The 115343-nt window shown below is 62.1% G+C and carries 103 protein-coding genes (2 of these 103 running past the window's edge); 40 read left to right on the forward strand and 63 right to left on the reverse strand.

Annotation, left to right across the window (positions count from 1 at the left end):
* From ACJJV2_RS09375 to ACJJV2_RS09430, 12 genes are all read right to left on the reverse strand, one after another.
* Positions 1 to 172 carry the 5' end (the start) of a class II aldolase/adducin family protein gene (locus tag ACJJV2_RS09375; protein WP_197738731.1) on the reverse strand. The gene continues 578 nt to the left of window position 1, outside the view, so only the first 172 of its 750 coding nucleotides appear in the window; it begins with the start codon at positions 170 to 172; its stop codon lies off the left edge, out of view.
* A gap of 108 nt (positions 173 to 280) precedes the next feature.
* Positions 281 to 1237, reverse strand: coding sequence for an NAD(P)-dependent oxidoreductase (locus tag ACJJV2_RS09380; RefSeq protein WP_043332815.1), 957 nt, complete (start codon positions 1235 to 1237; stop codon positions 281 to 283).
* Positions 1238 to 1539: 302 nt separating this feature from the next.
* Positions 1540 to 2412 carry a DMT family transporter gene (locus ACJJV2_RS09385; protein WP_209443786.1) on the reverse strand — a complete coding sequence of 291 codons (873 nt, stop codon included), beginning with the start codon at positions 2410 to 2412 and terminating at the stop codon, positions 1540 to 1542.
* Positions 2413 to 2846: 434 nt separating this feature from the next.
* Positions 2847 to 3953 (reverse strand): NADH:flavin oxidoreductase/NADH oxidase, encoded by a 1107-nt coding sequence (locus ACJJV2_RS09390; RefSeq protein ID WP_043332817.1) that lies wholly within the window; start codon positions 3951 to 3953, stop codon positions 2847 to 2849.
* 215 nt (positions 3954 to 4168) lie between these two features.
* A complete protein-coding gene (gene bla / locus ACJJV2_RS09395; RefSeq protein ID WP_084589318.1) occupies positions 4169 to 5146 on the reverse strand; it encodes a class A beta-lactamase in 978 nt (325 codons plus the stop codon).
* Positions 5147 to 5313: 167 nt separating this feature from the next.
* On the reverse strand, positions 5314 to 5595 hold the full coding sequence (locus ACJJV2_RS09400) for an amphi-Trp domain-containing protein (protein WP_054555998.1): 282 nt from the start codon (positions 5593 to 5595) through the stop codon (positions 5314 to 5316).
* Between the two features lie 20 nt (positions 5596 to 5615).
* Complete coding sequence (locus ACJJV2_RS09405; protein ID WP_043332104.1) at positions 5616 to 6908, reverse strand: metallophosphoesterase; 1293 nt, start codon at positions 6906 to 6908, stop codon at positions 5616 to 5618.
* A gap of 286 nt (positions 6909 to 7194) precedes the next feature.
* Positions 7195 to 7935 (reverse strand): histidine phosphatase family protein, encoded by a 741-nt coding sequence (locus ACJJV2_RS09410; protein ID WP_043332105.1) that lies wholly within the window; start codon positions 7933 to 7935, stop codon positions 7195 to 7197.
* A 135-nt stretch (positions 7936 to 8070) separates the two neighbouring features.
* Positions 8071 to 9063 carry an NUDIX domain-containing protein gene (locus tag ACJJV2_RS09415; protein ID WP_052384349.1) on the reverse strand — a complete coding sequence of 331 codons (993 nt, stop codon included), beginning with the start codon at positions 9061 to 9063 and terminating at the stop codon, positions 8071 to 8073.
* Between the two features lie 2 nt (positions 9064 to 9065).
* Positions 9066 to 10259, reverse strand: a complete 1194-nt coding sequence (locus ACJJV2_RS09420) for an HprK-related kinase B (RefSeq protein WP_052384350.1) — start codon at positions 10257 to 10259, stop codon at positions 9066 to 9068.
* Positions 10256 to 11158, reverse strand: coding sequence for a GAK system ATP-grasp enzyme (locus ACJJV2_RS09425; protein WP_043332107.1), 903 nt, complete (start codon positions 11156 to 11158; stop codon positions 10256 to 10258). Before ACJJV2_RS09425 ends, ACJJV2_RS09420 begins: the two co-directional genes overlap by 4 nt.
* A complete protein-coding gene (locus tag ACJJV2_RS09430) occupies positions 11151 to 12950 on the reverse strand; it encodes an aminoglycoside phosphotransferase family protein (RefSeq protein WP_043332109.1) in 1800 nt (599 codons plus the stop codon). Before ACJJV2_RS09430 ends, ACJJV2_RS09425 begins: the two co-directional genes overlap by 8 nt.
* A 258-nt stretch (positions 12951 to 13208) precedes the next feature.
* On the opposite strand from ACJJV2_RS09430, the gene ACJJV2_RS09435 reads away from it, so the two are divergent.
* Positions 13209 to 14435, forward strand: a complete 1227-nt coding sequence (locus ACJJV2_RS09435; protein WP_209443772.1) for an alpha-hydroxy acid oxidase — start codon at positions 13209 to 13211, stop codon at positions 14433 to 14435.
* Positions 14436 to 14637: 202 nt separating this feature from the next.
* On the opposite strand, the gene ACJJV2_RS09440 is transcribed toward ACJJV2_RS09435, so the two are convergent.
* Positions 14638 to 16083 (reverse strand): NAD(P)/FAD-dependent oxidoreductase, encoded by a 1446-nt coding sequence (locus ACJJV2_RS09440; RefSeq protein WP_043332111.1) that lies wholly within the window; start codon positions 16081 to 16083, stop codon positions 14638 to 14640.
* A 230-nt stretch (positions 16084 to 16313) separates the two neighbouring features.
* On the opposite strand from ACJJV2_RS09440, the gene ACJJV2_RS09445 reads away from it, so the two are divergent.
* Together ACJJV2_RS09445 and ACJJV2_RS09450 are read left to right on the forward strand one after the other, a co-directional pair.
* Complete coding sequence (locus tag ACJJV2_RS09445; protein ID WP_084589266.1) at positions 16314 to 17150, forward strand: FadR/GntR family transcriptional regulator; 837 nt, start codon at positions 16314 to 16316, stop codon at positions 17148 to 17150.
* Positions 17151 to 17273: 123 nt separating this feature from the next.
* Positions 17274 to 18551 (forward strand): Zn-dependent hydrolase, encoded by a 1278-nt coding sequence (locus ACJJV2_RS09450; RefSeq protein ID WP_156961857.1) that lies wholly within the window; start codon positions 17274 to 17276, stop codon positions 18549 to 18551.
* Positions 18552 to 18677: 126 nt separating this feature from the next.
* On the opposite strand, the gene ACJJV2_RS09455 is transcribed toward ACJJV2_RS09450, so the two are convergent.
* The 5 genes from ACJJV2_RS09455 to ACJJV2_RS09475 all read right to left on the reverse strand — a co-directional run bounded on the left by ACJJV2_RS09455 (position 18678) and on the right by ACJJV2_RS09475 (position 23901).
* Complete coding sequence (locus ACJJV2_RS09455) at positions 18678 to 19439, reverse strand: M15 family metallopeptidase (RefSeq protein WP_084589267.1); 762 nt, start codon at positions 19437 to 19439, stop codon at positions 18678 to 18680.
* 6 nt (positions 19440 to 19445) lie between these two features.
* Positions 19446 to 20723, reverse strand: a complete 1278-nt coding sequence (locus ACJJV2_RS09460; protein ID WP_043332115.1) for a TRAP transporter large permease — start codon at positions 20721 to 20723, stop codon at positions 19446 to 19448.
* Positions 20720 to 21286 (reverse strand): TRAP transporter small permease, encoded by a 567-nt coding sequence (locus ACJJV2_RS09465; protein ID WP_052384351.1) that lies wholly within the window; start codon positions 21284 to 21286, stop codon positions 20720 to 20722. The genes ACJJV2_RS09460 and ACJJV2_RS09465 overlap by 4 nt, the downstream gene beginning before the upstream one ends.
* Before the next feature lie 209 nt (positions 21287 to 21495).
* Entirely contained in the window at positions 21496 to 22524 is a 1029-nt protein-coding gene (dctP, locus tag ACJJV2_RS09470; protein ID WP_043332119.1) for a TRAP transporter substrate-binding protein DctP, read from the reverse strand.
* A 408-nt stretch (positions 22525 to 22932) separates the two neighbouring features.
* Complete coding sequence (locus ACJJV2_RS09475) at positions 22933 to 23901, reverse strand: LysR family transcriptional regulator (RefSeq protein WP_244995109.1); 969 nt, start codon at positions 23899 to 23901, stop codon at positions 22933 to 22935.
* Positions 23902 to 24339: 438 nt separating this feature from the next.
* Here ACJJV2_RS09475 and ACJJV2_RS09480 point away from each other — a divergent pair, with 438 nt between their 5' ends.
* From ACJJV2_RS09480 to ACJJV2_RS09510, 7 genes are all read left to right on the forward strand, one after another.
* Positions 24340 to 25242, forward strand: coding sequence for a LysR family transcriptional regulator (locus ACJJV2_RS09480; RefSeq protein ID WP_064503238.1), 903 nt, complete (start codon positions 24340 to 24342; stop codon positions 25240 to 25242).
* Between the two features lie 176 nt (positions 25243 to 25418).
* A complete protein-coding gene (locus ACJJV2_RS09485; protein ID WP_043332129.1) occupies positions 25419 to 26219 on the forward strand; it encodes a putative hydro-lyase in 801 nt (266 codons plus the stop codon).
* 205 nt (positions 26220 to 26424) lie between these two features.
* Complete coding sequence (locus ACJJV2_RS09490; RefSeq protein ID WP_043332132.1) at positions 26425 to 27471, forward strand: TRAP transporter substrate-binding protein; 1047 nt, start codon at positions 26425 to 26427, stop codon at positions 27469 to 27471.
* A gap of 206 nt (positions 27472 to 27677) precedes the next feature.
* Positions 27678 to 28283: a TRAP transporter small permease subunit gene (locus tag ACJJV2_RS09495; protein ID WP_043332134.1), complete on the forward strand. Its 606-nt coding sequence runs from the start codon at positions 27678 to 27680 to the stop codon at positions 28281 to 28283.
* Positions 28283 to 29563: a TRAP transporter large permease gene (locus ACJJV2_RS09500; protein WP_043332137.1), complete on the forward strand. Its 1281-nt coding sequence runs from the start codon at positions 28283 to 28285 to the stop codon at positions 29561 to 29563. Before ACJJV2_RS09495 ends, ACJJV2_RS09500 begins: the two co-directional genes overlap by 1 nt.
* A 114-nt stretch (positions 29564 to 29677) precedes the next feature.
* Positions 29678 to 30361 carry a DUF2848 domain-containing protein gene (locus tag ACJJV2_RS09505; RefSeq protein WP_052384353.1) on the forward strand — a complete coding sequence of 228 codons (684 nt, stop codon included), beginning with the start codon at positions 29678 to 29680 and terminating at the stop codon, positions 30359 to 30361.
* Positions 30358 to 31749, forward strand: coding sequence for an amidase family protein (locus ACJJV2_RS09510; protein WP_405280297.1), 1392 nt, complete (start codon positions 30358 to 30360; stop codon positions 31747 to 31749). Before ACJJV2_RS09505 ends, ACJJV2_RS09510 begins: the two co-directional genes overlap by 4 nt.
* A 176-nt stretch (positions 31750 to 31925) precedes the next feature.
* Here ACJJV2_RS09510 and ACJJV2_RS09515 read toward each other — a convergent pair whose 3' ends face one another.
* The 7 genes from ACJJV2_RS09515 to ACJJV2_RS09545 form a co-directional block, all read right to left on the reverse strand.
* The gene (locus ACJJV2_RS09515) at positions 31926 to 32354 is read right to left on the reverse strand and encodes an RcnB family protein (RefSeq protein ID WP_052384355.1); all 429 of its coding nucleotides are present in this window, start codon (positions 32352 to 32354) and stop codon (positions 31926 to 31928) included.
* Positions 32355 to 32760: 406 nt separating this feature from the next.
* Positions 32761 to 33198: an RcnB family protein gene (locus tag ACJJV2_RS09520; protein ID WP_405280301.1), complete on the reverse strand. Its 438-nt coding sequence runs from the start codon at positions 33196 to 33198 to the stop codon at positions 32761 to 32763.
* A gap of 235 nt (positions 33199 to 33433) precedes the next feature.
* Positions 33434 to 33829, reverse strand: coding sequence for a VOC family protein (locus ACJJV2_RS09525; protein WP_405280304.1), 396 nt, complete (start codon positions 33827 to 33829; stop codon positions 33434 to 33436).
* A gap of 157 nt (positions 33830 to 33986) precedes the next feature.
* The gene (locus tag ACJJV2_RS09530; protein ID WP_405280306.1) at positions 33987 to 35000 is read right to left on the reverse strand and encodes a zinc-binding alcohol dehydrogenase family protein; all 1014 of its coding nucleotides are present in this window, start codon (positions 34998 to 35000) and stop codon (positions 33987 to 33989) included.
* A gap of 342 nt (positions 35001 to 35342) precedes the next feature.
* Positions 35343 to 36509 carry an L-dopachrome tautomerase-related protein gene (locus ACJJV2_RS09535; RefSeq protein WP_405280309.1) on the reverse strand — a complete coding sequence of 389 codons (1167 nt, stop codon included), beginning with the start codon at positions 36507 to 36509 and terminating at the stop codon, positions 35343 to 35345.
* 166 nt (positions 36510 to 36675) lie between these two features.
* Positions 36676 to 37404 carry a glycine betaine ABC transporter substrate-binding protein gene (locus ACJJV2_RS09540; RefSeq protein ID WP_405280312.1) on the reverse strand — a complete coding sequence of 243 codons (729 nt, stop codon included), beginning with the start codon at positions 37402 to 37404 and terminating at the stop codon, positions 36676 to 36678.
* A 118-nt stretch (positions 37405 to 37522) separates the two neighbouring features.
* Positions 37523 to 37741 carry a putative quinol monooxygenase gene (locus tag ACJJV2_RS09545; RefSeq protein ID WP_405280752.1) on the reverse strand — a complete coding sequence of 73 codons (219 nt, stop codon included), beginning with the start codon at positions 37739 to 37741 and terminating at the stop codon, positions 37523 to 37525.
* 194 nt (positions 37742 to 37935) lie between these two features.
* Here ACJJV2_RS09545 and ACJJV2_RS09550 point away from each other — a divergent pair, with 194 nt between their 5' ends.
* The gene (locus ACJJV2_RS09550) at positions 37936 to 38826 is read left to right on the forward strand and encodes a LysR family transcriptional regulator (protein WP_405280315.1); all 891 of its coding nucleotides are present in this window, start codon (positions 37936 to 37938) and stop codon (positions 38824 to 38826) included.
* Between the two features lie 207 nt (positions 38827 to 39033).
* Here ACJJV2_RS09550 and phnE (ACJJV2_RS09555) read toward each other — a convergent pair whose 3' ends face one another.
* From phnE (ACJJV2_RS09555) to ACJJV2_RS09580, 6 genes are all read right to left on the reverse strand, one after another.
* Complete coding sequence (phnE, locus tag ACJJV2_RS09555) at positions 39034 to 39849, reverse strand: phosphonate ABC transporter, permease protein PhnE (protein ID WP_405280318.1); 816 nt, start codon at positions 39847 to 39849, stop codon at positions 39034 to 39036.
* 5 nt (positions 39850 to 39854) lie between these two features.
* Positions 39855 to 40676: a phosphonate ABC transporter, permease protein PhnE gene (gene phnE, locus ACJJV2_RS09560; protein ID WP_192838129.1), complete on the reverse strand. Its 822-nt coding sequence runs from the start codon at positions 40674 to 40676 to the stop codon at positions 39855 to 39857.
* The gene (gene phnC / locus ACJJV2_RS09565) at positions 40673 to 41509 is read right to left on the reverse strand and encodes a phosphonate ABC transporter ATP-binding protein (protein ID WP_405280322.1); all 837 of its coding nucleotides are present in this window, start codon (positions 41507 to 41509) and stop codon (positions 40673 to 40675) included. The genes phnE (ACJJV2_RS09560) and phnC overlap by 4 nt, the downstream gene beginning before the upstream one ends.
* A gap of 22 nt (positions 41510 to 41531) precedes the next feature.
* Entirely contained in the window at positions 41532 to 42479 is a 948-nt protein-coding gene (gene phnD, locus ACJJV2_RS09570; RefSeq protein ID WP_405280325.1) for a phosphate/phosphite/phosphonate ABC transporter substrate-binding protein, read from the reverse strand.
* A 235-nt stretch (positions 42480 to 42714) separates the two neighbouring features.
* A complete protein-coding gene (gene phnD / locus ACJJV2_RS09575; RefSeq protein WP_405280328.1) occupies positions 42715 to 43662 on the reverse strand; it encodes a phosphate/phosphite/phosphonate ABC transporter substrate-binding protein in 948 nt (315 codons plus the stop codon).
* 612 nt (positions 43663 to 44274) lie between these two features.
* Positions 44275 to 44631, reverse strand: coding sequence for a hypothetical protein (locus ACJJV2_RS09580; RefSeq protein ID WP_405280331.1), 357 nt, complete (start codon positions 44629 to 44631; stop codon positions 44275 to 44277).
* Between the two features lie 452 nt (positions 44632 to 45083).
* Between ACJJV2_RS09580 and purU the strand changes: the two genes are divergently transcribed.
* From purU to ACJJV2_RS09615, 7 genes are all read left to right on the forward strand, one after another.
* On the forward strand, positions 45084 to 45962 hold the full coding sequence (gene purU / locus ACJJV2_RS09585) for a formyltetrahydrofolate deformylase (RefSeq protein ID WP_054555969.1): 879 nt from the start codon (positions 45084 to 45086) through the stop codon (positions 45960 to 45962).
* A 95-nt stretch (positions 45963 to 46057) separates the two neighbouring features.
* Positions 46058 to 47005 (forward strand): bifunctional methylenetetrahydrofolate dehydrogenase/methenyltetrahydrofolate cyclohydrolase FolD, encoded by a 948-nt coding sequence (gene folD / locus ACJJV2_RS09590; protein ID WP_248378829.1) that lies wholly within the window; start codon positions 46058 to 46060, stop codon positions 47003 to 47005.
* Between the two features lie 38 nt (positions 47006 to 47043).
* On the forward strand, positions 47044 to 48285 hold the full coding sequence (locus ACJJV2_RS09595; protein ID WP_405280335.1) for an FAD-dependent oxidoreductase: 1242 nt from the start codon (positions 47044 to 47046) through the stop codon (positions 48283 to 48285).
* 115 nt (positions 48286 to 48400) lie between these two features.
* Positions 48401 to 48712: a sarcosine oxidase subunit delta gene (locus ACJJV2_RS09600; protein ID WP_405280338.1), complete on the forward strand. Its 312-nt coding sequence runs from the start codon at positions 48401 to 48403 to the stop codon at positions 48710 to 48712.
* Positions 48709 to 51717 (forward strand): 2Fe-2S iron-sulfur cluster-binding protein, encoded by a 3009-nt coding sequence (locus ACJJV2_RS09605; RefSeq protein WP_405280341.1) that lies wholly within the window; start codon positions 48709 to 48711, stop codon positions 51715 to 51717. The genes ACJJV2_RS09600 and ACJJV2_RS09605 overlap by 4 nt, the downstream gene beginning before the upstream one ends.
* 1 nt (position 51718) lies before the next feature.
* Positions 51719 to 52414, forward strand: a complete 696-nt coding sequence (locus tag ACJJV2_RS09610) for a hypothetical protein (protein WP_405280344.1) — start codon at positions 51719 to 51721, stop codon at positions 52412 to 52414.
* 141 nt (positions 52415 to 52555) lie between these two features.
* Positions 52556 to 53401 carry an IclR family transcriptional regulator gene (locus tag ACJJV2_RS09615; protein ID WP_107334959.1) on the forward strand — a complete coding sequence of 282 codons (846 nt, stop codon included), beginning with the start codon at positions 52556 to 52558 and terminating at the stop codon, positions 53399 to 53401.
* A 262-nt stretch (positions 53402 to 53663) separates the two neighbouring features.
* Here ACJJV2_RS09615 and amt read toward each other — a convergent pair whose 3' ends face one another.
* The 8 genes from amt to glnT form a co-directional block, all read right to left on the reverse strand.
* Entirely contained in the window at positions 53664 to 55010 is a 1347-nt protein-coding gene (gene amt / locus ACJJV2_RS09620) for an ammonium transporter (RefSeq protein WP_405280348.1), read from the reverse strand.
* 218 nt (positions 55011 to 55228) lie between these two features.
* Complete coding sequence (locus ACJJV2_RS09625) at positions 55229 to 56284, reverse strand: heme-dependent oxidative N-demethylase family protein (protein WP_405280351.1); 1056 nt, start codon at positions 56282 to 56284, stop codon at positions 55229 to 55231.
* A gap of 39 nt (positions 56285 to 56323) precedes the next feature.
* Positions 56324 to 57268: a PDR/VanB family oxidoreductase gene (locus ACJJV2_RS09630; protein ID WP_405280354.1), complete on the reverse strand. Its 945-nt coding sequence runs from the start codon at positions 57266 to 57268 to the stop codon at positions 56324 to 56326.
* A complete protein-coding gene (locus ACJJV2_RS09635; RefSeq protein WP_153635591.1) occupies positions 57253 to 57939 on the reverse strand; it encodes a dimethylamine monooxygenase subunit DmmA family protein in 687 nt (228 codons plus the stop codon). Before ACJJV2_RS09635 ends, ACJJV2_RS09630 begins: the two co-directional genes overlap by 16 nt.
* Before the next feature lie 688 nt (positions 57940 to 58627).
* Positions 58628 to 59968 (reverse strand): FMN-binding glutamate synthase family protein, encoded by a 1341-nt coding sequence (locus tag ACJJV2_RS09640; RefSeq protein ID WP_153635590.1) that lies wholly within the window; start codon positions 59966 to 59968, stop codon positions 58628 to 58630.
* Positions 59969 to 59982: 14 nt separating this feature from the next.
* Positions 59983 to 60669: a protein glxC gene (locus tag ACJJV2_RS09645; RefSeq protein ID WP_242007773.1), complete on the reverse strand. Its 687-nt coding sequence runs from the start codon at positions 60667 to 60669 to the stop codon at positions 59983 to 59985.
* The gene (locus ACJJV2_RS09650) at positions 60669 to 61586 is read right to left on the reverse strand and encodes a glutamine amidotransferase family protein (protein ID WP_077377084.1); all 918 of its coding nucleotides are present in this window, start codon (positions 61584 to 61586) and stop codon (positions 60669 to 60671) included. Before ACJJV2_RS09650 ends, ACJJV2_RS09645 begins: the two co-directional genes overlap by 1 nt.
* Before the next feature lie 117 nt (positions 61587 to 61703).
* The gene (glnT, locus tag ACJJV2_RS09655; RefSeq protein WP_054555957.1) at positions 61704 to 63038 is read right to left on the reverse strand and encodes a type III glutamate--ammonia ligase; all 1335 of its coding nucleotides are present in this window, start codon (positions 63036 to 63038) and stop codon (positions 61704 to 61706) included.
* Between the two features lie 674 nt (positions 63039 to 63712).
* Here glnT and ACJJV2_RS09660 point away from each other — a divergent pair.
* The 5 genes from ACJJV2_RS09660 (at position 63713) to ACJJV2_RS09680 (ending at position 69658) form a co-directional block, all read left to right on the forward strand.
* Positions 63713 to 64858, forward strand: a complete 1146-nt coding sequence (locus tag ACJJV2_RS09660) for an aminomethyltransferase family protein (protein WP_153635589.1) — start codon at positions 63713 to 63715, stop codon at positions 64856 to 64858.
* Positions 64859 to 65158: 300 nt separating this feature from the next.
* The gene (locus ACJJV2_RS09665) at positions 65159 to 65866 is read left to right on the forward strand and encodes an XRE family transcriptional regulator (protein ID WP_153635588.1); all 708 of its coding nucleotides are present in this window, start codon (positions 65159 to 65161) and stop codon (positions 65864 to 65866) included.
* 64 nt (positions 65867 to 65930) lie between these two features.
* A complete protein-coding gene (locus ACJJV2_RS09670) occupies positions 65931 to 66359 on the forward strand; it encodes a GNAT family N-acetyltransferase (protein WP_172978648.1) in 429 nt (142 codons plus the stop codon).
* Positions 66360 to 66874: 515 nt separating this feature from the next.
* The gene (locus tag ACJJV2_RS09675) at positions 66875 to 68350 is read left to right on the forward strand and encodes a sodium:solute symporter (RefSeq protein WP_153635586.1); all 1476 of its coding nucleotides are present in this window, start codon (positions 66875 to 66877) and stop codon (positions 68348 to 68350) included.
* Positions 68351 to 68521: 171 nt separating this feature from the next.
* Entirely contained in the window at positions 68522 to 69658 is a 1137-nt protein-coding gene (locus ACJJV2_RS09680; protein ID WP_405280362.1) for a hypothetical protein, read from the forward strand.
* A gap of 22 nt (positions 69659 to 69680) precedes the next feature.
* Here the strand turns inward: ACJJV2_RS09680 and ACJJV2_RS09685 are convergent, their stop codons facing one another.
* Positions 69681 to 70748, reverse strand: a complete 1068-nt coding sequence (locus ACJJV2_RS09685) for a LacI family DNA-binding transcriptional regulator (RefSeq protein WP_405280365.1) — start codon at positions 70746 to 70748, stop codon at positions 69681 to 69683.
* A complete protein-coding gene (locus tag ACJJV2_RS09690) occupies positions 70745 to 71731 on the reverse strand; it encodes a LysR family transcriptional regulator (protein ID WP_248378849.1) in 987 nt (328 codons plus the stop codon). The genes ACJJV2_RS09685 and ACJJV2_RS09690 overlap by 4 nt, the downstream gene beginning before the upstream one ends.
* Before the next feature lie 201 nt (positions 71732 to 71932).
* Here ACJJV2_RS09690 and ACJJV2_RS09695 point away from each other — a divergent pair, with 201 nt between their 5' ends.
* The 6 genes from ACJJV2_RS09695 to ACJJV2_RS09720 all read left to right on the forward strand — a co-directional run bounded on the left by ACJJV2_RS09695 (position 71933) and on the right by ACJJV2_RS09720 (position 78237).
* Positions 71933 to 73282 carry an aspartate aminotransferase family protein gene (locus ACJJV2_RS09695; protein WP_043332339.1) on the forward strand — a complete coding sequence of 450 codons (1350 nt, stop codon included), beginning with the start codon at positions 71933 to 71935 and terminating at the stop codon, positions 73280 to 73282.
* Positions 73283 to 73383: 101 nt separating this feature from the next.
* Complete coding sequence (locus ACJJV2_RS09700; protein ID WP_043332153.1) at positions 73384 to 74874, forward strand: CoA-acylating methylmalonate-semialdehyde dehydrogenase; 1491 nt, start codon at positions 73384 to 73386, stop codon at positions 74872 to 74874.
* A gap of 233 nt (positions 74875 to 75107) precedes the next feature.
* Positions 75108 to 75419, forward strand: coding sequence for a putative quinol monooxygenase (locus tag ACJJV2_RS09705; RefSeq protein WP_043332154.1), 312 nt, complete (start codon positions 75108 to 75110; stop codon positions 75417 to 75419).
* Between the two features lie 243 nt (positions 75420 to 75662).
* Positions 75663 to 76124 carry a LexA family transcriptional regulator gene (locus tag ACJJV2_RS09710; RefSeq protein WP_043332158.1) on the forward strand — a complete coding sequence of 154 codons (462 nt, stop codon included), beginning with the start codon at positions 75663 to 75665 and terminating at the stop codon, positions 76122 to 76124.
* A gap of 8 nt (positions 76125 to 76132) precedes the next feature.
* Entirely contained in the window at positions 76133 to 77407 is a 1275-nt protein-coding gene (locus ACJJV2_RS09715; protein ID WP_153636836.1) for a Y-family DNA polymerase, read from the forward strand.
* 245 nt (positions 77408 to 77652) lie between these two features.
* Positions 77653 to 78237: an NAD(P)H-dependent oxidoreductase gene (locus tag ACJJV2_RS09720; protein WP_153635580.1), complete on the forward strand. Its 585-nt coding sequence runs from the start codon at positions 77653 to 77655 to the stop codon at positions 78235 to 78237.
* Between the two features lie 337 nt (positions 78238 to 78574).
* Here the strand turns inward: ACJJV2_RS09720 and ACJJV2_RS09725 are convergent, their stop codons facing one another.
* The 3 genes from ACJJV2_RS09725 to ACJJV2_RS09735 form a co-directional block, all read right to left on the reverse strand.
* Complete coding sequence (locus ACJJV2_RS09725; protein ID WP_405280373.1) at positions 78575 to 80104, reverse strand: PepSY-associated TM helix domain-containing protein; 1530 nt, start codon at positions 80102 to 80104, stop codon at positions 78575 to 78577.
* 108 nt (positions 80105 to 80212) lie between these two features.
* Positions 80213 to 80689 (reverse strand): hypothetical protein, encoded by a 477-nt coding sequence (locus ACJJV2_RS09730; RefSeq protein ID WP_043332172.1) that lies wholly within the window; start codon positions 80687 to 80689, stop codon positions 80213 to 80215.
* Complete coding sequence (locus tag ACJJV2_RS09735; RefSeq protein ID WP_405280376.1) at positions 80686 to 81411, reverse strand: SCO family protein; 726 nt, start codon at positions 81409 to 81411, stop codon at positions 80686 to 80688. The genes ACJJV2_RS09730 and ACJJV2_RS09735 overlap by 4 nt, the downstream gene beginning before the upstream one ends.
* A gap of 279 nt (positions 81412 to 81690) precedes the next feature.
* Here ACJJV2_RS09735 and ACJJV2_RS09740 point away from each other — a divergent pair, with 279 nt between their 5' ends.
* Positions 81691 to 82113 (forward strand): hypothetical protein, encoded by a 423-nt coding sequence (locus ACJJV2_RS09740; protein ID WP_405280379.1) that lies wholly within the window; start codon positions 81691 to 81693, stop codon positions 82111 to 82113.
* 152 nt (positions 82114 to 82265) lie between these two features.
* On the opposite strand, the gene ACJJV2_RS09745 is transcribed toward ACJJV2_RS09740, so the two are convergent.
* From ACJJV2_RS09745 to ACJJV2_RS09790, 10 genes are all read right to left on the reverse strand, one after another.
* Positions 82266 to 82703, reverse strand: coding sequence for an Sbal_3080 family lipoprotein (locus ACJJV2_RS09745; RefSeq protein ID WP_405280382.1), 438 nt, complete (start codon positions 82701 to 82703; stop codon positions 82266 to 82268).
* Positions 82704 to 83003: 300 nt separating this feature from the next.
* Complete coding sequence (locus ACJJV2_RS09750) at positions 83004 to 84170, reverse strand: hypothetical protein (protein ID WP_405280385.1); 1167 nt, start codon at positions 84168 to 84170, stop codon at positions 83004 to 83006.
* Between the two features lie 50 nt (positions 84171 to 84220).
* Positions 84221 to 85102: a type II secretion system F family protein gene (locus ACJJV2_RS09755; protein ID WP_405280388.1), complete on the reverse strand. Its 882-nt coding sequence runs from the start codon at positions 85100 to 85102 to the stop codon at positions 84221 to 84223.
* The gene (locus ACJJV2_RS09760) at positions 85099 to 85962 is read right to left on the reverse strand and encodes a type II secretion system F family protein (protein ID WP_159055743.1); all 864 of its coding nucleotides are present in this window, start codon (positions 85960 to 85962) and stop codon (positions 85099 to 85101) included. Before ACJJV2_RS09760 ends, ACJJV2_RS09755 begins: the two co-directional genes overlap by 4 nt.
* A 1-nt stretch (position 85963) precedes the next feature.
* Positions 85964 to 87271, reverse strand: a complete 1308-nt coding sequence (locus ACJJV2_RS09765) for a CpaF family protein (RefSeq protein ID WP_159055744.1) — start codon at positions 87269 to 87271, stop codon at positions 85964 to 85966.
* 122 nt (positions 87272 to 87393) lie between these two features.
* Complete coding sequence (locus ACJJV2_RS09770; protein ID WP_248378874.1) at positions 87394 to 88161, reverse strand: M48 family metallopeptidase; 768 nt, start codon at positions 88159 to 88161, stop codon at positions 87394 to 87396.
* 10 nt (positions 88162 to 88171) lie between these two features.
* Positions 88172 to 90127 (reverse strand): pilus assembly protein N-terminal domain-containing protein, encoded by a 1956-nt coding sequence (locus ACJJV2_RS09775; RefSeq protein ID WP_405280393.1) that lies wholly within the window; start codon positions 90125 to 90127, stop codon positions 88172 to 88174.
* 134 nt (positions 90128 to 90261) lie between these two features.
* A complete protein-coding gene (locus tag ACJJV2_RS09780; protein WP_405280396.1) occupies positions 90262 to 91008 on the reverse strand; it encodes an SAF domain-containing protein in 747 nt (248 codons plus the stop codon).
* 87 nt (positions 91009 to 91095) lie between these two features.
* On the reverse strand, positions 91096 to 91476 hold the full coding sequence (locus ACJJV2_RS09785; RefSeq protein WP_199852355.1) for a hypothetical protein: 381 nt from the start codon (positions 91474 to 91476) through the stop codon (positions 91096 to 91098).
* Between the two features lie 387 nt (positions 91477 to 91863).
* On the reverse strand, positions 91864 to 92631 hold the full coding sequence (locus ACJJV2_RS09790) for an extensin family protein (RefSeq protein ID WP_405280400.1): 768 nt from the start codon (positions 92629 to 92631) through the stop codon (positions 91864 to 91866).
* Positions 92632 to 92887: 256 nt separating this feature from the next.
* On the opposite strand from ACJJV2_RS09790, the gene ACJJV2_RS09795 reads away from it, so the two are divergent.
* Positions 92888 to 93919: an LLM class flavin-dependent oxidoreductase gene (locus ACJJV2_RS09795; protein WP_405280403.1), complete on the forward strand. Its 1032-nt coding sequence runs from the start codon at positions 92888 to 92890 to the stop codon at positions 93917 to 93919.
* Between the two features lie 186 nt (positions 93920 to 94105).
* On the opposite strand, the gene ACJJV2_RS09800 is transcribed toward ACJJV2_RS09795, so the two are convergent.
* Positions 94106 to 95737 (reverse strand): BCCT family transporter, encoded by a 1632-nt coding sequence (locus tag ACJJV2_RS09800; protein ID WP_054555939.1) that lies wholly within the window; start codon positions 95735 to 95737, stop codon positions 94106 to 94108.
* Between the two features lie 576 nt (positions 95738 to 96313).
* Here ACJJV2_RS09800 and ACJJV2_RS09805 point away from each other — a divergent pair.
* Positions 96314 to 96625, forward strand: coding sequence for a hypothetical protein (locus ACJJV2_RS09805; protein WP_043332181.1), 312 nt, complete (start codon positions 96314 to 96316; stop codon positions 96623 to 96625).
* 222 nt (positions 96626 to 96847) lie between these two features.
* Here the strand turns inward: ACJJV2_RS09805 and ACJJV2_RS09810 are convergent, their stop codons facing one another.
* Both ACJJV2_RS09810 and ACJJV2_RS09815 read right to left on the reverse strand, forming a co-directional pair.
* A complete protein-coding gene (locus tag ACJJV2_RS09810; protein ID WP_405280407.1) occupies positions 96848 to 97909 on the reverse strand; it encodes a capsular polysaccharide synthesis protein in 1062 nt (353 codons plus the stop codon).
* Between the two features lie 311 nt (positions 97910 to 98220).
* A complete protein-coding gene (locus ACJJV2_RS09815) occupies positions 98221 to 98958 on the reverse strand; it encodes an HAD family hydrolase (protein ID WP_405280410.1) in 738 nt (245 codons plus the stop codon).
* A 272-nt stretch (positions 98959 to 99230) separates the two neighbouring features.
* Here ACJJV2_RS09815 and ACJJV2_RS09820 point away from each other — a divergent pair, with 272 nt between their 5' ends.
* Positions 99231 to 100019, forward strand: coding sequence for an OBAP family protein (locus tag ACJJV2_RS09820; protein ID WP_054555938.1), 789 nt, complete (start codon positions 99231 to 99233; stop codon positions 100017 to 100019).
* 140 nt (positions 100020 to 100159) lie between these two features.
* On the opposite strand, the gene ACJJV2_RS09825 is transcribed toward ACJJV2_RS09820, so the two are convergent.
* On the reverse strand, positions 100160 to 100348 hold the full coding sequence (locus ACJJV2_RS09825; RefSeq protein ID WP_043332182.1) for a DUF3008 family protein: 189 nt from the start codon (positions 100346 to 100348) through the stop codon (positions 100160 to 100162).
* 218 nt (positions 100349 to 100566) lie between these two features.
* Between ACJJV2_RS09825 and ACJJV2_RS09830 the strand changes: the two genes are divergently transcribed.
* Positions 100567 to 102015, forward strand: coding sequence for an amidase (locus ACJJV2_RS09830; RefSeq protein WP_405280415.1), 1449 nt, complete (start codon positions 100567 to 100569; stop codon positions 102013 to 102015).
* Positions 102016 to 102203: 188 nt separating this feature from the next.
* Here the strand turns inward: ACJJV2_RS09830 and ACJJV2_RS09835 are convergent, their stop codons facing one another.
* Both ACJJV2_RS09835 and ACJJV2_RS09840 read right to left on the reverse strand, forming a co-directional pair.
* The gene (locus ACJJV2_RS09835; protein ID WP_405280418.1) at positions 102204 to 104045 is read right to left on the reverse strand and encodes a dipeptidase; all 1842 of its coding nucleotides are present in this window, start codon (positions 104043 to 104045) and stop codon (positions 102204 to 102206) included.
* A gap of 262 nt (positions 104046 to 104307) precedes the next feature.
* Positions 104308 to 105198, reverse strand: a complete 891-nt coding sequence (locus tag ACJJV2_RS09840) for a LysR family transcriptional regulator (RefSeq protein ID WP_405280421.1) — start codon at positions 105196 to 105198, stop codon at positions 104308 to 104310.
* Positions 105199 to 105332: 134 nt separating this feature from the next.
* On the opposite strand from ACJJV2_RS09840, the gene ACJJV2_RS09845 reads away from it, so the two are divergent.
* From ACJJV2_RS09845 to ACJJV2_RS09855, 3 genes are all read left to right on the forward strand, one after another.
* The gene (locus ACJJV2_RS09845; RefSeq protein WP_153635566.1) at positions 105333 to 106448 is read left to right on the forward strand and encodes a 4-oxalomesaconate tautomerase; all 1116 of its coding nucleotides are present in this window, start codon (positions 105333 to 105335) and stop codon (positions 106446 to 106448) included.
* A 183-nt stretch (positions 106449 to 106631) separates the two neighbouring features.
* A complete protein-coding gene (locus ACJJV2_RS09850) occupies positions 106632 to 107765 on the forward strand; it encodes a tricarboxylate transporter (RefSeq protein ID WP_225347941.1) in 1134 nt (377 codons plus the stop codon).
* A gap of 176 nt (positions 107766 to 107941) precedes the next feature.
* Positions 107942 to 109921: a tripartite tricarboxylate transporter permease gene (locus tag ACJJV2_RS09855; protein WP_153635565.1), complete on the forward strand. Its 1980-nt coding sequence runs from the start codon at positions 107942 to 107944 to the stop codon at positions 109919 to 109921.
* Between the two features lie 125 nt (positions 109922 to 110046).
* Here ACJJV2_RS09855 and ACJJV2_RS09860 read toward each other — a convergent pair whose 3' ends face one another.
* A complete protein-coding gene (locus tag ACJJV2_RS09860; protein ID WP_405280425.1) occupies positions 110047 to 111078 on the reverse strand; it encodes a helix-turn-helix transcriptional regulator in 1032 nt (343 codons plus the stop codon).
* A 427-nt stretch (positions 111079 to 111505) separates the two neighbouring features.
* Here ACJJV2_RS09860 and ACJJV2_RS09865 point away from each other — a divergent pair, with 427 nt between their 5' ends.
* The 3 genes from ACJJV2_RS09865 (at position 111506) to ACJJV2_RS09875 (ending at position 114125) form a co-directional block, all read left to right on the forward strand.
* Positions 111506 to 112693 (forward strand): CNNM domain-containing protein, encoded by a 1188-nt coding sequence (locus tag ACJJV2_RS09865; RefSeq protein ID WP_405280428.1) that lies wholly within the window; start codon positions 111506 to 111508, stop codon positions 112691 to 112693.
* Between the two features lie 308 nt (positions 112694 to 113001).
* Positions 113002 to 113736 (forward strand): enoyl-CoA hydratase/isomerase family protein, encoded by a 735-nt coding sequence (locus tag ACJJV2_RS09870; RefSeq protein ID WP_405280431.1) that lies wholly within the window; start codon positions 113002 to 113004, stop codon positions 113734 to 113736.
* 146 nt (positions 113737 to 113882) lie between these two features.
* Positions 113883 to 114125: a YdcH family protein gene (locus tag ACJJV2_RS09875; protein WP_405280434.1), complete on the forward strand. Its 243-nt coding sequence runs from the start codon at positions 113883 to 113885 to the stop codon at positions 114123 to 114125.
* An 88-nt stretch (positions 114126 to 114213) separates the two neighbouring features.
* Here ACJJV2_RS09875 and ACJJV2_RS09880 read toward each other — a convergent pair whose 3' ends face one another.
* Complete coding sequence (locus tag ACJJV2_RS09880; protein ID WP_405280437.1) at positions 114214 to 114993, reverse strand: NYN domain-containing protein; 780 nt, start codon at positions 114991 to 114993, stop codon at positions 114214 to 114216.
* Between the two features lie 111 nt (positions 114994 to 115104).
* Positions 115105 to 115343: the end of a LysR family transcriptional regulator gene (locus tag ACJJV2_RS09885; protein ID WP_405280440.1), read on the reverse strand. The gene runs 640 nt beyond the window's last position; the window shows 239 of its 879 coding nt (coding positions 641–879); the start codon falls outside the window, past its right edge; the stop codon is at positions 115105 to 115107.

Here is a 115343-nt window from a genome sequence, read left to right on the forward strand (position 1 = left end):
CCCAGCGCCAGCCGTAGGGATTGATCAGAAAATGCCCTTCCTCATCCGGCACCCGCGCGGTGATGTGGGTGTAGATCAGGTCGGTCATGCGATAGTGCGCTGCCAACCGGTAGCAGGCCGCCAGGTCCAGGCGTGCTTGCCACTCCGCGTCACTCATGGTCGATGCCGGCATGTTGCTGTCTCCTGTGGTCACGATGTCGCTGTCTGGGGTCGAGAAAGGCTCGGCTGAGCCTTGAGAGGCATTGAAGCGTCCACCTTCGGGGTTCAAGCGACGCGGGCCTCAATAGCCGCGCTGGCGATCCACGCCCAGCGTGAGCGGCAGGCCATCGCGCAACTCACGCGCCGTGGCCACCACCTGTTCGGCCACCACCTCGGGGAGCGAGTCACTGGCCACGTGCGGCGTGATGCGCAGGCGCGCGTCCTGCCACCAGCGGTGAGTGGGCGCCAGCGGCTCCTCGCGGAAGACATCCAGCGTCGCGCCTGCCAGTTGCCCCGCGTCGAGGGCGGCTTCAAGGTCCGCTTCCACCAGGTGCTCGCCGCGACCGATCTGCACCAGCCAGGCGCCACGGCGCAGTTGAGCAAACAAGGCAGCATTCAGCACGTTCTCGGTCACCGGGGTCAGCGGCAGGATATTGATCAGGTAATCGGCACCGTCGGCCGCCGCCATGACGGCAGCGTCACCGGTCAGGTAACGCACACCCGACACCGGCGCGGCTGGTTCGCTGCGACAGGCGACCGTCACCGAGAATCCCAGGGTCGACAGCGAAGTGACCACGGCGCGCCCCATGCTGCCGTGGCCCAGCACTGCCACCTGTGCCTTCTCTGGCGCACGCATTGCCAACGGCTGCCATTCGCCACGCGTGGCATTGTCGGCCATGACGGCAAACTCGCGCTCGCGATGCAGTACCTCGTGAGCGGCGAAACCGGCCATCAGATACGCCTGATGCGGGTCGCGCACCCGTGCGACCTGAACCTCGGCCGAGAGCCCCGGATGCCCCAGCAGGGCATCCACCCCCGCCGCGATCGACATGGCAAGCCGAAGATTCGGGTACGGCGCGAAGGCGTCCTCCCCCGGCTGCCAGCAGATGGCGAACCGCACCTCGCTCGGGTCCTCGATCTCATGCGGATGACGCAGTACGACATCGTCGCCCAGCTGGCGCAGTGCTTCACCGTAGACGCTGTCCAGGTCCAGGGATTCACTCAGATAGACACCCAGAATCGGGGCTTGGCTTGGCATTGGCTCTCCTTGTGACACGACTGGCAGCGAGTGGGTTGCCATGGATTTATCCTCACTATTACACACTCGTATAACTACTGCCAACCGTCACGTGCTCCCCTGCTCTCTCATCGCCTTGCCAATGCCTTGATCGACGGGGTGTTGCCGTCACCGCACTGTTCTGGAGGAAACATGCGCGCCACAACGACAAAAGGAGAGGCGCAAGCGCCTCTCCTTTCTCATGTGTCATCTGGTCGATGGTGCAAGCTGGCATCAGCGGTGATGACAGCCTGCCGCTGCCAGCCTGATGGCAGCGAGGGGATTCACAACGAGGCCACCTTCGCCACTGGCGGGCGCTGCTTGCCCTGGGTGACGATGTAGATACCGCTTGCGACCACGATGGCGGCGCCCAGCAGGGTCATGGCATCGAGGCTTTCCCCCAGCACCATGACGCCGAGCGCCAAGGCAAACAGGACGCGGGTATAGCGAAATGGCGTGACCACCGAGACCTCGCCCTTGCGCATGGCAATCGTCAAGGCGTTGTAGGCGATGACCCCGAGTATCACGGCACCCACGATCAGCCAGGTCGCCTCGGGCGCATACGCAAGCGGGGTCTGCTGGTAGAGAGCGATCAGCCCCCCCGCCGGAATCAGGGCGAGAAAGCCATAGATGCCGAGCTGGACGTTGGACAACGACGCCGGCGCGCCGCGCGTCGCCAGGTCCCGTCCGGCGAAGCCGATCGTGCTGATCACCGCAAACAGTGAGGTCATGTTGAAGCTGTCGAGGCCTGGGCGCACGATCAGCAGCACGCCAATGAAGCCGACACCGATTGCCAGCCAGCGCTTGCGGCTGACGCGCTCCCCGAAGAACAGTGCCGCCCCGGCCACCACGACCAGCGGCGTCGCCTGCAGGATGGTGGAGGCAGTGGAAAGCGGCATCAGGGTGATGGCGAGGGCGAAGCTGCTGCGGGCGATGATTTCACAGATGACACGCACCAGAATCGGACGCGAGAAGATCGCCGCAGGCATGAGGGACTCACCGCGCAGGCAGGTCAACAGCATGAAGACCAGCATGCCGCCGAGACCGAACAGCATCAGGGTGATACCGGTCGAGGTATGCCCCGCCGCCAACTTGAACAACAGATCCTCCACCGCGAATGCTGCCATCGCGATGACCATGAAAACACTACCACGCATATTGTCCACTCACGCCCCCTTGGTCTTTCAAGTCACATTCACCAGACGGTCTGGCGGCCAGGATCAAGCGCGTATCGCGCTGCAACATCACCCCACGGCAGGCAGCGGGTCCGCTTGATCATCGGTGGCATCGTCCCACCATCACGCCATCAAGTCTTGCACCCTGCGCGTGAGGAGAAACAGGCGCGATTGCCGCAAAGACGCGTTTCAGAACCCCCCATGATGGCGCAAGGCCACGCTATCCGGCACTCGAGTGATGCGCTGGCAGCGCTCTTGTTAGACGAAAGATATGGCGTCAGGCGCCCGGCGCGCTCGAATCTGAACGTCAAGGAAAGCCAGAACTTCACGGCAAGCCTCGCACAGCAAGACGCCCGCGATCAGCGAGCGGGAGCTCGTGAACGCGGGCGTCAATCCTCAATGTCTCTTCACACGGCTCAGTCCTGTTGATTCTCCAGCAGCGACTTCAGGCCATGCGGCTGGCAACGCAGGTACTGGGGCGCAGCCTTGACGGTGTCACCCAGCGCAGCGGCCGCGTGCCACGGCCAGCGCGGGTCGTAGAGGATGCCACGCGCCAGCGCGATGGCATCGGCACGCTCGTTTGCCAGCAGGTCTTCGGCCTGCTGCGGCTCGGTGATCAGGCCAACGGCAATCACCGGCATCTTCACCTGCGCCTTCAGGGCCTCGGCGTGCGGCACCTGATAGTTGGGCGCTACCGGAATCTGCTGCTGCGCGCTGAGCCCGCCACTGGAGACATGCAGATAGTGGCAGCCACGACGGTCCAGCGCCTTGGCAAGTTCGATGCTCTGCTCGAGGTCCCAGCCGCCCTCGACCCAGTCCGTCGCGCTGATCCGGATGCCCAGCATCACGTACTGCGGGATCGCGGCCCGCACGGCGTCAAAGACCTCTAGCGTCAGACGCATGCGGTTCTCGAGTGAGCCACCGTAGTCATCGTCGCGCTGATTGCTCAACGGCGACAGGAATTCGTGCAGCAGATAACCATGCGCCGCATGCAGCTCGATGCCGTCCAGGCCGATGTCGACGGCGCGCTGTGCCGCCGCCACGAAGTCCGCGATGGTGCGGCGGATCTGCTCGCCACTCATCGACTCGGGGAGCGGCCCGCCTTCGCTGAAGGGAATCGCGCTGGGGGCAAGTACCTGCCAGCCATTGTCGTTGCCGGGCGCGATGGCAGCACCGCCCTCCCAGGGCTTCTGGCAGGATGCCTTGCGTCCCGCATGACCGATCTGCACCGCCAGCGGCATCGGTGAATAGCGGCGGATACGCTCGACAACTCCCTGCATGGCTTGCTGGCATGCCTCATCGTAGAGTCCGACATCGCCATGGGTGATGCGCCCTTCCGGGGCAACGGCGCTGGCTTCGAAGATCAGAAGCCCAGCTCCGGACTGGGCGAGATTGCCAAGATGCTGATCATGCCAGGCCTGCATCTGGCCCTCCTCGGCGGAGTACTGACACATGGGCGCGATGATGATGCGATTGTCCAGCGTGAGCGGGCCGAGGGTGAGAGGTGAAAACAGTGTGGACATGGAGTTCCTCTGGAGGCAGACAGGGCGGGTTCGGCAAGGCGCAGGCGCGAACATGGCGAGAAGGTCCGTGCTGCCAAAGCCGATGCAGTGCAAGCACAATGCGGGCACCGGGCAAGCGCCACAAGCGCAAGCTGGCCGTGATGACGGCAACGCTGAGTTGCCCATGCTTCACGCACGCCCTGCCAGCGCCCCACCATCAGCGACTCGCCTCAGCATCAGCGACTCGCCTCATCCTCCAGCACTTCCTTGACCAGCAGACGCCCGACATCGGCAATCGCGGCATTGCGTGCTGCCAGTTCCGCCTCGCTTTCGGTCAGATAGACCGCCACGATCAACGGGGCACGCAACGGCGGCCACAGGATGGCAACGTCATTGTTGGTGCCATACCCCCCGCCGCCGGTCTTGTCCGCGATCTGCCAGTCATCGGGCAAGGCCGCCCGCAGCTTGTCATCACCGGTGGTGTTGGCCAGCATCCAGCCCTGCAGAGCCAGGCGCGATGGCTCGCTCAGCGCATCCCCCACCAGCAGTCGCTGCAGGGTAGCCGCCATCGCGTGCGGCGTGGTGGTATCGCGCGGGTCACCGGGAGTGGCCTCATTGAGCGCCGTTTCACGTCTATCCAGCCGCGTGCTGTCATCGTCCAGGCGCCGCAGATAGGCCGTCAGTGCGGCAGGACCGCCAAGGGTGTCGAGAATCAGGTTGCCCGCGGTATTGTCGCTGGTCGTGATGGTGGCATGGCACAACGCCTCGAGCGTCAGGCCTCCATCCCGGGTGTGGTTCTCGGTGATGGGGGAATAGGTCACGAGGTCCGCCGGGCGAATCTCCACCTTGCGTGACAACGATTCCTGGCCTTCGTCCACCCGGGAGAGCATATGACCACAGGCCAGCACCTTGAAGGTGCTGCTCATGGGGAAGCGCTCATCCCCCCGCCAGCTGAAACGGGTGCCATCGGCGGTATCCAGAACGGTGACACCGATTCGCGCGCCGACCTCTGATTCGATGGCCTGAATGGCCGACGCCGAGAGCGGCTTGTCAGCGGCCTGTGCGCCCAGCGGCAGACAGGCAAGCGCGGCGGCGGCCAGCCACTGTTTCCAGCACCTTGAAGGCCTGACAGCAAGCTTTACCGCAAGGCTGGAAGAGTGCAATGGAGACGAGCGGTGATCGGCACCGCACAGGCGCTGAGGGGATGAAGGCATCAATGACATGTCCTGATCATGGGGAGCGGTCGTGTCGCAGCAGACACAACCAATATGCAGCATGCTACATGTACCATAGCCGCTTAAGCGCGGGTATGCCGGCCATCTCACTACGGGCCGCGGACTGGCAGAGACTTGATCTGGATCAATGCCAGCGCACGCTGCCCTCACTCATCGAGAACCTTGAGCGTCTTGTTGCGCTTGGCGCCGGGCTTGGCATGCCATGACAGGCGAATATCGAGGCGATGATGATCATCCTCTCGCCGCGCCGTGACCTTGAGGGTCATCAGGCCGCGCGGTGCCAGCCGAATCTCGCCGTCCTCATCGCGAAATGACAGCAGCCCCTTGCCCAGCCCCTTGATGATGGCCTTGAGAATGTCCTGAACGCCATCGATGGACTGCAATGATTCATGTCGGAACAGCGACTTGTCCTGCTTGTCGTCTTTCACCTGCCTCTCCTGTGCGTGTTTCAGGGCGCGTAGACCTTGACCTCGGGATGGTCATTGCTGATGCCGACGATGCGTCCACAGGCTTCTATCAGCGTCGCCCCCATGCCCACGCCATCCAGCCCTTCCTTGCGGCGTGAATTACGATCCAGGGTGACGTCGCCCTCGATATGCAGAAGGCCGTGGCGCCAGCCCAGCTGCTGGCCCGCCTGATGATTGACGTGACCATGCATCACGGCACGAATGCCAACCTTGTGCAGGCGCTTGACGCCTGCGGCGCTCAGCACCATGTCGCTCTTGCGATATTTGGTGCGCAGTACATTGGCCAGCTCACCGTAATAGAAGGTGAACGGGTCTTCGCGCAGGATGCGCCGGAATTCCTGATTGACCTGCGAGACCTTCTGGCGGCCGAGTCGTCTGGCGAAGGCATCATCCACGCCTGCATGGACATGCAGGAAGGCGCCACTGCGATAGGCAAGGCGCATCTCGTCGAAGAACCAGGCAAAGCGCCCGCCGGGCTTGAGAAACAGCTCGTGGGCCTTGAGCGCGGCGGCATAGGTCTGGCGCAACGAGAGACCGTGTTTCTCACAGGCATGCTCGAAGCCATCGGCCTTGGCGCTCAGGCGAGTGATCTCCTTCTCCAGCGCCTCCCCCTTGAGCACATGGCCTGCCGATTTGCGAAACTGCTCCGCCCAGTCCGGCCCCGGGTACAGGCGCCGACGACACTCACTTCGCGAGGGAATGCTCTTCATCGCCCGCGGTCTGTCCGCCAGGTAGTGATCGAAGACTTCCTTGAGCAGCGCCAGCCCCTTGGCGCCCATGCGCACGAACAGATGATCAGTACGCGCCGAATCATCATGACTCAGCCGCATCAGCGCCAGCATCAGCCGCATGTCGTGATTGCCCGCCAGCAACTTGAGACGCGCCCCGCTGCGCATCAAGGTGCGCAGGGCTTCCAGCAGCTCCAGATTGCTGGGGCCCTTGTCGAGGCAATCACCGCCGATGACGAAGACGCTGCGCTTGCCCCGCGCCGTCAATACCAGGTGGTCCCGCGAGGTCAGGCGCACACCGCCACTGGCCACCAGAGATGCGATGAAGGCTTCCGCGTCGGCATGCGCATCGGAGATGAAGATGACATCGCGGCGTGGCCAGTCCTTGCTGCCCAGCTTGCGAGCGGCGCGGGACACCTTGTCACCGGCGCGCAGGTGCTGATGTGTCTCGGGCCACTGAGCCGCGTGACTGGGCAGCGCCTTCAGATAACGCGTCGGGCCTCGGTAACGCGGTACGGCGTCGCTCATGGGGGGGCTGAGGGTCATTGGGCTATCTCCTTGTGGCATCTGCTTGCCTCGTTGAACTCACCGGCTTGTGGCAAGCAAGCGCCTTGCCGCTCCTTGGGGACCATCCGGGGGCATGCGGAATGTGGGATGAGGTCACGAGCACAGGGCAACAAGCTTATGACCGTTTGATCACAGAAAGATGACAGACTCGTATCACCCTGATGCGCTGGCCTGCATCTCTGCTGTCAATGACTCCGCCCATCCCCTGCTCTCCAGCACCCCGCCCGCTCACGGCACTTCAGTCCCCCGCCGGCTGGCCGCCAACTCAGTCCTGCGCGGGCTCGTGACGCTGGCGCACCTTCCACTCGCCAGCCACATGCCGCCATGACCCTGACGGAGTTTCCTCGATGACCACCGGCCGCGCATGGTGCATGCTCAGCCCGGCAATCTGGTCGAAGTCCAGCACGCCCAGCAGATGCGCCGCATGGCGCAGCGCTGCGCCATGGCCGACGACCAGTGTCAGCGTGGCGCCCGATGTGGGGGTTAATGTGGGAGCCGAGACAGAAGGTGTTGAGGAAGCCGGTAGCGAAGCAATGAAGTCGGCCACCCGCTGACCGGCCTGCATCAGGGATTCAGCCCCCGGCAGCGGCAGGCGAAAGTGGCTGTTGGATTTCCAGTCGGCCGGCAGGAAATCCACGCGCGGATCATGACGCACCGCTTCGGCGATCTGTGCCGTGGTCAGATTGGCGGCGCTGCCCAGACTGCGCTCCCACAGGGCATCGTGTGCCATGAGCGAAAACTCACGCTCTGTCCTGTCACCCATGACCTCGTTCATCACCTGCGCCGTCTGCCAGGCACGCAACAGGCTGGAGGCATGTACCGTGCTGGCCGGTTGCCAGCCATGTACCTGACACAGCGCCAGCACTTCCTCGGCTCCCTCACGCGCCTGACGCTCACCGCGACGGGTCAAGGGAAACGGCTGCAGCGCGCTCGGGGTATCAATCTGCTGGTGATAATCGGCATGACGAATCAATGCCACACGTCGAATTGTCGGTTCATCAGTCATCGGCCGTCGCTCTTCCCGTCTTCACTCGGTATTGATTCATGCTGGCGGTCCTCGCCATGCGTCGCCTCGTACGGTGCTAGTGGCGCCAATGGAGCTTATGGAGCTGATGGAGCTAAAGGCGCCAGTCTCCCGCACTCACGTCGCCTGGCGCGACTGCTCAAGCCGTGCCAGCAGCGCCATGGCGGCGTGCCCCATCTCGTGGTTCTTCAACAGGCTCGGCACGACCTCCGCCGCCACCCAGCGCCGACTGCGATGCGGCTCCTCCCGCTCGCTCTCTTCCTGCTCATGCACGACTCTCACGGCGTGCAGACTAGCGGCGACAGGAGCGCCCCACTTCTCGTAACTGAATTCCAGCGCTGCGTGGTCCAGCGCCTCCGCCTCAATGCCCGCTTCCTCGCGGGCTTCCTTGAGCGCGGACTCAAGCGGACTCATGCCCGGCTCGACGATCCCCTTGGGCAGGCTCCAGTGACGATTGGAGGAAGAGCCGATCAGCAGCACCTCCCACTGGGCATCTTCGCCTTCCCCCTGCAGACGACAGGGCAGGACGGCCGATTGACGGTAGTAATAGGCGGGGCGTTCGCGGCGCTCCTCACCGGCCGGGAATGGCCAGGGGAAGCCATCCGGCAAGGCACGCACGCGCTGGATCAGCTCCAGGCTCATCTGACCGGAGCGCAGGTCTTCCCAGCGCCCCTCGAAGGTCAGCTTGACCACCGCCGCCGTCGGCAGCAGCTTGGTCTCCTTGGGCGGACGCGGCCGCTTGCCGGTCAGCCAGACCAGCGCATCTTCCAATGCCGGGTTATGGCCGATGATCATCAGTCGCTGCACGCTGTCCGGGCAGGCGCGCACCGTCTTGAGCAGCGGCGCCTCGTCCTCGCAGTAAAGCGCAGGCTTGAGCTCGATCATGTCGACGCCGAGGCCCATCGACTTCACGCACTTTTCAGCCGTGGCGCGCGCGCGAAGGGCCGGCGAGCTCAGGATGGCATCCGGTACCAGCGCCTCCTGGGCAAGCCAGGCCCCCATGCGCTGGGCGCCGCGCTTGCCGCGCTCCTTGAGGGGTCGATGGAAGTCGTCAGCTGCCACTGACCAGTCCGACTTTCCGTGGCGCATCAACAGCAGTTCACGACGCATGTTCAAGCCTCCAGCAAGGGGGTCAGGTGGTTCTCGACCAGCGCGGCGAAGTCCACGCGCCCGGTCACCTCAAGCACGCGGGTTGCCGCCAGGCGCTCCAGATACGGCGCGGGATCAAGGCTTGCGCCATTGGGCACGAAACGGCCATCCCGCTGCTGGTGGAAGGGCCCCGGTGTCTTCATCACCGCGCGTATCAGCGCTTCGCTGCGGCTGACCTCGACCTCGCGCACCTCGAGTGGCGCCTCGCTGCCGCGCGTCCAGTTGAGTATCACCATGGCTGCAAGCTCGCCACTGGCGCGGATACGCCCGGGGCCGTAGACGTCCTCGATGATCAGATCGTGCTTCTCTTCGAGATCCCACAGCGCTTCTTGCGGCATCGCTTCATAGCCTGCGATACGTGCGGGGTCCAGCAGCGGGCGCAGACGCGGATTGTTGAGCATGGTGCCGGGATTGATGCGTGGCAACTTGGCGACGCCGCGGGCACGCAGCGTTCCCTCCCGCCCGGGGCGGTCCAGGAACAGCCGGTCATTGCTGATGAAGTCGAACTCGGGATTGTCGAGCGCCTTCACCATGGTGGTGGACTTGCCGCCGCCGGAGAAGGCGGCGATGGCCACCGCGCGATCGCCCTTCGACAGCGCCGATGCGTGACAGATCAAGCCGTCATTCTGCTGCAGATGCGACATGTGCAGATTGAGCAGGAAGTTGATCACCTGGCTTTCATTGTCTTCACAGGGCCCGAACGCCAGGTTGTGGTCGTTGCTGCGCAGAAAGGCCATGCCCGTGCGCACCTTGTGAATCAGGCGCCCGTCGGCCAGGTCGATAATGGCGTCCTTGCGGCGTGTCTTGCCGGGCTCCGGCATCCAATCGACGAAGGCCTCGGGCACGATGCCGAGTCTCGCTGCCGCTGGCGTGTCCTTGAGGGCCGGCGCCTCGAGCACATGCACGAGCCTGGCTCCCCTCGGCACATTGTCGAGCGCCACAATGCGCGCGCAATGGCGAAAATATGTCGCCAGACGTTGCAGCAGCCGTGGCATGTCCGTCTTCACGCACAGGCGAAAGTCATCCACCTCGAACAGTAGCGCCTCGCTCAGGCACTGGCGCGACGGCGTCAGCGCCGTGAAGCAGGCGGCGGCCGTCCACTCTGCAAAGGGCAGCGTGGCAAGGCTGGCCGGGCTGTCACAGGTCGTCGCGCTCATGCCAGACACTCCATCACGTGATCGAGATAGGCGGTGGCCGCATCGACACCGGCACCTTCCAGCGCGCCGCGGAAGCCGCCGAAGGCCGAGACTTCGAAGATGATCGGGCCATCGTCGGTCAGCGCGACATCGACGGTGGTGAAATCGAGCTTGAACGGCGCCTGGGCACGCTGCGCCAGCGCGATCAGCTCCTCGGAGGGCTCGAAGGGCGCGTACTTGCCACCGGCGTGGATGGTGGTATTCCAGGCATCGCCCCCACTGACGCGGGCGTAGCTGCACAGATAACGGCCCCCGACGAAGACCATGCCGTAATCCTGCCCCGGCAGGTCGAGGCGCTGCTGCAGATACATCATCGGGTGCTCGGCGGCGAACTCACGCACGGCAGCTTCCAGCGCGGCATCATCGCCGGTGTCCTCGATGATGCACATGCCCCGTGCCTTGGTGGAGAAAAGCGGCTTGAAGACGGCGGCCTTGAAGTGCTTGACGGCCTCGCAGGCCGTCGCCACGTCTTCGGTGACCAGTGTGGCCGGCATCGGGATATCGGCATTGGCCAGCGTGACGGTGCAGCTCAGGCGGTCGATCAGGCGAATCATGCTCTCCGCGCTGCTGAAGACGCGCACGCCCCTGGCTTCGGCGACGCGCAGCAGCTCCAGGCGGTCCAGGCTGCCCGGGGAATATTCCGCGCTGATCTTCTTGACGATCAGGGCATCCAGCTCGGTCAGGTCATGACGCACCCCGGCAGAGTCACGGAATTCGAGGCAGTTGCGGGACAGGTCCAGCGAGACGGCCGCCATGTCGATCACGAGACGAAAGCCCGTCCGTGCTTCGATGGCATCCGCCAGCACCTCGGTCGACCACTTGCCAGGAATACCCACGACGCCAATCTTGAAATCAGTCAACGAACAACTCCTCCAGAGGAATACGGTAATCGGCCGGCCGTTCAGGGTCGGCGCCAAGCACATGCTCGAGTATAAAGCGTGCGCGGTTGAACATGCGCCCTGCCAGCCCGGCATCGAGGATGAAACGTGTCGAGGTGGCAAAGGAGCGCGCCAGGCCAAGTGCCAGACGCCATTCAAAGGTGGTATCGCCCTGCTCATGGGCAAAGCGACGCATCTGCTGACCGAAACTCAGGGCCAGCGCCAGAATACGGGCCCGCAGCGCCGCATCCGTCAATTGCAGACGGTAATGGGACACCATGTGCACGGACACATCCTGCACATAGTCCTGATAGGCCGAGCGGTGAAGATCGATGAAGCGGATGCTCTGCTTCGCCGGATCGAAGAGGATGTTGTCGACATTGAAGTCGCCGTGGATATAGACGGCGAAGGGAGCCTCGAGCGAACGTTCCCTACCTGCGGCCTGCTCGATCAACGCTTCCAGCGAGGGCATCTCGCGCCCACACAGCGAGGCACCGCAGTGGCGAAATTCCGGATGGATCTGATAGACATCACTCAGCCGCTTGAGCAGCTGGCGCATGTGCCCTGCAGTGACCGGCTTGTCGCGGCGGGTGGTGGTCCACACCGAGTGCAGCGTCTCGACCAGCGCCTGCTGGGCGGTACGATTGAGGCGTGACGATTCGTTGATCAACAGATGCTCGAGGGTCATGCCCGGCAGGTGCTCGATCAAGAGTGCCGCGCTGTCGCCCTGCTGATGATGCGAGAGGATGCGGGGGGCGATGCCGGGATAGATGTCGTGCCAGCGCTCGACGCCCTGACGCTCCTCCTCGACCTTGCGCCCCAGGCCATCCTTGAAGATGGCCAGATACTCCGGCGAGGTCAGCGGCAGATCGCCGGTTGGCTTGCGGTCCCTGGATTTGCGGTCCTTGGACTTGCTGCCATTGGACTCGCTCGCCTTGTTCTTGCTGCCCTGTTGCTTGTCGTTGGCCGGCTTGCCCTTGTCACTGACCTTCTCAACAGCCCTCCCACTGGGCTTCTCGCTGGCAATCCCCGAGATCCGGCTGCCGGAGCGTGTCTCGGCCAAAGTGTCGACGCGCATCTCGCCCGCCGTCTGACTGCCATCACCGAGTTCATTGACCAGGTGCGTCAGCGAGGCATAGCGCTCGAAGTTGAGTGACTGACCGAGGGTTGCCGAGATGACCGCCTCACCCAACTGCCCCAGCACCTCGCCCATCTGGCTGATTTCCCGGGCCACGAACAGCAGATGTGTCAGGTCTTCGGCGGGAGCGCGCTTCTTCTTGAGCTGGCCAGTGAGTGCCCGGATGCGGCCTTCACTGTCCCGCTTCAGCTTCTCGCGACTGCGCGCAAGCTTCAGGGCCAGGGACAGGGAGCCGTTCTCCAGCGACATCTCGCTGCGCAGAATGCCGCGACGCACACGGCGCAGCGACTTGACCAGCACGATATCATCGACCAGCTGGACATCATCGACGCGAATCAGCTGCTCCAGACAACTGCGCGCCAGCTCACTGAGCCGTGCCAGACCACTGGCGACCTCGACCAGGCTCTGCTGGAAGCGGGCCCGCGCGTGCGAGCGCTTGTGGTTTCGGGCTTCAGGGCATGCCTGTTCGATACGCTGGCAGAGGTTCTCGGCGTACCCCTGGCGCTCCAGCAGCTTGCGCGCCATGGCCGCCGTCGGCGCGGACACGAACGCCTGCAGCCAGCCATATTGGCTATCCACTTCCGAACACAGAAATCGAAGGTTGTCGCGCGTGCTTTCAGGCCAGGCCTGATCCATGCCATCTCTCCATCCACTCGGAAATCATCCCAATGCCATAGTATTCCACTCAAAGATGACAATCCGCGACACGCGCTGGAGGAATCGACTGTCTTGTGGGTGGTCGGCCGGGCTGAAGCGCGGTTTTTTCATTGAATTCCACCACCCGAACGCCTCCCCCTAGACGTATCGCCTATAGCTGGACAAGACCGGATTCGGTGACAGTAGCGCAAGCGACCCTGCCAACCCCCGCGCGACCCACCACGGATGGAGACCCGCATGACCATCACCTGCATCAATGACCTGCAACGCCTGGCGAAACGCCGCGTGCCGAAGATGTTCTACGACTATGCCGATTCCGGCTCGTGGACGGAGTCCACCTATCGGGCCAACGAGGCCGATTTCGCCGCGATCGGACTGCGCCAACGGGTGATGGTCGACATGGACAATCGCACTCTGCGCACGAAGATGCTCGGCGAGGAGGTGGCCATGCCGGTGGCGATCGCACCGACTGGCCTGACCGGCATGCAGCATGCCGATGGCGAGATGCTGGCCGCGCGCGCGGCGAGTGACTTCGGTATCCCCTTCACGCTCTCGACCATGAGCATCTGTTCCATCGAGGACGTCGCGTCGGTCAGCTCACGGCCCTTCTGGTTCCAGCTTTACGTGATGCGCGACAAGGATTACATCGGACGACTGATCGATCGCGCCAAGGCCGCGGAGTGTTCCGCGCTGGTACTCACCGCTGACCTGCAGATCATCGGCCAGCGCCACAAGGACCTGATCAACGGCCTGAGCGTGCCCCCTCGCCCCACCGTGGCGACCGTGCTCGATCTGGCCACCAAGTGGCGCTGGTGTGCCGGCATGCTCAAGACCAGGCGCCACACCTTCGGCAATATCGCCGGCCACGTGAAGGATGCCGAGAATCTGAGTTCCCTCTCGAAATGGACCGCCAGCCAGTTCGATCCGAGCCTGAGCTGGGACGACATCAAGTGGATCAAGGACCGCTGGGGCGGCAAGCTGATCATCAAGGGCATCATGGAACCGGAAGATGCCGAGCTGGCCGTGCAGGCAGGCGCCGATGCGGTGATCGTCTCCAACCACGGCGGACGTCAGCTGGATGGTGCCGCCTCCTCCATCTCCGCCCTGCCGGACATTCTCGCGGCAGTCGGCGACAGGACAGAGGTCCACATGGACGGCGGCATCCGCTCCGGACAGGATGTGCTCAAGGCGGTGGCGATGGGCGCCAAGGGCGTCTATCTGGGGCGCGCCTTCCTCTATGGACTCGGCGCCATGGGCGAACAAGGGGTGACCAAGTCCCTGGAGATCATCCACAAGGAACTCGACACCACGCTGGCCCTGTGCGGACTGCGTGATATCCACGACGTGGACACGCGAATTCTCAGGCCCGGCACCTATCCACTGGCCAGCTCGCAGAGAGAAGCTGAAGCAGCGCGAGAATCACGCCGCCGGGTGCCTCATGACCCGCTGGGCACGACCTCCTGAACACGACCTCCTGAACACGACGGGGGAGCAATAACGCCCTGAAAAGCACAAGGCCGACATGCACCAGTGGAATCCACCACGGCGCATGTCGGCCTGTCATCACTGGGTGGCGACTCTCTCAAGGCTCATTCAAGCGCCTCTCTAGAATCACTCAAGAGCCTCTCAAGGCACACTCAAGAGCCGCTCAAGAGCCGCTCAAGACTCAGTGCACCTTGAGACGCGGCCCCATGCTACGGCGCAGCACGTCACTGACCACCTCGGCGGAGCCCTTCAGCGGCCCCAGCAGCAGGAACTGGTGCTGGCGCTGCAGGCCTTGATAGGCGGCGCGCGCGAAGCGTCCTCTCACCTGCAGATCATCATTGCCCTTGCTGCCCTGGGCATTGCCCAGCTTGTCGCTCAACTTGCCGCTGAGCTCACCGACGCTGCCGGCGCTGGAGAGTGACAGCAAGGTACCGCGGTCCTTGAACTCGAAGGCCTGAGCCGGCTCACCCTGCTGGCGACGCGGCAGTTCATCGGCGAGAAACTCGGCCTGCTCGCTGGCCACCTGAGCGGTGGGCGGCAGCGGTGCCTCATCGATGTTGGCACAATCGCCCAGCGCGAAGATGCTGTCATGGCCAAGGCATTGCAGCCCGGGCGTCACCGTGAATTGACGCTTCTTGTTGCTTTCCAGGGCATCGATTTTCTCGACGATGGCAGGCCCGACGCGCCCTGCCGCCCAGACCACCAGATCCGCGTCCCGCGTCACCGACTCGTCGCCTTCACTGATCTCGACACTGCCGGGGGACACCTTGGCGACCTGACGGGACAGTTCGATCTTGATGCCCTGCTCCTCGAGTCGCTGATGGATCGACTCGCGCAGTTCCTGTGAGACACCGGGCATGAAGGTCTCGGTGGCCTCGAGAATCGTGATCTCGACCTGCGCGCCCTTGGGTGCAGGGGCGTCATGCATGCCACGCGCCTCATGCAGGTAGGCGGCCAGTTCGACACCGGTGGCGCCGGAACCGACGATCACCACCTGATACGGCCGCCCCGGGGACTGCTTGGCACTATCTTGCGTGCCTCCCTCAGTGCCTCCCTCAGTGCCAACCTGAGCGCCGCCCTGGCTGGCTGACACGCCAGCATCGCCTGTCGCTGCTGTTTCCATCGCCACATGGTTGGCCAGCAGGCCACGCGAGAACTGCTGGGCGATGCGCTCGGCATCGTCGGGGGAATCCAGCAGGCAGGCATGCTCCAGCACACCCTCGACCCCCATGTCCGGCGTCACACCGCCCAGGGCCAGCACCAGCTGACGATAGCCCCTGACGCGCGCCGGCACCTCGGCGCTCGCGTGATCTTCCCTGCCCGGGATCGCGGCCAGGGTGATCTGACGCTGTGCAGGCTCCACGCTTTCGAGTGTGCCGCACTCATAGCGGAACCCCCACTGCTCGGCCAGACCGGCATACCCCAGCTCATCGACCTGACGCCGCCCGAGGCCCGCCGCGATCTCATGCAGTCGTGGCTTCCATACGTGACTGGTGTCGCGGTCTATCAGCAAGACGTCCTTGTGGCCTGCCTTGGCGAGGCGAACCGCCAGCTCCAGTCCGCCGGCACCGCCACCGACGATGACGATATCGGCGTCGCGCGTTCGCTGAGGATCATGCGTTTCCATAGGGGCCTCCTTTAGCGGGGTCGAATATGGAAACCTTATGTCAGACCAGGTGCTTTTCAAGACTGACACGCATGACTTCGCCAATGCGCTGCCTTTGATGCGACGCATCATTGGCGTGATCGCCTGCGCAACGCTTGAGGCCACCTTGGGGTTTGACAGCACTCGAGTCCGCGACTAAAGCTTATTTATACGAATAAATATAACTGACTCGCTGCCGCTCAGGACATCGCATGCCGACATCGCCCTCCCCCCTGGACACTTCACGTGCCAGCACCAGTGCCAACGCCTCCGACGCCCACCTGCCCAAGCGGCAGAAGCTGGCCGAGCTGATCAGTGATGACCTGAGGCGCAGCATCGTGCGCGATGGGTTGAGCGAAGGCGACCGGCTGCCCAACGAGAAGGCGCTGATGGCCCAGTACGGCTGCGCCAAGGGCACGCTGCGCGAAGCCCTCAAGATTCTCGAGGTCGAGGGCTTGATCACCCTGAAGACGGGGCCCAATGGCGGCGCCGTACTCAATGCGCCAAGCATGGAACCGGCCAGCCGCATGCTGAGAAGCTTCCTGCATTTCAAGACGCTCAATGGCGCCCAGGTCTATCAGCTACGCCGACTGCTGGAAGTCGAGATGGCGGTCTCGGTGGTGGGCCTGCTCAGCGAAGAGGACCTGGTGGCGCTCGAGAACAATGTCCATGACTGCAGTTGCCACCAGCCACAGGACGAGGACCAGCGGCGCCAGCGCTTCCTGGAAATCGAATTCCATCAGGTGCTGGCCCGCGCCTGCCCCAACCCGCTGCTCAGCTTCATGTGCCAGTTCCTCAACGACATGCTGCATGAGCTGGTCGTCATCAAGAAAGCCTACCTGCCGGAGCGCAAGCAGTTCGACCAGGCCAATCAGCATTACCACTCCGGCCTGATCACGGCGTTTCGCCACGAGGACCATGAGCAGGTCAGACAGCTCATGACAGAACATATGCAGGATGCCGAGCACCACATGACGGCACTCGAGGTGGAAATGGCCGACCAGTTGCTCGTCACCCCCGCGCAATTGATGGCCGGCAGCAGAGCCTGACCCGCAGCCGAAGCCTGGACCGAAACAGGAGCGGAGCCCAAAACAAGAGCGGAATTGATACAAGAGCAGAACCGAGAGCGGAACCGGAAGCACAACAACAATATCCACGAGAGGATGAAGCCGATGACCACTGCCCAGATGGACACATCGCCCGCGAATACCCTGAGCGAGCTGCGCACCGACAGCGATCGCCTGTGGCAATCACTGATGACCCTGGCCGAGCTGGGTGCCACGCCCAAGGGCGGCGTCAACCGCCAGGCACTGACCGAGCTGGACCGCCAGGCGCGCGACCTCTTCATTCAATGGTGCAAGGCCGAGGGCTGCACGATCCGTATCGATGCCATCGGCAACATCTTCGCGCGCCGTGCCGGCACCGACCCGGACGCACCGGCGGTGATGACCGGCAGCCACATCGACACCCAGCCGACCGGCGGCAAGTTCGATGGCTGCTTCGGGGTGATGGCCGGGCTTGAGGTCCTGCGCAGCCTCAACCAGCACGACATCAAGACCCGCTGCCCGGTGGAAGTGGTGGTCTGGACCAATGAAGAAGGCTGTCGCTTCGCGCCCTGCATGATGGGGTCCGGCGTGCATACCGGCCAGTTGTCACTGCATGAGATGCTCGCCCAGCAGGACAGCGACGGCGTGACCGCCGGTGAGGCACTGGATTCCATCGGCTATCGCGGCAGCGATGAGATCCCCCGCGAGAACGTGCGCGCCTTCTTCGAGAGCCACATCGAGCAGGGCCCGATTCTGGAAGATGAAGCGACTACCATCGGCGTGGTGATGGGCGCGCTGGGTCAGCGCTGGTTCGATCTGATCCTGACCGGTCAGGAGGCGCACGCGGGCCCCACGCCCATGTCACTGCGCCAGGACGCCATGCTTGGCGCGGCCGAGATCACCGTCGCCGTCAATCGCATCGCCATCGATCACGCGCCGCATGGCCGCGGTACCGTGGGCGTGATGCAGGTCCACCCGGGCTCGCGCAACGTCATCCCCGGGCAGGTCAACATGACCATCGATCTGCGCTCGCTGGAACCCGACTCCCTCACCGCGATGGTCGCGGAGCTGAAAGAAGTCGTCGAAGCCGTCAGTCAGCGGCATCGTCTGACCTACGAGCTCACCCCCACCGCCGACTTCGTGCCGGAACACTTCGCCGACAACTGCGTGAACGCGGTGCGCAACGCCGCCAGCCAGCTCGGCTACTCGCATCTCGACATCGTCAGCGGCGCCGGCCACGACGCCATCTTCATGGGCCGTATCGCTCCCGCCGGCATGATCTTCGTCCCCTGCGAAGGCGGCATCAGCCACAACGAGATCGAGAACGCCGCGCCCAAGGATCTGCACGCCGGCTGCAACGTGCTCTTCCATGCCATGCTCGATCAGGCCGAGATCGTCAGCTGAGCATCAGGCACGGCTCGCTGAACGCTGATCGCATAAGCTGCTGAAACGAAAGCCCCGCTCGAGTCGCCATCGAGCGGGGCTTTCGTGTCTTGCAGGCCAGCGGCTGTCAGGCATGCTCTGACACCTTCACGCCAGTGAGCGTTTCCAGAGACTCTCGATGCTGTCCATCTCCGCCGGACCGAACAGCGCCTCGGGTTCGCCGCGGTACCAGGCCCAGAGCTGATCACCGAAATCGAAGTGCCACCATTCGCTGGGCAGATTGGTGAACCCGGCCTCGGTCATGACGTGATAGAGCAGACGGCGGTTGTCGCGTGCCTCGGCCTGGGGCGTATTGCTGGCAGGCGGATGACGCTCGAAATGATCGGCGTGGGACTCGGGGGTCGCCTCATCGAACAGCGTCCCCATCTCGAGCAGCAAGCCATCGGCGTCACACAGGGTGACATCGACGGCGCCGCCGGTGAGATGCGGACTCGGCGCGTCCGGGTCACGGCTGGGCAGCGAGACGAATTCGCGCGTACGCGCCAGCAGCTGGGCCTCATCAAGCTCAGGGTCATGCGTCTTGAGCGACTGATACAGCGTCTCGAACAGATACTGCTGCACCCGCCAGGGTCGCCAGCCATCCATCACCACCAACGACAGCCCTGGCGGCAAGGCGCGCGCGGCCTGTAACAGGCGCTGATACACCGCGCGCCGTACCAGACATTCATTGACCGCCCCGGGGATACCGAGGCGCGCGTAGGCAGGATAGACCTTCAGACATGACGGCCCGAGGCTGGTCGGCACCAGAGTACTGTCACAACCCTTGACGGGGATTCGGGTAACCTGCGTCCAGTCCGGCTCGTCATGACTCGGGATGGGGGGAATTGGGCGATTCAATGTTGACGTCATGAGTTGTTATCCAGACAGGGTCGGCAACCACAGGGTAAGAGGCGGGAAGATGATCAGCATCAGCAGCACCGCGACCGCCACCAGCACGAACGGCCAGATGATGCGAAACAGCGAGGTGATCTCGAGCTTGCTGACCGCGGCGGCCACGAACACGCAGGCACCCATCGGCGGCGTGATCAGCGCGATGGTGATATTGAGCGTGATGATGACACCCAGGTGCACGGGGTCGATGCCGGCGGCCATGGCCACGGGCACGAAGATCGGCGTCAACAGCATCAAGGCCGAGACTTCCTCCATGAACATGCCGGTAACGAAGGTGATGGCGCTGAGCAGCAGCAGGATCAGGATCGGGCTGTCGATATAGGGCGTCAGCAATGCCACGAACTGATTGGGCACCTGGGCATAGGACAGCAGCCAGCTGACGATGGACGACACCGCCATGATCACGAAGATGGCGCTGGTCAGGCGGGCCGTGTCCTTGATGGCACCCCACACATCGACAAGCTTGAGCGGCCCCTGGCACAAGCCGCAGAGCAGCACATAGGCCACGATCAAGGCGCCGGATTCGGTCGGGGTCACGATGCCCAGCACGATGCCGGAGACGATGATTACCGGTGCCACCAGCGCAGGCAGTGCCCCGATGACCGCCGCGATCACTTCGCGACGTGCCGGTGCCTGGCCACGTGCCTGCAGACCATGACGCCGGGCATACCAGGCATTCATCGCCATGAACGCCACCGCCAGCACCAGACCGGGTACGACACCGGCCAGGAACAGGCTGCCCACGGAGGTGTTGGTCAGCGAGGCGTAGAGGATCATGAAGATGCTCGGCGGGATGATCGGCCCGATCAACGAGCTGCCCGCCGTCAGACCTGCGGCAAAGGAAGTCGAATAGCCCTCCTTGCGCATGGCCGGCACCAACAGCGAGCCCAGCGCGGAGGTATCGGCGACCGCCGAGCCATTCACACCGGCGAAGAACACGCTGGAGACGACGTTGACATGGCCCATGCCACCGCGCAGATGTCCGACCATCAGGCGTGCCAGACGCATGAGGCGTTCGGTCAGGCCACTGATGTTCATCAGGTTGCCGGCGAGAATGAACAGCGGAATCGCCATCAGCGAGAAGGCATTGATGCCGCCGAAGAACTGCTGCGGCCCGAGGCGCTCCAGCATCGAAATATCGACGAACAGAAAGCCGGTCACGGCGGTGACGAGCAGGGAGAGAAACAGCGGCAGGCCCAACAGCACGTGCACGACGAAGATGGCCAACATTGCCCAGATCATGTGCGTGGCCCTCCTGTCCTGTCATCGTGTGTCGCAGGCTCGTCGACCTCCTCGTCCGGCGAGATCTCAAGCGCCGGGGATGTCAGCGGCCGCGGGCCATGCAACAGGACCTGCAGCGTGATAAGCGCGAAGCCGATCGGCATCGACAGCATCGGCACGCTGCGGCTGACGCCCAGCCCCATGGTGCGGAACATGCTCGCCGACATGGCGTAGTGCCAGGTCATCCAGGTCGCGCCCGCCATCAGCACGAGCGTCAGCCACCACTGGTAATGGATCAGCGCCGTGGCCATGCGCGGAGGCAGACGCCGTTCCAGCAGCGCCACGCGCATGTGCGCCCCTTCCGCCCAGACGACGCCGATCGCCAGCATGACACTGGCGATGATGAGATAGCGGGTCAGCTCATCGACCCAGATGGGCGCGCCGCCCAGTACATAGCGCATCACCACGCCGTAGAGCATGATCAGCACCGTGGAAGCCAGCAGTACCGCCGCTATCGCCAGTGTCACGCGGCCACAGGCAAGCAGCAGGCCTTCCCGCAGGGAAGGCTGTCGTGAAGGAGTCATGGAAGTCATTTACCGCAATCCACCAGCAAGGAGGGAAATTCAGAGCCTCGATGCCCGGACTGTCACTGCCCGGGCACCGGGTACCGCAGCGGGATGCTCGCTGATACTTGAGCGTCACTCGCCTTTCACCGAGTCAGCGTGTCAGCGTGTCAGGTCATTGCAACAGACCATCGCAACAAGCCATCTCGAAAGACCATCGCGACAGGCCATCACGAGGACAGGCCAGCATCCTTCATGGCGGTGTCGATCAGCTCTGGCGCGATGTCCTGGCTCTTGAGCCATTCGAGGTAGGCCGGCTGGCCCTTGCTGCGAAATGCCTCGAGATCAGCCTCACTGGGACGGATCACTTGCATGCCCTGCTCTTCCAGCGAGGCGATACGTGACTCGACCTGGTTCTGGTTGTCCTGACGGGCCTGGGCATTGGCTTCCTGAACCGCCTCGAGAAGTGCCGTGCGCTCCTCATCCGACAGGCTCTCGAGCAGCTGACCATTGGCGACCAGGAACTGATCGGAATACTGGATGTTGGCCAGTGTCAGGTACTTCTGCACTTCCTGCAGACTGCCCAGCAGGATGTACATCGGCGGGTTCATCTGACCATCCGCCACCCCCGTGCGCAGCGCCATGTAGACCTCCGTCCACGGAATCGGCGTGCCCGAGGCACCGAAGGCCTCGTAGAGCGCTACCTGGCTTGGGTCCATCGCGCGAAAGCGCAGGCCTTCGAAATCGTCAGGGCTGGTGATCGGGCGCTTGTCGTTGGTGAAGGCCAGAAAGCCCCCTTCCTCCACGACGGCCAGAATCTCGGCGCCATTGGTGCGCTCGCTGAATAGCTGCTGCACCTGCTGCCAGTACTGCCCCTCATCGAAGAAACGGCGCGCCTCATCAAAGCCGTCGAACATGAACGGCGTCGCGCTGACATAGACTTCCGGCACGATGGGCGCCATGCCCGCGAAGGAGGCGATATTCAGATTCGGGGCGCTGATCACCTGCTCCATGCGCTCCTGCTCCTCGCCCAGCATGCTGTTGGGATAGAGCTTGAGCTCCAGCTCGCCGTCGGTCTTCTCTTCCACCAGGGTCTTCAGATTGCTGGCAAAGACATGCACCGCGTTCTTGTCGGCATCCGGTGCACCGTTGTAGCTGAGGTTGATGGTCTGGGCCTGCACGCTGGCCGCCAGCAGGCTGAGCGCCAGAGTGGAACCGGTGAGCGTCTTGCGCAGCAGAGATGTCTTGGACAAGGACATGTGGATTCCCTTTTGTTGTTGTAAATATTCGTTGTATGCGGCGGGAGTGACGCCGCCTTTGTCAGTGCGGCCCTGCGGCCAGTCAAGGTGAGGGACTTTCGCCTTCACACCTCGAAAGTAGCGTTGCCGCTGTAGACTAATCAATCGCCTGAGTGTTGTTTTTTCGTCCACACCTGAAAAAGCGCCTGAATAGTGCCCTGCCTGACGACGACTGCCCCGCCAGCATGAGCTGTACGGGGCAGTCGGGAAGTTCTGTGACATGCTGCACTGAGCGAGAGAATGGCCAGTGCAAGGGGACAGCCGTGTGAGGAGATAGAGCTGAACAAGCGCCCGTCAGCACCGATACCCTGGCCTGTGCGTCAAGCGATGCTGCTTGAATGTCACGCGGCGAATGGCACTGGTCGAACGTCACTTGCCCAGCAATCGTGGCGCATCCGCGGTAAAGAATCGCAGGCCCTGCTGAAGATGGGTGACGCAGGCCTCGACGGCGACAGTCATCTCGCGCCCACGCCGCGTACACATCTGCGCACGGGTCGTCGCCAGCGCGGGGTGCTGCATCGGCAGCAGGCAGATATCACCGCGCCGCAGCTCCTCCACCACGCTCAACTCCGGCATGAAGGTCACGCCGATCCCCGAACGCACGAAATTCTTGAGCACCGACACGGAATTGGTGCGCAACTGCGCGCGCAGCGAGACTCGCTCCTGCTGCGCCGCCTGATTGACCATCTGACGCATGCCGGTGCATTCATCGATCAGTGCCAGCGGCCACTGCGCCACCTGCGAAAGCGTCAACGGCTCTGCGATCTCGAGTAGTGGATGCTCCGCCGGCACGATCAGATCCAGCGGCTGGCAGGTCTCCACATGGCAGCAAAGAATCGGATCGACGGGCGGGGCATAGAGCAGCGCGATATCCACCTCGAAGTCGCGCAACAGTTCGGTCGCCTCATTCACCCCCGCCATGCGCACCACGACCTCGATGCCGGGATGACGTGCCATGAAGCTCTGCAAGGGCAGCGAGATCAGGTCGGCAATGAAGCCTTCGCCCACCGCGATTCTCACCTCACCGCTGCGCAGGCCCTGCAAGGCGCTCAGCTGCGAGAGCGCTGCCGCCTCCGCCGCCTGCTGGCGATGAAAGTGATCCAGCAGCAACACCCCGGCCTGGGTGGCGCGCATGCCCGTCTCGCTGCGCTCGCACAGCGCGACACCCACCTCTTCTTCCAGCTGCTTGATCTGGCGGCTCACCGCTGAAGGGTCGAGATTCAGATGCCGCGCCGCGCGCCGCAGTGAGCCTCGGCGGATGATTTCATTCAGCGCCGTCAGCGCCTTGGGATTGAGCATGGAGACAGTACCCGCCAGCAGCAGTGGAGGAAGAGGCAAGACTCGGATCACGCAGGATATCCTTGCAGACCGAGCGACTCCAGAGGCCCATATCGGGAAGCGATCGACAACGAAAAAGGAGCCGCATGAGCGGCTCCTTCTGGTTCGACGTGATCAGCAGTTACCTTTCTTGGCCTGCCCCGGCGGGCAGAAGTCACCGCCTCCCCGCTTGTGGTCATGGTGTCCATCACCGATCTCGATGATTGGTTCGGCATCGATCCGCGCCGGTGTATAACTGCACCCTGCCACGAAAAGGGCACTCAGCATCACCAGGCTGACAACTCGCACGCTAGACTTCATCATCATTCCTTTTCATGAAAATACGCATTTCTCGATGCTCCATATCGTACCGGAATGTACGCCATCGAGAACGCAATTTCTCAACGAGTGGTAATGTGAGCCTCAAGCTTGCGGCATCAATCACGACAGGATCTGGCCATGTTCGATTTCAAGGAAGTGGAAGCCTTCGTGTGGATCACGCGCCTGGGGTCGTTCCGGCTGGCCGCCCAGCACCTGCATCTGACCCAGCCCTCGATTTCCGAACGCATCAACAAGCTGGAAACCACGCTGGAGACCCGCCTGCTGGAGCGCACTCGCCGACCGGTACAGCCGACGCTCAAGGGGCGCGAATTCTATCGCCACGCCGAGGCGTTGCTGGAGGCGCGCCAGAAAGCGCTGTCCATGATGGAGTTGAATACGCCCTTCCAGGGCGTGCTGCGACTGGGCGTCGTCGAGACCGTCGCGCATAGCTGGCTGCCCGGCTTTCTGGCCGAACTGGCACGTCGCTATCCGGACCTCACGCTGGAACTCGAGGTCGACAGCTCCCCGGGACTTGCCGCCATGCTCACCGCCGGCGATATCGACCTCGCCTTCTTGATGGGGCCGGTGACTGCAGAGAGCGTACTCAATCGTTTTCTCTGCAACTACACGATGGGCTTCGTGATCAGCCCCGCGCTGGGCTTCACCGAAGACAATTTCTCGTTGCGGCGCCTGAATTCTCTGCCGCTGATCTCGTTTGCCCGCAACAGCCGACCCCACCATGAGCTCGGCTCCATGCTCCATCAGATGGGGCTGGATGACGTGAAGCTGCATTGCTCAAGCTCGCTATGGACCATCGTGCGCATGACCCTGGATGGCCTGGGCGTCGGCGCCATCCCGCCACGCATCGTCGCCGAGGAAATCCGCCAGGGCACCCTGCTCAGCCTGCCCTGCGACCTGCCCGAACTGACCTTCACCGCCTCCTGGCCGACCCATATGGAAAGCGCCCTCGCCGAAGGCGTGTGTGAACTCGCCATCGAGATCGCCCGCCAGGATCAGGAGGCGCATTCACGAATCGCCTGATCTTATCGGGCTTTCATACCCTGCATAGCGTCCCTTTCGGCCATGATGTTTCTACTGACCCGCGCCACATGAAAGGAATTTCCGATGGCTTAACTCGATAAAAATCGATTGGATTTATCTGAGTGCGCTTCTTATGGTGAAGACAGACAACAACAACTTCACAAGAAGCTCCAACGATGCCCCAGACACTTCTCAGTGCCGCGTCGTCCCCCCGCGAGGCGCGCGAGCAGATCCGCAGCGGTCATTGGGCCAGCCACACCAGCGGTATCGCTGCCGGCTACGCCCAGACCAACCTGATCATCCTGCCAGCCGAGGCTGCCGGCGAATTCCTGCAATTCTGCCAGGCCAACCCCAAGGCCTGCCCGTTGCTGGATGTCACGGCCGTCGGTTCTCCCGCCCCGACAGGGCTCGGTGAGAACATCGACCTGCGCCACGACCTGCCGGCCTACCACATCTATCGTCACGGCAAGCTTGAGGAAACGCGCGAGGATATCGCCGCCCTGTGGCAGGACGATTTCGTGGCGTTTTCCATCGGCTGCTCGTTCTCGTTCGAAGAGGCACTGCTCAACGAGGGTGTCGAGGTTCGCCATGCGCGCCTGAAGCGCAACGTGCCGATGTATCGCACCAATATTCCGCTGATCAGTGCCGGTCGTTTCCACGGCAACCTGGTGGTATCCCTGCGCCCGATGTCGGCGGCGCACGCCATTCGCGCGATCCAGATCACCACCGACATGCCTCGTGTGCACGGTGCCCCCGTCCATCTGGGCGACCCCGCCTTGATCGGTATTTCCGATATCGAAAGCCCCGACTTCGGCGATGCGCCTACGCTTGAGACAGGTGACATGCCGGTATTCTGGGCCTGTGGCGTCACACCACAACTGGCGCTGGAGAATGCCCGACTGCCATTGGCGATCGCGCATAGCCCGGGGCACATGCTGATTACCGACATTCCCAATCATCGCCTCAAGTACGGATGACCTGCTGCCAGGCGTGCTGCCGGGCGTACTGCCGGGCATGAGAGAAATCCGCACTCATCACGCCCGGCGCAGTGCAGGGACGCACCGCGAATCGAAACACAGCACAGCAACGCACAGGACAGCAGCGGGAAAGACACACCCCGCAAAGATGCAGCCAACAAGCTTTTCCGATAACACCAGATGCACAACAACAATGGTGATTCCCATGAAGACACGTTTTGCCCTCTCCGCCCTTGGTCTCGCACTCGCCGCCGCCGGTAGCGCCAATGCTGCCGATACCCTCAACGTGGTAGGCAGCTGGAGCAGCCTGGAGCTCAACCGTCAGTTCGAGAAGCCGTTCTGGAGCGAGACCCTCCCGGCCGCCAGCAGCGGTGAACTCAGCACCCAGGTGACCACCTTCGACCAGATGGGCATCCCCGGCTCCGACGTCTATCGCTATCTGGGCGATGGTGTCTTCGATGTCGGCATGACCGTGGCCGACTACACCGTGTCCGATGCGCCGGAACTCGAAGGGCTGGACCTGCCGATGATGGCCCCCACTGCCGAGGAAGCGCAGCAGGTCGCCGAGGCCTTCCGCCCCCTGGCGGAGTCCACCATGAACAAGCGCTTCAACAGCCACGTGCTGGCCATCGTGCCGTATCCGGCCCAGGTGCTGTTCTGCAACACCCCGATCGAAGGGCTCGATGACCTGCAGGACAAGAAGGTGCGTGCCAGCGGCCGCTCCACCGGTGAGTTCATCGAGGCGCTGGGCGCACAGAGCCTCAACATCGCCTTCAACGAGGTGCCCGGTTCCCTGGAGCGCGGCGTCATCGACTGCGCCGTCACCGGTTCGCTCTCCGGCTACAGCGCCGGCTGGCATGAAGTGTCCAGCCACCTGATGCCGCTGCCGCTGGGTGGCTGGGATTACGTGATCACCGCCATCAATCAGGACAAGTGGCAAGGCCTGGGCGCCGAGACCCAGACCCTGATCCAGCAGCAGGTGGATAGCGAGTTCACCGCGCCGGTGTGGGAAAACGCGCGTGGCGAGACCGCGCGTGGCGTGGCCTGCCTGACCGGTGAAGGCGATTGCCCGCTGGGCAAGAGCGCCGACATGACGCTGGTCGACTTCAGCGATGACGACGCCAAGCGCGCACGTGCGGCGCTCGAAGACACCGTCCTGCCTGCCTGGGCGGCGCGTGTCGATGCCGAGACCCGCAAGACCTGGAACGAGAGCGTCGGCAAGGTCGTCGGCCTGACCGCTAGCGCGGAGTGATCCAACGGCACCTGCTCACCGAAGCCTGTTCGCGAGCAGGTGCCGATAGCCCCGCCCTGTCCCGACGTGGCAGACATGTTCCCCAGAGACGTAGCGCTGAACGACTCGCGCCTGTGTATTCAAGCGCAAGCTTTCAAAAGCAGGCTTCATAAGCAGGCTTTCTCGAGAAAGCGGCCTTCGTTCAGCGCCCCAGCAGGACCCGACTCATGAACTCCTTCCTTCACGCACTCGATGTCCTCGTGTCGCTGACACGCGCGATATCACGCCACGCCGCACGCCTGATGGGCCTGTTGTTGCTGGCCGTCGTGGTCTTCATCGGCGCCGAAATCCTGATGCGCCAACTGTTCAATCATCCGCTGCCCGGCGTGCACGAATATGCCGGATATGTGCTGGCGATGCTCTCGGCGTGGGGCCTTTCCCACACCCTGATGGAGCGCGCCCACATCCGTATCGATGTCGTGCACGGCAAGCTGCCGGCCTTCTCGCGCCACACCCTGGATATCCTCGCGATGCTGGCGCTGAACCTGGTGGCCTGGGTGATTCTGATCAATGCCTGGCCGGTGCTCGGCAAGTCGTTGAGCAACGGCTCCACCGCCAACACCCCGCTGGCGACACCGCTGTGGATTCCGCAGCTGCTGTGGCTGTCCGGTTATGCCTGGTTCGCGATCACCACCAGCGTGCTGGGACTGCGCGTTCTCGTTGCCGCCTGTCTGCGTGACACCACCACGCTCGAGAAACTGGCCGGCCCCGATCACGGAGAAAGCGAAGGGGCTCTGGCCCAGGCTGCCTCCACGACCAAGGAGACTCGCTGATGTTGGGCTTTCTTTCGGTGGGTATCCTCACCCTACTGCTGGCCGGCATTCCCGTTGCGGTCACGCTCTTCCTGCTCGCCTTCGGGATCGACCAGTTCTATTCCTTCTTCCCGCTGACCAAGGCGCTGGGCCAGAACCTGTGGTCTGCCGCGGACTCCTTCCTGCTGATCGCGATTCCGTTGTTCGTGCTGATGGGCGAGATCATCGTGCGCGCCGGCATCGCCGAGAAGGCCTACCGCGCCATGGACCACTGGCTGTCGTGGCTGCCGGGCGGCCTGCTGCACGCCAATATCACCACCTCGGCGCTGTTCTCGGCGACCTCCGGCTCCTCGGTGGCAACGGCGGCGACGGTATCGACCGTGGCACTCCCCCAGGGCAAGAAGCTCGGCTATGACGCCAAGCTGTTCTGCGGCAGCATCGCCGCGGGCGGCACCCTGGGCATCCTGATTCCCCCGTCGATCAACCTGATCGTCTATGGCTTCCTGACCGAGACGTCCATCCCGAAGCTGTTCATGGCCGGCCTCGTGCCGGGCCTCGGCCTGGCGGCGCTGTTCATGCTGGCCTCGCTGCTGCTGTGTGTCTGGAAGCCGTCACTGGGCGGCCCGCGTCAGAGCGCCAGCTGGAGCACCCGCATCAAGAGCCTGTCATTCCTGCTGCCGTTGCTGGTGCTGTTCATCGTCATCGTCGGCTCCATCTATCTGGGCTGGGCGACCCCGACCGAAGCCGCCGCCATCGGTGTGCTGGCCTCGCTGGGCCTCGCCGCCATCAACCGCTCGCTGAATATGGCGATGATCAGCCGCGCGCTGGACGGCACCGTCAAGACCACCTCGATGATCCTGTTCATCATCATGGCGGCCTCCTTCCTCAACTTCGCGCTGGCCTCCTCCGGCATGGTCCAGCAGGTCACCGGCCTGCTCGAAGCCTATGACCTGGGACCCTTCGCGCTTCTGATGGCGGTGATCGCACTGTTCATCGTGCTCGGTTTCTTCATCGAGACCCTGTCGCTGATGGTCATCACCATTCCCATCGTCACTCCGCTGATCGCGGCGGCCGGTTACGACAAGGTATGGTTCGGCATCGTGATGATCCTGTTCGTCGAGCTGGCACTGATCACCCCGCCAGTCGGCCTGAACCTCTACATCGTGCAGGCCTCACGACGTGGTGAAGCCTTCTCGGACGTCATCATCGGCACCCTGCCGTATCTGGGCGCGATGCTGGTGATGGCCGCGCTGCTGGTGGCCTTCCCACAGATCGCGCTGTGGCTGCCTTCGGCGCTGTAAAGCCGCTTTTGCCTGACACCTGCTGGCAAGCCGGCAGGTGTCATTGACGCAACACCGTTCACTCAAGACTTCCTGCACAGAACAACGACAACCCCCGATAACGGAGCGATTCCCATGCTGACCTTTACCCATGACAACGGCGAATTCACCCTTGATGTCCAGCGCGTCGCGATTGCCGGCTGGGCCGGACGCGACCAGGCGGGCGTGCAGCACCATATCGACGAGCTCAAGCTGCTGGGCGTAGCGCCGCCCTCCCAGACCCCGCTGTTCTACCGCGTGACCCGCGAGACCCTGACCCAGGCCTCTCAGGTCGCGATGCTCGGCGGCGAAGGCTCCGGTGAGGTCGAGACCTGTCTGGTCAGCGACGCCGAGGGCACCCTGTGGGTGACGATCGCCTCGGACCACACCGACCGCAAGCTCGAAGCCGTCGGCGTCGCCGAATCCAAGCAGCTGTGCGCCAAGCCGATTGCCCGCCATGCCTGGAAGCTCAGTGAGGTCATCGACCACTGGGACAGCCTCGAGATCGAAAGCGAGATCGAAGACGCCGGCAAGACCGTGCGCTATCAGCAGGGCACCCTCGCCGAGCTGCTGCCGGTCGCCACCCTGATGGAGCGCCTGCCGGCCGGCATCGCCAAGGACGGCAGCCTGGCCCCCAACAGCGTGCTGCTGTGCGGCACCGTGCCGGCGATCGGTGGCATCCGCCCCAGCCCGAGCTTTACCATGCGACTGATCGACCCGCAGACCGGTCGTCGCATCGAGCACCGTTACGAGGTGGAAGAACTTGAGGTGGTGGCATGAGTGATGAGAACAAGCGCCTTGAGCAGGCGCGTGAATTCTGGGCGCGCCCGCCCCGCCAGCGCAGGTTGACGCAATTGCTGGAGGCCTATCAGACAGGCAGTTTCGGCCCCGAGCAGACCGCCACGGTGCTTGCCGAGCGCCATCAGGCCCTGGGTGAGAGCGCCAGCCACAGCATCATCAGCCGCGATGATGCAGGCATGAGCGTGCAGGCCGCCGCTCAGCAGCAACTCAAGGCGGCTGCGACGTCGTTGCCGCTGGGGGGTGTTCCGGTCTCGATCAAGGACCTCTTCGACGAGACCGGCATGACGACGCTGGCAGGCTCGCGGGCACTGGCAGAGAGTCACCCCGCTGATCAGGACGCTGTGGCACTGAGCCGCCTGAAAGCCGCCGGGATCCTGCATGCCGGCCGCACCAGCATGAGCGAGTTCGCGTTCTCTGGCCTGGGCCTGAACCCGCATGTCGGCACGCCGCCCAACCCCTTCGATGGCGAGCGCATCACCGGCGGTTCGACCTCCGGCGGAGCCGCCTCCGTCGCCTTCGGGCTGGCAGCCGCGACCCTGGGCAGCGATACCGGCGGCTCGCTGCGGATTCCGGCGGCCTTCTGTGGCCTGACGGGATTCAAGCCGTCACAGGCCAGCGTGCCGGGAGATGGCGCCTTCCCGCTGTCACCCAGCCTGGACTGCATCGGCCCTATCGCGCCCAGCGTCGCCTGCTGTCGCCGCCTGTGGGAAGTCCTGAGCGGTGAGGCCGCTGACGCGACGCCGCTCACTCGCCCGCTGACGCTGCTGGTGCCGGAGAGCGAGCTGGTCAGTGAAGTGGACGCCGATGTGGCCGCCGACTTCGCCGCCCTGCTGGAACGGCTCGAGGGGCTGGGGGTTCGCCTCCAGCGTGCACCGGTCGAGGCCATCGAGGCCGCTTACGCCATCAATCAGCGCGGCGGCCTGGTCATTCCGGAAGCGGCCGCCGTGCATCACGAACTGCTGGCCGCCCACGAAGCCCAGTATGATCCGCTGATCGCCGAACGCCTGAACGGCGGGCGCGACATCACCTCCAGCGAGTATCTGGCGCGCCTGTGGCCGCGTACCGCCATCCAGCAACGCTTCGCCCAGCAGGTGCAGGACGTCGATGCGGTGCTGATGCCGACCGTTGCCATGCGTGCTCCGCGTCGTGACCTGCTGGAGCAGGATGGCGCGCTCTTCGCCCAGCTCAACAAGCGCGCGCTGCGCAACACCAGCGTCTTCAACTACCTGGATGCCAGCTCGATCTCGATTCCGGCGCCAGCAGCGGTGAACGAAGAGCCGCTGGGCCTGATGCTGTCACGCCCTCAGGGTCAGGATGAGGCGCTGCTGCGCGTCGCCCAGGCGCTGGAGACACTGCTCGCGCAATAGTGCTGTGCCGGCTGAGCGCAGCAATGGCTGCCACAGCAACGGCTGACCGCAGCAATGGCTGCCACAGCAACGGCTGACCGCAGCAATGGCTTAGCTCAGCAGCGGCCGAGCGCAAAACGCAAAAGGGGCCTCCATCTGGAGGCCCCTTTTTCATGACGCGGACAGTCTGACTGTCCTCAATGATTGAGAATGATCGCGGTAATGGCACCGCCCGCCACGGCCGCCAGCACATAGCGACCATCGATGTTCAACCAGCGATGCCCCTGCGGCGGCGCAGACAGCTTGTGAGCACGCCAGTCACTCACCCAGTAACGCTTGTTGGAGTAGTAGCTGCGCGGCACATGGTCGCCGCGACGCCAGTTGTGTGACTTCTGACCTTGATGCCTGGCCTGCGCCTGATGCTTTTGCTGATTATGACGCTGAGACTGGTCGTGACGCGTCTGCTGCTTTTTCTTCTGATGCCCATTGCCGTGGTTGTTGTGCTGGTTGCCTTGGCTATTGTGTTGACCGCCACGATTATCGCGGTCGTTGGGCGATGCCTGCGCCAGCGACGCGGTCATCAGGGTGAAGATCATCATCATTACGGTCAGGGTGCGATTGCGCATGTCTGGCCTCCTCGTCGTACTCGGCATCAAGGAATGCCGAGGCTGTGAATCAGGGGTCATGAAACGGAGTCATGAAACGGGGGTCATGAGACAGAGTTAAGAAACAGTGTTAACAAACGGTATGAGAGAACACTATCGCCTCGTGTTCGCCACGGCAAGCCAGCGCGCCAACCTCCACTTTTGCGCACAATTCGCAACGACTTGTCGCCAGTTGACGCATCCTTGTTGCGCAATGACGACATCAAGAAGCAGACATTCGTAATGGTTGATATGGCACGCCATGGCGCGTGGCAAGCATTGGTGCCTGCGCATTGCATGGTCGCAAGGGGGTGGGCGCCCCATCAGAGCGCCGCCAGATGAGGACAGCTTGCATCAGAGATAGGTAATGTCATCGCTGCCCGCGGCATCACTGCTCGAGCACGATCTCATCGATGACTTGGCTTTCGGTATTCATCAGCACGAAGGCATTCTTGAGCTGCAGCCAGCGCTGGTTGGCGCCCGGTTCCGAGAGCTTGTGCTGCTGCCAGTTCTCGACCCGAAGGCCATCATCCCGGGCGACAGTGTCCGGCACCTTGCCGCCGCGCTTCCAGACATGTGCCGGCGAAGCCTCTGCCACCGCTTTCTTCTCAGCCAGCTTTTCCTGGTGCTGAATCTTCTTCAATTCCCGCATCTGTTGCGCCTGAACGCGCTGCGCCTTTACCTGACCTTCCAGGTCATGATGCTTCTGGCGCTGCCGCTCCTCGTCCTTGTCATCATTGCCATCACCCGCCGAGTCAGCCTGCACGAGGCCAGCACCCAGCAACGACAACATCAGGGTCAGTACCGCAAATGACCGCTTCGCCATGTTGGCCTCCTCGGCTGATTGCGTATGCGTGCGATGTGCTGAGTCCAGCTCAGGCCATCCTGCTGACGGCTGGACACCCTGCGTTCCTGATCGCCATTCCCTACCATCAGCTTATCGCGTCAGCGGCGCAATTTGCGGTTGGATAACGCACGATCTACACGCTTTCCTCAAATCTGGCAGCCACTTGGCGCCAGATATGACCTCCAAGAGTCAGATATGACCTCCAAGAGCCAGATCAGGCCACGGCGCGGCAGGGTGCGGTGGCAAAATCGAGATGCAGATGATTGCCCTCCGGATCTCGCATGTGCAGTTGCACAAGCCCGCCACCCGCGAGCGCGATCCGCTGATAGTGCGTACGGGACGCCGCCAGACGCGCCTCGAATGCCTCGATATCCGTGGCGGCAAGCGAGAAATGCTCAAGCCGGAGACTGGCATCACTGCTGATCGCTGGCAGGCAACCGATGTCGATGAGATGGATGACCGCCACCTCCCCGGCGTAAAGCCAGGCACCGGCGAAGGGGAAATCGGGTCGCGGCCCGCTGTGCAGCCCCAGTACATCGCCATACCACTGGAGCATGGCACTCAGCTGTCCGGTTCGCAGGTTCACATGATCAAGGCGCTGTATGCCCATGACAGGGTTCCATCATTGTATCAGCCACCCGGCACTCACCAGCAGACAAGGTGGCTTGTGAGTGCTAGGTGGCAATGAGAGTGTCTTTCACGAAAAGGAGTGCGACCGGTTGCCCGGCCGCACTCCTTTCACATCACCGCCTCGACAGTGGCTTCGATCAGAAGCCTTCGAGGACGATCTTGCCCTTGGCCTTGCCGCTTTCCAGCAAGGCATGCGCGCGCTTGAGGTTCTCGGCGTTGATGGTGCCGAAGGTTTCCGTCACGGTGGAGGTGATTCTGCCAGTGTCCAGCAGACCCGCCACCTTGGTGAGGATCTCGCCCTGACGCGTGATATCGGCGGTAGTGAACAGTGAACGAGTGAACATCAGCTCCCAATGGATGGAAACGGCCTTGGGCTTGAACGGCACCACATCGAGGGTCTGTGGGTCATCGATCATGCCGAAACGGCCCTGCGGCGCGATCAATTCGGCGACCTGCGGCGCGTAGTGCTCGGAGAAGTTGGTCGAGAACACGAAGGCCGGTGCACCGATGCCCAGCGCCTCGATCTGGGCCGGCAGCGGCTGGCTGTGGTCGATGACGTGATGCGCGCCCAGTGACTTCACCCACTCGCGGGTCTGGGGACGTGACGCCGTGGCGATGATGGTCAGGTCGGTCAGCTCACGCAGCAGCTGGATGGTGATGGAGCCCACGCCACCGGCCCCGCCGATGATCAGGATGGCGCGTGCAGCACCCGGCACCGGCTCGGTGACACGCAGACGATCGAACAGCATCTCGAAGCCGGTCAGCGTGGTCAGCGGCAGCGCAGCCGCCTCATGGGCCGCCACGGATTTGGGCGCATGGCCGACGATGCGCTCATCCACCAGGTGGAATTCGCTGTTGGTGCCGGCGCGGGTGAGATCACCGGCATACCAGACCTTGTCGCCCGGGGCGAAGGCCGTGACCTGGTCACCGATGGCGACGACTTCGCCCACGGCGTCCCATCCGATGACGGCAGCTTCGCCGGCGGCCGGCTCGCGGCTCTCACGAATCTTGTAATCCACCGGATTCACCGAGACCGCGGCAACCTTGACCAGCAGGTCGTGACCGGTGGCAACCGGTGTCTCGAGTTCGATATCGACCAGGGCGTCGTCACGATCAACGGAACCGGCAGCGTAGTAACCAATGGCTTTCATCAGAGTCTCTCCTAAAGATCATGTCAGTCACGGCAGCACTGAATGGCCTTGCCGTGATGCGATGACAGCATGTTAACTCTCTGGCCTTGGCGTAAAAACAGCCCTCACCCGCAAAGTTAATCCGGATAAAGCGGATAATGTATGGCGAGTTTGCGTGTTGCGTGCAAGGAGACGCCGACGGGTGATCGGCTTGCGATGCGAGATGCGCCGGCCAGACACAAAAACGACAACGCAGGACGGTCGTGAGACACGTCCTGCGCAGATCACAGGCTAGCGAGGCAGCCATGGCGCCAAGGCAATGAGTTGCCCAAGGACCAAGCCCGAGGCCCAAGGGAGCAAGGGTCAGTTGGCGGGTGTCAGCTTGAGCAGGTAGTAATGCTTGTCACTGCCGTCCACACCCTGATTGAGTGCCGGGTGGGCGTTCAGCTGGTTGGTGGTGAGGTAGAGACTGCCATCCGGCGCGAAGGCGAAACCATCCGGCCAGCGCAGACGCTCGTCATCCTGGGCGATCACCGACATGCCCTCCGGCGATGAGAAGGTCAGTGCGTTGTGCTCCGCGTCACCGGCGATGATGCCGCCGCGGAGGCCATCGAAGATGAAGCCATCATTGGGGCGCTTGAGGGCGTAAGGCGTGATGGCGCGAGCCAGTTCCGCCGCCGTGGCAGTGTCATCGGCCAGCTCAGCCGCCGGCAGGCGATAGATCTCACTGCCGTTCACGCCACCGAAATAGACGACGTCATCCGCCGGATCGAAGGCGATGGCGTTCAAGCCCAGGTACCAGGGCTTCGGCTCACCATTCTTGTCGCCCTTGGCCGCCATCAGATGGCCATTGATGACCATGTCGTGTTCCACCGGCATCAGCCTTTCATCGCTCTGCAGCACGCGACGCGTCTTGCCGCTGGCGATATCCACCACCACGAAGGCCGGTTTCATGCTGGAGGCCGGCGCGGTAAAGGTCATGTCAGCGATATAGATCTTGCCGCGCTGCTCATCGATGACGAAATCCTGCAGGAAGGAGATCGGCAGCACGCTGTCACCGGCAAGCGAAATCACCTTCTTGAGCGAATCACTGCGGGTATCCCAGCCCACCAGCTTGGGCGCACTGTCCTGGCTGCCCATGTCGAGCATCCACACCACGCCCTGACTGTCGGAGTGCACGCCGATGATCGAGGCGATGCCGACCTCGCCCTTTTCCGGGCCATCGGCCCAGTCCAGGTTCGGGAACGGCACACGCTTGCCGTCCTGGGTGATCTCGACCACGCGCAGTGCCGGTGCATCGAGAGGCTGCTGGGACATGATCAAGCGGCCATCCGGCGTGAAGGTGATGTTGCCGGGGCGGGTGTCCGAATATTCGGCGACGGTGGTCAGCGTGCCGTCGCGCAGGGAGGCGGCTTGCGCATTCTGGGGGTTCACGGCCGTGCTGTCAGCGGCCGCCTGAGTGGCGCCGGCGACAGTGGCAACGCCCAGCGAGGCGATGAGAATGGCAGTCTTGAGTCGAGAAAACGGCATGGGGGCTCCTTGCCCGCCGGTTGGCGCTGTGCGCTGCACCGGCAGGGTCGATGATGATGAGATGAAGAGACTGGGCGGTGACGTGGCCATCGCCCGGGATCTGTCGAGATTCAGGCGAGATAAATCAGGTGCGATAAATCAGGTGCGATAAATCAGGTGCGATAAATCAGGCGCGGCGACGCAGGTCGTCTTCCAGTTCGCTCAAGCGAGGATTGCCGATGTAGAGCTGAGAGAGGTCCTTGAGGGCCGCGGCGCCGATACGCATGCGAGCCTCCTTGCGCACCACCAGCGTGGCGTCATCCCGGGTACCCAGCAGCCCCTTGGGCTCCTTGAGGGCGCGAATCCGGTAGCGGTGATGCAGAAACTGCGGATGCCACAGCGGCACCACGACCCAACGTCCCTGCGCCACCGCCGCTTCGTAACGATCGAAACAGTCCGCTTCGCTGCCGGTGCGGAAGACATACCCGGCGGCGTCCAGACCATATTGCTTGATCATCTCGGCCGAGAAGCGACTGATGCCGGCCCCCGGATTGATGCCCTGGATGATCAGCTCCAGCTTGCTGAGCGCCGGTTCCCGCAGCAGGTCCGTGACGCTTGCCACCGCGCTTTGTGGCACGTAATCCGGCACTCCCCAGATGCAATACGGCTCATAGATGACGGCGAGCTTGTCGACATCCTCCAGCATGGGGGCCAGGTAGGTCTCATGACTCGACGGCAACCAGGCGGAGGCCAGAATGTCGACCTCCCCTCGCCCCAGCATCGCGAAGGCCTCTTCGTGGGGAGCAGAGGCGAAGGTCACCTCATGGCCGTGGCTCTCCAGCACACGCGCCACTTCCCGAGCACTGGCCTCATGGAAGGACAACGCGATATGGCCGATACGGATGGGGTCTGTCATGACTGCCTCGAGTGGGTTGTTGAAAGAGAAAGAAAGCGAGCAGGCCTGCATGGCCGCGGTGGTAAGCCAGGGCCTTTATCCAGGGCCAGAGCCCATATCCAGGGCCCAGGCCCGCCTCTCAGTCGAAGGCCGTCATTTCATGCAGGGTGAATTCGCTGACCGCGCCTTCAGTCGCTGCCACATACTCTTCCAGGTGCGGGGCCTGCATGTGCTGCAGCCAGAGTTCCCGCGAGGCCCAATTCTCATGAAAGGTGAAGTGCGCCGGATTGTCGTTGTTCTGGTGCAGGGTGTAGCCAAGGCAGCCTTCCTCGGCACGGGTGATCGGCACCAGTGCCAGAAGCGCTGCCTTGACCTACTCGATCTGGTCCGGCTTGGCATGGATATTGGCGATGATGGTCAGCTGGGTCATGAAAGGCACTCCGTGGCGTGATCGGGAAGCTTGAGTTGCGCAAGCGATGTGGTCATCCTAGCCACAAGCCTCATCCGTATAAACATCCAACTTACGCAAAGATAATTCGGAAAAACCGTACAATGCTGCTGGATAATATCGCCCTGTTCCTGACCATCATCGAGAAAGGCAGCCTGACCGCCGCAGGACGCGAGACGGGTCTATCGCCCACCACCGTGTCCGAGCGCCTCGCCGCGCTGGAAGCCCATTACGGGGTGGTGCTGCTCAATCGCACCACGCGCGCCATCAGCCTGACCGAAGAAGGTCGGACACTGATGGAAGAAGCTCGCGTCCTGCTCGACAGCGTCTCGGAACTGGAGACCCGCATCCGCCTGGGCGCCCAGACCCTCACCGGCCGCATTCGCGTCAGTGCGCCCAGCGACCTGGGCCGCAATGCCCTGTCACGCGCCATCACCGAATTCCAGCATCTGCACCCCACCATCGAGATAGAACTGCTGCTGTCGGACAGCTACGTGGATATCGTCGGCCAGGGGATCGATCTTGCCCTGCGCTTCGGCACCATCATGGACAGTACGCTGCGCGTGCGGCATCTGGGCCAGAAACGCCGACTGATATGCGCCTCCCCCGCCTATCTGGCACAGCATCCAGCGCCGCTGACGCCGGTGGACCTCAAGCACCACAACTGCCTGGTGATGCGCTTCGGCAAGAGCCTCGACAACGAATGGCGCTTCGGCAGTCACAAGGTGCCGCAGATCGTCACCGTCAGTGGCAACCGGATCGCCAATGACGGCGAACTGGTGCGTCAGTGGTGCCTGGAAGGGTTGGGCATCGCGCTGAAATCGGAAGTCGACGTAAAGGAGGATCTCCACGCGGGTCGCCTGATCGAACTGCTGCCGGAACATGCCGCGCCGCCCTCGCCGCTGCAGCTGCTGTTTCCGCCGGCGCGCGCCCAGCCGCGTCGCGTGCAGGCGTTTGCCCAGCATCTGGTCGAGACCTTCAGCGAACCGGCCTGATCGGGACCCAGGCGCACAGCTGTCTCGTCATTTGCTGGCTGGTCGTCTGTCGATCTGGCGAGACATTTGCCGCAACCAGAACGCCAACACCTCTGTGCGCATTGCGCGCGACAGAGGTGTTGGCGTCTTGCTTTGCGCGTGTTGCGGACATGCCTCAGGGTCTGGGTCTGGGTCTGGGCCTGGATCTGGATCCGGGGATGGGCCAGGTTACAACACGGCCTGGCGCACCTTGGCCGAGACCCACTCGGAGGCGATCACGGTAAACAGGATCACCACGAAGATCATGCTGACCTGGTTCCACGCCAGCACATTGAGCGAGGACTGCAGATTGAGCCCCAGTCCACCGGCCCCGACCAGTCCCAGAATCGTCGACTCGCGGATATTGATGTCCCAGCGGAACACGCTGATGCCCCAGAAGGCCGGCAGAATCTGCGGCACCACGGCGTAGTTCATCACCTGCAGCCCCGAGGCACCGGTGGCACGCACGGCATCGACCTGACGCTCATCGATCTCCTCGATGGCTTCGTAGAGCAGCTTGGCGACGAAGCCGATAGAGCGCAGCCCGATGGCGATCACCCCCGCCAGCAGCCCCGGGCCGATGATGGCGACCAGCAGCAGCGCCCAGATCAGCGAGTTGATCGAACGCGAGGCCACGATGATCAAAAGCGCCAGCGGACGGATGAAGCGCACGCTCGGCGTGGTGTTGCTGGCGGCGAGGAAGGCGACCGGCACGGCCATGATCACGCCGAGCACGGTACCCAGCGTCGCCATGTTGAGGGTGTCCCACAGCGGCTGCCACAAGCGCCCCAGGTAGCTCCACTCAGGCGGGAACATGCGTCCGCCGATATCGGCCGCCTGGGCGGGCGCATCCTCCACGAAGGCCCAGATGGTGTCTTCATTCATCACCTGCCAGCAGTAGACGCTGAACGCCACCAGCCAGAACAGGCCAACCCACTTCACCAGGCGCTGACGCGACGAAGAACGCTGCCAGACAGGGGCGTGAGACGAGGAACTGTCTGTCATGACTGTCATTGCACCCACCGACGGATATAGGAAGAGGAATATTCCACCACCAGCACGATGGCGATGATCATGATCAGGATGGCGCCGGCGGAATCGTATTCGTAGCGATCGATCGCCGTATTGAGTGTCGCGCCGATCCCGCCCGCGCCGACGATGCCGATCACCGAGGACTCACGGAAATTGATATCGAGGCGGTAGAGCGACAAGCCGATCAGGCGCGGCATGACCTGAGGCTGCACGGCATAGTTGACCACCTGCCACCATCCGGCGCCGGTGGCACGAATCGCCTCGATCTGGACGGCCTCACAGGCTTCGATCTCCTCGGCCAGCAGCTTGGCGACGAAGCCGATGCTGGCGAACGTCAGCGTCAGAAAGCCCGCGAAGGGCCCGAAGCCGAACATGGCCACCAGCAGGATGGCGATGATGATTTCCTGGAAGGAGCGCGACAGCGTGATGATGGAGCGGCACAGGAAATAGATCGGCGCCGGGGCCAGATTGCGTGCTGCGCCGATCCCGATGGGAATCGAGATCAGAATGCCCGCCAGCGTCGAGGTCCAGGTCATGGTCAGGCTCTCTATCAGCCCTTGCTGGATATCACGCCAGCGCGACGTGAAATCCGGGACCAGAAAGCCCTGCAGGAAGCGCCAGCCGCGGATCATGCCTTCCTGGACCCGTGCCCAGTCGACCTCGATGGTCGAGGTTGCCACCACCAGATAGGCGATGGCACACAGCATGAACAGCCAGGCATGCCAGCGACGCTTGAACATCACCGGCGGACGCTGCCAGCGGGTCGGCATGGTGGAGGAAGAGGGAGCTGGCGTTGTCATGTCGCCGCCACCATCTGCTCGCGCGGTGCCTGCGGGCGCACCGCCGGTTCGTCTGCCGCCTCCTCGGCGCCCTCTTCCGGATTGAGCTGCGTCCAGTCCTCGGCACCATAGATGGTGGTCAGCACCTCGTCGGTCAGTGCGTCCGGCGGGCCATCGAAGACCACTTCCCCGGCACGCAGCCCGATCAGGCGGTCCGCGAAGTTGCGGGCCAGCATCACATCGTGGATGTTGATGATCGCCGGCAGGCCACGCTCGCGGCACATGCCCTGGATCAGACGCATGATCTGGCGCGAGGTCTTGGGGTCCAGTGAGGCGGTCGGCTCATCGACCAGCAACAGCTCCGGATTCTGCTCCAGTGCCCGCGCGATGCCGACTCGCTGACGCTGCCCGCCCGACAGCTCATCGGCGCGCTTGTCGTGACGCCCCGCAAGCCCCACCCGCTCCAGCAATGCAAACGCCTGCTGCACGTCTGCCGCCGGATAACGACGCAACAGCGAGCGCCAGTACGAGACATAGCCCAGTCGGCCTGACAGCACGTTCTCCATCACCGTCAGACGCTCGACCAGTGCATATTCCTGGAAGATCATCCCGATACGCCGACGGACGCGGCGCAGGTCGCTCCCCTTGAGGCCCGTCAGGGACTCGCCGGCCAGACTGATCTCGCCGGAGGTCGGCTCGACCAGCCGGTTGATGCAGCGGATCAAGGTCGACTTGCCCGCCCCTGACGGGCCGATCAACCCGACCACCTGCCCTGCCGGTACCTCAAGACTGACGGCATTGAGCGCCAGATCACCCGTCTTGTAGGTCTTGGTGACTTTCTCTAGTTTCAGCACGTTTGACTCCCGACCCTGCCGATCAACGGCAGTGGTATTGAACGTTGTTCGCCGCGTCGATCTTGCGGATGACTTCCCACTCCTTCTTGAAGGAAATCGGAATGAACCGGGTTTCCCCCACCGGCGTGAATTCTTCTGCCAGTGACGAGCCTTCCCACGGGAAGGTTCTGAAGGCGTCCTTGATCTTCTCCTGCAGCTCCGGCGTCAGGTTGTGCGCCATGCCGTAGCTGGTGGTCGGGAAGGTCTGGGAGGTATACAGCGTCTTGAGTTGCTCGGGCTTGATCACACCGCGCTGCTCCATGCGACGGGCGACCTTGTTGGCGATCGCGGCGGCCGGGTAATCCTTGTTCGCGACACCGAGTACCGAGTTGTCATGCTTGCCGGAAAACACGGGGGTGAAATCGGTACCGGCGACCATGCCGTAGTCGGACTTCAGAATCGCCGACGGTGCCTTGTAGCCGGAATTGGAGGTCTCGGAGGTGAAGGCCATCTCGCGGCCCTTGATGTCCTCGACCTTGTCGATCCCGGAGCCCGGATAGGTGATGATTTCCATCTCGTAACCGAAGGAGCCATCGTCCGCGGCCATCATGGTGAAGGGACGAAAACCGGCACAGGCCACCGCCAGCGGGGTGGAACCGGTATTGAAGCCGGCAATCTGCAGACGGCCGGCACGCATGGCCTCGATCTGGGCGGCGTTGGACTGCACCGGGAAGAATTGCACCTTCTTGCCGGTCTTCTCGGCCAGATACTCCAGAAAATCAGACCAGGCATCGGCGTAGACTGCCGGGTCTTCCACTGGGGTGTAGGCAAATACCAGGGTGGCGGGGTCCTTCAGTTCGGCGGGGTCCGTGGGGATATCCGCCACCATGTCGCCATCGGCATCGCTGTAGCGTTCGCCCAGACTGAACTGCGCTTGCGCCAGCGTCGGCACCAACAGCAATGAACCCAACCACCATCCAAGACGCTTCATTCCCTTCTCCCGTGTGTTCTCTGGTCTGCCCCCCGCCTCGCGCGCGGGACAGATATCATCAGCTGGCGACGCCACCCGACAACATTCACTGATCCATATAAGCCAATATTCCAGACTGGCGGCACTGGCGTTCAGGGTGCTGGCCCTTCACGACCTCCCGGCCAGCCACATATGGCATCAATTCGGGAGGTCGCGTTACGCCCGTCATGTCACTGCCTGATCCCTCTTGCGGGGTTCAGCGGCAGTTGTATTGAACGTTGTTGGCGTCATCGATCTTGCGGATGACTTCCCACTCCTTCTGGAAGGAGATCGGCACGAATTTCGCTTCACCGGACTCGGAGAACTCCGCTGCCAGTGAGGAGCCTTCCCAGGGGAAGCTCATGAAGGCGTCCTTGATCCTGGCCTGCAGCTCCGGCGTCAGGTTATAGGCGACGCCGTAGCTGGTGGTCGGGAAGGTCTGCGAGGTATAGAGCGTCTTGATCTGGTCCGCCTCGATCACGCCGCGATCTTCCATGCGCCCCATCACCGAATTGGCAACGGCAGCAGCGACGTAATCGTGGTTGGCGACGCCGAGGATGGAATTGTCATGCTTGCCGGAGAACACCGGCGTGAAATCAGTGCCGGCGACCATGTCGTAATCGGCCTTGAGGATGGCAGACGGTGCCTTGAAGCCGGAGTTGGAGGTCTCGGAGGTGAAGGCCATTTCCTTGCCCTTGATGTCCTCGACCTTGTCGATGCCGGAACCCGGGTAGGTGATGATTTCCATCTCGTAGCCGTAGCTGCCATCCGCCGCCGCCATCATGGTGAACGGGCGATAGCCGGCACAGGCCACGGCCAGCGGGTTGGAACCGGTATTGAAGCCGGCAATATGCAGACGCCCCGCACGCATGGCTTCGATCTGGGCGGCGTTGGACTGCACCGGGAAGAACTGCACCTTCTTGCCGGTCTTCTCGGCCAGGTAATCCAGAAAGTCAGACCAGGCATCGGCATAGACCGCCGGGTCTTCCACCGGCGTATAGGCAAATACCAGCGTGCTCGGGTCCTTGAGCTGTGAGGCATCCGTCGGAATATCCGCCACCAGATCCCCATCGGCGTCGTTGTAACGGCTATCCAGACTGAACGCCGCCTGCGCCATCGAAGGAACCAGCATCATCGCGCCTACCACCAAGCCAAGCGTCTTCATATTCCCTGCCCCTTGAGTTTTTTTCGTTCGAACCGAGATCCAGCTGCGGATGTAAAGTAGGCGCTTCGTATGAAGATTGGATGACGCTTGCATTGCGAACGTGATGCGCTCGCATGACAGTCCAAAGACAACGCCCTGGAGCGAGCGTGACAAGGCGACTTTCACGATTATCTGAAAATATGAATTTCCATATGTATTTTCCGATAACGGCTCGCGCCGAGGCCGACAGGCCCCGTGATGCCCCGCTATCGTGGCCTTCTCCCCCGCTGATTGACGTTCATTTGAAGATGGCGAGCTGAGCACTTCGCTACGCGATGAAGCTGTCTTGCCTGACAGACACCCAGCACGTCTTGAAGGTCGCGCTTTCGAGAACGCTGATATCCACTCGCTCTTTACACCCTGCCATCGTGAGCCAGAGGGCATGGCGCTGATCCGAGAGCTTGAAGCAAAGGGCTTGGAGACGAGGGCCTGACGCAAAGGGCTTGGCCACAGCGTCTGGAGACAGGATCTGAACAAAAGAGGCCGAAACGCAAAAGCCCCCAGCAACCAAAGGCTGCGGGGGGCTTTCATCATCCGGGACATTCAGCTGCCATCAGGCAGCGATGTCATGCCTCAGTGGCGCTCGTTCTTGAGCACGTCGGCGTAGTTCTTCTTCTGGTAACGAGACTGAGTATCGCTCGCCTTGTTGCTGGCACTGGACTTGGCTGACTTGGCCGCCTGGCTGGCGTGTGATGTCCTGGCCGACGCCTTGCTGCTTGCCGTGGCCTTGTGGGACTGGGCGGCAGACTTGGCAGATGACTTGGCGCTGTTCTTGGACTGGCTGTACTGGGACTTGGCGCTGTTCTTGGACTGGGAGTACTGAGTCTTGGCGCTGTCCTTGTGAGCCTCAAGCGTCGGATTGCCGGCCAGTGCCACGGAGGAACCGGCCATGCTGGCCACCATCAGTGCTGCGATCGTCAACTTGCGCATCGTGTCTACCTCGTCATCTTGCATGAATAGCGAGTCCTGGAGGGCGTCCCTCGAGGTTTGTCATGAGCAGACACTAACGTGTTGATATTCAAGCTCGCAATTGTCGATCCCTGACATGACGATTTCTTTCACCTTATCCAAAAGTTGTAGCCATCCCGAGACGAGCGTGTCTCATCTGACACCTGTCCCACCCTCGTCCGCCGCATGGCCTTGCCCTGCGCCGCACTCTCCCAAAGCGGAAAAATTCATCAGTGAATGATTGTCTTAATTTCATGAGCGCTAACGCCGGCCGGCGCGTCGATCAGGCTTGACCCAGCGCCAGAAAAACATTGTTATTTACTTGAGAAGAAAATTAAGTCACTGACAGGAAATAACCGAGCCGCAGCCACGTCAGTGAATGACATTCTTCACATCACAACAACAATGCCTCTCTGCCGACATCGGAGCCCAGAATGCCTCACGCGACCTGCACCTCAGACGATCACTTCATTCTCACCATCAGCTGCCCGGCGACGTCCGGCATCGTGGCGGCCATCACCACCTTCCTGACCACCCATGAGTGCTACATCAGTGAGCTGGCGCAATACGATGATGAGGACAAGGGGCAGTTCTTCTTCCGCGCCCGCTTCCGCTTCAATGAAGGCGTCGAAGGCGATATCGCCCAGATGCGTCAGGCCTTCGAGGACGTGGCGGCTCCCTTCGAGATGCAATGGCAGATCCACGGTGGCCAGGACAAGATGCCGGTGCTGATCATGGTCTCCAAGTTCGACCACTGCCTGGACGACCTGCTCTATCACTACCGCAAGGGTGAGCTGGACATGCGGATCACCGCGGTGGTCTCCAATCACCTCGACCTGCGCCCGATGGTCGAGCGCGAAGGCATCCGCTTCGTCTACCTGCCGATCACCAAGGACACCAAGGCGCGCCAGGAAGCGGCCCTGATGGACATCGTCGACGAGACCGGCACTCAGCTGGTGGTGCTGGCGCGCTACATGCAGATTCTCTCCGATGAGCTGTGCCAGAAGCTGGCCGGGCGCGCCATCAACATCCACCACTCCTTCCTGCCTGGCTTCAAGGGTGCCAAGCCCTATCACCAGGCCCATGCCCGCGGGGTCAAGCTGATCGGGGCCACCGCTCACTATGTCACCGCGGATCTCGACGAAGGGCCGATCATCGATCAGGCCGTACAGCGGGTCGAACACAACTTCGCCCCGGAAGATCTGGTCGCAGCGGGCCGCAATACCGAGACCCAGGCACTGACCAATGCCGTGCGCTATCACATCGAACACCGCGTCTTCCTCGCCAATGATCGCACCGTGATCTTCAAGTAAGACTTCAAACAAGTCCTCAAGCAAGGCGTCGCACAAGCCTGCAAGACAGACCACGTGTGAATCATCGGCCGTCACCCAAGGGAGGAAGCGCAGTCATGAATACCCAAGCGACACCCACCGCGAGCGCGGACGAGACACTCGCACAGCCCACCGCCGCCGTGATCGATGGCAAGGCCGCCTCGGCGCGACTGCTCAAGGAAGTCACGGCAGAGGTCGCAAGCCTCGCGCAACAGGGCGTGATACCGGGGCTTGCCGTCGTGCTGGTCGGCGAAGACCCGGCAAGCCAGGTGTATGTGCGCAACAAGCTCAAGCGCACCGTCGAGTGTGGCATGCAGTCCTTCGAGCACGTGCTGCCCAGCGAGACCCGCGAAGCCGAGTTGCTGGCGCTGGTCGCCAGACTCAATGCAGACCCCGAGGTGCATGGCATCCTCGTCCAGCTGCCGCTGCCGGCGCATATCCAGGAAGACGCGGTGCTGGAGGCCATCGACCCCGCCAAGGACGTCGACGGCTTCCATCGCATGAACGTCGGGGCGCTGGTGCAGGGCGCCGATGCCCTGGCGCCCTGCACGCCCACCGGCTGCATGCGCCTGTTGCGCGATACCTTTGCCGAACGCGGCGGTGACCTTTCCGGGCTGCATGCGGTGATCATCGGCCGCTCCAACATCGTCGGCAAGCCGATGGCCAGTCTGCTGCTGGCCGCCAACTGCAGCGTCACCCAGCTGCACTCGCGCAGCCAGAATCCCGCCGAACTCTGTCGCCAGGCCGATATCGTGGTCGCCGCGGTCGGGCGCCCGAACATGATCAGCGCCGACTGGATCAAGCCCGGCGCCGTGGTCATCGATGTGGGCATCAATCGCATCGCGCAGTCCGCCGAGCAAAGCCCCACCGGCAAGGCACGCACCCGCCTGGTCGGGGACGTGGACTTCGCTGCGGTCAGCAAGATCGCCGGCGCCATCACGCCTGTCCCGGGGGGCGTCGGCCCGATGACCATCGCCTGCCTGCTCGCCAACACTCTGACTGCCGCGCGTCGCCAGTCGGCCTGAACCACTAGAGGTACGTTTGCGCGTACCGGGAGTCACCGATGCCCTTTTCCCTGCTCAAGTACGGCCTGTCCTCCGAGTATCCGGCCGAAGTCGACCTCCCCCCGCCCACGGAGCTGAAGTCCCGCTACGACGTGGTCATCATCGGCGGCGGCGGGCACGGCCTGGCCACCGCCTACTATCTGGCCAAGTATCACGGCATCACCAATATCGCCGTGCTGGAAAAGGCCTACCTGGGCAGTGGCAACACCGCGCGCAACACCGCGGTGATTCGCTCCAACTACCTGACGCCGGAAGGCGTGCGCTTCTACAGCGAATCGGTGCGCATGTTCCAGGGACTGTCCAACGAGTTCGACTACAACATCATGTATTCGGAACGCGGCCAGCTGACCCTCGCGCACACCGATTCCACCGTGCGCGCCTTCCGCCAGCGTGCCGAGGTCAACACCCACTTCGGCGGGCGCACCGAGATGCTGGATCGCCAGCAGATCCGAGAGCTGGTACCGACCCTGAATCTGGACCCCGGCCACCTGCCGGTCATGGCGGGCCTGTGGCACATCGATGGCGCCACCGCGCGGCATGATGCGGTCGCCTGGGGTTACGCCAAGGAAGCCGCCAAGCGTGGCGTCGAGATCCACCAGCTCACCGTGGTGCAGGACCTGGTGGTCGAAGGCGGCAAGATCCGCGCCGTGAAGACCAATCGCGGCACCGTGCAGTGCGGCTGCGTGGTGCAGGCGGTGGCCGGGCATAGCTCGGTACTCGCCAGCAAGGCCGGCTTCACCATGCCCATCATCAGCTACCCGCTGCAGGCGATGGTCACCCAGCCGTTCAAGCCGTTCCTCGATCCGCTCGTCAGCTCCTCGGCCCTGCACTGCTACGTGCAGCAGACCAGCCGTGGCGAGGTGGTGTTCGGCGGTGGCTCCGACCCCTATCCGCTCTACAACACCCGCTCGACGCTGGACCTCAAGGAAAGCCTGATCGCCGCGGCGCTGGAGATGTTCCCCTTCCTGTCCCAGGCCCGCCTGATGCGCCAATGGGCGGGCACGACCGACATGACGCCGGACTACAGCCCGATCATGGGCGAGAGTCCCGTCGAGAATTACTACCTGGATGCCGGCTGGGGCACCTGGGGCTTCAAGGCGACGCCGATCTGCGGCAAGACCATGGCCGAGCTGGTCGCCTCCGGCGGCAAGACCCCGGATTTGATTGCCCCCTTTGCGCTGGAACGCTTCGCGCGCTTCCGTCAGGTCAACGAGATGGGCGCGACTGCCGCCAGCCACTGATGGCTCGCGATGGATCGCAACGGCTCGCAGCGGCTCGAACTACAAGGCTCGATGACTGCCCCGGTATGCGCACCCCACGGTGGATGTACAAGAACAACGGTCAAGGATTTCCGCGATGAAGATCATGCCCTGCCCACTCAATGGGCCCCGAAATATCAGCGAATTCGTGTATGGCGGCGAGCTTGCCGACATGCCAGACCCCGATACCTGCAGTGATCGCGAGTGGGCCGACTACGTCTTCTTCAGCGACAACACCGCCGGTGTCGTCACCGAATGGTGGATGCACGCGGCCTCCAGCTACTGGTTCCTCGCCGAGCGTCACACCGTGACCGACGAGATCCTGCGCACCTTCGACCCCTCCGAGCGCTTCACCCAGCGCGTGGAGTTCCCACTGCACACCAAGGATAGCTCGGGAGAACGCGCATGAACGCCAGAGTCCCCATGACCCGAGGCGCACGTCTGCCGGCCCCGATGGGCCGACTGATCGACCGTGACACGCCCGTGACCTTCAGCTTCGACGGCAAGAGCTATCAGGGCTTTGCCGGCGACACCATCGCCAGTGCCCTGGCCGCCAATGGCCGCTGGCTGCTGTCGCGCTCCTTCAAGTATCACCGCCCGCGTGGCGCCCTGACCTTCGCCGGCCAGGATGCCAACACCCTGGTGCAATTGCCGGATGAGCCCAACGTGCTGGGCGATGAGCGCCAGATCAGCCCGGGGCTTGAAGTCACCGCCCAGAACGTCTCTGGCAGCCTGGACAACGACCGCGACATGCGCCTGGGCAAGTTCTCGAAATTCATGCCGGTGGGCTTCTATTACCGCGCCTTCTACAAGCCCAAGGGCGTCTGGAAGTACTGGGAGCCGCTGATTCGTCGCAAGGCCGGGCTCGGCACGCTGAATCTGGACGTGCGCGGCGACTATCACGACAAGGCCTATCTGTTCCACGACGTGGTGGTGGTAGGCGCCGGCCCGGCCGGCATGACGGCCGCACTTGAGGCGGCCGAGGGCGGCGCGAGCGTGCTGCTGGTCGAACAGGGCCGTCTGCTCGGCGGTGCCTTGACCTACGCACGCTTCGATGCCGAAGGACATGAGGCCAGCCAGACGCTTGAGCGTCTCGGCGCGGCCGTCACGGCGCATCCGCGCATCGACGTGATGACCGAGGCGACCTGCAATGCCTGGTTCACGGACAACTACCTGCCGGTGATCCGCGGCAAGCGCCTCTACAAGGTGCGGGCCAAGGAGTGCATTCTCGCCAGCGGTGCCTTCGACCAGCCGGTGGTATTTCGCAACAACGACCTGCCGGGCATCATGCTCGCCAGTGCCGCCCAGCGCCTGATGCAGCACTATGGCGTGTTGCCGGGCAAGCAAGGGGTGGTGATCACCGGCAGCGATGATGGCTATCTGGCGGCGCTGGACCTGATGGAACACGGCGTCAACATCGTCGCCCTGCTCGACATGCGCGCCCAGCCCGATGATGAAAGTCTGGCCGATGCCGTCCGTCACTGTGGCATCGCCCTGAAGCTCGAGCACGCCATCTATGAAGCGCAGGCGGAGAAGTCGCTGCATCACGTCACGGGCGTCGAGGTACGCAGGATCGTCGCGCGCGGCGAACTGGCCGCCGAGGGGGATGTGATCCCCTGTGATCTGGTCTGCATGACGGCGGGCTACATGCCGGTCTATCAGCTGGCCTGCCAGGCGGGCGCCAAGCTGTCCTATCTGGATGACGATGCACGCTTCAGCCTCAGCGGCCTGCCGGCGCACCTGCACATGGCGGGCTCCGCCAATGGCCTCTATCACCTCAAGGACGTGATGGCCGACGGCCAGCGTGCCGCCAGGTCTGCACTGGCCGGGCTGGCCGCCGCAGGCAAGGACGTGGATGTCACGCTTGAGGCGAATGAGCCGGCAGCCATCACGCCGTCACGCCCCTCCCGTCAGCATGGCTGGCCGCTGTTCGCGCACCCCAAGGGCAAGGAATTCGTCGATCTGGATGAAGACCTGCAGATTCGCGACATCCTCAATGCCACCCGCCACGGCTATCGCGACATCCAGCTGGTCAAGCGCTTCTCGACGCTGGGCATGGGCCCCTCCCAGGGCCGTCATTCGGCATTGCCGGCCGCGCGTCTGGTCGCCGAAGCCACCCAGCGCACCGTCAGCGAGACCGGCGTGACCACCGCGCGCCCGCCCTTCGTGGCCGAACCGCTGCCGTTGCTGGCCGGTCGCAGTTTCGACCCCTACCGCCAGACACCGATGCATCAGCGCCATCTGGATCTGGGCGCCACCATGATGCCGGCCGGCCACTGGGCGCGCCCGGCCTTCTATGGCCGCCCGGAAGAGCGCAATGACGCCATGCAGAACGAGGCACTGGCCGTGCGCAATGGCGTGGGCCTGATCGATGTCTCGACCCTGGGGGGCATCGAGCTGCGCGGGCCGGACGCCGCCGAACTGCTCAACCGCCTCTACACCTTCGCCTTCCTCAAGCAGCCGGTGGGGCGTACGCGCTACGCCACCATGGCCAACGAGCAAGGCGTGATCATCGATGACGGCGTGTCGTGTCGCCTCGGTGAGGAACACTTCTATGTCACCGCCACCACCAGCGGCGTGGACCGGGTCTATCAGCAGATGCTGAAGTGGAATGCCCAGTGGCGGCTGGATGTCGATATCACCAACGTCACCACGGCCTGGTGCGCCGTCAATCTGGCCGGCCCCCGAGCCCGCGAGGTGCTGAGCAAGGTGTGTCGCGATATCGACCTGAGCCCCCAGGCCTTCCCCTATCTGGAACTACGCACCGGCCACATCGAGACCGAGCTGCTGGGCACCACCGGCAGCATACCGGCACGCCTGCTGCGGGTCGGCTTCGTCGGTGAGCTGGGCTACGAGATCCATGTGCCGAGCCGTTTCGGCGAAGCACTGTGGGACCTGCTGATGCTGGCAGGCGAGCAGGCCGATATCCGCCCCTTCGGTGTCGAGGCCCAGCGTCTGCTGCGTCTGGAGAAAGGCCATATCATCATCGGTCAGGACACCGATGGCATGAGCCATCCCGGTGAGATTGGTCTTGAGTGGGCGGTCAGCCACAAGAAGCCCTTCTGCGTCGGGCGACGGGCGATCGAGATCCTTGCCGCCCAGCCTCAGACCCGCAAGCTGGTCGGCTTCATGCTGCCCAAGGACAGCCCGCAACCGCTGGAAGGTCAGCTGGTGCTCAGCGGAGGTGAGCAGAGCGCAGACGCCGCCAAGCCCGGCGGCGACATCACCGGCAACGTGACCTCGTGCGAGTACAGCGCGACGCTGGGTGCCATCATCGGCCTGGCCTACGCCGGACTCGACAGCAGTACGCCCGACAGCAAGATCACCATCCGCACGCAGGGCGACGTACTGGTCCAGGCCGACGTCGTCGCATTGCCCTTCTTCGATCCCGAGTCTGCCCGCCAGGAGCTGTGAGATGACGACAACCATGACGAACACGCTGGGCGGCGCCACGGCGTTGGCACGCTGTCCACTGCCCGAGAGCCTGGTCAGCCCGATGACGACCGCGACGGCAGATGTCTCGACGGCGGCCCTCAGTCACTGTGCGCTCGCCGACATGACCGCATTGGGTCGCGCAGGAGTGCGCGGCCGCGACGCCGCCGACTGGCTGGCCACGCTGGGTTTCACGGTGCCGGGCACGCCCAATGCGGCAACGCTTCAGTCAGATGGCAGCTGGCTGGTCAGGCTGTCAGTGGGTGAGTTTCTGCACCTGGCGCCGGCCATCAGCCCACAGGCGGGCGTGGCCGAGCTGCCGCTCATCGCACAGGCGGATGAAGCGCTGGTCCAGGGCATGCGCGTGCATTCCCTGCCACGGCGTGATTCCCACGCCTGGTTCAGCCTGAGCGGCAGCACCCTGCCCGCCCTGATGGCCAAGCTGTGTGGGGTGGATCTGCGCAGCGAAGCCTTCCCGCCGGGAAGCGTCGCCCAGACCTCGGTGGCACGCACCAATGCCATCATCGTCAATGCGGGGAGCCTTGCGTGTCCCTGCTTCCACCTGCTGTTCGACATCGCCTCCAGCCACTATCTATGGGGCGTCATGCTCGATGCCATGCGCGAATACTCCGGCGAGAAAGTGACAGCCGCTGCCCTGCTGGCCCATCATCACGACTAGCGATTGCGGCGCGACATCGGCATCCGCCCGCGGATGCCTCTCGCTTTATCACCCGCTCCCCGTCGCTGCCTGCCCCACAGGCCGCGCCGGGGACGCTGCGTTTCGCCAACCGCCTGTCGTACGTTGCCAAAGGAACCAGGTATGTCCGATTCCCAAGTGTCGCTTTCCAGCGGGCAAGATGTCGCGAGCGCCCCGACAGCGCTTTCCTCGCTCGCGGCATCACGCGAGAACGATTACACCGTGCCGGCGCTGTTTCGCGGGCTGAGAATCCTCGAGATGTTCAGCAGCAGTCGCAAGGTGCTGACCACCAACGACTTCGCCGAGGAGCTGGGCACCAGCAACTCGGCCATCTACCGCATCGTCATTACCCTCACCGACATGGGCTATCTCAAGAAGATCGCCCGCAATACCTATGAACTGGGGCCACAGGTCATCTCGTTGGGCTTCAGCTATCTGGCCAGTCGTGACCTGGTCGAGGTGGTCGCCCCCCACCTGGACACCCTGCGCGACCAGACCACCATGTCGTGCCACTTGAGCGTTCGCGAGGGCACGGACGCCATCTATCTCTACCGCGCCTTCGCCGCACAGCGCATGTCGGTCAACATCCCCATCGGTTCCCGCCTGCCGTGTCATGTCAGCGCCATGGGGCGCATTCTGCTCACGGTGCTGGGCGAGGATGAACTGCAGCAGCTCTACCGCCAGATTCGCCTGGATGACTACCCACCGCCGGCACCCCAGAATCTGCCTGCCCTGAAGGATGCCATCGAGGAGGCCCGCCGCCAGGGGTGGGTGGAGAGCCGCTCTGACTACGCCACCGCCATCGCCACGGGACTGTATGACCACACCGGCCATCTGGTCGGCGCCATCAATATCTCGGGCCCTGATGCGATGATGGCCGATGAGCGCCGGCGCCTGCTGTTGCGCGGCGCGCTGATGGACTGCGCCCGCCATATCAATCATGAGCTGGGTGGCCTGCACCGCCGTTGACGCCGTGTCCGTCTGATCGCGGCTTGTTCATCCCGGGCCCTTCATCATCCCTCTTGTTTCCGCCTGCTGTTCCTATCCTTTGCCCACCATTCCTCACCTTTCCCCCGCCGTTCGCCCTCCGTTCGCCCTGGAACACGAGAAGGCCCGCCAATTGGCGGGCCTTCTCGTATCAGATGCTGGCGGGGCGCATCACGCTCTGAGTCATCAAATTCTGCGCCTCTGAATCATCAGACTATGAGACTCCAGCACCTGGAGTGCGGGCTCAGCGCGTTGCCCCCTTGAGCACCGCAGCCGAGGCCGCTGTGCTCGCCTTGCCGGCGTGCCCGGACACATTGACTTCCCCCTGTGACGGCGAGGACATGTTGACGAATTCCGGGTAGGCGCCCATGCCGCATTCATGCATGTCCATGCCTTCCAGTTCTTCTTCCTCACTGACACGCAGGCCACCACAGACCTTCTTGATCACCAGCAGCGCCACGAAGCTTGCGCCGAACATCCAGGCGAAGATAATCAGCGTGCCCAGGATCTGGGTGCCGAAGTCCGCCTCCGGATTGGAGAACAGCACCGCCATGATGCCCCACAGGCCTGCGGAGCCGTGTACTGAGATGGCACCGACCGGGTCATCGATCTTGAGGCGATCAAGCCCCACCACCGACAGCACCACGATGATGCCGCCCACCGCGCCGACCAGTACCGCAAGGCCGGCAGACGGCAGCAACGGTTCGGCGGTGATCGAGACCAGACCGGCCAGAGCACCGTTCATCACCATGGTCATGTCGGTCTTGCCGAACATGGCGCGTGACAGCAGCGCCGCGGCCACCATGCCCGCAGAGGCCGCGGCATTGGTGTTGACGAAGATACGCGCCACGCTGTTGGCATCATCGAGACTGGCGATCTTGAGCATCGAACCGCCATTGAAGCCGAACCAGCCCATCCACAGGATGAACATGCCCAGCATGGCGATCGGCAAATTGGCGCCCGGGATGGCACGTACCTTGCCGTCCGCGCCATAGCGCCCCTTGCGCGGACCGACCAGCAATACCGCCGCCAATGCCGCCGCCGCGCCCGCCATGTGCACGACCACCGAGCCCGCGAAGTCCTGATAGCCCATCGCATCCAGGAAACCGCCGCCCCACTTCCAGTAACCTTCCACCGGATAGATGACCGCGACCATCACCACCGCGAAGATCAGGAACGGCCACAGGCGCATGCGCTCTGCCACGGCCCCCGAGACGATGGACATGGTCGCGGCGGCAAACACCGCCTGGAAGATGAAGTCCGCCATGCTGGAGTAATAGGCGGCGCCTTCGCCGGCACTGATGTCGCTGAGGCTATTGTCAGCACCGAGCATGAACGACAGCCCCGGAATCACGCTGCTGATGGCGTTGTCACCGGGATACATCACGTTGTAGCCCACCACCAGGAACACCAGACAGGCGATGCCGTAGAGCAGCGCATTCTTGGTCAGGATCTCGACGGTATTCTTGGAGCGTACCAGCCCGGATTCCAGCATCGCGAAGCCGCAGGCCATGAACATGACCAATGCGGTACACATCAGGAAGTAGAACGTATCCAGCGCGTAGCTGAGTTGCAGCACATCGATATTCACCAGCGTTTCCCCTTTGTTGTTATCCGCAAGCGCTGTGGACAGTGGCTTGCGATCCATTCCATATCACGCCCTCGGCGCCGAGAGTTGTTTGCCAAGAGCTCTTTATCAGGAGCTCTTTATCAGGAGCTCTTTATCAGGAGCTCTTTATCAGGAGCTCTTTATCAGGAGAGCGGTTTGCCAGAAGCTGTTTGCCAGAAGCGGCTTGCCGAGAGCGTGGCCTAGACCGCTGCCTGCGCCGTCGCTTCGGCGTTGGCCGCGACACTTGCCTCGCGGGCTTCCAGCCACTCGAGCACGCTGGGCAGATAGCGTGTCAGTCCCTTGTAGTCGATCAGCTCCGGCGGCAGGGTCTTCAGCACCTTCAACAGCCGCGTCTGCCAGACCGGGTTGGTACACAGGTCTTCCAGACTGATCAGATAGGTGCGGATCCCGAAGAACAGCGCATGACTGCGCGGCATGCGCACCAACGTCTGCAGCTCGACCCGCAGATGCACATCACGGCCAGCATTCTCTGGCGTGATGGTGGTGCGATCACTGCCCCACTCGGCATAGGTCTCCGGGGAGCTGTCCATGCGCGGATGGATGGTCATGGTCCAGTTCAGACGCCGCACCGGCCCGCCGACCTGGATGGCGCACAGGTATTTGAGCGCGCGATCGAACACGCCCATCTCATGCGCCAGCGGCACCGGGCCATGCCACTGCTTGAAACTCATGCCAGCATCGAAGGCCAGTGACCAGTCCGCCGGGCAGGTGATCATGCCGGCATCCATGAACAGGTCACCGTCGCGCTGGTCGAGCAGCGCGATATCGCCCTGCATCTGACGGCCGATATAGTCCAGCGGCGGCAATGGCAGGCTGGCGTCATCACCCATGCAAAAGGCCTGCTCCAGCCCCAGCAGATGGTTGCGCCACACGCAGTCATCGCCGTCGCGCTCGAAACTGAAGGCCTCGGGATAGTCCCTGGCGTAATGCGTCATCACGAATTCCAGGAAGTCCCAGGCGGCCGGCTGCATGTGCGGCATCACCAGACAGCGTCTGGGGTCCTTGGCCAGCACCCGCTCACGCTCGGCGATCTCGCTCAGATAGTGCTCATCGATATCCAGCATGTGCTCGGTGATGGAACCCGGCTTGCCGGGCAAGGTATGCGGCTCGATATTGACCGAGTAACGGTACTCATCTTCCGGGAACGGGAAGGGAAAACGCTGGATGGCGTGATCGGAATTCTTGAAGGTGAACAGACCATGGAACGCCTGGTCATCTCGCGGGGAAAATTGCATGTTCCTGCTCCTTGGGGGTCCATCTCGCGAAAGACGTATTCAGAGATCCAGCACCAGCCGCTGGCTGCGTGCCCGGGAAACGCAGGGCATCACGCAGCGCTGACTGGCCCGCTCCTGTTCATCGAGGAAGGCGTCACGGTGCTCCGCCTCCCCCTCCAGCATCTCGACCCGACACTGCCCGCAGACGCCGCCACGACACAGGCTCGTCACCTCGACACCGCTGCGCTCCAGCGCTTCCAGCATCGATTCCTGGGCGCCGACCGCCACTTCCACGCCGCTGGCGCGCGCCACGGCCGTGAAGGGAGTCCCCGGTTCCGGGGCGGCAAAGACCTCGTGGTGGATGCGCGCGAGACTCCAGTGCAGCTCGCGCGCCGCTTCCTTCACGGCATCGATCATGGCCTGCGGGCCGCAGAGATAGACGTGCGTGCCGGCGGGCTGACGCGCCAGCATGGCCTTCAGATTCGGGCGTTCGAGGCGATGCTGGGTGATGTTGCCACTCGCCAGATAGGGCGCGGCCTCCGGGAAGCGGGCGACGTCGAGGTCCTGGCTGCGCAGGTGCAGCTCCCAGCTGGCGCCACGCCGCTCAAGCTCCGGCAGGTAGGAGAGAAACGGCGTGATGCCGATGCCGCCTGCCAGCATCAGGTGGTGGCGCGCCTGCCAGTGCGGCAGAAACAGGTTGGCCGGCGGGCTGAGTTCCAGCTCGTCACCGACCTGCACACGGGAATGGATGGCTTCGGAGCCGCCACGCGAGACCGGCTGACGACGCACCGCGATGCAGTAATGCGAGGGATCATCCGGCGGGCTGATCAATGAGTAGGCGTTGCGACACACCCGCCCCTCTCCCGGAATGCCCAGCACCACATGACTGCCCGGCGAGAACGGCGTGAAGGGGGGAGCCTCATCGGCAGGCACCAGGGTGAGACGGCGCACGCTGCTGCTGAGCTGATCGACCGCGGCGACCCGCGCCTTCATGAAGCGAGACATGGTGCCACCTCCTCCTGTGGGGGAATCTCTCCCGGGGCTTCCGCATCGATTCGCACGCCCATGTAGGCGCCGAGACGCTTGGAAAAATGATCACGCACTTCCAGCATCAAACCGCAGCCATCACAGGCTGCCGGCGAGTGGATGACATGCTCACTGACCTGCTGACAGTGCACGCAGAACACATGCCGCCCCAGGGCAGCGACCGGCAACATCACCATGTCATCCAGCAGCAGCCCCTGCTGCTGAGCCAGATTGGCGACCTGCCACACGAAATGCTCACTGCCGATGATGACCAGACACCCCGCGACACCGATCTCGCTGATGGCGCCGACCAGTGCGTCGCAGGCCTTCGGGCGGTCATCGACGTCGTACCAGCGATGCAGACGGGCGTTGTCGACGGGGCCCGTGGGCAACGCCTCTGTTGCCGGGGCGGATTGCACGGCGCCTCCCACCTCGCGGCTACCGAGCTGCCCCAGCAGCGTACTGATCAGCTGACAATGCATCTGCAGCTGCTGACGGGCGTTGCCCGCCGCCTCACCAGTACCTGGCAGGCTCTCGGGAGACTGGCACGCCACCAGATAGCGTTGGGCATCGGGCAGCGCCTCGATGCGTGGATAGTGTTGCCGACTTCGAATCCCGGCAGTGACAGAGGATGATTGCGGGCTTTTCATGACACGACCCTGCTCTGAGAAATTGTCCTTGTTGTAATGCCGCCGTCTTGACGATGACGTGCATCCGACTACCACTCCATTTCTTGAGCATATTTCGTGCCATTGACGGCAAAATCATTGCCCCACATACCCGACAAAATTGCCTGAAAATCCTGCTTCATACATGAACCATCAATCGAGACATTCACGCACCAAAACAGAACACTCAGCTCAGGTAAAACGGCTTATATTCACCATTATTGCTCTGTTTCATTCTCACCCCACAAGCCAACCTCTACGCCTGACATCTTTCTCATGAAATAACCACAAGATCCTGAAAGAATGGAAAAACTCTGCCTTGAGAAAATCACGACCTCTCCGTCGACACGACACCATGTGCTTCTCCATCATCAGCATTATGACGCGCTTTCGCTTGCACGATATCGGCCGGATTCCTTGATTGAACTCAGCACAAAAGAAAGCGCCTCACCGAAGGGGTGAGGCGCTCTAATGACTCGATGGAATCAGGTCACATTTTTCTACATCAACCGGAGCAGAGCTCTTGTCATTGCGACAGCTTGCCTGGACAACATTGCGGCGAGCTTGCTGACAAAAGGCTTCGCAGCTTTGCCATGACAATCATGCGCAATGCCAGCCATGCACGATCGCTCTCATGCGCAATGGCACACGCACGATAGAGATCGTGCCATCAGTAACCGCTCTGTCCCGGCACCCAGTTGGTGCCCGCCAGCGGCACCCGGGCCATGGCCGCGGCTTCCACGTTCAGGGCGACCAGATCTTCCGGTTCCAGGTGGTGCAGGTGCGACTTGCCACAGGCACGTGCCAGGGTCTGGGCTTCCAGCGTCAGCACGCGCAGGTAGTTGGCCAGACGCTTGCCGGCTGCGACCGGGTCCAGTCGCTGGCTCAGCTCCGGGTCCTGGGTGGAGATACCGGCCGGACACTTGCCATCCTGGAAGTCGTCATAGAAACCGGCGGCGGACCCCAGCTTCTGATACTCATCGGCATAGCGCGGATGGTTGTCGCCCAGCGCAATCAAGGCGGCGGTACCGATGGCCACGGCGTCGGCACCCAGCGCGATCGCCTTGGCCACATCAGCGCCATTGCGAATCCCGCCGGAGACGATCAGCTGCACCTCACGGTGCAGGCCCATCTCCTGCAGTGCCTGAGTGGCCTGGGGGATGGCAGCCATGGTCGGGATGCCGACGTGTTCGATGAAGACATCCTGGGTGGCGGCCGTGCCGCCCTGCATGCCATCCAGCACGATGACATCCGCGCCCGCCTTCACCGCCAGCTTGACGTCGTAGTAGGTGCGGGTCGCGCCGATCTTGACGTAGATCGGCACCTGCCAGTCGGTGATCTCGCGCAGTTCGGCAATCTTGATCGCCAGGTCATCCGGGCCGGTCCAGTCCGGGTGGCGACAGGCGCTGCGCTGGTCAATGCCCTGCGGCAGCGTACGCATGCCCGCGACCCGCTCGGAAATCTTCTGGCCCAGCAGCATGCCGCCACCGCCGGGCTTGGCGCCCTGCCCGAGCACGACTTCAATCGCATCGGCCTTGCGCAGGTCGTCCGGGTTCATGCCATAACGTGACGGCAGATACTGATAGACGAGTCGCGAGGACTGGCCGCGCTCCTCCGGGGTCATGCCGCCATCGCCGGTGGTGGTGGAGGTGCCGATTTCCGAGGCGCCACGCCCCAGCGCTTCCTTGGCCTGGGCGGACAGGGCACCGAAGCTCATGCCAGCGATGGTCACCGGCGTGCTGATCACGACCGGCTTCTTTGCATGGCGCGTGCCGAGCACGACTTCGGTCTCGCACTTCTCGCGATAGCCTTCCAGCGGATAGCGCGACATGCTGGCGCCGAGGAACAGCAGGTCGTCGAAATGCGGCACCTTGCGCTTGGCGCCCCAGCCACGGATATCGTAGATTCCCGTCTCCGCCGCGCGCTGGATCTCATGGATGACATCGCGGCCGAAGGTCGCGGATTCCCGCAGTGCCGGGTTGTAGGGCTGTGTTTGAGTCTCGTCGGTCATGTTGAGCATCCTGATCAGTAGGCTGAGGCGTTGTCGACCTTGAAGTGATAGAGCTGACGCGCAGATCCATAACGCGTGAAGCTGGCCGGGTCTTCCTCGATTCCGGCACTCGCCAGCAACTCCGCCAGTTCTTCCAGGTGCTCGGCACGCATGTCCTTGGCGATGCAGTCCGCGCCCAGCGATGCGACCGTGCCCTTCACGTAGATTCGCGCTTCGTAGAGCGAATCGCCGAGCCCTTCACCGGCGTCGCCGCAGACCACCATGCGGCCCGCCTGGCCCATGAAGGCACTCATGGCCCCGATATTGCCCTTGACGACGATATCCACGCCCTTCATCGAGATACCACAGCGCGCCGAGGCATTGCCTTCGATGATCAGCAGGCCGCCGTGGGCGGTCGCGCCCGCGGACTGGGAGGCATCACCCTTGACCCGCACGCAGCCGGACATCATGTTTTCCGCCACCCCGACCCCGGTGTTGCCGTGGATGGTGACGCTTGCCTTCTGGTTCATGCCCGCGCAGTAGTAGCCCGCATGGCCATCGATATCGACACTGATGTCGTCATTGATGCCGCAGGCGATATTGTGGGCGCCGTCGGAATTGACCACTCGCCACTCACGCGCGTCCTTCAGGATGTCGGCATCGTGCAGGGCCTGGTTCAATTCGCGTAGCCCTTCAACGGCCAGATCGTGTGTCTTCATCATTACGCGGCCTCCGAACGGGCGGTGTCTTTTTCCCACAGATACAGGCGACCGGGTTCCGGCTCCCACACGCGGGCATCCTTGATGCCCGGCAGACTGGCCAGGGCACGGTATTCCGAGGCCATGGCCACGTAGTCATCGGTCTCGGCGATCACGGCTGGCTTGCAGGCGATCGGGTCACGCACCACGGCGAAGCCATCACGCGTGCCGATGGTGAAGGTGAAGAAGCCATCAAGGTCCTTCAGGGCGCCGGTGATCGCGGCTTCCAGGCTGTCGCCCTGCTCCAGACGCCAGGTCAGGTAGCCGGCGGCGACTTCGGAATCGTTGTCGGTCTCGAAGCTGATGCCCTCACGCTTGAGCTTGGTGCGCAGCCAGTTGTGGTTGGACAGCGAGCCGTTGTGGACCAGGCACAGGTCACGCCCGGTGGAGAACGGGTGGCTGCCCTGCAGGGTCACGGCGCTTTCGGTCGCCATGCGGGTATGGCCGATGATGTGGCTGCCCTGCATGCCCTTGAGGCCATAGAGGCTGGCGATATGAGCCGGCAGGCCCACCGCCTTGAGGATCTCGATGCTCTGCCCCACGCTCAGCACGCGAATCTGCGGGGCGCTGTCGGCAAGCCAGCCGCGCACGGCGCTCTCTTCCCCGGCGATCTTGAATACCGCGACACTGGCATTGCTGAACCAGTCCGCCACCGTGCCGACCTGCTCGCCCAGGCCCTTGGCGATCGCCTCCCAATCCTCATCGGCACCATCGCTTTGCAGCGTCAGCTTGATGCCAGCGTCAAATTCGTCGCCATAGATGGCGAAGCCGGCGCTGTCCGGGCCGCGATCGGTCATCGCGATCAACATCGGCTCGAACAGCTCCCCCAGGCGCGATTCCAGCGCCGGGTTCTTGAGATAAAGCCCTACGATTCCACACATGGTGATGTCCTCTCACGGGCAGGAGGCGTCTCCTGCCTGGTGTCTTGAGCGTGGTGGTGACAGTGGCGACCCTCGTCTGGCATGCCCCGCGAGATCCGCGAGCGCCGCCGGATGAGATCAGAAGAATTCGGCGTAGCGCTGGACTTCCCAGGCACTGACCTGTGCGTTGTAATCCAGCCATTCCTCGCGCTTGAGGCGCATGAACTCGGCGCAGATTCCCTCGCCCAGGCTCTCGCGCAGAATGCTGTCCGCCTCGAGCGCATCGATGGCCAGCGAAAGATTCTGCGGCAGCTTCTCGATGCCCTTCTCGGCGCATTCGCTCGGGGTCAGCGAGTAGAGATTGATGTTGTGGGGCGTGCCCGGGTCCAGCTTGCGCGCCACGCCATCCAGCCCCGCCGCGATGATGGCGGCGTGCACGAGATAGGGGTTGCAGCCGGCGTCCGGCAGGCGGAACTCGAGGCGACCGTAGGGCACACGCACCATGGCCGAGCGGTTGTTGTCACCGTAGGCGATGAAGACCGGCGCCCAGGTCGCGCCGCTGGTGCTGCCACCACCGACCAGACGCTTGTAGGAATTGACGGTCGGCGCGGCAAAGGCACACAGCGCCGGGGCATGTGCCAGCAGTCCGCCGAGGAAGTGGTACGCCAGCGGCGACAGGCCCATGCCCTGGGCGTCGGAGTCATCGCCGAACAGGTTGCGGCCGGTGTCATCACATACGGACAGGTGGAAGTGCATGCCATTGCCCGGGCGGTCCGCCAGCGGCTTGGGCATGAAGGAGCACACCATGCCCAGGTCATTGGCGATCTCGCCGGCGGCCATGCGCACGAAGGTGAAGCGGTCTGCCGAGGTCAGTGCATCGCTGTAGGTGTAGTTGATCTCGAACTGGCCGTTGGCGTCCTCGTGATCGATCTGATAAACGTCGAAGTCCACCGCTTGCAGCGATTCGACCAGGCGCTCGAGGAATTCACGCGAACGCGACAGGCCCTTGTAGTCGTAGCAGGGCTTGGCGAGGGTATCGCTCTCGTCCACCGGCAACAGCTCACCCGCTTCCCCCCGGCGGAACAGCGAGAATTCCGGCTCCAGCCCGCTATTGAGCGTCCAGCCCTTCTCCTTCAGGCGCTCCAGCTGCTTGAGCAACACCACGCGGCTGTCGTTGGCGAACGGCTGACCATTGACGTAGCCATCACAGGCCATGCGTGCATAACCCGGCTGCCACGGCACCAACGACAACGAGCTCAGATCACCCCGCGCCATGAAGTCCGGCCCCTCCGGCGACATGCCGAGACCACTGACGGCAAAGCCGGCAAAGCCGGCGCCCTTCTCGACCACATCCATCAGGCAATTGGCCGGCACGGACTTGGTCTTGGCAGCGCCATGAATATCCACGAACTGCGCCAGCAGATAGCGAATGTCGTGATCCTTGATGAACTGTTGCGCGTTTTCGGGTGACATCTGGGTTTCCTCTGAGAGCGGACCGGGTTTCATCTCCCTCGACACTGTCTGCCACCCCGGGAAACCTGACCCCTTGTGGTGACTCGCCACGTCAAGATAGCGGATGAAACGAGTTTTTGTGATTCCTGCTGGTCAACTTTATTTCCCCCAAAGAAAAGCATGCAGCATGCCATTTCGCCAACTGCCGGCCAGAACTTTTCACCAACCTACTGTTTTGCATGGAAATTTATTTTCCAAGTTCATTTCATCCCACAGGAAACGCCAGGTGATCCTGAGTGAATTTCTACCTGTTTCTCGAAATAGGCATCATTTCGGTGCCCAAAGCTCTCTCTTCGCACCAGCATGACGCAAAGCGCTAATATTCACGCCCTGATTCGTGCTGCCAATCGGCGCCTGACTCGCTCAAGTGCTGCCGTGGCCATGGCCTTTGACGGAATTGGCAAGCCCCTTGCTTAACTATGGGGAATGTTTCTTTCCTTCCAAGAATCGACTCTCGTGCGATCAGGCAAGGCAAGCAGCAGGCACAAGCCCCGGTGAAGCGCCTGAAAAGGCGAAAGAACAACAACACCTCCTGCGGCGGATGCGCGTCTTGCGCGACATCATCGCCAGCATCAGCAGGACTACGGCACCCCCCATTTACGCTAGGCAGCACGACTCACAGGAGAAAGGGACGCATGGCGAATTCATGGCGCATCTCGGCACTGGCCGAACAACACCGCAAGCTGGGCGCGGAGCTCGAAGACTGGAATGGCATGGGCACCGCCTGGAATTACGCCGTCTCGGACACGGCCGATGACCACGAGACCATTCGCACCCGCGCCGGTCTGATGGATGTCTCGGGGCTCAAGAAGATCCACTGCAATGGTCCGCACGCTCAGGCCGTGCTGGATTACGTCACCACGCGGGACATGTCCAAGCTGTATCCGGGCAAGTCGGTGTATGCCAGCGTCTTGAATGAGGCCGGCAAGTTCGTCGACGACTGCATCGTCTATTGCCTGGCACCGAACTCCTACCTCGTGGTGCACGGCACGGGTACCGCGAATGAAATGCTGGCCAAGAGTGCCCTGGGGCGCGCCGTCAGCCTGACCTTCGATGACGACATGCACGACATGTCACTGCAGGGGCCGGTCGCGGTGGATTTCCTGGAGCGTCACGTGCCGGGCATCCGTGAGCTGCGTTACTTCCACCATCTGCAGACCCAGCTGTTCGGCTGCCACGTGATGATCTCGCGCACCGGCTACACCGGCGAGCGTGGCTACGAGATCTTCTGCAAGGCCAAGGACGCCCCCTCTCTGTGGGAACAGATCCTCGCGGAGGGTGCCGACATGGGCATCAAGCCGTGCAGCTTCGGTACCCTTGACTGGCTGCGGGTCGAGAGTCACCTGCTGTTCTACCCGGCGGACAATTCCGAAACCTACCCGTACCCCGACCAGCCCGTGGGCGACACCCTGTGGGAACTGGGCCTGGACTTCACCGTCTCGCCGGGCAAGACTGAATTCCGTGGCGCCAGCGAACACTTCGCGCTGCAGGGCAAGGAGCGCGTCAAGGTCTATGGCGTGCTGCTGGATTCGAAAGACGTCGCCCAGATCGGTGACAAGATCTACGCCGACGGCAAGTGTGTCGGTGTCATCACCCAGGGCATGTACTCGCGCCTGAGCGATCGTTCCATGGCGCTGGCACGTCTCGAACCCGGCTATGCCGAGCATGGCACCCCGCTGACCCTCAAGACTGGCACTGACGGCGAGACCAGCCTCTCGGCCATCAGCCATTCCCTACCCTTCGATGACCCGGAAAAGGCCAAGCGACTGGCTCGCGGCTGATCGCACGCCACAGCCGCGAGGCAACAGCTCAAGCCCCGCGGCAACAGTGCGAATCGCGTGATGCTGGATAGCGTGAAACCTGAGAGGCCTCCTCGGCATGGCGTCGAGGAGGCCTCTTGCATCACACGCCATGGAGTCAGGACGAGGACTGGCCACAAACGTGGATGAGGGTTGGCGGTAAACTTGATAATGTCACCCGATATCCGCACGCGGGTGACGCGCAACGACTCCTACAAGGACGCGTATTCTCATCCCGCCTGCCCATCCCTATCGCATTCACCTCCGCCACAGGAGTTATCCATGCCGCGAGAATCCTCCCATTCCTCCGATACCCCTCAACCGACAGCGCCTGACACGAAAGCGCCTTCGCTGGCCGCGGAACCTGCCGCGCAGTCCGAGGTGAAGGAGACCATCACCGCGGCAGCCGACGAGACACGCCTGGGGCTCGAGCAGCACATCGCGCGCGCGCTCAAGCAGCAGCGAGTCTCGCAGGGCTACAAGATTTCCGACGTCTCGCGTATCGCCGGTGTCAGCCAGGGCATGATCAGCAAGGTGGAGAACGCCCAGGTGTCCACCAGCCTCGATACCCTCAACAAGCTGTGCAATGCCTTGAGCCTGCCGATCTCGAAGCTGTTCAGTGATTACGATGTCAACGGGCGTGGTGCCCAGCACATCAAGGCCGGGCAAGGCATGCAGGTGGTGCGCACCGGCACGGAAGTCGGCCATGCCTATCAACTGTTGAGCTACAAACAAGGCCCCAAGAAGCGCTACGAACCCTTCCTGATCACCATGGATGACGCCAGCGAAGTCTTCCCCAACTTCTGTCATGCCGGGCATGAATTCATCTACCTGCTTTCCGGCAACCTCACCTACCGTCATGGTGACAAGTTCTATGACATGGGGCCCGGTGACAGCCTGGCCTTCGATGCCGGTGTGCCGCATGGCCCCGAGAAATTGAACGAGGTGCCGATTCAGCTGCTGTCGATCATTCACTACGACGATGAATGAGCCTCTCTGACGAATGAGACCCTCGAACATCCATCATCATCGTCATGGGGGCTGGACAACATCAATGAAGATTCGCCTTGCCACACCCGAGGATGCCCTAGGAATTTCACGCGTCGCGTCCGCATTGGGCTATCTGCCCCACGACGATGATGCGTTGATCCTGCAGCGACTGGAGCACCTGTTGGCGTCACGCCATGACCGCATCTGGGTGGCGGAACAGGCGGGCGAAGTGATTGGCTGGCTGCACGCCCAGCATGTCTTTCGTGTCGCTTCGGCCGATTTCATAGAGATACTGGGCCTGTCCGTCGCACAGGAGGCGCAACGGCAAGGCGCAGGACGGGCATTGGCCAGGCAGGCCATTGCCTGGGCAACCGACGAGACGCTGACCCTGCGGGTTCGCACCCATGAGGCGCGCGATGTCGCCAGGAAATTCTATGCCGCCTGCGGCTTTACGCTGGCCAAGACACAGTGCGTCTTTCAGATGACCCCGTGATTCTGTACGCCTTCCTGATCGAGCTCGCCCGCCTTCCGGACTGAGTACGCCCCGCTATCATGCACTGCAGGCCGAAGAAAAAATCGCCTGCCATGACAGCGTTGCGAGACGCGACCTGTATAGCTCTTCATTCCTCTGGCAGTCGTATCGCCTGAATGGCGGCAGAGTTGTCGTCGTTTCCGCCAGCTACGGCACCTGTTTTCTGCGCGAAGAGGCATGAGGATGCCGCTTCTTGCATGACTCCCCTCCCCACGAGAATCTTGCCATCGCGCCGGCATGAGACTTTCGTCCGCCGGTGAAATTTGTTTTTGACAGCGCCTTTTTCTCGGCTAGATTGAGTCGATGTAACGGGTTACATTCGAAGACAAGACATGGTTGTCTCGGCCATGTCCGCCACCTTCCCCACTGCGTCATCCCCGACAATCAGAGGGTCGTTTCAGTCCCTGCTACGCCACGTACGCCCTGCTCCATGCATGACCTTCATAGAACAATCAACAATAAACGGAGACTCGACTATGGCTTGGTACTACTCCTATATCATTGGCTATTTCGTGATCATGTTCGCGATCGGCTACTACTACTTCCGCAAGGTGAAGACCTCTGACAGCTATCTGATTGCCGGCTGGAACATGGGCTACTGGAAGATCACCGGCACCACCATCAGCACCTGGTGTGGTGCGGCAGCCTTCATCGGCTGGATGGGTATGGGCTTTTCCAAGGGGCTCTCCGGCTACTTCATGTTTGCCCTGCCCGGTATCATCGCGAGCCTGATGCTGGTCATCTTCTTCAGCCGCCCGCTGCGTCGCAAGAAGCTCTATACCCTGGCGGACCTGTTCGGGCGCCGCTTCGGCCGCAAGGCCAGTCTGTTTCCCTCGTTCTTCTCGGCCTTCGTCTACTCGGTGCCTGCCACCGCGATCCAGATCATCGGCATGAGCACCATCCTCACCGTGGTGCTGGGGCTGGAGTTCAATACCGCCATCTTCGTGTCCTTTGCGCTGATTCTCGGCTTCACCATTCTGGGGGGCCTTGAAGCGGCCATCGTCACCGATGCCCTGCAGAGCATCCTGCTGATCGCCGGCATCATGGTGCTGGGCTTCACTGCCCTGAGTTATGCCGGAGGGCTGGAACATGCCCTGCTCAATACGCCGATCGAGTTCCTCGCCCCGCTGCCCGAGGGCAAGACGATGGAAGTGGTGACCTTCGCGCTGACGGTGGCGCCGTTCTACCTCGTCTGGCAGTGCACCTGGCAACGCATCTTCGCCTCCGAGAGCGAAGATGTGGCCATCAAGGCCGGCGTGTCAGGCTTCTCCATCGTGATGCTGATTTCCTTCTTGCCCTACTGCATCGGCGTACTGGCACGTCAATTCGTGCCGTTGGATACCTCGGCCGATCTCGTCTTCTCCTACGTCACCATGCAGTTGCTGCACCCGGCCATCGGCGGGCTGGTCATCGTCGGCCTGCTGGCCGCCCTGATGACCTCGGCGGATTCCTACATTCTGCAGGGCAGCTCCAACCTGGCGCATGACCTCTATGGCAACTTCATCAATCGTCACGCCAACGAGAAGCAGAAGATGGCCTCGGCACGTCTGAGTGTCGTCATCATCAGCGTGCTGGGGCTGGGCGTCACCTTCCTGATGACCGACATCATCTCGGCCTACCAGTGGGCGCTGCGCATCTCGGCCACCACGCTGATCTTCCCGTTCTTCGCGGTGATGTTCTGGAAGCATGCGACGTCCCGTGGCTGCATCAGCAGCATGGCGAGCGCACTGAGTGTCACCGCCCTCTGGCCACTGCTGTCGACTGGCATCGACCCCGCCTATCCGGGCTTCCTGACCTCGCTGGTCGTGCTGGTGGTCGTCAGCAAGCTGACCCGCCATAGTCCCAGCGAGGATGTCGCGGCCTATTACTGGGATGGTGCCGAGTCACACGCCGCAAGCGCTCTCCCGGACGCCGCCAAGCCGGATATCGCGCTTGCCTCGAAGGCCGTCTGAGCGACACCGGATCACCAGGACCATAAAGACAGGAAGTGGCTCGGGGCTTGTCGTTGCCACGAGCCATTTCACCGCCCCCTGGTGCCTGGCGTGCCGCTTGCTTGTGATCTCTTCCCCCGCTGACTGATCAGCAGAGTTCTCTGGCACGTCGTCATGACAAGGATGACTCACATGACCCGAGCAGTACCGACTTCCCACAGCGCCGCCATGCCAGCCGCCCATCGTGTCCATAATCCCTACGCCTCGCTGAGCGAGTCAGGGCCTCAGCCCGGCACGCGCTGGCTCAAGGGCAATATCCATGTGCATACCCGCGAAGCGCTCGATGAGAGCATTTCGATGGACCGGATTCATGGCGAGGATCATGACGAAGTGATCCGGCGCTCACAGGCCGCTCCCTTCCACTTCGATTTCGTGTGCACCTCGGTTCACCCCTACCTCAACAATATCGAGCTGTTCTCACGTGGTGAGCAGCGTGATGACTTCGTGGTGATTCCGGGGCGCGAGATCCAGAACGACACCATCGACGATGGCGGCTATCTCGACGGCTATTTCGCCGGCGAGCATTCGAAATATCTGCATGTGCTGAGCATGGGCAAGGTCGGCGGCCTGTCGATCTGCGCCCATCCCAACTTCTTCGAGACCACCCGCCCACGCGAAGGCGGCGAATGGACACAGATCAAGAAGACGCTCCTCAACCCGTGTGCGCGCCTCGCGGAGATGAACATCATGGGCATGGAGGTCTACAACGGCCTTTCCATCCTGGAGGAACACATGGGGGCCAGGCCCTACGCGCCGCACATGGCAGAGCCCTGCTGGGATGATCTTCTGTGTGAGGGAGTGCGCTGTGCCGGCTTTGCCGGCAACGACGAGTTCTATCGCGAGCAATATGTCTACGAGAATTACGCGCCACTGGGCTTCATCATGGTGGCCGCGGCGCTCAATGAGGCCGATATCCTGCGCAACGTGAAGCGCAACCGCTTCTATGCCAGCACCGGGGTGATGCTGGCCGATACGCCACTGGCAATGTCTGAACAGCAGGGACGCTACACCTTGCGCGTCAGCGCACAGGACAAGGTGAAGTGGAAGGCGATCGTGCAGCGAGGCGTGGACCCCACAGGCCCGGGCGAGCCAGACGCGCCGCAGCTGATCGAGATCACGGCCCCCACCGCTGCTGCAGAGTGGGAGCTGGAGCTGGGCGGCGACTGGAAGTACGTGCGCTTTCAGGCCGAGTCACTGGACAACTCCCTGCACCGCGCCTGGTTGCAGCCGATCTATGGTCCGGGCTGGGTCGACTACAAGACGCTGTGAGTCAGGCCCCGTGAACAGGTGCTCAGCCCTGGCTGGGCGCCGGGCCTGCACTGCCACGAATCGCAAGCGACGCGTCCAGCAGGCGTGACGTCAAGGGCGCGTCGTCCTCGAGATGGCGGATCAACGCCTGGGCGATCACTTCGCCCATCTCCTCCACCGGCAGGTCTACCGTCGTCAGCGGTGGATTGAGGAACTCCGCCATTTCCAGGTCATCGAATCCCACCACCGAGACCTGTTGCGGCACACGGATTCCCCGCCGCTGCAGCGCCAGCATGGCACCGCTGGCCAGCACGTCATTGAGACACATCACGGCGGTGATGCCATCCCGCAGGCCGCCTTGCCCTTTGCCATCGAGCGCGCCCCCGGGCTCACAAGAAAGCTCGCCTATCGCGGCACTCGCCCCGGCGGTGGTGACATCGACGAACTGATCATGCTCGCGATCGGCGCCGGCACTCTCCAGCGCCTGCAGCGCGGCAACGGCGCCGTCGTAGCGCAGGCGTGCACGGTCGTTGTGCGCCAGCGGCTCGGAGAGGATGACGATACGCTGATGACCCAAGGACATCAGATACTCCGCCAGTGCCTTGGCCAGGCCGTAGTTGTCATAGCCCACCGTGATCAACGGCGAGTCCGGCAGGTAGATGCTGTTGAAGACCACCGGCACCGAGAAGCGTGACAGGTAGTCCAGTGTCTCCGCGGCATGACTGCCACCGGGCAGAATCACGGCGTCCACCCCCATGTTGACCAGCTCGCGCACCTTGTCGAACTCCGTCACCCGCCCCTTCTGGGTGGTCGTCACCAGCAGGCTGTAGTGCGCCCGCGCCAGCGCGCCCTCCAATGTATCGATGAACTTGGCGTAGATCGGGTTCTCGAAGGTCGGGATCACGATTCCCAAGGTGCGCGACTGATGCTGAGACAGCACACGCGCGGCATTGTTGGGCAGAAAATCGAGCGCGTCGGCCGCCGCCAGCACCTTGTCGGCGGTTTTCTTCACCACCTTTTCGGGATTGTTGAGCACCCGCGAGACCGTCGCGACCGACACCCCCGCCAGCTGGGCGACTTCCCTGACCCCGGCACGCCTGGGCTTGTTCATGGCTTGCTCTCCCTCGCCAGCTGCGTTCTTCGGGCCGGTTTCGCCTGGCGCAGGGCATCCAGCTCCGTCAGATAACGCTCCAGCACCAGATTGGGTGGGCGGCTCTTGCGCGTGATGGCGCTGTAATAGGTGACATAGGAATTGGCCACCGGGCTGAGCGCCTGCATCTGGCCATCGCGCACCCAGCGCTCGGCATAGTGGGTGGGCAGATAACCGAGATAGCGCCCGGAAAGCACCAGGAAGGCGATGCCCTCGCGGTCAGTCGCGGAAGCGGCGGCTTTGAGCGGCTCATGCAGCGCCTTGATCGCAGGCGTCTGGGCATAGGCCGGCAACACCGCATCATGCTGGCGAATCTCTTCCTCGCCCACCGGTCGCCCGCGCGCGAGGGTGTCGCCCGCCCGGGGTTCGCGAAACAGCACATGGCCCCGCGCGCAGTAAAGGCAGGAGGTTTCCTCGTAGAGCGAGCGATACTCGAGCCCCGGCAGCGTCTTGAGCGTCGGGATCACCCCGGTATGCAGGCGGCCATCCAGCACGGCGCGCTCGATCTCGTTGGGAGGAATCATGCGGATGTTGATCATCACCTCCGGGCCGTGGCCCTTCAGCGCACTCAGCGCATCCGTGATGTGCATCTCGGGCATGGTGACCAGATTGTCGGTGATGCCGATGTTCAGCTCGCCCTTGAGCCAGGCATGCAGACCATTGATGCGTGTGCGAAATCCCTCTGCCGCCGCCAGCATCTGCATCGCGGCCTCGTGGACTTCCCGTCCCTCATTGGTGAGGGCAAACCCGCTGCGCCCGCGCTGACAGAGCTTGAGGCCCAGCCGCGTCTCCAGGTCACTCATCGCCATGCTGATGGCGGAGCGACTGATGTTGAGCTCGATCTCGGCCGCCGAGAAGCCACCACACTCCACTACCTTGCGAAAGATACGCAGCAGACGCAGGTCGGTATCGCCGAGCTGCCCCCGCATGACTTCGCCTCGCATAGGCCCGCGCCTCCTGTTGTTGAACGGTTCCGCGCCACACGGCGCCTGACTGCGCCGAGATGGCGTAGCGAACGCCAGCGGAAAGTTAAGTAAATGCTTTCCTGAAGATAAAGACAATGGCATTTATCTTACCAAAAGGACTTCCTAATCTAGTTGGACAGGAGCCGAGAACCAACAACAACACACTCTGTGGGAGACATCATGACCGCCTTCGATACATCCCCTTCCGCCCAGGCAGGCTTGAGCCAGGAGCAGCTCGATGCCTACTGGATGCCCTACACGGCCAACCGCCAGTTCAAGCAGGACCCGCGCATCATCACCAAGGCGCAGGGAGCCTACTTCACGGACTCCCAGGGCCGTCAGATCTTCGATGGCCTGTCGGGTCTCTGGACTTGCGGTGCCGGCCATTGCCGCCCGGAAATCGCCGAGGCGGTCAGCGCGCAGCTGCGTGAGCTGGATTACGCACCCGCCTTCCAGTACGGCCACCCCAAGGCCTTCGAGCTGGCGCATCGCATCAAGACGCTGATGCCCGAGGGGCTGGATCACGTCTTCTTCACCGGCTCCGGCTCCGAGAGTGCCGACACCTCGCTGAAGATCGCGCGTGCCTACTGGCGCAAGAAAGGCAAGCCGACCAAGACCAAGCTGATCGGACGCAGCAAGGGCTACCACGGCGTCAACTTCGGGGGCTTCAGCGTCGGCGGCATCGGGGCCAACCGCTCGCTCTACGGTCAGGGGGTCGATGCCGATCACCTGCCGCATACCCTGCTCAAGGAAAATGTCTTCACGCCCGGCATGCCCAGGACCGGTGCCGAGCGCGCCGATGAGCTGCTGGAGCTGATCGCGCTGCATGATGCCTCCAACATCGCCGCCGTCATCGTCGAGCCGATGGCAGGCTCCGCCGGCGTGCTGCCACCGCCAGTGGGCTATCTCAAGCGCCTGCGCGAGATATGCGACCAGCACGACATCCTGTTGATCTTCGATGAGGTCATCACCGGCTTCGGACGCATGGGCGCCATGAGCGGCGCCGAGGAATTCGGGGTCACGCCGGACATCCTCAACGTCGCCAAGCAGATCACCAATGGCGCGGTGCCGATGGGCGCCGTGGTCGTCAAGGGCGACATCTACCAGACCTTCATGGACAACGGCGGCCCCGACTACATGATGGAGATTCCCCACGGCTACACCTACTCCGGTCACCCGGTGGCGTGTGCCGCGGCGCTGGCAGCCCTCGACGTGCTCGAGAACGACCAGCTCATCTCCCGCGTCCGCGAGCTGAGTCCGGTATTCGAGAAGAAGCTGCACGAGCTCAAGGGCACGCGCTACATCAGCGACATCCGCAACTACGGTCTGGCCGGTGCCCTGCAGGTCGAGGCCTATCCCGGCGAGCCGGCGCGGCGCCCGTATGAGATTGCCATGCACTGCTGGAAGGCCGGTTTCTATGTGCGTTACGGCGGCGACACCATCCAGCTGGGCCTGCCGTTCATCACCGAACACGACGAGCTGGACCGCCTGATCAATGCCCTCGGCGATGCCTTCGCCGCCCAGGACTGACGGTCGACGCTCAAGGCTGACCATCAACATTCAGAACTGACGATCAACACCACTTCATTCATCGTCATTCATTTCACAAGTCATCTCAGGGAGCCCACCCAATGAAGACACTCGGACACCTCATCAACGGCAACATCGATCACAGCGAAGGCCGTACCCAGGACATCTTCAATCCCTCCACCGGCGAAGTCGGCGGTCAGGTGCGTCTGGCCAGCAAGGCGACGGTCGAGGAAGCCATCGCGGCCGCCGAGGCCGCCTTCCCGGAATGGCGCAACACGCCGCCGATCAAGCGCGCCCGAGTGATGTTCCGCTTCAAGCAGCTGCTGGAAGAACACGCCGACGAGATCGCCCGCCTGATCGGTCAGGAGCACGGCAAGATCTGTCACGATGCGCTGGGCGAATTGCAGCGCGGCATCGAGAATGTCGAATATGCCTGCAGCGCCCCGGAACTGCTCAAGGGCGAGCACAGCCGCAATACCGGCCCGGGCATCGATTCCTGGAGCGAATTCCAGCCGCTGGGCGTGGTTGCCGGCATCACGCCGTTCAACTTCCCGGCCATGGTACCGCTGTGGATGTACCCGATGGCGATCGCCTGCGGCAACACCTTCGTCCTCAAGCCCTCCGAGCGCGACCCGACTTCCACGCTGTTCATCGCCGAGCTGCTGATGGAGGCCGGGCTGCCGGCCGGCGTCATGAATGTCGTCAATGGCGACAAAGAGGCCGTCGATACGCTGCTGGACGACCCGCGCATTCAGGCGGTCAGCTTCGTCGGCTCCACCCCGATCGCTGAATACATCTACAGCCGCGCCGCGGCCAACGGCAAGCGCTGCCAGGCCCTCGGTGGCGCCAAGAACCACGCCATCGTGATGCCGGACGCCGACATGGAATACGTGGCCAACTCACTGAATGGCGCCGCCTTCGGCTCCTCCGGTGAGCGCTGCATGGCACTGTCCGTCGCAGTGGCCGTGGGCGATGACGCCGCCGACAAGCTGATCGCGCAGATGAAGCAGCAGATGGAAGGCCTCAAGGTCGGCATCTACAGCGACAAGGGCAATGATTTCGGCCCGCTGATCACCGCGGCCCATCGTGACAAGGTGGTCGGCTACATCGACAGCGCCGAGCAGCAAGGCGCGACGGTGGTGGTCGATGGCCGCAATCCGCAGGTCGAAGGCGGCGAGAACGGCTTCTTCGTCGGCGGCACCCTGATCGATGGCGTCACCCCGGAGATGACCTGCTACCAGGAAGAGATCTTCGGCCCGGTGCTGCTGGTCGTGCGCGCCGATTCGATGGAAGCCGCCATGCAGCTGATCAATGATCACGAATACGGCAATGGCACCTGCATCTACACCCGTGATGGCGAAGCCGCCCGCTACTTCAGTGATCACATCCAGGTCGGCATGGTCGGCATCAACGTGCCGCTGCCGGTACCGGTCGCCTATCACAGCTTCGGGGGCTGGAAGCGCTCGCTGTTCGGCGATCTGTCCGCCTACGGCCCGGACGCGGTGCGCTTCTACACTCGCCGCAAGACCATCACCCAGCGCTGGCCTTCCGCCGGTCTGCGTGAAGGCGCCCAGTTCGCCTTCCCGTCCTGATCCATCGCCTTCGCTTTCTGATCCGCGGATCATCATCTGATAACAACTGCGCCTGATAACAACTGCGCCGGACAGCCCTGCTGTCCGGCGCTTTCGTGTGCTCATCATGCAGGGTCATGCCGGCAGTCAGCCCCTGCCCCTTGCAGTGGCCAGAAACGGCTCCACATAGTCAGGACATCTCATCACGAGAATCCCGACCACACCGGCGGTCAGCACCGTCACAAGGAGCCAAGATGATCTGGGTAATCGCCACCGTTACCGCCAAGGAAGGCCATGTTCAGGATGTCTTCAATGAACTCTGCGCCGTCGCGCCCACCGTGCGCGAGGAAGATGGCTGCCACGCCTACCACCCGTGCCTGGACTCCGAACGCGCCGCCGACAAGGACAACGACCCACGCCCCGATACCATCACCGTGGTGGAAGCCTGGGAATCCCACGATGCGCTGCAGGCCCACCGTGAGACCGAACACATGCAGCGCTTCCGCGACAACGCCGGTGACTGGATCGCCGATGGCGATATCCGCATCCTGAGCCCGGCGGGCTGATAGTCAGAACAGCATTGGGGAAGACCCAAAAAAGCCCGGCCTCCAGGAGGCCGGGCTTTTTCGTGAGATACCGCTGAGCAATATCCGCTAGCAGCTTTACCTGCCGTCCACCATTGAACACAGGTACACCTCATCTGATCTGCGTCTCGTGAATGTGCAGCACTCGCAGGGATTATCGGTTGCCTGAGGGCTTCTCAGCGCTGATACTGTATATGAATACAGTATCGAAAGGAGACCCCACCCATGACCGTATCTGCCGCTCAACCGTCCCACGCCTCGCTGGCTCGCCCTCATCCAGCGCCGGAGCCCTGTGCACTGCCACACCCCCACATCACGGGGCGCGCTGGCATTTCCGGCTTCCCCTCGCCGGCCGAGGATTACGCGGGACGCACGCTGGACCTCAACGAGCGGCTGATCAAGCGCCCGGCAGCGACCTTCTTCATGACGGTGGCAGGTGACAGCATGGAAGGCTTCGGCATCTATGAGGGCGACACCCTGGTGGTAGACCGCTCCATCGATGCCCGCCCCGGGCATATCGTGGTGGCACTGGTCGAGGGTGAGGTGGTGGTCAAGCGTTATGAACTGATCGGTCAGCGCCCCTACCTGAGTTCCGGCAATGCCCTGTATCCGCCGGTCGCGATCTTCGACCTCGAATGCCAGGTCTGGGGGGTGGTGCGCTCCGTCATCCACGAATACGCGGTATGAATACGCCGATGATCGGACTGGTCGACTGCAACAACTTCTACGCCAGCTGCGAGCGGGTGTTCGACCCGCGCCTGGAGGGCCGCCCTGTCGGCGTGATGTCCAACAATGACGGCTGCGTGATCGCGCGCTCCAACGAGCTCAAGGCGCTGGGCGTGGAGATGGGCACCCCCGCCTTCCAGCTACAGCCACTCGTCCGTGAGGGGCGCATCCACCTGCTTTCCTCCAACTATGAGCTGTATGGCGACATGTCGGCGCGCGTGCGTGAGGTGCTGGAGGAATATTCCGCCGGGGTCGAGCCCTACTCCATCGATGAGATGTTCGTGCGTTTCGATGGCTTTGATCGCAACTCGATGCTGACATTGAGCCGCACTCTGCACCGCAATGTCCGCAAGTTCACCGGCATTCCCGTGTGTGTCGGGGTCGCACCAACTCGAACGCTGGCCAAGTTGGCCAATCGCGCTGCCAAGAAGCGTCCGGAATTCGGCGGTGTCTGCGTGCTGGAACCCGATGAAGTCGGCACCCAGCGCCTGCTGGCCGATACGCCACTGGGCGATGTCTGGGGCGTGGGCCGACGACTGGTCGAACGCCTGGCACTGCAAGGCCTGCACACTGCCTGGGACCTGCGCTGCGCCGACCCGCGCGCCATCGGCCAGCGGTATTCCGTGGTACTGGAACGCACCGCGCGCGAACTGCAAGGCACGCCCTGCTTCGAGATGAATGATGCCGATGACGCTCGCCAGCGCATCATGACCTCGCGCTCCTTCGGGCGCATGACCGGTGACTTGAATGAACTCAGGGACGCCATCCGCCAACATGCCCAGCGCGGCGCCGAGAAGCTGCGCCATCAAGGCAGCCTGACACGCGCCGTGCTGGTCTTCCTCAAGAGCAATCGCCACCGACCCGACCTGCCGCAATACTCACCCAGCACCATCGTCGAGCTGCCCGCCCCCACCAATGACAGCCGCGAGATACTCGCCGCCGCGCAACAGGCGCTGGAGCATATCTACCTGCGCGGTTATCGCTTCATGAAGGCTGGCGTGATGCTGCTCGACCTCATCGACCAGCCACGCGAGCAACTCTCGTTGCTCGACGACGAAGCGGATATCGCCAGGCGTGAACGCAGTCAGCAGCTGATGGCGACACTGGACGCCATGAATCAGAAGATGGGCCGCGGCACCGTGCGTCTGGGCGTCGCACGCCCCGACGCCGCCTGGCAACTGCGCTGCGCCCACCGCAGCGCCCGCTACACCACCAACTGGCAGGAATTGAAGCGGTTGCGTTAGTGGACTTGGCCGAAAGCTCTGAGCGCAATTCCGAGTGCCCCAACCATCAGCAATACAATCCCTTTCCTCGGCGCTCATACCGCAGAAGGCATGAAGGGAGTGAATGCGTAGATATCGCGCGCAACCTGATCGGATTGTTGCACCCACAGCAAAGGTGTTTTACGCCAGCGCCGCTTTATCAATGACTTGCGAACACTCATGCTGTGCGCCATTGCTGAAAAGCCAACAGTTGTGGAGTACCCGGCATGAAGATTCTACTGATCAACGGCGGCAAGGCCTTTGCCCATTCCAATGGCGAGCTGAACGCGACGCTGCATGAGCTGGCGCGCGGTGAGCTGGCCGAGCTGGGTCATGAAGTGCGTGAAACCGTCATCGAGGAAGGCTTCGAGGCCAAGGCGGAAATCGAGAAGCAGCTGTGGGCGGACCTGATCATCTATCAGACCCCAGGTTGGTGGATGGGTCTGCCGTGGACCGTGAAGAAGTATCTCGATGACATCCTGACTGAGGGCCACGGCTCTCTATATGCCAGCGATGGGCGTCATCGCACCAGTCCGACCCAGGGCTATGGCACTGGCGGCTTGATGCAGGGCCGCCAGTACATGCTGTCACTGACCTGGAATGCGCCACTTGAGGCCTTTGATGAAGAAGGCAACTTCTTCGAGGGCAAGGGCATCGATGGCGTCTACTTCCCGGTACACAAGGCGATGGAATTCCTCGGCATGACGGCCTTGCCGACCTACCTGGCCACTGATGTAATCAAGAATCCTGACCTGGCAGCCTACACCCAGGCCTACCGCACGCACCTGCGCGAGCACGTCGGCCACGCCTGAAGGCTCGAGAGATGAGTTGCGAGCGCTGAAAGCACTCGAGCCCGCTCGTAATACAAGAAGCCCGCCACCGGTGACATGACCGATGGCGGGCTTCTTGCGTTCTAACGAATAGCGGCGACCAGCGCTCACTATTGAGAGGGTGCGGGTCTCAGAAGCTCCAGCTGGCGTGCGTCCAGAAGATACGCCCCGGCTCATTGACCTGTACATCGCCCTGCAACGGATCGTCGTAGAAACGATTGACGTGGTAGGCGTAGGCCTTGTCGAACGACCGGTGCGAGCATGGCAGATCCACTGGCGAAGACGGTAAACGTGCCCGCCAGTGGAGAGGTGTGCCCGTTTACACCTTGGCCTCCTGCAGGTCATCCCCACGCTTGTGCGTGGCGCGAATCCACAGCCAGTCAAGCAGCCCCATCACGACCAGCGAGAGGCCGACCAGCGGGAATATGACACCGATGATCATCATCAAGCCCCAGACACCGGCGATACGCTTGCGCTCCTTGGGCAGCGGCGGGATACCGATACCGCCCACCGGACGACGCTTCCACCACATCACGCCCGCACCGACGCTCATCATCACCATCGCGATACAGGCCAGTACCAGCACCAGCTGGTTGATCAGCCCGTACTGCTGCCCCAGGTGAACATTGATGCCCCACTCCAGCGCTCGACCCAGCGGGCCATAATCGGCGTAATGCATGTCCAGCAGCACATCGCCGGAATAGCGATCCACATGCACCACCTGCTGGCGCTCCAGCGCATCCGGATAGATGGAGCCGGTGTAGACGCCCTGCGGCGAGCCCGGCAGGTTGATGGCATAGCCCGGTGCCAGGCCTTCGCGAGCGAAGATGCGCTCAGCCTTGTCGAGGCCGATATCGGCATGGGCAATCGCGGCGGCGCTCAGCGGCACGGCCGCAGCGCCGGAGGCCTGCTCGGCACCAGACTTGGTGCTACCACCGCCATGCCCGGCATGCTCTCCCTCGTCTACAACAGGGCTTGTTGCTGCAGCCGGCAAGGAAGATAACGGGATAACGGCCTGTTCGAGCGACCAGGTCGTCCGCTCCTGGTCCACCAGACGGGTATCCGACATCGGCGTATTCACGCGCACGCCATCGGGATACCCGAAGTTATGCCCGTTGGCCAACTCGTTGACCTTGGCACCCCACACCATAGACCACGGCATGCCGGTCACGGCGAGAAACAGGATGAAACCAGCGGCGAAGATGCCACACACGGCATGCAGGTCGCGCCACCACAGACGGCGCGCAGGCGTGGTGCGCAGCGTGACGACGCCACCCTTCTGCCCCCGCGGCCACCACAGATACAGGCCGCTGAGTACCAGCAGAATGCTCCAGCCGGCGGCGATCTCGATCGCGGCATTGCCGATGGGGCCGGTGATGGCGAGGCTGTGCAGATTGCGCACCGTCCACATGATGCTGTCACGGTAGGCCATCTGCCCCTGCACTTCGCCGCTGTAGGGATTGACGTAGACCGCCTGCTTGCCACTGCCATCGGCTGCCACGATATCGACTTCCGTGGTCAGGTCACTGACCGCAGGTGGCACGACACGCACGGCCTTGCCGGGCAGACTTTGCACGGCGACACGCACCTGCTCGCTCAGCGGGACACTCGCCTGTGCCTGGCCATTGACCTGTTGCACCACCGGCGTGTTGACCTTCATCAGGTCGGCATGCACGAAGTGATCTATCTCTTCACGGAACAGATAGAGACCGCCGGTGACGGCCAGCAAGGTCAGGAAAGGCAGCACCAGCAGGCCGGCATAGAAATGCCAGCGCCACACGGCGCGGTAGATATCGCTGAAACCGCGAGCGGCGCGACCCGCGGAGTCGGTATTGGTTGTTGAACTCATCTCGATTACCCATCGACAGGTGCCACGACGCGCGACGGATACTTTGTCCGCCGGTCAACGTGAGGTCACCGAACACTATGGAGAGCCACCGCGAGGTGGCCCAGCAATTCATGGCGCGAGGGAATCGTGAGGTGGCGCGCGCCCGGGCGGACGCAGATAGACATTGATGTCGCGAAACGCGACAAGGCAGGGACGCGGGGCCGCGTCGCGAGACAACCGCCCCAACGCCAGCAACAGGGCAACGGCGACCAATGCCAGCGTGAAGGCCGCCATGCTGGCCAACGGACAATCCGAGGCAGCGGAGCTATGGGTGATCTGCGCCTGCGAACCGCTTTCGCGAGCGGCGCGGATTATCCAGTCGCTATCGGCACTCACCCAACGCCCGGTACCAACGCTCTCGAAGACGGCATGGTCGTTGACCATCACCACTCGTGGGGCCGCCAGCGGCATGACCAGCATGGCGGCCAACGCGATCAGCATCACGAAGACGACATGCCCATTGGCCGCGGTCAGGCGTGACAGGGCGCGATGATAGGAGACGGATTGACGCCTGGCGTGGCGAGTCGAGGGGCAAGTCGCGGTCATGCGCCCCCCGTGACCGGCACGTTAGCGTTTTCGCTCGTGTTGACGGCCGCAACACTGTCAGAAGACGGCGCTGCGGCCACGGACTGGAGCAGGAACGTCAGACGATCAGCAAGCTGCTCAGGCGTCTGACTGAGCGGCAGGGTGTCACGCAGCCGGCCCTGCTCATCGATCACGAAGATCGCCACGCTGTGGTCGATCATGTAATCGGCCTCACCGGCCGACGCCTGCGCTTGCGCGTGTTCAGGAGGATGACTCTGCTCGGGTTCTCGCCGCTGAAACTGGATACCGAGCCGCTGAGTGAATTCCTCCAGACGCGTGTCGTCCTGTGACGGGAGGCGAAGGCCGGTCACCGGCAGGCTGAAGGCAGACAGATAACGTGACAGCACGGGCAGGGTGTCGCGCGCCGGATCCAGCGTCAGAAACATCGGATGCAGATGCGCACGTGAAGTCTCGTCAAGGCGTTGCCAGGCCATCTGCAGCCGGGCAAGCGACAACGGACAGATGTCCGGGCAATGCGTAAAGCCGGGAATCAGCACGCTCAGGTGACCCGCTTCCCCCCGAGACAGGGTGTCCGCGTGCAGCAGTCCACGCGTGGAAGGCAGCTCGAGCGTCGTCGGCCACGCATTACGCGGTTGATGCGAGGCAGAAAGCCCCGTGATCAACGCGATAATGACGAGGGCAAAAGCACTGAGTCCCATCAGGATCAGCTTGCGCGGCGACATGAACACTCCAGCGTGGCGTGCAGAGAAGGTAAAGTCAGCAGGGTCGATGACAGGGATGCTAACCATTCACACCCGCGAAACCACTAATGCGACAAGTTGCCACAGCGATTGCCCCGGGCCTTCGCAAGCGCGACAAGGCCTCAGATAGCGTAAAGCCATCACCACCATCATCAGATTCAAAGTGCGTCTCACCCAGACGGACACGACACTGTCTCCATGCTCACGCAATTGAGCCAGTTCCCCATTCCCCTTCTTCCCCTCACGCCATGAGGCTTCGCCATGATTCAGCGCCTTTCCCTGCACCCAGCCATCCTTGAAGTGCGCGACCTCGATGCCGCTTGCCGTTTCTTCACCGAAACACTCGCCCTGCCCATCCTGTTGCGCAACGCCACCAGCGCGACCCTGGAGCTGAACCATCGCCGAGACAAGCAGACCAGCGTATTGCTGTTGCAGCGCAGTGCCGAGCAACCCGACAGCCGCCAGCTGACGCTTGAGATCGAGCGAACGGACTTTGCCCGCTTCCGCGACCAATGGCAGGCCCAGGGAGCGCATCTGATCGAGAGTCACGGCAGCAGCGCCCCCGGCTGTGCCTGGCAGGTGCTCGATTGCGTGCTCCCCGATGGGCATCGCCTACGCGTGGTCAGCATCAACCCCGAGCGCTGCGCTCCGACGATCAGCCGAGGCATGGACATGGCACCCTGAGATTCCAGCACACCAGATAGCTCGAGAGTCTCCGCTGGGCCGGCGCAAGACACAAGCGCCGGCCCCGCTATCAAGTGCGCCATCATGGCGAGAAATGACGTACCGGTGAGGCGTACAAGAAGATGGCTTGAATGCCCATCACGGCTGAGGCGTCAGTAGTTGACCAGCAAGTCATCAATGACCGGGTTCATCTTGATTTCGACCCCGGCAAACTTGGAGAACGTCAGACCACCCTTTGCGACAAGATGATATTGCGCATAGGCGATTTCATCGCCATACGGATCATTGAGCCAAAGTTCTGCGTGTGACAGATAGGTCGTGAAGTCCCAGGAGCGCAAAGCGGTATACGTCAATATCACTTCACAATGGCCGGGGACCGGAGCGTCATAGACTCGCGTATTCAAGCCATTGCGGCTGAAGCCACGTTTGATCACACTCAGGAAGCCGGGCACGATCACGGCTTCATTGCGCTCGATGCACACGGTATCCAGATAGGACATGCGTTCCAGAGGCTGAACCTTCACCGAGGTACAGCCGGCCATCACGAAGGTGATGGAAGCTGCCAATAACGCCTTCGTCATCCCTGTCATTCTTGACTCCCTGTCATTGAACAAGAGGCTTTATCGCGAGATATGCCTGGAAGGCATGCTTGTCCGCAGGGTATTAGTGAAAACAAATAAATGCGAGGAATCTGCCAGTTATTCTGATTCAGGGTAATGGACAGAATTTATGCATCATGAAATCGACGATTGTTAGTCCTTATTGCACGCCCTACTCTCGGTTCGCTCTATGGCAAACATCTCCATCATCAGGGCAATGGCGTGACTACGCCTCAATACGTAGCACGACATCCTCCCCTCTCCTTGGTTGTGCCTTTCGACAGTACCGTCTCACAGCCCTTCTCCATCGGGCGGCGTACGAATCCAGTTGCTGGAGGCCGTCGTCGGAGCACGTAGCTGGAATGGGGCCACCAGCGCGTCGAGTGCATTGCGTGTCGGGTCATCAGCAGATGGAACACTTTCTGCCAGCTGGAAATCTTCCACTGCCGAGCAGGTCAACTCGCCGGGCAAGGTGTTCGTTACCGCCTCCAGCAACGGCTCGATCAACCCCAGGTCCGTCGTGGCACGCAACTGATCAAACAGTGTACGTACCAGCGCTGTGACAAGATCGCCATCCTCATCCAGCGACGTGCCAGCGGGGCAATACAATGTCCCCACTTCCACTTCAGGAACGCAAACCCCCAGCAATGCGCAGGTGGGCAAGGCATTGACGGTACCCAGGGTAGTATCCACCAAAGCATCCACCGGCCCGATATAGTTGCTCAGTATATCGTCTTGAGCGACCGTGCCGGGGGGTGGAGTACATAGATCTACAATCCCGGTGCTCAACAGACAGGTGGTATCAGCCTGGACGGATTGCGGGTCATCCAGGGTGAATTGCTCGCAAGGAGCCCCCGCGATCACTTTCTGCGATATCCAGCGCGACTGCACATCAACGCCATCGAAAGGACACTGCTGGGGTGTCCCGCGATAGAGAAAGCCCGGCAAGGCAGCAGGATCGCCAGGCCCGATGGCATAGACAGGTCCGCCCTGCAGCGCATGCAGGTAGCTGACACTGCCAGCATTCACATCACCCGCAATGTCGCGACTGTCCGTCGCTTCATCACTGGCAGACTTGATGCAAGGATCGCCACTGCAATTGGGAGTGGCGTAATAAAGTGGTTCTCGACTGGAGAAGCGGTCATCGCGAATCCCGATCAGGGCACGGTTGATGCCGGATGGTTGGCTGCGATCGAAATAGAGAATGCGCGGGGCATCATGCTCATCGACATCGAAGACTTCTCCCAAAGCTCGTCCATTGGCATCCTCGACAACGAGCTCGCGGGACTGCTGGGTCATGTAATGCTTGAAGAGTGCATCACGTATCGCCGCCAGCCCGACCAGCGAGCCGATGATCAGAATCGAGGTGATCAGGATCAACTCGATGGTAATGATGAAACCGCCTTGCCTGCGACGCGAACGACACGCGTGAGTGACCGAATCATGTCCTGCCACCATATGCCTTCTCCCGAGACGATTGCGCTTGCGAAGATGCCCACCTTGACGCCTCACCACAGCTCCCTCATCAGGATCAGCACCTCCTGAACGCGCAGGCTGGCCGGAAAGATCACCAGCACGAAGAACAACGGGCCACCGACGAGCAACATCGGAAACAGTGCCTTGACGCTGCGTTGCTGCATGGCCTTGCGCTGCCGCTCATTCTGTTGACGCGCCAGCTGGGCCGCAAAGGCTTCCAGCACATCGTGCAATGGATTGCCCATCCTGTTGCCGGCGACCAGCAACATGGCGAACTGATGCAATTCACGGCTTCCGGTTCGTCTGGAAATGCGCGTGGCAGCTTCCTGGAGCGACAACCCGCCTTCCAGCTCAGCGCTGAACAGCTCAAGCTCAAAGGCCAGCGGATGCCGAGGTGGCAGCGCCTGACGCGCGGCCTCCCGCAGTGAAGCGGCAAGAGACAGGCCATGGCGCTGGTACGCCAGCGATACGGCCAGCAGGTGTCCCAGAGCAGCCGCGATGTGTATCTGGCGTTCGCGCCTGCGCTGTCCCAGCCATAGATGCGGCACTACGATGCCGAGCAGCATGCCCGCAAGCCCCCCGAGGTTTGCCCCCGTCATGCGCAGGATCAGCAAGGCCAGGAGGGCAGGCAGCAACAGCTGGAGCCCCCACCACCAGATCACGTGCCGCGGGTTCAGGCCAGCCTGACGCATGCGCCGACGCGGAGTGAGTGATCTGTTCTGGCTGATGTTATCGGGGTTACGCAACAGCTCCTGCAATACATCCGCAATTCCGCTCTCCTCCAGGCGCACCTTGAAAGTACTGTGCAAGGCCAGATAGAGCGCCAGCAGAGCGCCAAGCATGCACAGAATGATGATGTCCGGCAGATAAGCCTCGGGGAACGTCCATGACGGGATACCGGAAAAGACATTCATGGCTGCTTCCTCATCATCTGACGCAACCAGGCAAAGCCGAGAATCTGACAGCACACGGCTCCCAGCAACAGTACGCTGCCCAGAGGATGGTCCAGCAGCAGTATCAACCAGTCAGGCTCCTTCCAGAGGATGAAGGGAACGATGGCGTAAGGCAGCAGAGCGATGACCAACAGGGAATAGCGCGCACCGGACAGTTCGGCACGCAGCTGACGCCGCATCTGGTAACGCTCATGCAGGGTGGGCAGCAGCGAGGGAAGCAGACTGGCGAAGCTCATGCCACGCCGCTCGGCGCTGATCATTGCAGCAGTGAAGAGTCTGACGCTCTCACAGGGATAGAGACGCAGCATTCGCGCGCAGGCCTCATTCAGTGACAGGCCCATGTCCAACCGATAGACCAGCTGCATCAACTCGCGCCGTGCGGCCTTGAGAGAGGATGATCCCGCCAGACGTAGCCCATTACGCAGGTTATCGCCCAATTTCAGACTGGCCTCGAGCATGTCCAGCGCCTGAATCAGATCGCCTTCGAAACGGAAGATGCGCCGACTGGCGAATTCGTGGAGCAGGAAGCCAACCAGCAACAGGCTGGTCATCAGCGCGAGGGACGCGAGCAGCAGGTTGCCGGGAAACCAGCCAAGGAAGATCACGAAGATCATCACGCTGCTTCCCCACACGCCCGCCACGAACAGCACTGGACGCATGCTGATGTCCAACAAGGCCAGCAGACGTTCGAGACGCGACATCTCTCGGCGGTGCATCAGCCCCAGGGTCATATCCGCTCCCATGAAACGCTGTGCCCTGATCATGCTGATGATCAACCACAGCGAAGACAGCGCGATGCAGACCAGCAGCAGGATAAGCATGTCAGCCCTCCTGTCGTGACACACCTTCACACCAACCGTCCCTGACGCCAGGCGCCAGAGTGGCGCCACGTGCCTCGAGATGAGCGATGAAGGCATCCAGCACATCGGGGTTGGCCTGATAGGCCTCTTCGCCGCAGGGCTCACCGGGCGTCATGGTCGCGCGACGGTGCAGCAGCTCACGAGGGCGCTCTTCCCCCAACCAGGCCAGGCTGGCAAGTTGGCGATGACCCTCGGCGTCGCGTTCGAGATGTACGATCAGCGCTCCACTCAGGCGTACCATCTCCTCGATGACCTGACGATCGGGGTGAGCGCTGCTCATCAAGGCCAATGACAGCATTCGCACAGGGACGTCCAGTGCACTGTTGGCATGCAGGGTGGTCAGACTGCCATCGTGACCGACCGTCATGGCCTGCAACATCTCGAAGACCTCGCCACCCCGTGCTTCGCCGACGATGATGCGATCGGCCCGCATCCTCAACGCGGCTCTCAATAACTCGCCTAGCCCCTGAGGACGGGGAGAATCCCCTGCCACCGGATAGCTTTCAAGTCTGACGACATGCGGATGATGCAAGTCGAGCTCCGCACACTCTTCGACGCTGACCAGGCGCTCGCCATGACTGATATGCCCTGCCAGATAATTGAGCAATGACGTCTTGCCGACACCTGCCCCTCCGCTGATGATGATATTGACGCGCGCGGCCACTGCAGCCCCCAGCAATTGGATAAGGCTGTCACTCATGAAGCCCGTCGCGACCAGGCGTTGACGATCAAGGTAATGACGTCGAAACTTTCGAATGGAGACCAGCGTTCCATCCGGTGTCAATGGCGCGCATACCGCATGTAGACGACTACCATCTGCCAGGCGCGCATCAACGATCGGGCTGGAGGCATCCAGATGCTTGCCAAGCGGGGCGATCAATCGCGAGACGAAGCGCTGCAGGTGCGCCTCATCATCAAAGGCAAGCTCGGTGGGGTCCAGACTTCCGGCACGATCAGCCCAGATTTGCCCCGCCCCATTGACCAGGATGTCACTGACGGCTTCATCGGCCATCAACTCCGTCAGCGGTCCGAAGCCACAGAGGTCGTTGGTCAGCGTATCGAGCAATTGCTGGCGACTCTCAGGGTCCAGAGGTATCTGGTACTCGTCACACACGGTGGTCAAGGCATCCGCTAGACGTTGCTGAACGTCTGCCATGCCGCCCTGCTCATCCCTCTCCATCTCATGTCGTGGTGTCGAGTGGCTACGGCGCAATGCTTGCCCCTGCTCATCTGCCAGACGGGTGACCAGCACACGTTTCAGGCGGTCCATGACCTCCGGCGCGATGGAAAGGCGTGAGCTCGACGCATTTTCACTCCCGCAAGTATCCACCTGAGAGGCCGGGTCATGACGCGAGGGCTCTCGGTCACGGCGCATGCGCGACAATGGGCCAATCATGAGGAAACCCTCACACCACTGGCCAGTTGCTTCAGGGCATCCCCCCGGCAGTGCCCCGCTGTCGCCAGGCGCAGCAGGTGTGCTCGCGCGGGCTGGTGGTCCTGCTTGCGAGCCAGACTGGTATCAAATTGGTGGCAGGCATCTGCCAGGTGGCCCTGTGCTTCATTGATCAAGCCGCGATGATAGTCCACCCGCCAATCGGGAGCCCCAAGGCGGGATGCCAACGTCAGCTGCTGTTCTGCATCATCATAGCGACCCTCGACATAGCCCACGGCCGCCAATCCTTCATAAAGACCGGCATAATTGGGATGCAGCAACATGCCGCGATCGAGCACGTTGCGTGCCAGGGTCGTGTTGCCTTCCTCCAGCGCCAACTGGCTGCGCAGCACGAAGGCCTCCGGCGGGTGTGAAGGCCCGATGCTCATCTGATCGAGAAAGAACTGAGCCTTGTCGCCGCGCCCCGCCGCATGACTCAGCAATGCATTGAAATACAGGACTTCCGGGTTGCGTGGATACTCGACATGCAGCCGCTCCGCTTCTCGCAACAGGCGCTGGCAATCCACCATCGGACTTGCCACATCGTCCAGCTCCAGACAGGTCCGACCCTGTACCATCAACTGTTGGTACCGCTCATTGAGGTACTCGAGGCGATCGCCTGCGTCCGGACGGGATTCCCGCATGCTGTCGATGGAGCTGCAGCCGGCCAACCAGCCCACCATCACTCCCAGCACACCCAGACGACACACGGATTCACGAATGTTCATGGCGTACTCCTCAACGCGAAGATGGCAGGCGGCTCAGCGGCATGTCGGCAAGGCGACTGGCGCCATCCGGGAAACTCCACTGGGCGACTTCGTTGATCGGCTCTCGGATCAAGGTCGGAGTCACGATGATGACCAGCTCCTTGTCGACATCGGAACGATTGAAGGAACGTGTCATCCAGCCGAGAAGCGGGACATCGCTGGCGCCGGGCACGCGGTCTTCCTGGCCGCTCATGTCACGCGAGACCAGACCGCCCAGAATCAGCGGCTGGCCATCGCGCAGACGCGTGGTGGTACGCAGGCTGCGCACATTGAAGGCCGTGCTGTTGAGGTCGGAACCGGTGCTGTCGGCAATCTGTTGTGTCAGAAGCGTGTCCGGTGTCGAGATGGTCGGCAACACATCCAGCGTGATGCGATCATTTTCATCGACGAGGGCGCGCACGCTGAGCTGGACGCCGAACGACTTGAAGTCCGTACCGCTGAACACCCCGTTGGTATTGGCACCCAGGGTGTCATCCTGACCGACGCCTGATGGCGCGAACGCGGAAGGTACGGGAATCTCACCCCCGACCTGGAAGACCGAGCTCTCACCGGCCAGCACCGTCAATGTCGGGCGTGACAGGGTGCGTGAAATCCCCTCGTTCTCCATCAGGCTGAACAGCAGGTCGAAGGCGATGTCACTACCGCCGATCTGAAGGTTGTTGATGAGAGTCCCGTCCAGAATCTGCAGCGCATTCTCGAGTCCCGAGGCCCCGGCTGCACCGGTCTCCCCAAGTGCCAGCGGCCCACTGGCGTTGTAGCCGTTAGTCATGATGCTCAGGTCAGGACGCCAGGCTTTCATGCGCGAACGATTGACCTCATGCATCTGGATCGCCACTCGCACCTGGGGCACATCACGTACCTCGATCATCGAGATCAGGCGTCCGCCAGCGATGGAAAGCACCTTGGAACGGGCGATGTTGTTGCGGATGTTGTTGCTGAGATCACCACCACCGACACCACTACCGGAGGTGATGGAGCCTCCGTAACTGCTGGAGCGAACGTTATCGCCCATCAAGGCACCGGATTCATCCGCCAGCACATCAATCCCGGCTTCTCCTCCGGCCAGTGGGCTACCGCCAACGACTCGCGCTGCCACGTTCAGAATCCGCGTCAATGCCACCTGATCGCGCACTTCGCCTTCGAGCAGGAATGTATCGAAGAGGTCGTTGGGCATCTCACCGAACTGCAACCGCCTTACCTTGACCTCCTCCCCGCCCAAGGACGCAATGGCTTCCTTGAGCTTGTCGGTAATCGGTTTGGGCTTCTGGGTCACCTTGATGAGATTGATCACCGGGCTCGTCATGTTCGCATTCATGTTCATCGTGCTCGCACCCGCCGGCATGCCGGGGGGTGCCATCGAGGGCAGCGCACCGCGCTGCCCTGAGAGCAGGTAGTCCGTTGCTGCCTGCTGCGCAGCCTGTCGATACTCCGCCGTGGGCACCTTGCCACGCATTACCAGCACGGGGCGATCCGGCGCGGAACGAATGGAAATGGAGGGATGGATCTCGCGCAGCGCGCTGCTCAATACGCTCAGGTCGGGACTGACACTGAACAGGAAGGACTCATTGCTGCCATCGACGTACCAGACCATCACCGTAGTTCGCCCGACTTCCTTGCCCAACATCAGGACTTCTCGACCACCGATCACCTCGACCTCGATGATGCTCTGCTTGCCGACGGCAATGCGCTCTATGTCCTTGCCGAAGGCCAGGCGCGCATGAGTCCACTGCACCAGAGTGCGAGAGCGGGAATTGCCGCTGCTGTAGGCGGTATCCACATTGATGAGCCCGGCAGCAGGATTGACAGCGTCAACCGCGTCGACGCTCACGTCAGCGGCAACGGCAGACTGGCCTGCACTCGCGCAGGCAAGCGACAGGCACAGGATGAAGCCAGAGCATTCAGCGAGAAAAGCAGAAGGTTTGCTCATATTATCTCCAGGCCATGATGATCCGGCGGGGGGTGACCCAGGAAAGCGATCAGAAGAAAGGGGAATTCTGGTACTTTTTCAGAAATTCAAAACCAGCCAAGCATTCTCATGACACCGCAATATCGACCAAGGAGTCACAACTCGATCTCCACCTTTCTGCGCTGTAATCCTTGAAAAATCTCGATCTGACGCGTGTGCAAGGTAGGCGCCATCGGGAGACGGAGCTTGACATCTCTGCCATGTAACACCAACGACACTCTTTCCTGAGAATTCAAGCTTGCAAGGCGAAAGATATCCTTCGGTAATGCTGCGATGACCAGACCCGATGACTGGGTTGTCTGCTTGCCAGTGGCTTGCGACGATAGTGATGCCAGCGGACCGCTCGCCACTGGAGCCGGCTGATTGTTGTTCATCGTCCCCATCAGACGAACCTGTTCCGCAATCACGCGTACTCGCCCGTTGAGGCTACCGATGACATCAAAGGTATCGCTAGGCTTTATCTGTGAAACAGGGAAGGAATGACTCGCCATTGGGAGTGAGAACAACACCCTATCCTCGGGGATATATTGCGAAAGACTTTGACGTTTCACCGGCTTCAGGTCCTGAGGCTGAATGACATCCCCCGGCAGACGATTACGTGTCATGACCTTGCCGATCGCCATGCTCATGTCCTGCAGCCCTCCCGCCACATCTTTCATCATCTTGAGCTCCAGCATCTGAGGCGTGATGATCTGCCCCTGCGCGATCAGGTCATTGGCCACCAGCACCTCTTCTGCTCCCACACGCTCGTACTGACGGTACCCCAACAGGCTTGCCATCGAGGTCGACACCAGAAAAACGACCATGGCGACCGTCGTGCTGCCATTGAGACGTATATTCATGTCAACCTCCTTGATGGACGTCACGGTTGCTCATCATGGGAAAAAGGTCGGAGAAACTTCGATCTTCCCCAACCTCAAGAGCGGCTATTACGGCGTGAAGGCACTCGCACCGGTAGCATTCTCTGCACCGCTTCCCGCGGTGGTATTGGCCCCAGCATTGGTAGCCGCTTCACTATAATCCGCTGCGATAAAGTCGAAGGTGACGAGATCGCCAGCGTTGGCATCAGTCGCATCAACGAAGCCGGATCCTTCCAGGAAGGCGGTCCCTTCTGCATTGACCAACCCATCAAAAGCGTAGGATTGATCAAGCTGACCGATGGCTTCTGCAACATCTTCCATCTCAGCAGTCAGTGAATCGCGCATGGTTACCAGACCTACTACCATACCGATCACCATGACCGAGAGGATCAGTACCAGCTCGGTGGTCATCACGAAACCTGCCTGGGACTTCTTGGTTGTCTTTTTCATCTGTGAATCTCCAGTGAGGATATCTTCGACAGCTGCACTTTCCCGTTCAATGGATCGTGGCCACAAGCAGCGACTTGTCTGCACCTACTGTCCACGAATTTAAGACTAATCGGTTTTTTGAAATCCAACTGCAAACCAATGTGTCGATAAATGTCACATCAAGGGTGTCCGGAATAAGAAAAGGCAAGGCGCGGCTTTCGTGATGTTGAAGATATGCACGTGAGAAGTGGGAAAATGACAATCAAAAAAGGCACTGTGCGGGCCGCATCAGTGCCTTTCTTTGGTCAATATTGGCAGCCTTGAAGAGAATCTTTTCAATGTCCTGAGAGACTGTCGGTGCAGTGGCTGAGACGCAGCAACTGCAACACACGAACTGCAACACGACGTCTAGCGACAGAATCGCCAGCCCCGCGTGCCGAGGTGGAAGTGATCACGATGGGCGGCGTTGTAATCCGGGCCCAGCACGGTACCGAAACTCTCACAGGCGGCGTCCTGCACGGCACGCAGGAAGCGGCCCGGGGCATCTTCATCCTCGGGTGCCGTCCAGTCGCGCGGCAGGCGAATCTGACGGCCGTCCGCCAGCGTGAAGCCTGTGACATCCAGCGCATCCGCGGTGGCGTGTTCGCTGCGGCGTGCGTTCTCTCGTCCGTAGATGTTGCGGCAGGCGTAGCTGCCCACATGGGACACTTGCGTCACCTCGCTCCCCATGACCTCCTGTGCCGCTGACTTGAGCCCATGGCGCTCGAAGCGCAGCCAGCTCACCGCCAGCGGGCAGCTGGCAATGAAGGACTGGTTGAAGCGAACGGCCTGCTCACCACTCGCGCCTGACGCCGAATGCATGCGTACGCTGTTGATGAGGTCACAGCCGTTGTCGCTGGGGCGGTCCGGCAGGAAGGTCACCCGTTGCGGGGCTTCCCGCTCGAGAAATGCGCGACAGGCGGCCGGGTTCTCGTTCAAGCGTGAGAGCTTCCAGCCGGTCACCATGCCGGGCGGGGCCTCCAATTGCAGTGGCGCCCACGGGAGATAGTGAGCGGGTATCCAGCGCTCCAGCACGATGATATCGCGCTGGAGCGCAACGCCCAGGCCGATGAGCACAAGGCATATCAACGTGAGCCTCATGCCTTTGCGGCGCTGCTTGTGCTGCAAACCGTTCATGTTCGCCTCCTGTGCGCGATGCAGGCCCTCATCTGCCCCGGGCTTCGCCTGCCCCAGGGTGACTGACCACCGTGAATGGCATGACGTATCGACCGCCTCATATATGCCATATCAGAAACAGTGAAATGAAGGGCGAGACGCTGTCAGAGACGCGGCTGTCCACTATGCTGGACGCCATTCAGCAGACCAGCCACACACCCTTGAGGGGCCACGCCCCGGCTGCTCTCTGCACGCCAATCCGCTATCAGGAGCGCACATGACGACAGCCCCTACCTCACGCCTGGGCACGATCCCGCTCTCGGTGCTGGACCTTGCCCCCATCCGCGATACCGGCAGTGTTGCTGAAACCTTCCACAATAGCGTCAGTCTCGCCCAGCATGTCGAAGCGCTGGGCTTTCATCGCCTGTGGCTGGCCGAGCATCACAACATCGATGGCATCGCCAGTGCCGCCACCTCGGTGCTGATCGGCCATGTGGCGGGCAAGACCTCCCGCTTGCGGGTCGGCTCGGGCGGCATCATGCTGCCCAATCATCCCCCGCTGGTGGTGGCGGAACAGTTCGGCACCCTGGCCACGCTCTACCCGGACAGGATCGATCTCGGGCTTGGCCGCGCGCCGGGCTCCGATGGCATCACCATGCAGGCGATGCGCCGCGACCCTTCCGCCGGCGTGAATGACTTCCCCCAGCGGCTGGCCGAACTCGAGCAGTATCTGGGCGAGGCCTCACCCGGTCAGCGCGTCAAGGCCATGCCGGGGCAAGGCACTCATGTCCCCCTGTGGCTATTGGGTTCCAGTGACTACAGCGCACGCCTGGCAGCGAAAAAAGGTCTGCCCTTCGCCTTCGCCGGCCAGTTCGCCCCCGGCTACATGCTGGAGGCCATCAAGCTCTATCGCGAGAACTTCACGCCCTCCGAGGTGCTGGATGCGCCCTATGTGATGCTCGGCCTGCCGCTGATCGCCGCCGACAGCGATGAACGTGCCCACTTCCTGGCCAGCACCCAGCAACAGAAATTCCTCAATCTGATCCGCGGCAAGAGCACACGCGCCCTGCCCCCACGCGAGACACTGGACTGGTCAGCACGCGAGGAAGCCATGGTCGGCCAGAATCTGGCTGCTGCCATCATCGGCGGGCCAGAGCGCATTCGCAGCGAACTCGAGCATCTGCTGGAGGTGACGCAGGCCGACGAATTGATGTTCAACTCGGATTTCTATGAGCATGCCGACCGCCTGAAGAGCTACGAGATACTCGCCGAGGTCGCCGGCCGCCGGACGCCAGACGCCAGTCAATGACGTGGGCCCCTTCACGCTGACTGGCTTACCAAGACAAGACGCCGCTCACATCTCCTGTGAGCGGCGTCTGTCGTTCTGAGCCTGCCGTGAAGACACGCATTGACGTCATGAGTTGAAGGCGATGAACTTAAAACGATGAACTCAAGGCGATGAGTTCATGACGATAAGTTCATGCCACGACTCGGCTCAATGATGGTCGCGCGGGTTCACGCGACGATTCTTGACGTCCGGCGCACGGCGGATACGATCTTCCTCCGCCAGGCTGTCAGCCTCGAAGATATCCGCACCGACCGGTGTCTCACCATGACGGCGATACAGCTGACTGAGCATCTGGCGACGATCAGCCCGCAGCTCCTTCACCAGTACCACGATCATGCCGTAGATGATGAAAGTGAAGGGCAAGGCCGAGAGTACCGAGGCTGACTGCAAGCCCTTGAGACCGCCCGTCGAGATCAGCGTCAGGCAGATGGCCGCGATCAGCACGCCCCAGGCGATACGCTTGTAGAGCGGCGGATTGATCGAGCCACCGTCGGTCATCTGCGCCACGATGTAGGACGCCGAATCGGCAGAGGTCACCAGGAAGATGAAGATCAGCATGATCGCGACCACCGACAGCACGCTGCTGAAGGGCATCAGATCGAACATCTCGAACAAGGCAGACGTGATGTTGGCATCCGTCGCGGCCGCCAGACCGACATCACTGGCCAGCTCCATGTTGATCGCCGCGCCACCGAAGACACCGATCCACAGGCACGCCAGCAGCGGCGGCACGATCAGCACGCCCACCACATACTCCTTGATGGTGCGGCCACGCGAGACACGCGCGACGAAGGTGCCGACGAACGGCGACCAGGCGATGACCCAAGCCCAGTAGAAGACGGTCCAGGAGCTGTTCCAGTCATTGCCGTCATAGGGCGACATGCGCAGGCTCATGCCGATGAAGTTCTGCAGATAATCGCCGATGCCCAGGGTGATCGTCTTGAGGATGTCCAGCGTCGGGCCGGTGAACAGCACATACAGCATCAGCGCGATGCAGATGCTCATGTTGAGGTTGGACAGGCGCTTGATGCCCTTGTCGAGCCCGGACCAGGTCGAGGCCATGTAGGCACAGAACATCACGCCCATGATGATGAACTGCCATTGCCAGCCTTCTTCCACACCGAAGACGAAGTGCAGCCCCCCATTCATCTGCAACACGCCCAGGCCCAGCGATGTCGCGACCCCCATCACGGTCGCCACCACCGCAAAGACATCCAGCACCGGGCCGTAGCGGCGTACCTTGGGATGCTTGGCCGTCACGGAAGACAGCACCGAGGACACCAGCCCCGCCTGTCCCTTGCGGAACTGGAAATAGGCAATGATCAGGCCGACCACCGAGAAGGCAGCCCACTGATGGACGCCCCAGTTGAAGAAGGCATATTGAATGGCATAGCGCGCAGACTCGGGCGTTTCGCCCGGCATATCGGCGAACGGCGGCTTCAGATAGTGCTGCATGGGTTCCGCCATGCCATAGAACACCAGCCCGACGCCAAACCCTGCTGCCAACAGCATGCTGACCCAGGAAAAGAAGGTATAGGAAGGCCGGCTATCCTGCGGGCCGAGCCGGATCTTGCCGTACTTGCTCAACGCGAGACTGATGAGAAAGATCACGAAACCAAACACGGATATCAGATAGAACCAGCCGAACATGCTGGTCACGGCGCCGAGCGCCTGATCTGCCAATTCACCGAAACGGGTGGGGAATCCTGCCCCCAATGCGACCAGCCCCAGAATGATGATGACCGACGCGCTGAATACGCGCTTTCCTCCAGATGTCATAAATCGCTACTCCCTGTGAGCTGTGACAGCGGTGAGGTGGATCGCGCACCAGCGAGAAACGAGTAGCGTATCGCCAACGAATATTCGCAGTGCCTTCTAGACATGAACCTGATTCCCCAGAACTTCAAGGGCAGACGACGTCAGCAGCACAGGAAAATTTGTCACCGTCTGTACAGGTAGGCGTTTGCCCCAACCGGGCCATAGCCTCCGCGTGGGAGGAGAAAGCCGCTTTTGAAAGGTCAGTGCTGGCTTTGAAAGGACAGTGCAGACCTTGGAGGGACAGCGCAGGCCCTGGAAGGACAGTGACGAAGGAGCAGGGAGACGGGAAGTCCCGGGCAAGCTGGCCAGTCACGATGGCGAGATCGCCAGATAACCTCTACATTACTTGTACGATAGTTATAAAACGCGATTCACCACCGACATGACATCCCACTGAGAGTATTCCCGATGCCTGCACATACCACTGCAACACATCCGCCACGCACCGCTGTGCCCCCCACCCACGCGTCGCCTGCTACCCCACTACCCCCAAGCCAGCTCGCCGATCAACCGCTCGCCCACCAGGACGAGACCAGCATGACACTCGAGTCGCTGGCACGCGCACTGCAGCACGGCATGGTGCCGGTGGTCGAGGTCATGTCACTGGATGGCATCTACAAGGTGAGAATCCATCATTGCCACGGCATCTCGGACCTGACGCGCAATGATCACAGCGCACTCTGGTTCAAGGGTACCGGTGAGATACGCGACTTGATGGGCGCACGCGGCATCAGCCACGGCGTGCTGACCTGGGCGGATCAATGGGGAGATGAAATGATCGGGGTCGAATCGCGCAGCCTCAATCAGGAAGAACTGCTCGCTTGGGGCACGCGTATCTGTTTCAAGTGAGGAATAGCCTCACGATGCCAGGGAAGATACCAGAGCCTGCGACTTCACGGACACAGGCACCTTGGCGAGAGACCATCAGGCTGAAGGCCTTCAAATGATGGGGAGGCGGATGACAAGCCAAAAGAGCCTGCAGCCAATGGCCACAGGCTCTTGTCCTTTTACCCTATTCGGTACTCACTCTATCCAGAATTCCCTCTAGCCAGAATTTTAACCAGCCAAGTTTCACGCTGAAGCAGAGCTCACGCTGACACGAGCCTCAGCCTCTTTGGTGTCAGCCAACAGGGACAGAAGGTAGTCCTTGCGTTTCAGAAATACGGGACGCTGTTGGTAATCTCTTTTATAGGTCTGCTTGGAGACCAGCGCCTCCTGGAATGCTTCAAACTCCTCTCCATTCCCTACGTAGCGATTCTCGAGCGCCATGAAGCGCTCTATATCCGCCGAGGACAGGTATTCCCGCAAGCTGTCATTGAGATAATAGCTGAACGAAAAATACGGCATGAAGCCAAAGCGCTCGGCACGGCGGACAAAATCCGCATAGAGCAACTCAGGATGCTGACGCCCGACCCCCAGCTTCGCGTGATTCTTGGCACGATTGGAAATGAAGATCGCACTGCGCCGGGGCAAGAAAAGATGTTCCAGAAACAGACCCAATGTATGGGTCACGATTTCCCGCCCTTGCACCGCCGCAATGAACCAGACCTCCATCGGCCTGGCGGGCGCCTTGCTTTGACGAAAGGTGAAAAAGCCCAGTTCACTCATTGCCACAGGCAACCACTCCGACAATGGCGTCAGGCAGAACGTCGTGCTGTCAGCCCAGACTCCTCCATAACGACTCAATAGATACAGCCGCAATACGTCCGCCTTGATGGCAGGGTTCAACCTGACCGTCGACAGCTCGAAGGCAGCAAGGAAATCAAAGCCAAGTACTTGCTGGATATTGTCATCACTGAGCAGTCGTACTTCGTAGTCTGGATTCAGCGCCTGCCAAGACCTAACGCTCAGACGTACGACTTCCGGTGCTGATTCCAGCGGAGCATCCCAGTACATCCAGATTATCTTGGGCTGGGCTTGTGACTGAGTCGCCGCCCCCGGATTGGGCCCCAATGACGCCGCACGCTGCAATTCTGCGAGTGAATCCCGTGCTACCTGGTAACGTGGACTCTGTGGCGACAGCTGCGCGATTCCATAATGCGCATTGTAGCGATGGCTGAACCACGCAACATGCTTGCGCAGCCAATAGCCCTTGTTCTCGAAAGTATCGCTTCGAATGAATGCATTGATCATCAGGCAACCCAGGTATTAGTTACCCATGACAGCGCATAGGTAACGATAAATAACGCGAATCGCGTAAAAATACCGATAGTTTGCAGAATTGTCTAACAGAAGGGAAAACTCGAGGAAATGTGCAAGGCCGGATGAGTCGAGGACAAGTCTTGGCCTTGTGACATGGCTTGTGACAGGGCTTGCAACAGAGAATGAAGACTTGTCATCGATGAAGCTGTTCACCGATGACAAGAATCAGGAAACCACGTAAGCAGCATTCGTCTTTCAAGACATGCCAGCTGAGCGGTCAGCGCACATATCAGTGCAACACCTCACTGGCTGATGGCTTCTTCATTGGCCACGAAACCGGCATCAGCGCACAGGCGGCTGAATTCATCCCAGTGCTTCATGACCTGCCAGGCGCCTGTGGTCCGCAGCACCTCGGCGTGACCCGGCGGGATGTGGCTGGCGCCCAGATGGCCGACGACCTTGAGGCCCGCGGCCACGGCTGCCTGCATTCCCGTGCGGCTGTCTTCCACTACCAGACATTCCTCGGCGGAGCGTCCCAGCGTCTTGAGGGCGAGCAGATATAGGTCCGGCGCCGGCTTGGGGTTCATGACCTCATCGGAGGTGAAGATCGGCAGCTGCTCGTCGCCATTGGCCACGGCAATCTCATCGAGAATGCCACGCAGCCCCGAGCTCTCGAGATTGATCTTCATGCGCTGCTCAGAGCTGTTGGACACGATCGCCAACGGTAGACGCTGATCGCGAATCCACTCCAGCGTCTCACGCACCCCGGGCATGGCCTTGAGCGAGTCGGCCAGGCGGGCATCGACGAGATGACGTACCTGGTCGAGCGCATCCACGGGCAGCGTGTGCTGGCTGCGGGCTTCCAGGTCCAGCAGGATATCGCGCGTCATCATGCCCAGACAGCGGTCCAGCTCATGCTCGATCTGCTCTGCACTCCCCAGGTCTGGCAGCCAGACGGGAAGTTTTTCCTTGAGCACGCCATCAGCGATGATCTCGCTATCCACCAATACACCGTCACAATCAAAGATAAGTTGCTTCATGCGAGCTCCAATTCGAGAAAAGATGGCCGAAACACGTGATGAACAAGACACCTTGTCGCGCAAGGCATTAAGCGGCCACAAGAAGTGATATCCCTCATTGATGAGGGCAGAAAACTGAAAAGCAATCCCGACACTCTGCAGCAGACCTGGGCGAGGATTTTCCGAGGCAAGTCTGCCGGTAGGTGACTTGACGCGCTCAAGGGTAATGCACTGCAATGGCAACGTCATGACAGGAATTCTTGCCTTATCAAGACACCCATGCAGGAGGAAGTATGCGTCATCGCCATTCCCGCACATGTTCACATCCCTCACACTCGTCCGGCTTCGGCACAGGCCTTCTGGCCGGCGCCGCCGCGGCGACCGCCTTCTTTCTGGGCCGACGCCTCAACAGTGCTCGCAAGGTCAGTAGCGGCCATCCGCTGAAGCATCAGGTGCTCGATGCGGCCTCGCAGGTCATGCAGCGCAAGTATCCGATGGAGGCGATGAGCACCTACCTCAACGGCTTCCACCATTACGCCGATGACATGGGGCGTCAGGTGGAGGCCAGCCACTTCTGCATCCACCTGGAACATGATCTGCACCAATGCGTGATCTTCGATTCCAATCGCAGTGATGCCCGCTTGATCGGGATCGAATACATCATCAGCGCCGAGCGCTACGAGCAACTGCCCGAGGAAGAGAAGCCGCTCTGGCACAGTCATCACTATGAAGTGAAGTCCGGCATCCTGGTGGCCCCGGGGATTCCGGAACTGGCGGAGCGCAGCTACTTCGAGGACCTCGTCACCACCTACGGCAAGACCTTCCACACCTGGCAGATCGACCGCGACGACTTCCCCTACGGTATCCCGCAGCTGATGATGGCCTTCACCCGTGACGGTCAGATCGATGAGGAGCTGATGAAGCGCCGTGATGAGCGCCTGGGCATCAGTACCGAGGAGCGCCGCCGGAAGCGCGCCGAGATTCCACTGCCCGATGTCAGCCCCAAGGCCAACGGTGGCCCGACCCCGCCCGACAGCGAGTCCCACCAGCCGCCGCATGAGAGCCTGAACGACAGCCGCTGAGGCCAGCGGCGCATCAGCGACACAAGCCACGACACGCACCCACGACATGCATCCACGACAAGGCGCCTGGCAATCAATTGCCAGGCGCCTTGTCGTTTCAGCTATCGCGTCAGGAAGCCGCAATGGGCATCCCGCAGGGCTCAGCTCTGATTGTCGTGTCGCGGCTTGTCTTCACGTGATGTCGAGGCCATCTTCTCGAGCTCCTCCTCACTCATGGAGTCATACATCGAGCGGGCGGCCCCATCCAGTTCGCTGACCTTCTGCTCGCCACGACGTGCTGACAGTGCTGCCCCGGCTGCCATCTGCTGTGCCTTGGACTTGGCTGGCATGATTGTCCTCCCTCTGGGCGAATATCGTGAACCATGGTCGGCCGCCATGAGCTCGACCATGCCGCTTGCTGTCTCTCTCCATAGGCCATGCGGCCCTCCTTCGCCCTTTTCAAGCCTCGCGATGCCTTGAGTTTCCCCTCTCTGACCCAAGGCCATGCAGGAGAGACAGATGACTGTCCTCAACAATAATATCGCCATCCAGCAGCAGGAGAGCCGCCATGCGTGACGTCGAATTTCCTCAACATCTTTCGCCCCATACTGCCAAGGATGACCTGACGGCGCTGGACGCCGAGCAACTGGCACGCGGGTATCAACGCGGTGAGTTCGACCCGCTACAGGTGACCCGAGCGGTGCTCGATCGTATCGAGCGGCTCAACCCGCTCGTCAATGCCTATGTGCATGTCGCGCATGACACGGCGCTGGAGGAGGCGCGTGAATCCACGCAGCGCTGGCAGGCCGGCAAGCCATTGAGTCCGCTCGATGGCATTCCGACCTCCCTGAAAGGCCTGACCGATGTTGCCGGCATGCCGGCGAGAGCAGGCTCCCTGATCACACCGGCTACGCCATGCCAGCAGGATGCGCCTCCGGTCAGGCTCTTGCGTGAGGCAGGCGCGATTCTACTGGGCAAGACCAACACCCCCGAGTTCGGCTGGAAGGCCGTCACCGACAACCTCGTGCATGGCACCACCAGCAATGCCTGGAATACCGAACTGACACCCGGTGGCTCTTCCGGTGGCGCGGCTACCGCCGCCGCCCTCAATCTGGGCGTGCTGCATCAGGGCGGTGATTCCGGTGGGTCGATCCGTATCCCTGCCGCCTTCAGTGGCATCTTCGGCTTCAAGCCCACCTTCGGCTGGACACCGCAGTGGCCACCCTCCAAGGCTGCCTTCCTGTCCAGTATCGGGCCCATGACCCGCAGCCCCCGTGACGCCGCCGCCATGCTCAATGTCATCGGCCGTCACGATGCCCAGGACCCTTACGCCAATCGCGGCCAACCCGAGGATTGGGGCGCGGATATCGGCAAGTCGCTGGCAGGACTGCGCATCGCCTACTCGCCATGTTTCGGGTCTGTCGAGGTCGACCCCGAGATCACAAGCCTGGTGGAGCGCGCCGCACAGCGTCTGGCGAACCTTGGCGCGGACATCGTGGCGGTCGATCCCCCGGTCGAGACAAGCCTCGAGACGTTTCGCAAGATCTGGTTCACCGCCTCGCTGGGGCTCTGGGATGACTGCGATGCCGAGCAGCGTGAACAGCTCGACCCCGGGCTGGTCGAGAATGCCATGTGTGCACGCGAATGGTCGTCGCTGGATCTGTTCAAGGCACTCGAGGAGCGCTACCGGATCACCCAGGCGCTGGAGAAATTCAATCAGGATTACCACCTGTTGCTGACACCCAGCGTCGCCGTCACCCCCTTCGCCCTGAATCACCAGGTACCCCCGGATAGCCAGATGCATGACTGGGAGGAATGGGCACCGTTCTCCTATCCCTTCAATCTGAGCGGCCAACCTGCGGCATCAGTGCCCTGTGGCTTCACGTCTCAGGGGCTGCCCGTCGGCTTTCAGCTGGCAGGCGGCAAGCACGATGATGTGCGACTGCTGCGGGCCGCCGCTGCCTATATGGATGCCTACCCTACCGCGCATCCCGCCGAGCCCTACCGCCCGAGGTGAAATCGCGGCCGCACTGTCTGACCGGCGGCCTGCACATACGACAACGCCCGCCACTGCCCCTTCATCAGGGCGGTGGCGGGCGTTGGCCGTGATGCCTGTCGTCCAGGCAAGAGGCTATTTCACAGGGCTATTTCAATACGCCCTGCAAAAGGCGATTCACATTAACGCGGCCCCGTGAGCCGCCCCGGTTACTTGAGCGAATCCTGATTGCCGATGCGCGCCATCATCTCGGTGAACATCTGGATGTCGAGCATCAGGTTATCGACCCGCTTGAACTCCTCGGAGGTATGCCCGGTATAGGTCTCGCCCGGCATGGACGGGCCGAAGTTGATCGCATTGGGCAACAGCTTGGCGGTCGTGCTGCCCGCGGAGGAGCGCGGCTCGGCCTTCATGCCGGTGGTATCCCCGAAGATATTGAGCAGCGTCTGCAGCCAGGCACCGCTGGGATCACGCAGCATCCAGTCGCGAATCTCGACGTTCAGCGTCATGTCCATGCCCTGCTCGCTGGCATAGGCGTTCAGCTTGTCCTGAATCGTCTGGCTCAATTCCTCAGGTGATTTCTCGCCGGCGGGTGCACGCACATTGACCGCGACCCGCAGCGCATCGTCCTCCTTGGCGAAGAAGGTCGGCGTCACCTTGAGCGGCCCCATGAAATCATGGGAATACGCGATGCCCAGCTGCTTGCCGTGATAGTCCAGCCCGTAGTTGTCGTTCAGGTAATGGATGGCATCTTCATAGGCATTGTCATGGAAATCGATGCCGGAGGTGGCGAGCAGGCCCGCCAGCCGCGTGACAGGATTGACGCCGTTGGCCGGCGCCGAGGAGTGGGCCGACTTGCCGGTCACCGTCACGCTGACCTCTTCGCCTTCCACCTCACTGGCGACGCTGAAGTCCTGGCCATGCTCCTTGACGTAGCGGCTGCCGAGCGTCTCAAGCTTGTGGCTGAGCGCCTTGGCGCCCGCTGCGTCAGCCGCGTGCAGCGTGGCAGTGGAGCGCTCCGGAATCTGGTTGGTCGCCAAGCCGCCCTGGAAGTCGGTGATCGTCGGCAGAGCGTCGACTGCCTGACCAGATGACGCCTCGCCCGCCTTGGGCGTCAAGGGGAAGCGCGCATCGATGGTGCCGAAACCATTCTCGGCCGTGATCGCCGGATAACCGCTATCGAGTACGATGTTGTATTCCGGCAGGTCATTTCTGGCCTTGTAGTACTCGAAGCCATCACCGCCGGTCTCTTCCGTGGTCTCGATCATCAGGCGAATGGTGCGCTTGAGCGGCACCTCATTCTCCTTGAGCGACTTCATGGCATACAGCGCCGCGGCGATCGAGGCCTTGTCATCTTCGGTGCCGCGCCCGTAGAGCTTGCCGTCGATCTCGGTCATCGCGAACGGGTCGAGATGGGTACCGTCGTCGAGTGTCCAGCCCTCCTCGCCTGCCGGCACCACATCGCCGTGGGTCAGAATGCCGAACACGTCATCGCCAGTTCCCTCAAGCTCAACCTCGAAGACGCGGTTGTCGACGTTACGGAACGTCAGGCCGAACGCCTCGGCGCGCGCCTTGATCAACTCACCGAAACGCGCGATTTCCGGGTTTTCGAATTGCGGCTTCTCCCCCACCTTGGCGGTCGGGATCGCGACCATTTCCTTGAGCAGCGCCTGGACGTCATCGCCGTACTGCAGACGGTTGTATACCCCCAGCAGACGATAGATGTTGACGAAGGCATCGCCCTCAAGCGTCTCACCGGCCTGATACTGCTCGATGGCGGCCCTGACGGCCGTGTCCTGTGAATTGCGTTCGGCCACCTGGGTCAGAAAGCCATTGAAGTCCGGCGCCAGCTCCTGCCGGCCCTGTTCGATCAAGCTGACCAGCTGGGCACGCTTGAGGGTATGTTCGCCCTGCGGTGCGCGCTTGCCCGTGTCATCGGCCGCCATCGGCTCGTCTGCACTGACAGGCAGTGCGCTGCCGAGCCCGAGTGCCAGACCCAGCGCGAGGGCCGTCTGACGAGAGGTGGCGTGAGTGGCTGTGCGGGTACTCATGGGCATGTACATCCTTGTGTTAGGCAAGACGCCACATCATCAATGGCCGCAGAGACAAGCGATGAGGAGAAGCACCTCACCGCCACCCGGCGGCAGCTGACCACGCGACATCAAGACGGTTTCATCGGCCTTGCCGTGAAATATGAATGTCTTATACACAACCATCTTATGTACTAGGCCACGCCACGCCAACCCTGGCGAGAGGTGCCTGCCACTCTGCTCTCCATTGTGGCCTTGCCCCTCTTCGCCCCAGACGAGCGACTCAGTTCCAGCGCTTGAGCAGAATCTCGATGAACAGTTCCGCGATCGGCGACAGGGACTCACCGCGCCGCCGCAGCAGGCCAATGGTGCGGTCAATGCGCGGTTCGGGCAGTTCACGCTGACACAGCACCTCGTGTTCTGGCCCCGGCATGGCCATCGACGGCAGGATGGCGACGCCCAGCCCGCTCTCGACCAGACCCAGTGACGTCGAAAGGTGCTGTACCTCGTAGAAGCCATCCAGATGCAGGCCGGCGGACAGCAGGGTGTTGTCGAGCAGAATGCGGTTGCCGCTGTCACGCGAGACCGTGATCAGGCGCACATCGTCCAGGTCGCTCCATTCCACGCGCTGTTTCTGTGCAAGAGGATGGTCTTGACGCAGGGCCAGCACGAAGGGATCACGATAGATGGAGGTGAAATCCACCGCCGGATGGTGGGCACTGACCATATTGATACCAAAGTCTGCCTCCCCCGAAACCACCCTTTCGACCCCTTCATTGGCACTGACATCCAGGATGCGAATCCGGATACCGGGATAGGCGGTATTGAATTCGCGCACCACGCTGGGCAGGAAGTAGAAGGCTGCCGTGGGCAGGCAGGCGATGGTCAGCACCCCCTTGCGGTGGGTGGCAAGCTCGCGGACGCCGACCAGAGACGACTCGTAATCTTCGAGCAACTTGCGGGCTTTGGGCAGGAAATCACGCCCAACGGGCGTCAAACGACTTCTTCGCGTGGTACGCTCGAGCACCTTGGCGCCCAGAATTTCCTCCAGTTTCTGGATGCGGCGCGACAACGCCGGCTGCGAAATATGCAGCCGTTCTGCCGCCTCATTGAAGGAATGATTCTCGGCGACCTCGACGAACGCCGACAGATCCAGAAACTCCAATCTATGCATGCAACTACCTTATTGTTTCAGTTTTCGGATTAATGCGCACAATGATGACAGTATAGGTTTTATTTGCATTTGATGCATAGATCATCGGCTGTGATGCTTCATGAAGGCGCAAACAGACAGGAGCGCGTTCCAACATGATGCATTCACTTCCTTGCATGATCCTACGTGGCGGTACCTCTCGGGGTCCCTTCCTGCGTCTGGATCACCTCCCCGCCGATGACGAAGGCCGTCGCGAAGTTCTGCGTCAGGTCATGGGCTCCGGCCACGTACTGCAGATCGATGGCCTGGGCGGCGGCAATTCGTTGACCAGCAAGGTCGCCCTCGTCGGGCCGCCCAGTCATCCTGAAGCTGATGTCGATTACCTGTTCGCTCAGGTCGACGTAGAAGGCGACAAGGTCGACTTCTCACCCAACTGCGGCAACATGCTGGCCGCCGTCGGCCCCTACGCCATCGAGACCGGCATGATTGCGCCACAGGGTGACCTGACGCGTCTGCGGATCCACAACCTCAATACCCGCACGCTGATCGACAGCCAGGTGCCGACGCCCGGTGGCGCGGTGGCCTACCAGGGTGACACGCGCATCAGTGGCGTGCCCGGCGCCGGCAGCGCCATCAAGCTGGGCTTCCTCGGCGCGGTGGGCGCCAAGACCGGCAAGATGCTGCCCAGCGGCCAGGTCATCGACGTGATTGATGGCGTCGAGGTGACCTGTCTCGACTCCGCCACGCCGGTGGTGCTGATCGAAGCGGCAAGTCTGGGCTGGGCAGGCAACGAAGCGCCGGCCGAGATGGACGCCAACCGCGAGGCGATGGCACGTCTCGAGCAGATTCGCCTCAAGGCGGGGGAATTGATGGGCATGGGCGACGTCAGCGGCTCGGTGCTGCCCAAGCCGGTGATCCTCTCCGCCCCGCGCACCCAGGACGGCACTCTATGCGCCCGCTACTTCGTGCCGCATCGCTGCCATGGCGCCCTGGCCGTCACGGGTGCCATCACGCTGGCCGTTGCGACCAGCATCCCGGGCACCCTGGCCAATCGTGTGGCACTCGCGGCCGGCACTCTGGCACCGGATAGCCTGGCGGCAAACGTTCATCTGGAACATCCCGCCGGATTTCTGGATGTCGAGGTCGAGCATGCCAATGCCGACCCGATGACCCCCAGCCGCGTGTCTCTGCTGCGCACGGCACGCAAGATCATGAGTGGCGAGGTGTTCTTGAACCTCCCCGACTCGGTGGAAATGCCTGGGCGTGCATGACACGCCAGACGACCGCACTGGCAAGCGCCAGAGGCGAAGAGTTCGTCGACAGGCAACGAGCAGGTACTGCAGTATATTGATTTACAATGAATTTTCGCTAAACGAAATAGCCTGACTGCGCCGCCATGCAGATAGCGCATCACTGATCGACAACGCATTCCAACAATAATCAGGAGTCAGACCATGTCCATCATCGTGTCTACCCCCAAGCGCCAGACCCTCAAGCGTCATGCCCGCACCACCGCATTGGCCTTCATGCTGCCCGTCATGGGCCTGATGCCACTGTCCTCAGCCGTTCACGCCGCGGCGGAAGTCCCCGATACCCTGACCTGGACCGTCCCGTTCGGTGTCGGGGGCGGCACGGACGTCTGGGCACGCTTCATGTCCAACTGGGTGACCAAGGACCTGCCGGGCAACCCGGCTGTCGTCATCGACAACGTCCCGGGCGGTGGTTCCATCACCGGCGTCAACCTGTTCAGCAAGCGTGCCGGCGATGACGGCGACGAGATGGTCGTCACCTCGGCCTCTACCCAGTATCCGGCCATGCTGCGCGACCGTCGCGTGCGCTATGACTATGCCGACTGGGAGCCGATCTTCGCCGCACCGACAGGGGGTGTCGTCTACGCCTCAAGCTCGCTGGGCAAGGACAGCGCCAGTGCGCTCGAGGCCCTCGCCTCCCAGGAAGTGAAGTTCGCCGGCCAGAACCCGACCGGGCTCGAAATGCCGGTACTGATGGCCTTCGATCTGCTCGACTTCCAGGTCGACCCGGTCTTCGGCATGAAGAGCCGTGGTGAAGGCCGCCTGGCCTTCGAGCGTGGCGAAGTCGCCCTCGACTTCCAGACCACCTCCGCCTACAAGAGCAACGTCACGCCGCTGGTCGACGCCGGCCAGGCCGTACCGCTGTTCAGCCTTGGCGTGATGGATGACGAAGGCCATATCGAGCGCGATCCGTCCTTCCCGGACCTGCCGACCTTCTCCGAACTGTATCTGGCCCAGGAAGGCCATTCACGTGACGACGAGGCCTACCAGATCTTCCACAAGTTCTTCGCCTCCGGTTACGCCATGCAGAAGATGCTGCTGGTGCCGAAGGACGTGGACCCGGAACTGCTGGAGCTTTACCGCCAGGCCGCGCGTGATCTGGCCAAGGACCCCGAGTTCCTCAAGGAGGCCGCCGAGAAGGTCGGGCCCTATGGCCTGATGGTCGGCAAGGCCGCCGCGACCCAGCTTCAGGAAGCCATGCAGCTGAGCGAAGCCGAGCACGAATGGGTCAAGAACTGGCTGATGGAACGCCACAATATCCGCCTGCAATCTCGTTGAGGCGCGCAATCACACCCGTAACGGTCTGACCCCCCGGGTGTGATGGGGACCCACTCACGGGGCTGCCGACCAGCAGCCCCGTGAGCCTTTCACTCCCTGCCTCCCCATGCTCTCCCCGGCACCGCCTCTGAGTGTTAGAGAAGCATCTAGAGAAGAACAAGAGGTTGAGTAACGCCATGATCGACACTCTCCTGTCCAGCATTGGACACGTCTTCACGCTGACGCATCTGCTGTTCATGATGATCGGCATCTTCGTCGGCCTGCTGGTCGGTATCATTCCCGGCCTGGGCGGCATCGCCGGCATGGCCCTGCTGCTGCCCTTCCTCTATGGACTGGACCCGGGTTACGCCCTGGGCATGCTGATGGGCATGGTCGCGGTCATTCCTACCGGCGATACCTTCGCCTCTGTCCTGATGGGCATTCCCGGTTCCAGCGCGTCGCAAGCCACGGTGCTGGACGGCTTCCCGCTGGCCAAGAAGGGCCAGGCAGCCCGCGCGCTGACCAGTGCCTTCCTGTCTTCCCTGTGTGGTGGCGTGATCGGCGCCATCATCCTGACCGGCTTCATCCTCGTCGCACGCCCCCTCGTACTGGCCTTCTCGTCAGCCGAATTGTTCGTGTTGACCTTGCTGGGCCTGACGATGGTGGCGGTGTTGTCCGGCAAGAACCTGTTCAAGGGCACCGCTGCCTGCGGCCTCGGCCTGCTGGTCGGTGCCATCGGCGCCGCACCGGCGACCGGCGAGTACCGCATGAACCTGGACATCGACTACCTGTACGACGGCGTGCCGCTGATCGTGCTGGGTCTGGGCATCTTCGCCCTGCCGGAAATCGTCGAGCTGCTGCTGGGACGTGGCAGTATCGCCAAGAACGGCAACACCGACCTGGGCAAGGGCTGGTCTGCCGGCATCAAGGACGTGGTCAAGAACAAGTGGCTGGTCGCGCGCTGTGCCGGTATCGGCAGCCTGATCGGGACCATTCCGGGTCTGGCGGGTTCCGTGGTCGACTGGATCACCTACGGTTTCGCGGTCAAGACCGCCAAGGACCCGAGCCAGTTCGGCAAGGGCGACATCCGCGGCGTCATCGCGCCGGAATCCGCCAACAATGCCTGTGCCTGCGGTGCCATGGTGCCGACACTGCTGTTCGGGGTGCCAGGCTCCGGCACGGCGGCGGTCTTCCTGGGCGGGCTGTTGCTGCTGGGCCTGGAACCCGGCGTGTCGATGATCACCACCAATCTGGACATGACCTACACCATCATCTGGTCACTGGCGCTGGCCAATATCCTGGGCGCGGGCCTGTGTCTGATGCTGGCGCGTCCGGTCGCGCAGCTGACGCGTGTACCCTTCGCCATTCTGGCCCCTGCCATCACCGTGCTGATCCTGTTCGCTGCCTATCAGGCCAGCCGCTCGCTGGGTGACTGGGCCGCGCTGGGCATGATCGGCATGATCGGTGTGCTGTTCAAGAGTGCTGGCTGGTCGCGTCCGGCCTTCCTGATCGGCTTCGTGCTGGCCCCGGGCGCCGAGAACTACTTCTATCAGAGCATGCAGTTCCACGGCGCCGAAGCCTTCCTGCGTCCGGGCGTACTGATCATCCTCGGCCTGATCCTGCTGGCCTTCTTCCTGCCGGTGATCCGCAAGGCGATCATGCGTCGTCGCCAGACCCATGAAGTGGTCGAGACCGCGCCGTCGCCGGAAGAGGATGTCCTGGAATCGCGTGGCTTCGGTGGCGTCGACTTCCTGCTGCTGTTGATGATGGGCGCAGCCGCCCTGTGGGCGCTCTATGACGTCAGGGACCTGATGCCGCTGGGCAAGGCCTTCCCGACGCTGGCCGCCTTCATCACGCTGCTCTCGGTGATCGCCGTGGTCTTCAACGGCTGGCGTCGCGGCATGATTCGCGTCCAGCAACCGGCCTTCAAGGCAGTGGGTGTGGTACTTGGCTTCTTCGTGCTGATCGGCGTCAGTGCGCTGCTGGGCTTCGTCTCCACCGCCGTGCTGTTCTGCCTGGGCTTCCAGCTCACCATCGCGCGCAAGTCGCCGCTGTTCGCAGGGCTCTTCGCGCTGGGCGTTGCAGTCTTCCTGCTCGGCATGCAGGCGGCGATGAATCTGCACTACCCGACGGGTCTGCTGGATGACGTGGTGCTGCCGATGATTCCCTTCCTGTAAGGCCAGCGGGCATCACCAGCACTCAACTCACAAGTACGACATACGCAAGCGGGCACCCATTGGGTGCCCGCTTGCGTATTGTGACAACCCCAAGCCCATTGTCAGGTGCTCGCCGCCATCACGACTCACTCGACGCGATGAAACCTGGCTCGTGCCGCCTGTGGCGACACCCCGAAATGACGCCGGTAGGCCGTGGCGAAGTTGCAGGCATGGGCATACCCCACCTGATGCGCCACCTGCTGAATGCTCACCCCGCGACGCAGAGCCTGCTCGGCACACCGCATGCGACATTCGCGCTGATAACTACCCAGCGACTGCCCGAAGGCCTGGCGAAACTTGTGGCGCAAGCCGGAGGGGCTCATGCAGGCCAGCCGCGCCAGTTCCTCCAGCGAGTGTGCGCCATGCGGCACGGCGGCAAGACGCTGGCGCACCGCCTCCAGATGTCGACAGGCGCCGTGGGGGCGCGATGGGGACGCCAATGGCGATGCAGGGGGTGCGGCGGCTGCGGAGAACGCCGAAACCTCCTGCGCCTCACCAGCGCGGCGCTTGAGTGCCGCCCCCAACAACTGCAGCGCGATCCCCTGCCACTCCAGCATCTCTCCCTCGCAGGCGGGGGTCGCTGGCGTCTCGCACTCTCGTTGTGGGCCCTCACCATCAGGGGCTCTGACACGCTCATCCAGTTGCTGATGAAGCCAGAGCCCCGGCGCCCAGCTCAGCGGGCTGGAGTCACGCGCGCACGGCAATGCATCCCAATTCTCTAGCCCTCGCCGTACCTGCAGGGACTGGCTGGCCTCGCCCTCCAGATGCAAGCTGATACAGCGCAGGCGGCCTTGAGGGTGATAGCTCTTCAGCGTCGGCGGCGCAGACTGCGTTCTCGCCGGGCGAAATATCCCCCCTTGCCCCGCGGACAAGTCGATCCCCGCGCCGTCCACACCTGATAGCGTCAGTCGCCCTTCCAGCACCAGGCAGAGATAGAGACCCTCGTGAAACTGATGCTGGCCGTGATAGGCGCGTGACACCTCTAGATCACACAGCGTCAGATGTGCATCCCGCCAGGGATGCAGGTCATGCACCTGCCCCTCGCAATGCGGATATTTCGCTGCTCGCCAGCCTCGCCGCTCGCTGAGCGATGAAGGGCGCTGTTGAGGTGAGGCCATGACGCGGCGTGTAATCCGACTGTCGGCTATGTCTCCAAGCGGCTGTGACATGTCGCTGCAAATCCCTGCAATGTGAATCCTGGTGAAGGCCTACCGCCTGCTGCGGGTCGCACTGACGGCTGAAGGGACGCACGGTGCCACTCAGCGGCCATGCCAGGCCGTGGCTTGCGAATACGGCTGGCGAACACAAAATACAATGATTGCCGAAAGCAAAACAATCTCATTATTATATAAGTATTGCATCTTGTCTCATGTAAAGCCCTTTTCCCTTTTGCAGCCCTCTTGCATCCCTCGAGTCAACGGCACTTTGCGTCACAGGCTGGCAAGCTTGGCCAGCAGGCTGAAAACTCCGCGAGAATTCACGGGTTTGACAGTGCTGCGCCTTATGTCACTAATGGATGCCTTTCCCCCCCAAGGAGCACGCCTCATGTTTCTGTTGATCCTGTTCGCTGCCATCGCGATTGGCATCTCATTCATCTGCTCCGTGCTCGAGGCGGCGCTGCTGTCGCTCTCCCCCAGCTATGTGGCAAGCCTGAGAGACCAGCACCCCAAGCGCCACGCCGCACTGGCCAAGCTCAAGGACAATATCGACAAGCCGCTGGCCGCCATCCTGACGCTCAACACCATCGCGCATACCGTCGGTGCCACGGGGGTGGGCGCGCAGGTATCGGTCGTCTTCGGGGAAGCCTGGGTCGGCGTGGCCTCGGCGGTGATGACGCTGCTGATCCTGGTGGCCTCGGAAATCATCCCCAAGACCATCGGTGCCACCTACTGGCGTCAGCTGTCGCCGATGCTGCCCGGCGTGCTCAATGCCATGGTCATCGCGCTCAAGCCGCTGATCTGGCTGTCGGAGTTGATCACCTCGCGCATCGGCAAGGATGCCCATGACATCGATGTGCGTGGCGAGATCAAGGCACTGGCCCAGATGGGGCTCGACAAGAAAGCCCTGGAAAATGATGAACAGCGCGTCATCACCAACATCCTCAATCTGCATGAGATGAAGGTGCGCGACGTGCTGACGCCGCGCCCTGTCTGCCAGACGGTCAGTCCCGAGATGAGCGTGGCCGAGTTCAATGACCAGCTGACGGTCTGGCCCTTCAGCCGCTACCCGGTGATGACCGACGATGAGCGAACGCTGGGCATGATCCATCGCGCCGATGCCCATCAGGCAGAGCCCACCACGCCGCTCAAGGACCTGATGCGCCCGATCAGCGAGCTGCACGCCGAAGACAACGTCGAACACGCCTTTGGGCTCATGCAGCGCGAACGCCAGCATCTGTGCGTGGTCTACGACAACCTCGGCAACTGGCTGGGTGTCATCACGCTGGAAGACGTGATGGAGACGATTCTGGGCGAGGACATCATCGACGAGACGGACAACGTGGCCAATCTGCGCCGCTTTGCCCGCCAGCGCTGGACCAAGCGTATCGGTGCCAACACCTCAAACACCCAACCTTCCGCTGCAACGGCGGCTGGTGAAGGTGCTGTCCCGGGCGATGAAGCTGGCTCTGGTGAAGGCGCTTTACCCGTCTACGAGCAAACCGAGCAAGATGCGGGCTCTGCCAATAACTCTGCCAAAGGGCCTGCCAAGAGCGCCGATGACAGCAAGGGCTAGGTTCGTCCCTCCACGCTTGTGACCCGCTCGAAGGCAAAAGTCCCGTGAAAGTCGTTGCCAGATACGACTATCGCGGGACTTTTTTTATTGGCGGCTGTTGATACCGCCTGATAACCCATTGATTCCTCTTGCGAACCCCGACTCTCAATCAATCGAATAATTTCTTTCTTCCAATCTCTCGGTAATCAATCCCCGGACTCGGTGCTAACGTTAATCACACACGACGGGCAGCGAACGAACCGAGATAACATAATGATATACAAGAATTTACGACGTTCCGCACTGAACAGAAAGGCGCCATTCTGTATGTGACCTTCGATTATCCGCCGGTCAATATTCAGGACATTCCCATGCTGGCCGACCTGACCATGCTGTTGCAGAAGCTCGAGCGTGACAGCGACACCAAGATGGTGGTCTTCCAGTCAGCCCATCCCGAGATCTTTGTCGCGCATGCCGACGTGGACTTCCTCAAGGACATGTCGACTCATGCGGTCCACCAGGGTGAGGTCAAGCTGCTGGACCTGCAGGTGGTCCTCGAGCGCGTAAGCCGCCTGCCCCAGGCGATCATCGCCAAGATTGAAGGTTTTGCCCGCGGCGGTGGTCACGAATTTGCCCTGGCCTGTGACATGCGCTTCGCCGCACGTGGCAAGGCCCGTTTCATGCAGATGGAAGTCGCGATGGGCATTCTGCCCTGCGGGGGTGGTGCCTCACGCATGGCACGTCAGGCAGGCCTTGGCCGAGCGCTGGAAATCATCCTCAGCGCCAAGGACTTCGATGCCGATCAGGCCGCCGAATACGGCACCATCAATCGTGCGCTGGACCCGCAGGAGATCGGCCCCTTCGTCGACTCGCTGGCCGAGCGAATCTCCTTGTGGCCATCAGCCGCCATCAACGCCTGCAAACAGGCCGTCTACGCCTCCATCGACAAGCCCATCGAAGACGCCTTGAAGGAAGAGGCCTATTGGCTCTATCAGGCCACCAGCCAGACCGCCGCCATCAAGCGTTTCCAGAATGCCTATGACAGCGATGTCGAAACGACATGACCGCCCAGCGCAACTGGGACCAGATCGTGATCGACGTCCAGTCCATCGTTTGAGAATACGTCCTGCAACGTAAGCAAGGATGCCCTTTAGGGGAGTGGCAACACTCCCTCTTTTTGGATTCTCCCACCCTATTTCGGAGCCACACCATGCATATCGATGACCACTCCCTGTGCAACGACTTCCCTCAGCAACGTGAACTCATTCTGCGCCTGATCAATGGCAATGAAGAGTTTGCCCGCATCGCGGAAGCCTATACCCGTATCGATATCGAGATTCACGCCCTGGAAGTCGATGAATCGCCGATCGGCGATGACTCCATGCACCAGCTCAAACACCAGCGCAGCCTGCTCAAGGATGGCCTGTACGAGCGAATGATGGCGACTGAGTAAAGCGACGACTGCTCATTACCTGGAAATAGCAGCCGATTATTATCCATCGGCTTGTGTGACTGACTACCTCTCTCAAGAGATTGCCTGATCAGCTGGCCTTTGCAGGCCGGCTAACCTTTTTCCGGATATATAAATGTTGGCCACCGCCTTTTACAGGCCGATGCCATCTATCAAGATAATCAAGCGTCTGAATCAAGACTCCAAGCTTGCTGGCCCCATAATCGGCCGGTGTGAAGTCAGGCATCTTCTTTCTCAAGTATGCGCCCAATGCTGCCAGAGAAGTCCAACCATCCGTTTGTGGCAACTCATTCACCGCATTCAGAATATGTGATCTCAACTGCCTCTGTGCCTTGGTCGGCTTGACGAGGGCTACCGGCTCAGCGGCCGGCTTGCTGACTGGCATGGCCGGGACAGGCTTCTCTACAACCTTGCGCAGTCCTTCGCTGTAGATGAACTTGTCACAGGCAGACACGAAGGGCTGAGGTGTCTTGTCTTCACCGAAGCCATATACCAGCATGCCGCTCTCTCTCAAACGAGCCGCCAGCCGTGTAAAGTCGCTGTCCGAAGAGATGAGGCAGAACCCCTCCACGTTCCCCGAGTACAGCAAGTCCATGGCATCGATGATCAACGCAGAGTCAGTTGCATTCTTGCCCTGGGTATAGCTGAACTGCTGAACCGGATGAATGGCATGACGCAGAAGATGCTCTTTCCATGGCGCAAGATTTGGCGTCGTCCAGTCTCCGTAAGCCCGCTTGATGGTGCTGACACCCAGTTTTGAAATCTCTGCCAGCAGCGCTTCGCAGATAGCAGCCTGCGCATTGTCAGCATCAATAAGTACCGCCAATCTATTGCGTCCTATCTGTGACATGTATCGCTCCATGATGTACGTCACTGAAATCCTGTTATCTCTCCTTGGGATAATATGTCATGTAATGACCTTGATGCTCACCAGATAAGTCATACCCTTGGCAAACACCTCCTAGCCGGTTTCAAATCCCTCTATCAAGGCATCCATCAGCACCCTCACTCGTCGAGGAAGAATCTGCGTCTCCGGGCGGACGATGTAGATGCTGGTATCTGCGCCGTCCCCACGTATGTCTTCCAGCAGCGGGAGCAAGCGTCCAGAAGCCAGGTCATCGGCGATCAGGTAGTGCGGCAGACAGGCAATGCCGCGGCTGCCCAGACAGGCGGCGTGCAGGGTTTCCAGGGAATTGGAGA

It is taken from the genome of Cobetia sp. Ld8, assembly GCF_045066615.1.
In the GTDB taxonomy this organism is placed as follows: Bacteria; Pseudomonadota; Gammaproteobacteria; order Pseudomonadales; family Halomonadaceae; genus Cobetia; species Cobetia amphilecti.

Coding starts and splice junctions, on each gene's coding strand:
- ACJJV2_RS09515 (WP_052384355.1), bottom strand. CDS start 32,354: ATGCGCAATCGCACCCTGACCGTAATGATGATGATCTTCACCCTGATG.
- ACJJV2_RS09535 (WP_405280309.1), bottom strand. CDS start 36,509: ATGCCGTTTTCTCGACTCAAGACTGCCATTCTCATCGCCTCGCTGGGC.
- ACJJV2_RS09705 (WP_043332154.1), top strand. CDS start 75,108: ATGATCTGGGTAATCGCCACCGTTACCGCCAAGGAAGGCCATGTTCAG.
- ACJJV2_RS09600 (WP_405280338.1), top strand. CDS start 48,401: ATGAAGATCATGCCCTGCCCACTCAATGGGCCCCGAAATATCAGCGAA.
- ACJJV2_RS09730 (WP_043332172.1), bottom strand. CDS start 80,689: ATGACCGCGACTTGCCCCTCGACTCGCCACGCCAGGCGTCAATCCGTC.
- ACJJV2_RS09695 (WP_043332339.1), top strand. CDS start 71,933: ATGACCGCCTTCGATACATCCCCTTCCGCCCAGGCAGGCTTGAGCCAG.
- ACJJV2_RS09380 (WP_043332815.1), bottom strand. CDS start 1,237: ATGCCAAGCCAAGCCCCGATTCTGGGTGTCTATCTGAGTGAATCCCTG.
- ACJJV2_RS09670 (WP_172978648.1), top strand. CDS start 65,931: ATGAAGATTCGCCTTGCCACACCCGAGGATGCCCTAGGAATTTCACGC.
- ACJJV2_RS09650 (WP_077377084.1), bottom strand. CDS start 61,586: ATGTGTGGAATCGTAGGGCTTTATCTCAAGAACCCGGCGCTGGAATCG.
- phnE (WP_192838129.1), bottom strand. CDS start 40,676: ATGACAACGCCAGCTCCCTCTTCCTCCACCATGCCGACCCGCTGGCAG.
- ACJJV2_RS09580 (WP_405280331.1), bottom strand. CDS start 44,631: ATGCGCAAGTTGACGATCGCAGCACTGATGGTGGCCAGCATGGCCGGT.
- ACJJV2_RS09635 (WP_153635591.1), bottom strand. CDS start 57,939: ATGAAAAGCCCGCAATCATCCTCTGTCACTGCCGGGATTCGAAGTCGG.
- ACJJV2_RS09490 (WP_043332132.1), top strand. CDS start 26,425: ATGAAGACACGTTTTGCCCTCTCCGCCCTTGGTCTCGCACTCGCCGCC.
- ACJJV2_RS09605 (WP_405280341.1), top strand. CDS start 48,709: ATGAACGCCAGAGTCCCCATGACCCGAGGCGCACGTCTGCCGGCCCCG.
- ACJJV2_RS09520 (WP_405280301.1), bottom strand. CDS start 33,198: ATGGCGAAGCGGTCATTTGCGGTACTGACCCTGATGTTGTCGTTGCTG.
- ACJJV2_RS09745 (WP_405280382.1), bottom strand. CDS start 82,703: ATGACAGGGATGACGAAGGCGTTATTGGCAGCTTCCATCACCTTCGTG.
- ACJJV2_RS09405 (WP_043332104.1), bottom strand. CDS start 6,908: ATGACCCTCAGCCCCCCCATGAGCGACGCCGTACCGCGTTACCGAGGC.
- ACJJV2_RS09860 (WP_405280425.1), bottom strand. CDS start 111,078: ATGGCCTCACCTCAACAGCGCCCTTCATCGCTCAGCGAGCGGCGAGGC.
- ACJJV2_RS09700 (WP_043332153.1), top strand. CDS start 73,384: ATGAAGACACTCGGACACCTCATCAACGGCAACATCGATCACAGCGAA.
- ACJJV2_RS09550 (WP_405280315.1), top strand. CDS start 37,936: ATGCTGCTGGATAATATCGCCCTGTTCCTGACCATCATCGAGAAAGGC.
- ACJJV2_RS09720 (WP_153635580.1), top strand. CDS start 77,653: ATGAAGATTCTACTGATCAACGGCGGCAAGGCCTTTGCCCATTCCAAT.
- ACJJV2_RS09690 (WP_248378849.1), bottom strand. CDS start 71,731: ATGCGAGGCGAAGTCATGCGGGGGCAGCTCGGCGATACCGACCTGCGT.
- ACJJV2_RS09675 (WP_153635586.1), top strand. CDS start 66,875: ATGGCTTGGTACTACTCCTATATCATTGGCTATTTCGTGATCATGTTC.
- ACJJV2_RS09875 (WP_405280434.1), top strand. CDS start 113,883: ATGCATATCGATGACCACTCCCTGTGCAACGACTTCCCTCAGCAACGT.
- ACJJV2_RS09750 (WP_405280385.1), bottom strand. CDS start 84,170: ATGGTGGCAGGACATGATTCGGTCACTCACGCGTGTCGTTCGCGTCGC.
- phnD (WP_405280325.1), bottom strand. CDS start 42,479: ATGAAGCGTCTTGGATGGTGGTTGGGTTCATTGCTGTTGGTGCCGACG.
- ACJJV2_RS09420 (WP_052384350.1), bottom strand. CDS start 10,259: ATGAGCGCGACGACCTGTGACAGCCCGGCCAGCCTTGCCACGCTGCCC.
- ACJJV2_RS09800 (WP_054555939.1), bottom strand. CDS start 95,737: ATGACATCTGGAGGAAAGCGCGTATTCAGCGCGTCGGTCATCATCATT.
- ACJJV2_RS09710 (WP_043332158.1), top strand. CDS start 75,663: ATGACCGTATCTGCCGCTCAACCGTCCCACGCCTCGCTGGCTCGCCCT.
- ACJJV2_RS09775 (WP_405280393.1), bottom strand. CDS start 90,127: ATGAGCAAACCTTCTGCTTTTCTCGCTGAATGCTCTGGCTTCATCCTG.
- ACJJV2_RS09630 (WP_405280354.1), bottom strand. CDS start 57,268: ATGTCTCGCTTCATGAAGGCGCGGGTCGCCGCGGTCGATCAGCTCAGC.
- ACJJV2_RS09390 (WP_043332817.1), bottom strand. CDS start 3,953: ATGTCCACACTGTTTTCACCTCTCACCCTCGGCCCGCTCACGCTGGAC.
- ACJJV2_RS09820 (WP_054555938.1), top strand. CDS start 99,231: ATGCGTCATCGCCATTCCCGCACATGTTCACATCCCTCACACTCGTCC.
- ACJJV2_RS09660 (WP_153635589.1), top strand. CDS start 63,713: ATGGCGAATTCATGGCGCATCTCGGCACTGGCCGAACAACACCGCAAG.
- ACJJV2_RS09845 (WP_153635566.1), top strand. CDS start 105,333: ATGATGCATTCACTTCCTTGCATGATCCTACGTGGCGGTACCTCTCGG.
- ACJJV2_RS09625 (WP_405280351.1), bottom strand. CDS start 56,284: ATGCAATTTTCCCCGCGAGATGACCAGGCGTTCCATGGTCTGTTCACC.
- ACJJV2_RS09455 (WP_084589267.1), bottom strand. CDS start 19,439: ATGACGTCAACATTGAATCGCCCAATTCCCCCCATCCCGAGTCATGAC.
- ACJJV2_RS09825 (WP_043332182.1), bottom strand. CDS start 100,348: ATGCCAGCCAAGTCCAAGGCACAGCAGATGGCAGCCGGGGCAGCACTG.
- ACJJV2_RS09510 (WP_405280297.1), top strand. CDS start 30,358: ATGAGTGATGAGAACAAGCGCCTTGAGCAGGCGCGTGAATTCTGGGCG.
- ACJJV2_RS09805 (WP_043332181.1), top strand. CDS start 96,314: ATGACACTCGAGTCGCTGGCACGCGCACTGCAGCACGGCATGGTGCCG.
- ACJJV2_RS09835 (WP_405280418.1), bottom strand. CDS start 104,045: ATGAGTACCCGCACAGCCACTCACGCCACCTCTCGTCAGACGGCCCTC.
- ACJJV2_RS09435 (WP_209443772.1), top strand. CDS start 13,209: ATGACCATCACCTGCATCAATGACCTGCAACGCCTGGCGAAACGCCGC.
- ACJJV2_RS09460 (WP_043332115.1), bottom strand. CDS start 20,723: ATGATCTGGGCAATGTTGGCCATCTTCGTCGTGCACGTGCTGTTGGGC.
- ACJJV2_RS09495 (WP_043332134.1), top strand. CDS start 27,678: ATGAACTCCTTCCTTCACGCACTCGATGTCCTCGTGTCGCTGACACGC.
- ACJJV2_RS09790 (WP_405280400.1), bottom strand. CDS start 92,631: ATGAACGGTTTGCAGCACAAGCAGCGCCGCAAAGGCATGAGGCTCACG.
- ACJJV2_RS09465 (WP_052384351.1), bottom strand. CDS start 21,286: ATGACTCCTTCACGACAGCCTTCCCTGCGGGAAGGCCTGCTGCTTGCC.
- ACJJV2_RS09500 (WP_043332137.1), top strand. CDS start 28,283: ATGTTGGGCTTTCTTTCGGTGGGTATCCTCACCCTACTGCTGGCCGGC.
- ACJJV2_RS09665 (WP_153635588.1), top strand. CDS start 65,159: ATGCCGCGAGAATCCTCCCATTCCTCCGATACCCCTCAACCGACAGCG.
- ACJJV2_RS09780 (WP_405280396.1), bottom strand. CDS start 91,008: ATGAATATACGTCTCAATGGCAGCACGACGGTCGCCATGGTCGTTTTT.
- bla (WP_084589318.1), bottom strand. CDS start 5,146: ATGCCTTCATCCCCTCAGCGCCTGTGCGGTGCCGATCACCGCTCGTCT.
- ACJJV2_RS09645 (WP_242007773.1), bottom strand. CDS start 60,669: ATGATGAAGACACACGATCTGGCCGTTGAAGGGCTACGCGAATTGAAC.
- purU (WP_054555969.1), top strand. CDS start 45,084: ATGCCTCACGCGACCTGCACCTCAGACGATCACTTCATTCTCACCATC.
- ACJJV2_RS09415 (WP_052384349.1), bottom strand. CDS start 9,063: ATGCGTCGTGAACTGCTGTTGATGCGCCACGGAAAGTCGGACTGGTCA.
- ACJJV2_RS09755 (WP_405280388.1), bottom strand. CDS start 85,102: ATGAATGTCTTTTCCGGTATCCCGTCATGGACGTTCCCCGAGGCTTAT.
- ACJJV2_RS09480 (WP_064503238.1), top strand. CDS start 24,340: ATGTTCGATTTCAAGGAAGTGGAAGCCTTCGTGTGGATCACGCGCCTG.
- folD (WP_248378829.1), top strand. CDS start 46,058: ATGAATACCCAAGCGACACCCACCGCGAGCGCGGACGAGACACTCGCA.
- ACJJV2_RS09615 (WP_107334959.1), top strand. CDS start 52,556: ATGTCCGATTCCCAAGTGTCGCTTTCCAGCGGGCAAGATGTCGCGAGC.
- ACJJV2_RS09430 (WP_043332109.1), bottom strand. CDS start 12,950: ATGGATCAGGCCTGGCCTGAAAGCACGCGCGACAACCTTCGATTTCTG.
- ACJJV2_RS09810 (WP_405280407.1), bottom strand. CDS start 97,909: ATGATCAATGCATTCATTCGAAGCGATACTTTCGAGAACAAGGGCTAT.
- phnE (WP_405280318.1), bottom strand. CDS start 39,849: ATGACAGACAGTTCCTCGTCTCACGCCCCTGTCTGGCAGCGTTCTTCG.
- dctP (WP_043332119.1), bottom strand. CDS start 22,524: ATGTCCTTGTCCAAGACATCTCTGCTGCGCAAGACGCTCACCGGTTCC.
- ACJJV2_RS09680 (WP_405280362.1), top strand. CDS start 68,522: ATGACCCGAGCAGTACCGACTTCCCACAGCGCCGCCATGCCAGCCGCC.
- ACJJV2_RS09785 (WP_199852355.1), bottom strand. CDS start 91,476: ATGAAAAAGACAACCAAGAAGTCCCAGGCAGGTTTCGTGATGACCACC.
- ACJJV2_RS09410 (WP_043332105.1), bottom strand. CDS start 7,935: ATGACTGATGAACCGACAATTCGACGTGTGGCATTGATTCGTCATGCC.
- ACJJV2_RS09525 (WP_405280304.1), bottom strand. CDS start 33,829: ATGGGCATACAGCGCCTTGATCATGTGAACCTGCGAACCGGACAGCTG.
- ACJJV2_RS09505 (WP_052384353.1), top strand. CDS start 29,678: ATGCTGACCTTTACCCATGACAACGGCGAATTCACCCTTGATGTCCAG.
- ACJJV2_RS09880 (WP_405280437.1), bottom strand. CDS start 114,993: ATGTCACAGATAGGACGCAATAGATTGGCGGTACTTATTGATGCTGAC.
- ACJJV2_RS09440 (WP_043332111.1), bottom strand. CDS start 16,083: ATGGAAACGCATGATCCTCAGCGAACGCGCGACGCCGATATCGTCATC.
- ACJJV2_RS09855 (WP_153635565.1), top strand. CDS start 107,942: ATGATCGACACTCTCCTGTCCAGCATTGGACACGTCTTCACGCTGACG.
- ACJJV2_RS09595 (WP_405280335.1), top strand. CDS start 47,044: ATGCCCTTTTCCCTGCTCAAGTACGGCCTGTCCTCCGAGTATCCGGCC.
- ACJJV2_RS09795 (WP_405280403.1), top strand. CDS start 92,888: ATGACGACAGCCCCTACCTCACGCCTGGGCACGATCCCGCTCTCGGTG.
- ACJJV2_RS09445 (WP_084589266.1), top strand. CDS start 16,314: ATGCCGACATCGCCCTCCCCCCTGGACACTTCACGTGCCAGCACCAGT.
- ACJJV2_RS09530 (WP_405280306.1), bottom strand. CDS start 35,000: ATGAAAGCCATTGGTTACTACGCTGCCGGTTCCGTTGATCGTGACGAC.
- ACJJV2_RS09610 (WP_405280344.1), top strand. CDS start 51,719: ATGACGACAACCATGACGAACACGCTGGGCGGCGCCACGGCGTTGGCA.
- ACJJV2_RS09485 (WP_043332129.1), top strand. CDS start 25,419: ATGCCCCAGACACTTCTCAGTGCCGCGTCGTCCCCCCGCGAGGCGCGC.
- glnT (WP_054555957.1), bottom strand. CDS start 63,038: ATGTCACCCGAAAACGCGCAACAGTTCATCAAGGATCACGACATTCGC.
- ACJJV2_RS09865 (WP_405280428.1), top strand. CDS start 111,506: ATGTTTCTGTTGATCCTGTTCGCTGCCATCGCGATTGGCATCTCATTC.
- ACJJV2_RS09770 (WP_248378874.1), bottom strand. CDS start 88,161: ATGAACATTCGTGAATCCGTGTGTCGTCTGGGTGTGCTGGGAGTGATG.
- ACJJV2_RS09840 (WP_405280421.1), bottom strand. CDS start 105,198: ATGCATAGATTGGAGTTTCTGGATCTGTCGGCGTTCGTCGAGGTCGCC.
- ACJJV2_RS09540 (WP_405280312.1), bottom strand. CDS start 37,404: ATGACAGACCCCATCCGTATCGGCCATATCGCGTTGTCCTTCCATGAG.
- ACJJV2_RS09765 (WP_159055744.1), bottom strand. CDS start 87,271: ATGGACCGCCTGAAACGTGTGCTGGTCACCCGTCTGGCAGATGAGCAG.
- ACJJV2_RS09725 (WP_405280373.1), bottom strand. CDS start 80,104: ATGAGTTCAACAACCAATACCGACTCCGCGGGTCGCGCCGCTCGCGGT.
- ACJJV2_RS09385 (WP_209443786.1), bottom strand. CDS start 2,412: ATGCGTGGTAGTGTTTTCATGGTCATCGCGATGGCAGCATTCGCGGTG.
- ACJJV2_RS09640 (WP_153635590.1), bottom strand. CDS start 59,968: ATGACCGACGAGACTCAAACACAGCCCTACAACCCGGCACTGCGGGAA.
- ACJJV2_RS09685 (WP_405280365.1), bottom strand. CDS start 70,748: ATGAACAAGCCCAGGCGTGCCGGGGTCAGGGAAGTCGCCCAGCTGGCG.
- ACJJV2_RS09450 (WP_156961857.1), top strand. CDS start 17,274: ATGACCACTGCCCAGATGGACACATCGCCCGCGAATACCCTGAGCGAG.
- ACJJV2_RS09815 (WP_405280410.1), bottom strand. CDS start 98,958: ATGAAGCAACTTATCTTTGATTGTGACGGTGTATTGGTGGATAGCGAG.
- ACJJV2_RS09760 (WP_159055743.1), bottom strand. CDS start 85,962: ATGCTTATCCTGCTGCTGGTCTGCATCGCGCTGTCTTCGCTGTGGTTG.
- ACJJV2_RS09735 (WP_405280376.1), bottom strand. CDS start 81,411: ATGTCGCCGCGCAAGCTGATCCTGATGGGACTCAGTGCTTTTGCCCTC.
- ACJJV2_RS09715 (WP_153636836.1), top strand. CDS start 76,133: ATGATCGGACTGGTCGACTGCAACAACTTCTACGCCAGCTGCGAGCGG.
- ACJJV2_RS09740 (WP_405280379.1), top strand. CDS start 81,691: ATGATTCAGCGCCTTTCCCTGCACCCAGCCATCCTTGAAGTGCGCGAC.
- phnD (WP_405280328.1), bottom strand. CDS start 43,662: ATGAAGACGCTTGGCTTGGTGGTAGGCGCGATGATGCTGGTTCCTTCG.
- ACJJV2_RS09830 (WP_405280415.1), top strand. CDS start 100,567: ATGCGTGACGTCGAATTTCCTCAACATCTTTCGCCCCATACTGCCAAG.
- ACJJV2_RS09850 (WP_225347941.1), top strand. CDS start 106,632: ATGTCCATCATCGTGTCTACCCCCAAGCGCCAGACCCTCAAGCGTCAT.